General features: G+C 72.3%; 105 protein-coding genes, 3 pseudogenes and 1 riboswitch (2 of these 109 only partly in view). Of the genes and pseudogenes, 36 read left to right on the top strand and 72 right to left on the bottom strand.

What is annotated here, in order from left to right; all coding sequences use genetic code 11:
• The 6 genes from IH48_RS0128875 to eccD all read right to left on the bottom strand — a co-directional run.
• A protein-coding gene (locus tag IH48_RS0128875; protein WP_030911012.1) for a tetratricopeptide repeat protein crosses the window boundary here: on the bottom strand, positions 1-240 show its 5' portion. 213 nt of this gene lie to the left of the window's left edge; the window shows 240 of its 453 coding nt (coding positions 1-240); the start codon lies at positions 238-240; its stop codon lies beyond the left edge, outside the window.
• 22 nt (positions 241-262) lie between these two features.
• Entirely contained in the window at positions 263-1,015 is a 753-nt protein-coding gene (dapB, locus tag IH48_RS0128870) for a 4-hydroxy-tetrahydrodipicolinate reductase (RefSeq protein ID WP_030911010.1), read from the bottom strand.
• Positions 1,016-1,049: 34 nt separating this feature from the next.
• Positions 1,050-2,429, bottom strand: a complete 1,380-nt coding sequence (locus IH48_RS0128865; RefSeq protein ID WP_030911009.1) for a M16 family metallopeptidase — start codon at positions 2,427-2,429, stop codon at positions 1,050-1,052.
• On the bottom strand, positions 2,426-4,654 hold the full coding sequence (locus IH48_RS0128860; RefSeq protein WP_030911006.1) for a polyribonucleotide nucleotidyltransferase: 2,229 nt from the start codon (positions 4,652-4,654) through the stop codon (positions 2,426-2,428). Before IH48_RS0128860 ends, IH48_RS0128865 begins: the two co-directional genes overlap by 4 nt.
• A gap of 384 nt (positions 4,655-5,038) precedes the next feature.
• Entirely contained in the window at positions 5,039-5,326 is a 288-nt protein-coding gene (rpsO, locus tag IH48_RS0128855) for a 30S ribosomal protein S15 (protein ID WP_030911004.1), read from the bottom strand.
• 220 nt (positions 5,327-5,546) lie between these two features.
• Positions 5,547-7,016, bottom strand: a complete 1,470-nt coding sequence (gene eccD / locus IH48_RS0128850) for a type VII secretion integral membrane protein EccD (RefSeq protein ID WP_030911002.1) — start codon at positions 7,014-7,016, stop codon at positions 5,547-5,549.
• A 220-nt stretch (positions 7,017-7,236) separates the two neighbouring features.
• On the opposite strand from eccD, the gene IH48_RS0128845 reads away from it, so the two are divergent.
• From IH48_RS0128845 to IH48_RS0128835, 3 genes are all read left to right on the top strand, one after another.
• Positions 7,237-11,187, top strand: coding sequence for a type VII secretion protein EccC (locus IH48_RS0128845; RefSeq protein ID WP_030911000.1), 3,951 nt, complete (start codon positions 7,237-7,239; stop codon positions 11,185-11,187).
• Positions 11,188-11,208: 21 nt separating this feature from the next.
• Positions 11,209-11,532 (top strand): YrhB domain-containing protein, encoded by a 324-nt coding sequence (locus tag IH48_RS0128840; protein ID WP_030910998.1) that lies wholly within the window; start codon positions 11,209-11,211, stop codon positions 11,530-11,532.
• A gap of 135 nt (positions 11,533-11,667) precedes the next feature.
• Entirely contained in the window at positions 11,668-11,943 is a 276-nt protein-coding gene (locus tag IH48_RS0128835; protein ID WP_030910996.1) for a DUF397 domain-containing protein, read from the top strand.
• Positions 11,944-12,009: 66 nt separating this feature from the next.
• Here the strand turns inward: IH48_RS0128835 and IH48_RS0128830 are convergent, their stop codons facing one another.
• The 4 genes from IH48_RS0128830 to eccB form a co-directional block, all read right to left on the bottom strand.
• Positions 12,010-12,306, bottom strand: a complete 297-nt coding sequence (locus IH48_RS0128830) for a WXG100 family type VII secretion target (RefSeq protein WP_030910994.1) — start codon at positions 12,304-12,306, stop codon at positions 12,010-12,012.
• A 90-nt stretch (positions 12,307-12,396) separates the two neighbouring features.
• Positions 12,397-12,744, bottom strand: a complete 348-nt coding sequence (locus tag IH48_RS0128825) for a WXG100 family type VII secretion target (protein ID WP_030910992.1) — start codon at positions 12,742-12,744, stop codon at positions 12,397-12,399.
• Positions 12,745-12,879: 135 nt separating this feature from the next.
• Positions 12,880-14,145, bottom strand: a complete 1,266-nt coding sequence (gene mycP / locus IH48_RS0128820; protein ID WP_051840794.1) for a type VII secretion-associated serine protease mycosin — start codon at positions 14,143-14,145, stop codon at positions 12,880-12,882.
• 11 nt (positions 14,146-14,156) lie between these two features.
• Positions 14,157-15,704, bottom strand: coding sequence for a type VII secretion protein EccB (gene eccB / locus IH48_RS0128815; RefSeq protein ID WP_030910988.1), 1,548 nt, complete (start codon positions 15,702-15,704; stop codon positions 14,157-14,159).
• A 200-nt stretch (positions 15,705-15,904) separates the two neighbouring features.
• Between eccB and eccE the strand changes: the two genes are divergently transcribed.
• The 8 genes from eccE (at position 15,905) to IH48_RS0128775 (ending at position 27,478) form a co-directional block, all read left to right on the top strand.
• Positions 15,905-17,200, top strand: a complete 1,296-nt coding sequence (eccE, locus tag IH48_RS0128810) for a type VII secretion protein EccE (protein ID WP_030910987.1) — start codon at positions 15,905-15,907, stop codon at positions 17,198-17,200.
• 188 nt (positions 17,201-17,388) lie between these two features.
• Positions 17,389-18,117 (top strand): hypothetical protein, encoded by a 729-nt coding sequence (locus IH48_RS0128805; protein WP_030910986.1) that lies wholly within the window; start codon positions 17,389-17,391, stop codon positions 18,115-18,117.
• Positions 18,118-18,506: 389 nt separating this feature from the next.
• On the top strand, positions 18,507-21,359 hold the full coding sequence (locus tag IH48_RS0128800) for an SCO5717 family growth-regulating ATPase (RefSeq protein ID WP_030910985.1): 2,853 nt from the start codon (positions 18,507-18,509) through the stop codon (positions 21,357-21,359).
• 214 nt (positions 21,360-21,573) lie between these two features.
• Entirely contained in the window at positions 21,574-23,460 is a 1,887-nt protein-coding gene (locus IH48_RS0128795; RefSeq protein ID WP_030910984.1) for an ABC transporter substrate-binding protein, read from the top strand.
• 3 nt (positions 23,461-23,463) lie between these two features.
• Entirely contained in the window at positions 23,464-24,552 is a 1,089-nt protein-coding gene (locus IH48_RS0128790; protein WP_030910983.1) for an ABC transporter permease, read from the top strand.
• The gene (locus IH48_RS0128785; RefSeq protein ID WP_030910975.1) at positions 24,549-25,496 is read left to right on the top strand and encodes an ABC transporter permease; all 948 of its coding nucleotides are present in this window, start codon (positions 24,549-24,551) and stop codon (positions 25,494-25,496) included. Before IH48_RS0128790 ends, IH48_RS0128785 begins: the two co-directional genes overlap by 4 nt.
• Entirely contained in the window at positions 25,493-26,467 is a 975-nt protein-coding gene (locus tag IH48_RS0128780; RefSeq protein ID WP_030910972.1) for an ABC transporter ATP-binding protein, read from the top strand. Before IH48_RS0128785 ends, IH48_RS0128780 begins: the two co-directional genes overlap by 4 nt.
• Before the next feature lie 3 nt (positions 26,468-26,470).
• A complete protein-coding gene (locus tag IH48_RS0128775; protein WP_030910969.1) occupies positions 26,471-27,478 on the top strand; it encodes an ABC transporter ATP-binding protein in 1,008 nt (335 codons plus the stop codon).
• 42 nt (positions 27,479-27,520) lie between these two features.
• Here the strand turns inward: IH48_RS0128775 and IH48_RS0128770 are convergent, their stop codons facing one another.
• Positions 27,521-28,411: a LysR family transcriptional regulator gene (locus tag IH48_RS0128770; protein ID WP_030910966.1), complete on the bottom strand. Its 891-nt coding sequence runs from the start codon at positions 28,409-28,411 to the stop codon at positions 27,521-27,523.
• A 97-nt stretch (positions 28,412-28,508) separates the two neighbouring features.
• On the opposite strand from IH48_RS0128770, the gene IH48_RS33715 reads away from it, so the two are divergent.
• Positions 28,509-29,534, top strand: coding sequence for an amidohydrolase family protein (locus IH48_RS33715; protein ID WP_030910964.1), 1,026 nt, complete (start codon positions 28,509-28,511; stop codon positions 29,532-29,534).
• Positions 29,535-29,557: 23 nt separating this feature from the next.
• Positions 29,558-29,992 carry a VOC family protein gene (locus IH48_RS0128760; RefSeq protein ID WP_030910961.1) on the top strand — a complete coding sequence of 145 codons (435 nt, stop codon included), beginning with the start codon at positions 29,558-29,560 and terminating at the stop codon, positions 29,990-29,992.
• A gap of 36 nt (positions 29,993-30,028) precedes the next feature.
• On the opposite strand, the gene IH48_RS0128755 is transcribed toward IH48_RS0128760, so the two are convergent.
• From IH48_RS0128755 to rimP, 12 genes are all read right to left on the bottom strand, one after another.
• Positions 30,029-30,532 carry a hypothetical protein gene (locus IH48_RS0128755; RefSeq protein WP_158710365.1) on the bottom strand — a complete coding sequence of 168 codons (504 nt, stop codon included), beginning with the start codon at positions 30,530-30,532 and terminating at the stop codon, positions 30,029-30,031.
• Positions 30,510-31,844: a WXG100 family type VII secretion target gene (locus IH48_RS0128750; protein ID WP_030910955.1), complete on the bottom strand. Its 1,335-nt coding sequence runs from the start codon at positions 31,842-31,844 to the stop codon at positions 30,510-30,512. The genes IH48_RS0128755 and IH48_RS0128750 overlap by 23 nt, the downstream gene beginning before the upstream one ends.
• The gene (locus IH48_RS0128745; RefSeq protein ID WP_030910952.1) at positions 31,841-32,134 is read right to left on the bottom strand and encodes a DUF6317 family protein; all 294 of its coding nucleotides are present in this window, start codon (positions 32,132-32,134) and stop codon (positions 31,841-31,843) included. The genes IH48_RS0128750 and IH48_RS0128745 overlap by 4 nt, the downstream gene beginning before the upstream one ends.
• A complete protein-coding gene (locus IH48_RS35980) occupies positions 32,135-32,536 on the bottom strand; it encodes an SAV_915 family protein (protein WP_107059399.1) in 402 nt (133 codons plus the stop codon).
• A 162-nt stretch (positions 32,537-32,698) separates the two neighbouring features.
• The gene (locus tag IH48_RS0128735; RefSeq protein ID WP_030910947.1) at positions 32,699-33,691 is read right to left on the bottom strand and encodes a bifunctional riboflavin kinase/FAD synthetase; all 993 of its coding nucleotides are present in this window, start codon (positions 33,689-33,691) and stop codon (positions 32,699-32,701) included.
• Positions 33,692-33,824: 133 nt separating this feature from the next.
• Positions 33,825-34,724: a tRNA pseudouridine(55) synthase TruB gene (gene truB / locus IH48_RS0128730; RefSeq protein ID WP_030910944.1), complete on the bottom strand. Its 900-nt coding sequence runs from the start codon at positions 34,722-34,724 to the stop codon at positions 33,825-33,827.
• Positions 34,721-35,221, bottom strand: a complete 501-nt coding sequence (rbfA, locus tag IH48_RS0128725; protein ID WP_030910941.1) for a 30S ribosome-binding factor RbfA — start codon at positions 35,219-35,221, stop codon at positions 34,721-34,723. The genes truB and rbfA overlap by 4 nt, the downstream gene beginning before the upstream one ends.
• Positions 35,222-35,310: 89 nt before the next feature.
• The gene (locus IH48_RS0128720) at positions 35,311-35,604 is read right to left on the bottom strand and encodes a DUF503 domain-containing protein (protein WP_030910938.1); all 294 of its coding nucleotides are present in this window, start codon (positions 35,602-35,604) and stop codon (positions 35,311-35,313) included.
• A gap of 172 nt (positions 35,605-35,776) precedes the next feature.
• Positions 35,777-38,815, bottom strand: a complete 3,039-nt coding sequence (infB, locus tag IH48_RS34580; protein ID WP_030910935.1) for a translation initiation factor IF-2 — start codon at positions 38,813-38,815, stop codon at positions 35,777-35,779.
• Positions 38,816-38,962: 147 nt separating this feature from the next.
• The gene (locus IH48_RS35350; protein WP_078850118.1) at positions 38,963-39,259 is read right to left on the bottom strand and encodes a YlxR family protein; all 297 of its coding nucleotides are present in this window, start codon (positions 39,257-39,259) and stop codon (positions 38,963-38,965) included.
• An 84-nt stretch (positions 39,260-39,343) separates the two neighbouring features.
• Positions 39,344-40,381, bottom strand: coding sequence for a transcription termination factor NusA (gene nusA / locus IH48_RS0128710; RefSeq protein WP_051840791.1), 1,038 nt, complete (start codon positions 40,379-40,381; stop codon positions 39,344-39,346).
• A gap of 2 nt (positions 40,382-40,383) precedes the next feature.
• Positions 40,384-40,881, bottom strand: a complete 498-nt coding sequence (gene rimP, locus IH48_RS0128705; protein ID WP_030910928.1) for a ribosome maturation factor RimP — start codon at positions 40,879-40,881, stop codon at positions 40,384-40,386.
• 206 nt (positions 40,882-41,087) lie between these two features.
• Between rimP and IH48_RS0128700 the strand changes: the two genes are divergently transcribed.
• From IH48_RS0128700 to IH48_RS0128690, 3 genes are read left to right on the top strand one after another with little or no spacing between them, the layout of a single operon-like run.
• The gene (locus tag IH48_RS0128700) at positions 41,088-41,645 is read left to right on the top strand and encodes a hypothetical protein (RefSeq protein WP_030910926.1); all 558 of its coding nucleotides are present in this window, start codon (positions 41,088-41,090) and stop codon (positions 41,643-41,645) included.
• Positions 41,642-42,079, top strand: coding sequence for a DUF4439 domain-containing protein (locus IH48_RS0128695; RefSeq protein WP_030910923.1), 438 nt, complete (start codon positions 41,642-41,644; stop codon positions 42,077-42,079). The genes IH48_RS0128700 and IH48_RS0128695 overlap by 4 nt, the downstream gene beginning before the upstream one ends.
• Before the next feature lie 37 nt (positions 42,080-42,116).
• Positions 42,117-43,016 (top strand): aminoglycoside phosphotransferase family protein, encoded by a 900-nt coding sequence (locus IH48_RS0128690; RefSeq protein WP_030910920.1) that lies wholly within the window; start codon positions 42,117-42,119, stop codon positions 43,014-43,016.
• Positions 43,017-43,504: 488 nt separating this feature from the next.
• Here the strand turns inward: IH48_RS0128690 and IH48_RS0128685 are convergent, their stop codons facing one another.
• The 9 genes from IH48_RS0128685 to IH48_RS0128645 form a co-directional block, all read right to left on the bottom strand.
• Positions 43,505-45,211: a proline--tRNA ligase gene (locus tag IH48_RS0128685; RefSeq protein ID WP_030910917.1), complete on the bottom strand. Its 1,707-nt coding sequence runs from the start codon at positions 45,209-45,211 to the stop codon at positions 43,505-43,507.
• Positions 45,212-45,294: 83 nt separating this feature from the next.
• Entirely contained in the window at positions 45,295-45,885 is a 591-nt protein-coding gene (locus IH48_RS0128680) for a GNAT family N-acetyltransferase (RefSeq protein ID WP_030910914.1), read from the bottom strand.
• Between the two features lie 15 nt (positions 45,886-45,900).
• The gene (locus IH48_RS0128675) at positions 45,901-46,746 is read right to left on the bottom strand and encodes a GNAT family N-acetyltransferase (protein ID WP_030910911.1); all 846 of its coding nucleotides are present in this window, start codon (positions 46,744-46,746) and stop codon (positions 45,901-45,903) included.
• A gap of 197 nt (positions 46,747-46,943) precedes the next feature.
• Entirely contained in the window at positions 46,944-48,098 is a 1,155-nt protein-coding gene (gene ispG, locus IH48_RS0128670) for a flavodoxin-dependent (E)-4-hydroxy-3-methylbut-2-enyl-diphosphate synthase (protein ID WP_037843611.1), read from the bottom strand.
• Between the two features lie 193 nt (positions 48,099-48,291).
• Complete coding sequence (locus IH48_RS0128665) at positions 48,292-49,593, bottom strand: M50 family metallopeptidase (RefSeq protein ID WP_030910906.1); 1,302 nt, start codon at positions 49,591-49,593, stop codon at positions 48,292-48,294.
• Complete coding sequence (dxr, locus tag IH48_RS0128660) at positions 49,590-50,843, bottom strand: 1-deoxy-D-xylulose-5-phosphate reductoisomerase (protein ID WP_030910904.1); 1,254 nt, start codon at positions 50,841-50,843, stop codon at positions 49,590-49,592. Before dxr ends, IH48_RS0128665 begins: the two co-directional genes overlap by 4 nt.
• Before the next feature lie 96 nt (positions 50,844-50,939).
• On the bottom strand, positions 50,940-51,431 hold the full coding sequence (locus tag IH48_RS0128655) for a nucleotidyltransferase domain-containing protein (protein WP_030910902.1): 492 nt from the start codon (positions 51,429-51,431) through the stop codon (positions 50,940-50,942).
• Between the two features lie 219 nt (positions 51,432-51,650).
• Positions 51,651-53,099, bottom strand: coding sequence for an aldehyde dehydrogenase family protein (locus IH48_RS0128650; protein ID WP_030910900.1), 1,449 nt, complete (start codon positions 53,097-53,099; stop codon positions 51,651-51,653).
• 230 nt (positions 53,100-53,329) lie between these two features.
• The gene (locus IH48_RS0128645) at positions 53,330-54,010 is read right to left on the bottom strand and encodes a TetR/AcrR family transcriptional regulator (RefSeq protein WP_030910898.1); all 681 of its coding nucleotides are present in this window, start codon (positions 54,008-54,010) and stop codon (positions 53,330-53,332) included.
• Positions 54,011-54,105: 95 nt separating this feature from the next.
• Here IH48_RS0128645 and IH48_RS0128640 point away from each other — a divergent pair, with 95 nt between their 5' ends.
• Positions 54,106-55,368, top strand: a complete 1,263-nt coding sequence (locus IH48_RS0128640; protein WP_234434414.1) for a cytochrome P450 family protein — start codon at positions 54,106-54,108, stop codon at positions 55,366-55,368.
• 45 nt (positions 55,369-55,413) lie between these two features.
• Here IH48_RS0128640 and IH48_RS0128635 read toward each other — a convergent pair whose 3' ends face one another.
• The 3 genes from IH48_RS0128635 to gabT form a co-directional block, all read right to left on the bottom strand.
• Positions 55,414-57,036: a PucR family transcriptional regulator gene (locus IH48_RS0128635; protein ID WP_051840789.1), complete on the bottom strand. Its 1,623-nt coding sequence runs from the start codon at positions 57,034-57,036 to the stop codon at positions 55,414-55,416.
• Positions 57,037-57,120: 84 nt separating this feature from the next.
• Entirely contained in the window at positions 57,121-57,657 is a 537-nt protein-coding gene (locus tag IH48_RS37530; protein WP_324604335.1) for a phosphatase PAP2 family protein, read from the bottom strand.
• A 406-nt stretch (positions 57,658-58,063) separates the two neighbouring features.
• Entirely contained in the window at positions 58,064-59,398 is a 1,335-nt protein-coding gene (gabT, locus tag IH48_RS0128625; RefSeq protein WP_030910889.1) for a 4-aminobutyrate--2-oxoglutarate transaminase, read from the bottom strand.
• 310 nt (positions 59,399-59,708) lie between these two features.
• On the opposite strand from gabT, the gene IH48_RS0128620 reads away from it, so the two are divergent.
• The gene (locus IH48_RS0128620; protein WP_030910886.1) at positions 59,709-61,877 is read left to right on the top strand and encodes a hypothetical protein; all 2,169 of its coding nucleotides are present in this window, start codon (positions 59,709-59,711) and stop codon (positions 61,875-61,877) included.
• 54 nt (positions 61,878-61,931) lie between these two features.
• Here the strand turns inward: IH48_RS0128620 and IH48_RS0128615 are convergent.
• From IH48_RS0128615 to IH48_RS0128580, 8 genes and pseudogenes are all read right to left on the bottom strand, one after another.
• Positions 61,932-62,954 (bottom strand): annotated as a pseudogene (locus IH48_RS0128615) (chitinase); the annotation flags it as partial.
• Between the two features lie 252 nt (positions 62,955-63,206).
• Positions 63,207-63,731, bottom strand: coding sequence for a hypothetical protein (locus IH48_RS0128610; protein WP_051840787.1), 525 nt, complete (start codon positions 63,729-63,731; stop codon positions 63,207-63,209).
• Positions 63,732-63,881: 150 nt separating this feature from the next.
• A complete protein-coding gene (locus IH48_RS0128605) occupies positions 63,882-65,327 on the bottom strand; it encodes an NAD(P)/FAD-dependent oxidoreductase (RefSeq protein WP_051840785.1) in 1,446 nt (481 codons plus the stop codon).
• A 59-nt stretch (positions 65,328-65,386) separates the two neighbouring features.
• Positions 65,387-66,193: an ABC transporter permease gene (locus IH48_RS0128600; RefSeq protein ID WP_030910875.1), complete on the bottom strand. Its 807-nt coding sequence runs from the start codon at positions 66,191-66,193 to the stop codon at positions 65,387-65,389.
• A complete protein-coding gene (locus IH48_RS0128595; protein ID WP_030910872.1) occupies positions 66,193-67,128 on the bottom strand; it encodes an ABC transporter permease in 936 nt (311 codons plus the stop codon). Before IH48_RS0128595 ends, IH48_RS0128600 begins: the two co-directional genes overlap by 1 nt.
• Entirely contained in the window at positions 67,125-68,282 is a 1,158-nt protein-coding gene (locus tag IH48_RS0128590) for an ABC transporter ATP-binding protein (RefSeq protein ID WP_030910869.1), read from the bottom strand. Before IH48_RS0128590 ends, IH48_RS0128595 begins: the two co-directional genes overlap by 4 nt.
• Before the next feature lie 46 nt (positions 68,283-68,328).
• Positions 68,329-69,579, bottom strand: coding sequence for an ABC transporter substrate-binding protein (locus tag IH48_RS0128585; RefSeq protein WP_030910866.1), 1,251 nt, complete (start codon positions 69,577-69,579; stop codon positions 68,329-68,331).
• Between the two features lie 26 nt (positions 69,580-69,605).
• A complete protein-coding gene (locus IH48_RS0128580; RefSeq protein ID WP_030910863.1) occupies positions 69,606-71,123 on the bottom strand; it encodes a gamma-aminobutyraldehyde dehydrogenase in 1,518 nt (505 codons plus the stop codon).
• A 205-nt stretch (positions 71,124-71,328) separates the two neighbouring features.
• Between IH48_RS0128580 and IH48_RS0128575 the strand changes: the two genes are divergently transcribed.
• Positions 71,329-71,877, top strand: a complete 549-nt coding sequence (locus tag IH48_RS0128575) for an NADAR family protein (RefSeq protein ID WP_030910861.1) — start codon at positions 71,329-71,331, stop codon at positions 71,875-71,877.
• Between the two features lie 45 nt (positions 71,878-71,922).
• Here IH48_RS0128575 and IH48_RS0128570 read toward each other — a convergent pair whose 3' ends face one another.
• Entirely contained in the window at positions 71,923-72,693 is a 771-nt protein-coding gene (locus IH48_RS0128570) for a DUF4190 domain-containing protein (protein WP_030910858.1), read from the bottom strand.
• A 96-nt stretch (positions 72,694-72,789) separates the two neighbouring features.
• On the opposite strand from IH48_RS0128570, the gene IH48_RS0128565 reads away from it, so the two are divergent.
• The gene (locus IH48_RS0128565) at positions 72,790-73,869 is read left to right on the top strand and encodes an adenosine deaminase (protein ID WP_420705553.1); all 1,080 of its coding nucleotides are present in this window, start codon (positions 72,790-72,792) and stop codon (positions 73,867-73,869) included.
• Positions 73,866-74,588, top strand: coding sequence for a glycerophosphodiester phosphodiesterase (locus IH48_RS0128560; protein WP_107059398.1), 723 nt, complete (start codon positions 73,866-73,868; stop codon positions 74,586-74,588). Before IH48_RS0128565 ends, IH48_RS0128560 begins: the two co-directional genes overlap by 4 nt.
• Positions 74,589-74,757: 169 nt before the next feature.
• On the opposite strand, the gene IH48_RS0128550 is transcribed toward IH48_RS0128560, so the two are convergent.
• Positions 74,758-76,197 carry a gamma-aminobutyraldehyde dehydrogenase gene (locus IH48_RS0128550; RefSeq protein WP_030910846.1) on the bottom strand — a complete coding sequence of 480 codons (1,440 nt, stop codon included), beginning with the start codon at positions 76,195-76,197 and terminating at the stop codon, positions 74,758-74,760.
• A 181-nt stretch (positions 76,198-76,378) separates the two neighbouring features.
• Between IH48_RS0128550 and IH48_RS0128545 the strand changes: the two genes are divergently transcribed.
• From IH48_RS0128545 to IH48_RS0128520, 6 genes are all read left to right on the top strand, one after another.
• Positions 76,379-76,870 (top strand): Lrp/AsnC family transcriptional regulator, encoded by a 492-nt coding sequence (locus IH48_RS0128545; RefSeq protein ID WP_030910843.1) that lies wholly within the window; start codon positions 76,379-76,381, stop codon positions 76,868-76,870.
• Positions 76,855-78,234, top strand: a complete 1,380-nt coding sequence (locus IH48_RS0128540; protein WP_078850113.1) for an aspartate aminotransferase family protein — start codon at positions 76,855-76,857, stop codon at positions 78,232-78,234. The genes IH48_RS0128545 and IH48_RS0128540 overlap by 16 nt, the downstream gene beginning before the upstream one ends.
• Before the next feature lie 188 nt (positions 78,235-78,422).
• Complete coding sequence (locus IH48_RS0128535; protein WP_030910838.1) at positions 78,423-79,148, top strand: ABC transporter ATP-binding protein; 726 nt, start codon at positions 78,423-78,425, stop codon at positions 79,146-79,148.
• Positions 79,130-80,272, top strand: a complete 1,143-nt coding sequence (locus tag IH48_RS0128530) for a hypothetical protein (protein ID WP_030910835.1) — start codon at positions 79,130-79,132, stop codon at positions 80,270-80,272. The genes IH48_RS0128535 and IH48_RS0128530 overlap by 19 nt, the downstream gene beginning before the upstream one ends.
• A gap of 51 nt (positions 80,273-80,323) precedes the next feature.
• Entirely contained in the window at positions 80,324-81,484 is a 1,161-nt protein-coding gene (locus tag IH48_RS0128525; protein ID WP_234434413.1) for an LOG family protein, read from the top strand.
• Positions 81,484-81,993, top strand: coding sequence for a GNAT family N-acetyltransferase (locus tag IH48_RS0128520; protein WP_030910829.1), 510 nt, complete (start codon positions 81,484-81,486; stop codon positions 81,991-81,993). Before IH48_RS0128525 ends, IH48_RS0128520 begins: the two co-directional genes overlap by 1 nt.
• Here the strand turns inward: IH48_RS0128520 and IH48_RS0128515 are convergent.
• The 9 genes from IH48_RS0128515 to rpsB all read right to left on the bottom strand — a co-directional run bounded on the left by IH48_RS0128515 (position 81,968) and on the right by rpsB (position 92,053).
• A complete protein-coding gene (locus IH48_RS0128515) occupies positions 81,968-83,056 on the bottom strand; it encodes an ABC transporter ATP-binding protein (RefSeq protein WP_051840782.1) in 1,089 nt (362 codons plus the stop codon). The genes IH48_RS0128520 and IH48_RS0128515 overlap by 26 nt on opposite strands.
• Positions 83,056-84,666: an ABC transporter permease gene (locus IH48_RS0128510; protein ID WP_030910825.1), complete on the bottom strand. Its 1,611-nt coding sequence runs from the start codon at positions 84,664-84,666 to the stop codon at positions 83,056-83,058. The genes IH48_RS0128515 and IH48_RS0128510 overlap by 1 nt, the downstream gene beginning before the upstream one ends.
• Before the next feature lie 89 nt (positions 84,667-84,755).
• Positions 84,756-85,865 (bottom strand): thiamine ABC transporter substrate-binding protein, encoded by a 1,110-nt coding sequence (locus tag IH48_RS0128505; protein ID WP_030910822.1) that lies wholly within the window; start codon positions 85,863-85,865, stop codon positions 84,756-84,758.
• Positions 85,866-85,952: 87 nt separating this feature from the next.
• Positions 85,953-86,083, bottom strand: a riboswitch (TPP riboswitch).
• Positions 86,084-86,172: 89 nt separating this feature from the next.
• Positions 86,173-87,285 (bottom strand): 23S rRNA (adenine(2503)-C(2))-methyltransferase RlmN, encoded by a 1,113-nt coding sequence (rlmN, locus tag IH48_RS0128500; protein WP_030910820.1) that lies wholly within the window; start codon positions 87,283-87,285, stop codon positions 86,173-86,175.
• A 190-nt stretch (positions 87,286-87,475) separates the two neighbouring features.
• The gene (locus tag IH48_RS0128495; protein WP_030910817.1) at positions 87,476-88,528 is read right to left on the bottom strand and encodes a phosphatidate cytidylyltransferase; all 1,053 of its coding nucleotides are present in this window, start codon (positions 88,526-88,528) and stop codon (positions 87,476-87,478) included.
• Positions 88,528-89,085: a ribosome recycling factor gene (frr, locus tag IH48_RS0128490; RefSeq protein ID WP_030910814.1), complete on the bottom strand. Its 558-nt coding sequence runs from the start codon at positions 89,083-89,085 to the stop codon at positions 88,528-88,530. The genes IH48_RS0128495 and frr overlap by 1 nt, the downstream gene beginning before the upstream one ends.
• A gap of 85 nt (positions 89,086-89,170) precedes the next feature.
• Complete coding sequence (pyrH, locus tag IH48_RS0128485; protein ID WP_030910811.1) at positions 89,171-89,950, bottom strand: UMP kinase; 780 nt, start codon at positions 89,948-89,950, stop codon at positions 89,171-89,173.
• Positions 89,951-90,139: 189 nt separating this feature from the next.
• Positions 90,140-90,982, bottom strand: coding sequence for a translation elongation factor Ts (tsf, locus tag IH48_RS0128480; protein WP_030910809.1), 843 nt, complete (start codon positions 90,980-90,982; stop codon positions 90,140-90,142).
• Positions 90,983-91,066: 84 nt separating this feature from the next.
• Positions 91,067-92,053 carry a 30S ribosomal protein S2 gene (gene rpsB, locus IH48_RS0128475; protein WP_030910806.1) on the bottom strand — a complete coding sequence of 329 codons (987 nt, stop codon included), beginning with the start codon at positions 92,051-92,053 and terminating at the stop codon, positions 91,067-91,069.
• Positions 92,054-92,209: 156 nt separating this feature from the next.
• Here rpsB and IH48_RS35345 point away from each other — a divergent pair.
• Positions 92,210-92,764 (top strand): annotated as a pseudogene (locus tag IH48_RS35345) (peptidoglycan DD-metalloendopeptidase family protein); the annotation flags it as partial.
• 122 nt (positions 92,765-92,886) lie between these two features.
• Here IH48_RS35345 and IH48_RS0128470 read toward each other — a convergent pair.
• The 18 genes and pseudogenes from IH48_RS0128470 to proS all read right to left on the bottom strand — a co-directional run bounded on the left by IH48_RS0128470 (position 92,887) and on the right by proS (position 107,264).
• The gene (locus IH48_RS0128470; RefSeq protein ID WP_030910803.1) at positions 92,887-93,450 is read right to left on the bottom strand and encodes a TetR/AcrR family transcriptional regulator; all 564 of its coding nucleotides are present in this window, start codon (positions 93,448-93,450) and stop codon (positions 92,887-92,889) included.
• Positions 93,451-93,483: 33 nt separating this feature from the next.
• Positions 93,484-94,323 carry an RNA polymerase sigma factor WhiG gene (gene whiG / locus IH48_RS0128465; protein ID WP_030910799.1) on the bottom strand — a complete coding sequence of 280 codons (840 nt, stop codon included), beginning with the start codon at positions 94,321-94,323 and terminating at the stop codon, positions 93,484-93,486.
• A 167-nt stretch (positions 94,324-94,490) separates the two neighbouring features.
• Positions 94,491-95,657, bottom strand: coding sequence for a DNA-processing protein DprA (dprA, locus tag IH48_RS0128460; RefSeq protein WP_030910796.1), 1,167 nt, complete (start codon positions 95,655-95,657; stop codon positions 94,491-94,493).
• Positions 95,654-97,267, bottom strand: coding sequence for a YifB family Mg chelatase-like AAA ATPase (locus IH48_RS0128455; RefSeq protein ID WP_030910794.1), 1,614 nt, complete (start codon positions 97,265-97,267; stop codon positions 95,654-95,656). Before IH48_RS0128455 ends, dprA begins: the two co-directional genes overlap by 4 nt.
• Complete coding sequence (locus IH48_RS0128450; protein ID WP_030910791.1) at positions 97,268-97,645, bottom strand: YraN family protein; 378 nt, start codon at positions 97,643-97,645, stop codon at positions 97,268-97,270.
• A 115-nt stretch (positions 97,646-97,760) separates the two neighbouring features.
• The gene (locus IH48_RS0128445) at positions 97,761-98,072 is read right to left on the bottom strand and encodes a DUF2469 domain-containing protein (RefSeq protein WP_030910788.1); all 312 of its coding nucleotides are present in this window, start codon (positions 98,070-98,072) and stop codon (positions 97,761-97,763) included.
• A gap of 52 nt (positions 98,073-98,124) precedes the next feature.
• Entirely contained in the window at positions 98,125-98,613 is a 489-nt protein-coding gene (locus IH48_RS0128440) for an NUDIX hydrolase (RefSeq protein ID WP_030910785.1), read from the bottom strand.
• Positions 98,603-99,361 (bottom strand): signal peptidase I, encoded by a 759-nt coding sequence (gene lepB / locus IH48_RS0128435; protein WP_030910782.1) that lies wholly within the window; start codon positions 99,359-99,361, stop codon positions 98,603-98,605. The genes IH48_RS0128440 and lepB (IH48_RS0128435) overlap by 11 nt, the downstream gene beginning before the upstream one ends.
• Positions 99,362-99,415: 54 nt before the next feature.
• Positions 99,416-100,339, bottom strand: coding sequence for a signal peptidase I (gene lepB / locus IH48_RS0128430; protein ID WP_030910779.1), 924 nt, complete (start codon positions 100,337-100,339; stop codon positions 99,416-99,418).
• Positions 100,242-101,358, bottom strand: a pseudogene (gene lepB / locus IH48_RS33695) (signal peptidase I). Before lepB (IH48_RS33695) ends, lepB (IH48_RS0128430) begins: the two are co-directional and overlap by 98 nt.
• The gene (gene lepB / locus IH48_RS0128420) at positions 101,351-102,121 is read right to left on the bottom strand and encodes a signal peptidase I (RefSeq protein WP_030910776.1); all 771 of its coding nucleotides are present in this window, start codon (positions 102,119-102,121) and stop codon (positions 101,351-101,353) included. Before lepB (IH48_RS0128420) ends, lepB (IH48_RS33695) begins: the two are co-directional and overlap by 8 nt.
• Before the next feature lie 40 nt (positions 102,122-102,161).
• A complete protein-coding gene (gene rplS / locus IH48_RS0128415; RefSeq protein WP_030910773.1) occupies positions 102,162-102,512 on the bottom strand; it encodes a 50S ribosomal protein L19 in 351 nt (116 codons plus the stop codon).
• A 135-nt stretch (positions 102,513-102,647) separates the two neighbouring features.
• Positions 102,648-103,469 (bottom strand): tRNA (guanosine(37)-N1)-methyltransferase TrmD, encoded by an 822-nt coding sequence (gene trmD / locus IH48_RS0128410; RefSeq protein ID WP_030910770.1) that lies wholly within the window; start codon positions 103,467-103,469, stop codon positions 102,648-102,650.
• The gene (rimM, locus tag IH48_RS0128405) at positions 103,466-104,062 is read right to left on the bottom strand and encodes a ribosome maturation factor RimM (protein ID WP_030910767.1); all 597 of its coding nucleotides are present in this window, start codon (positions 104,060-104,062) and stop codon (positions 103,466-103,468) included. The genes trmD and rimM overlap by 4 nt, the downstream gene beginning before the upstream one ends.
• Positions 104,063-104,140: 78 nt before the next feature.
• Positions 104,141-104,380 (bottom strand): RNA-binding protein, encoded by a 240-nt coding sequence (locus tag IH48_RS0128400; RefSeq protein WP_030753580.1) that lies wholly within the window; start codon positions 104,378-104,380, stop codon positions 104,141-104,143.
• A 2-nt stretch (positions 104,381-104,382) separates the two neighbouring features.
• Positions 104,383-104,823, bottom strand: coding sequence for a 30S ribosomal protein S16 (gene rpsP / locus IH48_RS0128395; RefSeq protein ID WP_030910763.1), 441 nt, complete (start codon positions 104,821-104,823; stop codon positions 104,383-104,385).
• Between the two features lie 205 nt (positions 104,824-105,028).
• Complete coding sequence (locus IH48_RS0128390) at positions 105,029-105,628, bottom strand: hypothetical protein (RefSeq protein WP_030910759.1); 600 nt, start codon at positions 105,626-105,628, stop codon at positions 105,029-105,031.
• A 223-nt stretch (positions 105,629-105,851) separates the two neighbouring features.
• A complete protein-coding gene (proS, locus tag IH48_RS0128385; protein WP_030910756.1) occupies positions 105,852-107,264 on the bottom strand; it encodes a proline--tRNA ligase in 1,413 nt (470 codons plus the stop codon).
• A gap of 220 nt (positions 107,265-107,484) precedes the next feature.
• Here proS and IH48_RS0128380 point away from each other — a divergent pair, with 220 nt between their 5' ends.
• The 8 genes from IH48_RS0128380 to IH48_RS0128345 form a co-directional block, all read left to right on the top strand.
• Positions 107,485-108,372 (top strand): methyltransferase domain-containing protein, encoded by an 888-nt coding sequence (locus tag IH48_RS0128380; protein WP_030910753.1) that lies wholly within the window; start codon positions 107,485-107,487, stop codon positions 108,370-108,372.
• Between the two features lie 88 nt (positions 108,373-108,460).
• Positions 108,461-109,399 carry a GntR family transcriptional regulator YhfZ gene (gene yhfZ, locus IH48_RS0128375; RefSeq protein WP_030910750.1) on the top strand — a complete coding sequence of 313 codons (939 nt, stop codon included), beginning with the start codon at positions 108,461-108,463 and terminating at the stop codon, positions 109,397-109,399.
• 110 nt (positions 109,400-109,509) lie between these two features.
• A complete protein-coding gene (locus tag IH48_RS0128370; RefSeq protein WP_030910746.1) occupies positions 109,510-109,884 on the top strand; it encodes a PRD domain-containing protein in 375 nt (124 codons plus the stop codon).
• 65 nt (positions 109,885-109,949) lie between these two features.
• Positions 109,950-110,306 (top strand): DUF2620 domain-containing protein, encoded by a 357-nt coding sequence (locus tag IH48_RS0128365; RefSeq protein ID WP_030910743.1) that lies wholly within the window; start codon positions 109,950-109,952, stop codon positions 110,304-110,306.
• Positions 110,307-110,343: 37 nt separating this feature from the next.
• Positions 110,344-111,765, top strand: coding sequence for a YhfT family protein (locus tag IH48_RS0128360; RefSeq protein ID WP_030910740.1), 1,422 nt, complete (start codon positions 110,344-110,346; stop codon positions 111,763-111,765).
• Between the two features lie 50 nt (positions 111,766-111,815).
• Entirely contained in the window at positions 111,816-112,760 is a 945-nt protein-coding gene (locus IH48_RS0128355) for a phosphotriesterase family protein (RefSeq protein ID WP_030910738.1), read from the top strand.
• A gap of 5 nt (positions 112,761-112,765) precedes the next feature.
• Positions 112,766-113,917 (top strand): aminotransferase class V-fold PLP-dependent enzyme, encoded by a 1,152-nt coding sequence (locus tag IH48_RS0128350; RefSeq protein WP_051840780.1) that lies wholly within the window; start codon positions 112,766-112,768, stop codon positions 113,915-113,917.
• Between the two features lie 2 nt (positions 113,918-113,919).
• Positions 113,920-114,971 carry the 5' portion of an alanine racemase gene (locus tag IH48_RS0128345; RefSeq protein WP_030910732.1) on the top strand. Its footprint extends 136 nt past the window's final position, so only the first 1,052 of its 1,188 coding nucleotides appear in the window; its start codon is at positions 113,920-113,922; its stop codon lies beyond the right edge, outside the window.

Here is a 114,971-nt window from a genome sequence, read left to right as displayed (position 1 = left end):
GTCGACGGGCAGGCCGCCCTCCGCGTCCAACTCCGCCGCGAGACGGTTGGCGCGGGTGACGAAGCGGGTGTTCTTCCAGAGGAACCAGGCGCCGATGAGCGGCAGGATCAGCACCGCGATGCCGAAGGCGACCGTGACGGGCGTGCCGGCCTGGATCAGCCAGACGCCGCGGCTCCCGGCCAGGACGAAGTAGAAGACGAGGACGACGGCGCCGACCACGTAGGTGATTTTCGCGCTCATGGGTGTGTCTGGTCCGGTCCCGTCAGCTCAGGTCGAGGAAGTGTTCCAGGCCGTACGTGAGCCCCGGCGCGGACGCGACGCGCCGCACGCCCAGCAGGACGCCCGGCATGAAGCTGCTGTGGTGCAGCGAGTCGTGCCGGATCGTCAGGGTCTCGCCCTCGCCGCCGAGAATGACCTCCTGGTGGGCGAGCAGGCCGCGCAGCCGTACGGAGTGCACCGGTACGCCGTCGACGTCGGCGCCCCGCGCCCCGTCCAGCGCGGTACGGGTGGCGTCCGGCTGGTCGCCGAGGCCCGCGGCGGCGCGCGCCTCGGCGATGAGCTGGGCGGTCCTGGCGGCCGTGCCCGAGGGCGCGTCGGCCTTGCCCGGGTGGTGCAGTTCCACGATCTCGACGGACTCGAACATGCGGGCCGCCATCTGCGAGAACTTCATCGTGAGCACCGCGCCGATGGAGAAGTTCGGCGCGATCAGCACGCCTGTGCCCGGCGAGGCCGCGAGCGAGGTGCCCAGCTCGGCGAGGCGTTCTTCGGTCCAGCCCGTGGTGCCGACGACGGCGTGGATGCCGTGGCGTACGCAGAAGTCGAGGTTGCCCATGACGGACGCGGGCGTGGTCAGTTCGACGGCTACCTGGGCACCGGACTCGACGAGAGCCTCCAGCTTGTCGCCGCGGCCGACGGCCGCGACCAGCTCCATGTCGTCGGCGGCCTCGACCGCCCGTGCCGCCTCGGAGCCGATGCGGCCCCTGGCGCCGAGGACGGCAACGCGCAGCTTGCTCATCGCTTGGTCTTCCTTCTCGGATCGTGGTGGTGGTTCAGGAGACCGCTTCGTCGAGGTGGACCGCGTCCTTGTCGCCGAGCGGGCCGATGACCGCGAGCGAGGGTCGCTGCCCCAGGACGTCGCGTGCCACTTCGCGTACGTCGTCCGGGGTGACGGCGGAGATCCGGGCGAGCAGGTCGTCCGTCGAGAGGTGGTCTCCCCAGCACAGCTCGCTCTTGCCCACGCGGTTCATCAGCGCGCCGGTGTCCTCGAGGCCGAGGACGGTGGCGCCGGAGAGCTGTCCGATCGCGCGGCCGAGCTCTTCCTCGTCGAGGCCTTCGGAGGCGACGCGGTCCAGCTCGTCGCGGCAGATCTTCAGGACGTCGCCGACCTGCGCGGGCCGGCAGCCGGCGTACACGCCGAACAGGCCGCAGTCGGCGAAGCCCGAGGTGTACGAGTAGACGCTGTAGGCGAGCCCGCGCTTCTCGCGCACCTCCTGGAAGAGGCGGGAGCTCATGCCGCCGCCGAGTGCGGCGTTGAGCGCCCCGAGCGCCCAGCGGCGCTCGTCGGTGCGTGCGAGGCCCGGCATGCCGAGGACGACATGCGCCTGCTCGGTGGTGCGGTCGAGGACGTCGACCCTGCCGGCCGTGCGCAGGGCGCGCCGGCCCGCGCGGGGGGCGGCGGGTGCCGCGTCGCTACCGGTGAGGGCGCCGGCCCGCTCGAAGGCCGTGCGCACCTGCCGTACGAGTGCGGCGTGGTCGACGTTGCCCGCGGCGGCGACGATGAGGTGCCGCGGGTCGTAGTGCTTGCGGTAGTAGCGCGCGATGCGGTCGCGGTCGAGGCCCTCGACGGTGTCGACGGTGCCGAGCACGGGGCGCCCGAGGGGCGAGTCGCCGAACATGGTGTGCGAGAACAGGTCGTGCACGACGTCGCCCGGGTCGTCGTCGGTCATCGCGATCTCTTCGAGGATGACCCCGCGTTCCGCCTCGACGTCGTCGGCCTCGATGAGGGAGCCGGTGAGCATGTCGCAGACGATGTCGACGGCGAGCGGCAGGTCGTTGTCGAGCACGCGCGCGTAGTAGCAGGTGTACTCCTTCGCCGTGAAGGCGTTCATCTCGCCGCCGACCGCGTCGATGGCGGAGGAGATGTCGAGGGCGCTGCGCCGCTTGGTGCCCTTGAAGAGGAGGTGTTCGAGGTAGTGGGTGGCACCGCCGAGCGCCGGGGTCTCGTCGCGCGACCCGGCCTGGACCCAGATGCCGAAGGTCGCGGAGCGCACCGACGGCAGGGTCTCGGTGACGACGCGCAGGCCGCCGGGGAGCGTCGTGCGGCGTACCGTGCCGACGCCGTCCACGCCCTTGACGAGGGTTCGGGTACGGGCGACGGCCCGCGCCTCTGATGAGGTGCGGGCCGTCGCCTTGAGGCTCCGTGACGTCACTTGGCGTCTGCGTCCTTCGCGTCGCCGGACTTGGCGTCGCCGTCCTCGCCCTCGATGACGGGGATGAGGGACAGCTTGCCGCGCTGGTCGATCTCGGCGATCTCGACCTGGACCTTCTGGCCGACGCCGAGCACGTCCTCCACGTTCTCCACGCGCTTGCCGCCGGCGAGCTTGCGGATCTGCGAGATGTGCAGCAGGCCGTCCTTGCCGGGCAGCAGGGAGACGAACGCGCCGAACGTGGTCGTCTTGACGACCGTGCCCAGGTAGCGCTCGCCGACCTCCGGCATGGTCGGGTTGGCGATGCCGTTGATCGTGGTGCGGGCGGCCTCGGCGGCGGGCCCGTCGGCGGCACCGATGTAGATGGTGCCGTCGTCCTCGATCGTGATGTCGGCGCCGGTGTCCTCCTGGATCTGGTTGATCATCTTGCCCTTGGGGCCGATGACCTCGCCGATCTTGTCCACCGGGATCTTGACGGTGATGATCCGCGGCGCGTTCGGGGACATCTCGTCGGGGACGTCGATGGCCTCGTTCATCACGTCGAGGATGTGCAGGCGCGCGTCACGGGCCTGCTTCAGGGCGGCGCCGAGCACGGAGGCGGGGATGCCGTCGAGCTTGGTGTCGAGCTGGAGCGCGGTGACGAACGTCTTGGTGCCGGCGACCTTGAAGTCCATGTCGCCGTAGGCGTCCTCCGCACCGAGGATGTCGGTGAGGGTGACGTAGTGGGTCTTGCCCTCGATCTCCTGGGAGATCAGGCCCATGGCGATGCCTGCGACGGGGGCCTTGAGGGGCACGCCGGCGTTCAGCAGCGACATGGTGGAGGCGCAGACGGAGCCCATCGACGTGGAGCCGTTGGAGCCGAGCGCCTCGGAGACCTGGCGGATCGCGTAGGGGAACTCCTCGCGCGTGGGCAGGACCGGCACGAGGGCGCGCTCGGCGAGGGCGCCGTGGCCGATCTCGCGGCGCTTCGGGGACCCGACGCGGCCGGTCTCGCCGGTGGAGTACGGCGGGAAGTTGTAGTTGTGCATGTAGCGCTTGCGCGTCACGGGCGACAGGGTGTCGAGCTGCTGCTCCATGCGGAGCATGTTCAGCGTGGTGACGCCCAGGATCTGCGTCTCGCCGCGCTCGAACAGCGCCGAGCCGTGCACGCGCGGGATGGCCTCGACCTCGGCGGCGAGGGTGCGGATGTCCGTCACGCCGCGGCCGTCGATGCGGACCTTGTCCTTGATGACGCGCTCGCGGACGAGCTTCTTCGTCAGGGTGCGGTAGGCGGCGGAGATCTCCTTCTCGCGGCCCTCGAACTGCGGGAGCAGCTTCTCGGCGGCGAGGCCCTTGACGCGGTCGAGCTCGGCCTCGCGGTCCTGCTTGCCCGCGATGGTGAGCGCCTGGGCGAGCTCGTCCCTGACGGCGGCGCTGAGCGCCTCCAGGACGTCGTCCTGGTGGTCGAGGAAGATCGGGAACTCGCCGGTCGGCTTGGCGGCCTTGGCCGCCAGGTCGGACTGGGCGCGGCACAGGACCTTGATGAAGGGCTTCGCGGCCTCGAGTCCGGCGGCGACGACCTCCTCGGTGGGGGCCTCGGCGCCGTTCTTCACCAGCTGGATGGTCTTGTCGGTGGCCTCGGCCTCGACCATCATGATCGCGACGTCGCCGTCCTCCAGGACGCGGCCGGCCACGACCATGTCGAAGACGGCCTCCTCCAGCTCGGTGTGCGTCGGGAAGGCGACCCACTGGCCCCGGATGAGGGCGACGCGCGTGCCGCCGATCGGTCCGGAGAAGGGCAGGCCCGACAGCTGCGTGGAGCAGGAGGCGGCGTTGATCGCGACCACGTCGTAGAGGTGGTCGGGGTTGAGCGCCATGATCGTCTCGACGATCTGGATCTCGTTGCGCAGGCCCTTCTTGAAGGACGGGCGCAGCGGCCGGTCGATCAGGCGGCAGGTGAGGATGGCGTCCTCGGAGGGGCGGCCCTCCCTGCGGAAGAAGGAGCCGGGGATCTTGCCGGCCGCGTACATGCGCTCCTCGACGTCCACCGTGAGGGGGAAGAAGTCGAGCTGGTCCTTGGGGTTCTTCGAAGCGGTGGTGGCCGACAGCACCATGGTGTCGTCGTCCAGGTACGCCACGGCGGAGCCTGCGGCCTGCTTGGCCAGGCGGCCCGTCTCGAAGCGGATGGTGCGGGTGCCGAAGGCGCCGTTGTCGATGACGGCCTCGGCGTAGTGGGTCTCGTTCTCCACCAGCGTTTTCTCCTCTTCTTCGTCCGTCACCCGTGTGGCGGCGGACGGTGGGGAGGGGCGCTCCCTGGTGCTTGCCGGTCTTCGATCGAAGCATCCGGTGCGCGTGGCGGGCACCACCCCGTGGGCGTGTCCGCGGCGCTTGTGCGTCTTCCGGATACCACTACCGAGGACCGGCGGCGGCGTAGGGCGCTCCTCCTCGTTACGTCTTCTTCTTGCGTCTTCTTGCAGTTGTACTGCTCTTCTGTACTGCTCTTCGTACCGCAATCACGCGGCACTCGTCAGCCAGGGTACTTAAACCCGCGCCGGTCATGGCGCTCCGGCCGGGCCGCGCATACGGCGAAGGGAGCGGTTCCCGAGGGTGGGAACCGCTCCCTTCGCACGGTGCTACTTGGCGCCCGCGGCGCCACGGCGGATGCCGAGGCGGTCGACCAGCGTACGGAAGCGCTGGATGTCCTTCTTGGCGAGGTACTGCAGCAGGCGGCGGCGCTGCCCGACCAGGATCAGCAGGCCACGGCGCGAGTGGTGGTCGTGCTTGTGGGTCTTGAGGTGCTCGGTCAGGTCCGAGATCCGGCGCGAGAGCATGGCGACCTGGACCTCGGGGGAGCCGGTGTCACCCTCCTTGGTGCCGAACTCGTCCATGATCTGCTTCTTGGTGGCGGTGTCGAGCGACACTCGTACTCCTCGTGGGTCTTCGCGGGCCGCCGAGTGCCCCGGGTCGAATTCTCCGGGAAGCTTCCTTGACTCGGGAGGCCGTTCCGTACGTGCCTGGCCCCCATACGGTCCGCGGCTTGGCCGCGCCGTAGCTGTGGGTACACGAACGGATCACCGCCAGAATACCAGCCGGTCGGACCCCGCCCGACCACGCACCCCTCCGCCCGGATCCGGTCAGGCGTCAGCTCGTCAGCGAGCGCGCCCTGGCGAAGACGTCGAGGACCGCGAGGCACAGCGGCACGAGCGACACCAGGACGGCGCCCTCGGCGATGTCGAGGAGGCGTCCCCAGAAGGGCGAGAGGCCCTTGCGCGGGATGATCAGGCCGATGGCCGTGAACAGTGCGGCCCCGGCGGCGACGGACGCGGCCAGCCACACGGTCCGCAGGTCGAGGGGGCCGTGGTCGCCCTCGCGCAGGAGGTCTCCGAGCGGTCCGGCGGGCGGGTTGAACGACAGGCCGAGCACCAGCAGGGCGATCGCGGCGATGCCCGCGACGAGCGCGCAGGTGACCTGCGAGGTGTAGCGGAACAGGCGCGCGCGCAGCAGCATCGCGAGGCCGGACGCCAGCGCCAGCAGCTGCCCGTAGAGGTTGTCGGAGAAGCCGAGCACGGCGGCCGCGCCGACGACGACGGCGGAGCAGCCGCCGACGAGCCCGAGCAGCATCTCGTGGCCGCGGCGCGCCTGGGCGGCGACGCGGTCGGTGTCGACGGGCTCGGCGACGGCCGCCGGGTCAGGCTCCGCGGTGTCCAGGCCGCCCGAGGCGCCGCGGGGCGCCGCGTAGCCGATGGGCAGCCGGGCGAAGCGGGCGGACAGGCCGGGCAGGAACGCGACGAGGCCGACGGCGACGGGTGCGCAGACGGCGGCGGTCTCCGTCGGGGAGGCCTCCGCGAGGATCGCGCCGAACGTGGCGAGGGTGCCGACGGCGGCCAGGAAGGTGGCCGCCACGAAGGGTGCGTCGCCGCTCGGGGTGAGCACGACGAGCGTGACGGAGGCGACCAGCACGATGACGCAGCCGAGCAGGAACTGCAGGCGCCCGGGGCCCTGGCCCGCGTCGGGGCCGATGATGCCGGAGCCGGCGATCATCAGCAGGGGCAGCGCGCCGAGGCCGAGGGCCACGGCGGCGGCGCGGTCCGCGTAGACCCGGGCCCGCACGCCGGAGAGGGCCGTCAGCAGCACACCCGCGGCGCCCGCGATGATGCCGGGCAGGCTGTGCATGTCGTGGCGCACCGGGTCCGCGAACCACAGCACGAACCCCATGAGGACGAGGAGGAGGCCACCTGCGACGAGGCCGGCGCCGCGCATGAGGTCGTCGCTCCACAGGTGGCGGTCGCGCCGCACCGCCGAGGCGACGGCGTCGGACACGTCGTCGAAGACGGCCGGCGGCAGGGACTCGGCGAACGGCCGCAGCGCGAGCACCTCGCCGTCGAGCACGCGCTGCGCGGCGAGCGTGCGCGCCCCATCGAGCACGGTGCCGTCGCGGCGCACGAGGTGGTAGCCGGTCGGCGCGCCCGCGGGCTGGGTCTGGCCCGTCAGGCGCAGGATCTCCGGGTAGATGTCGGCGACCGCGATGTCCTCGGGCAGGGCCACGTCGATCCTGCTGTCCGGTGCCACCACAGTGACGCGACAGAAACCCGTCGCCGCGGACGTACTCACGTGTCTGACCCCCTGGATCCCCTGTTTACGGCGCCGGTTGCCGCGCCGGCCGCACGGGTGTCCCGCCGTCGCCGGGTTCGCGGCCCTGCACAGTGCGCGCGCCACCCTACCGGGCGTCGTTGTCGGTGGCTGCCAGTAGGATCGCGCTGCCGCAGTCGAGCCGCCGCCACGGGGGCGCCGGTACGGAACCATCCGCCCGGATTGAGGAATTGATGCGCCGGTGAGCCAGATCGTCGTCAAAAGACCGCCGCGGTCGCTTCCGCCCGAAGTGCCCACGGAGCAGTTGACCCTTCAGGCTCCTCCAGAACTGCCCAGAGGGCAGCGGGAGGGCATGCTGATGCAGGTGCTCCCCGTGCTCGGGATGGGCACCTCCGTGGTGTTCTTCTTCCGCCCCGGGGCCGCTCCCATGATGCGCATCATGGGCGTGCTGATGCTGATCTCCACGGTCGGCATGGTCATCGCGCAGGTCTTCCGCTTCCGGCGCGGTACGCAGGGGCAAATGGCCGATGTGCGCCGTGACTACCTGAAGTATCTGGCGCAGTCGCGGCGTACGGTCCGCAGGACAGCGCGCGCCCAGCGCGACGCGCAGCTCTACCTGCACCCCGCGCCCGAGCAGCTGTGGGCCGTCGCCGCCGAGGGGTCCAGGATCTGGGAACGGCGCGTGGGCGACGCGGACTTCGGCCAGGCGCGGATCGGCCTCGGGGCGCAGCAGCTGTCGACGCCGCTGGTCGCGCCGGACACGGCGCCCGTCGACGAGCTGGAGCCCCTGACGGCGGGCGCGATGCAGCGCTTCCTCGCGGTGCACGGTTCGCTCGACTCCCTGCCGATGGCGGTGTCGATGCGGGCGTTCTACCACGTGACGGTGTCGGGCGATCCCGAGGTGGCCAGGTCCGCGGCGCGCGCGCTGGTGTCCCAGCTGGTGACGCTGCACTCGCCCGAGGACCTGACGGTCGCGGTGGTGGCCGCGCCGCAGGCGGTGTCCCACTGGGACTGGACGAAGTGGCTGCCGCACACGCAGGCGCCCGGCCAGGTCGACGGCGCGGGCACGCGGCGGCTGTTCGGCGACGACCTCGGCGAGATCGAACAGCTGCTGCGCCAGCGCCTCGAGGGGCGGCCGCGGTTCGGCAGGGACACCCACCCGGTGCTGGACCAGCCGCACATCGTCGTGGTGCTGGACGGCGGGATGGTCCCGCCCGACTCGCTGTTCGCCGCCGCCGAGGGCGTGCAGGGCGTGACGATCGTCGAGCTGGTGCCGGGAGACATGGACGAGCTGCGGGGCGGCCTGTCCGTGGTGGTGCATCCGGGCCGGCTGAGGCTGGAGTCCGGCGGCGGTGTGGCATACGAGGGTGTGCCCGACGGGATCCCGCTGCCCGCGGCGGAGGCGCTGGCGCGCCAGCTCGCGCCGCTGCGCACGGGCGGCGGCGACGAGGACGAGCCGCTGCTGGCCAACCTCGACTTCACGGACCTGCTGAACCTCGGCGACGCGGGCGCGGTGGACGTGGCGCGCACGTGGCGGCCGCGGTCCACGGCGGAGCGGCTGCGCGTGCCCATCGGTGTGGGCGAGGACGGCCAGCCCGTGATGCTCGACCTCAAGGAGGCGGCGCAGGAGGGCATGGGCCCGCACGGTCTGTGCGTGGGGGCGACCGGTTCCGGCAAGTCGGAACTGCTGCGCACCCTGGTGCTCGGTCTCGCGGTGACGCACTCGTCGGAGACGCTGAACTTCGTCCTCGCCGACTTCAAGGGCGGTGCGACGTTCGCGGGCATGTCCCAGATGCCGCACGTGGCGGCGGTCATCACCAACCTCGCGGACGACCTGACGCTGGTGGACCGCATGGGCGACGCGATCCGCGGCGAACTGCAGCGCAGGCAGGAACTGCTGCGGGCGGCGGGCAACTACGCGAACATCCACGACTACGAGAAGGCGCGGGCCGCGGGCGCCCCGCTCGAACCGCTGGCCTCGATGGTGCTCGTCATCGACGAGTTCTCCGAACTGCTCACCGCGAAGCCCGACTTCATCGAGATGTTCATCCAGATCGGCCGCATCGGCAGGTCGCTCGGCGTGCATCTGCTGCTCGCGTCCCAGCGCCTGGAGGAAGGCAAGCTGCGCGGGCTCGACACGTACCTGTCGTACCGCATCGGCCTGCGGACGTTCTCCGCGGCGGAGTCGCGTACGGCGCTGGGCGTACCCGACGCCTACCACCTGCCGGCGGTGCCCGGATCCGGCTACCTCAAGTTCGGCACAGACGTCATGACGCGCTTCAAGGCCGCGTATGTGTCGGCCACGTACCGCACCGCGGGCCCCGAGCTGCCGGTGGGACAGCCGGCCGTCGAGCGGCGGCCCACGCTCTTCACGGCGGTGCCCGTGCCGGTGGTGTACGCACGGCCCGCGGACGGTGAGCCGGCTCCCGCGACGCGCGAGGACGAGGCACTGGCGGACACGGTGCTCGACGTGATCGTGCGGCGCCTCGACGGGCAGGGCGTGCCGGCGCACCAGGTGTGGCTGCCGCCGCTCGACCAGGCGCCGACGCTGGACTACCTGCTGCCCGGCATCGCGCCCACGCCCGACCGCGGTCTGACGGCCGTCGACTACACGCGCCCGGGCGGGCTCGTGGTGCCGCTCGGCCTGATCGACAAGCCCTTCGAGCAGCGCCGCGAGGTGCTGTACCGGGACTTCTCCGGGGCGGCGGGCCACATGCTCGTGGTAGGCGGCCCGCAGTCCGGCAAGTCGACGCTGATGCGCACGATGGTGGCGTCGTTCGCGCTGACGCACACGCCGCAGGAGGTGCAGTTCTACGGGCTGGACTTCGGCGGTGGCGGCCTGTCCGCGCTCGCCGACCTGCCCCATGTGGGCGGGGTCGCGTCGCGGCTGGACCCGGAGCGCGTGCGGCGGGCGGTCGCCGAGGTGCTGGGTGTGCTGAACCGGCGCGAGGAGTTCTTCCGCGCCAACGGCATCGACTCGATCGGCACGTACCGGCGCAGGCGCGCCGCGGGCGAACTGCCGGGCGAGAGCTGGGGCGACGTCTTCCTGATCATCGACGGCTGGGGCGGCTTCAAGAACGAGTACGACATGCTGGAGCCGGTGATCGCGGACATAGCGGCGCGCGGACTCGGCTACGGCGTGCACATCGTGGTGACGGCCGCGCGGTACATGGAGGTGCGCTCGGCGCTCAAGGACCAGATGCTGGGCCGCCTCGAACTGCGCCTCGGTGATGTCATGGACTCGGAGTTCGACCGGAAGGTCGCCGCGAACGTGCCGCCCGGCGTGCCAGGCCGCGGTCAGGTCCCGGAGAAGCTGCACTTCATGGGCGCACTGCCGCGGATGGACGGCGTGAGCAGCGCGTCGGACCTGTCCGAGGGCACGGCGGCGTTCGTCGCGTCCGTGCGCGGCCACTGGTCGGGACCGGCGGCCCCGCCCGTGCGGCTGCTGCCCCGCAAGCTGCCGGCGGAGCAGCTGCCGAAGGGGTTCGAGTTCCCGGAGCGCGGCATCGCGATCGGCATCGACGAGACCAACCTGGAGCCGGTGTTCGTCGACTTCGAGACGGACCCGTTCTTCGTGGTCTTCGGCGAGAGCGAGTCGGGCAAGACGGCGCTGCTGCGGCTGATGGCGAAGCAGATCGCCGAGCGGTACACGCCCGAGCAGGCGCGGATCGTGGTGGGCGACTACCGGCGCTCGCTGCTGGAGGCCGTCCCGTCGACGCACCTGCTGGAGTACGCGCCGATGGCGTCGGCGATGGATGTCCACATGGACGCGATCGCCACGGTGATGGGCAAGCGCACGCCGAAGCCGGACATCACGCCGCAACAGCTTCGCGACCGCAGCTGGTGGTCGGGGCCGCAGCTGTTCGTGATCGTCGACGACTACGAACTGGTGGCGGCGGGCTCGAGCAACCCGATGGCACGCCTGGTGGAGAACCTGCCCTTCGCCCGCGACGTCGGCGTCCGCTTCATCGTGGCGCGCAACGCGGCGGGAGCGTCCCGCTCGTCCTTCGAGCCGTTCCTGCAGCGCGTGAAGGAACTGGGCGCGCAGGGTGTCGTCCTGTCGGGCGACCCTGGAGAGGGCGACATCCTCGGCCACGTACGGGCCCGCAAGATGCCCCCGGGACGAGGCACGTTCGTCACCCGCAGGCGCGGTGCACCGCTGGTGCAGACGGGCTGGTTGCCGGACAGGTAGATCCGAATCGGGAGAACAACCGTGATATCCGAAGAAGCGGCGTTCGCATCGGCGAGGGAGTTCCTCGGCGGGCACCGGGAGACGTACACACCGGTCCTGCTGCCGGAGGAGTCCTTCGAACATGCGGTGGCATGGCTCGTCCGATTCGACTCGAAGGAGCACCTGGAGACGGGCGAACTGCGGTTCGCCCCGTTCACCAGGGTGCTCGTCGTGCCCAAGGACGGAACGCCGGTGCACTTCCCTCCGACGTACCTTCCGGTCGAGGTCTACCTGGACCAGCTCGCGGCCGGCGAGTGGCCGGTAGGGCCGCGGGGCCGTTACAAGCGGGACAGCGGCCGTGACTGATCGGCTTCCAGGAGCGGCCCGACCGCTTCCGCAGGCCCTCCAGCGGAGTTGGCCGACGGCCTGAACCGGCGCCGTCCTCGCAGGTAGGCTCGGCTGCGTACAGCAGACATGACACCGCCGGGAGGAACGACGCCGATGGCCGAGGCAGTGGACAAGCAGCGCGTCAAGGAAGAGCTCTACGCCCTGGACATCTCCGGGGTGGAGTGGCTCGGTGCGCCCGGGACCGAGAACGACGAGGAGCGCGTCGAGATCGCGTACCTGCCGGAGGGGGCCGTGGCGATGCGGTCGTCGAAGGACCATGACACCGTGCTGCGGTACACGAAGGCGGAGTGGGACGCGTTCGTGCTGGGTGCGCGGGACGGTGAGTTCGACCTGGACGCGCAGCAGCCGCCGACCGCCCGGGAGGCGTAGCTCGCGGCAGGCGGAAGGGGGGTGCCCACCGGGTGGGCACCCCCCTTCCGCCTGTGGCCGGGACTGTCAGCCCATGCTCATGCGGAACCGGGCCGCGTTTCCACGGTCCGTGTCCTGGTAGCCGACGACGGCCTGGTCCAGGAGGGCCGCGATGCGCGCCAGGTCCTGGTTCATGCCGTCCATCTGGTTGGTGAGGTCGGTCTGCTTCTCGTGGTAGGCCTCTTTCGCCTGGCCGTCCCAGTGCTCGGCGACGGCCTTCACCCGGGCCATCAGGTCGGTGAGTTCACGCGTCAGGTCACTCGACGTGCGGCGCACGTCGCTCGCGGCCGTGGTGACGGTGTCGTAGTTGACTGCTGTGGTCATGTCTCGCTCCTCGGTGTCGCGTACGCGCGTACGCGGGAAGACGGTGTCCCCGGCCGTGTGGGCGCCGGGCGAGGTGGCTCGGGGCGTTCCTCAGGCCATGCCGAGGATGGCGCTCTGGCCCTGCGTCGTGTCGTCCATCTTCCGGAAGGACGCGATGCGGTCCTGCTCCTCGTTCGTGAAGCCGTGCGCGCTCATGCGCATGATCTGCTCCAGCTCGACGAGGTCGACCCGCATGGACCGCAGCCGTGTGTTGAGGTCGTTCTGCGCGGTGTCGTACGCCTTGCTCGCGGCGCCCTGCCAGCCCGCCTGGATGCGGTCGACCACGCTGTTCAGCGACGTGATGCGGCGCTGGAGCTCCTCGTGGAAGTTCTGGATCCTGTTGGCGAGGTCGGTCTGATCGTCCGCGGTTACGTTCAGGTCTTTGCCGTGCTGCGACATCCTGCCCTCTTTCCCATGGTCTGCCTGCGAAGCCTCTGCGGGCGGGAAGTGCTCGATGCCGCCCCCGTGTTCGGGACCGTGCACACGGTCCCACCGCAACTTTAGCCATTCGGTACAGCTGTTCCAACCGGGAAGTCACCTTCGCGGGGGCGGCCCCTGCCCGTTGCGCGTCTCCGCGCTGCCGCGCGCCGCGGCCTTCCTGCGGCTGTCGCGCAGGATGACGGAGGTTCCGCCGACGACGGCGACGAGTACGACCGCCGTGGCGAACGTGTACGTCGCGTACCGCTGCCCCCGCTGCTGCGGTGTCTCCGCCAGGGAGAAGTGGGCGGGTTGCGGCGCGGGCGCCTTCGCGGGGCCGGGGTCGGGGTGCGGCGACTCGATGGGCCCGTCGTCGCCGCCGACGGCCGCGACGGGGTCGACGACGCCCCAGCCGATGAAGTCGTCGTGGCCGTTGATGCTGCGCTCGGCGGTCTGCTCGATCCGGGCGACGATCTCCCGGGCGGTCCAGTCGGGGTGCTCGCCGCGCAGCAGCGCGGCGACGCCTGCGACGTACGGGGCGGAGAAGCTGGTGCCGTTGTCGAGGCACTGCCCGCCGCCCGGCACCGTCGAGACGATGTCGACGCCCGGCGCCGCGACCCCGACGAACGGTCCCGGCTGGGAGAACGTGGCGCGTTCGTTGTCCCGGTCGGACGCGGCAACGGCGAGGACGCCGTCGAACGCGGCGGGGTAGGTGTCGCGGGACTTGCCGTCGGTGCCGTCGTTGCCCGCCGACGCGACGACCACGACCTGGCGGGCGAGGGCGTATGCGACGGCCTGCGCGAGTTTCGATTCAGGGCCGAGAGGGGCGGACGTGTCCTGCGAGATGTTGATGACGTCGGCGTTCTGGGAGACGGCGTACTTGATGGCCTTGGCCATGGTGTCCGACTTGCCGCTGTTCTTCTCGTCGTTCTGCCGGATCGGGATGATGGTGGCCTCGGGGGCGATGCCGACGAACCCGGTGCCGGCGCGCGGCCGTGCGGCGATGATGCCGGCGACCTTGGTGCCGTGGCCGACCTCGTCCTTGGTGCCGTCGGTCTTGCCGAGGTAGTCCTTGCCCGCCGACGCGTCGACGGCCGGCTTCAGCTGGGGATTGACGTTGTCAACGCCCGTGTCGATGACGGCGACCCGTACGCCCTTGCCCTTGGTCTTCTTCCACAGTTCGTCGAAGAGGATGCGCTGGAGGGGCCACGGCGTGCCCGCTATCTGCTTCTTCATCGGGAACGTGCACTCGCCGCTGCCGTCCAGGGCCAGGGGCGCCTGCGCGGCGGCGCGCGGAGCCGCCGCCGCGGGGGGCAGGGCGGCGAGCCCCGCGAGTGCGGCGGCGGAGGCGAGCACGGCGGCCCGCCGGAACAGGTACGTCATCGCCACTCCCCCTACGAGCCCTGCGGCTGGCGGGCGCTGTTGGTGTCGAGGCGCGGCCCCTTGGACAGGAAGCCGGACCAGGCGATCGGCACGGGCACCGGGTCGACCTTCTCGTACCCGAGCCGGATCTGCGCCTGGCTCGGCTGCGGACGGCCGTCCTGCGTCTTGCGGTCGTCGCCCGCCCCGATGTCCGAGTGCTTCGAGTCGCTGTCGCCGTTCGCCTGTACGGCGTACCTGAGGCCGGTGTCGGTGACGAGGAACAGCGAGCCGCCCGCCTTCGACTGGTGGCCCTGCACCTCGTTGTAGAGCAGGCCGCTGCCGGGCGTGACGTAGGTGGACGTGCCACCGCCGTCCGTGATCCTGGCCGGGTACGACGTGCCCGCCCAGGTCGACAGGGAGGTGCGGCCGCTGCTGCCGGTCTTGCGCAGCACGCTGCACACGGTGTCCCGCGCGCTGCTGTCGCCGACGGCGTTGACCTGCCGGGCGCGCTCCTTGGGCCAGTCGTGCTCCTGCCCGAAGAAGGTGGATTCCGGGGCGATGGACTGGGCGTCGACGGTGGTCGGCGCGCCGTTCATGTCGAGGGAGTTCGTCTGCGGTGCGTTGATCAGGAGCCAGGCGGTGAAGTCGGTGACCGGCTCCACCTTGCCCTGCAGTACGACGTACTTCTGAGGGCCTGAGCCGGTCTGCGCGCTGAGCACCATGCCGACGCGGTCCTGCCGCGGGCTGAGGCCCCCGCCGACTCCGGCGTCCTCGCCGACCGTTCCGGGAATCAGCGGGAAGTCGACGGGGCTGCCGGTGTGCAGCGTTGCCAGCCAGTCGTCGGTGACGGGCTCGGGTTCGCGGCCCTGGCCGATCAGGGCGGTGGCGAGGCCGTCGCCCGGCTTCCCCTTCAGCAGGTACTTCGTGCCGCCCGGGTCGACCAGGTAGCGGGAACCGTCCTGCCCACGCACGTAGAGCGTCTGGCCGCCGGAGAGGCGGTCCTTGCCCTCAGTGCGCTTGAAGTCCCGCTGGGCGAAGACGAACGCGGCCTTCTGCACGCCGCCGCCGCTGCCGCCGCCCGGCTGCTCGCACACCGCCCACCGCTTGGGGCTGCCCGCCTCGGCGGCCGTGGGCAGCCGGTCGGGCGCGTACGGGATGCCGATGAGGGCGCCGCGCGGCGGCTTGCCCGCGTCGAGGACCTTGTCGTCGACCTGGACGACGGAGAACTGGTCGGGGTCGAGCAGCAGCCGCGCCGACGCGAGGTTGAGCACCGGGTGCAGCAGGTTGTGCTTGGACTTGCCTGAGCCCGTGGGCAGCACGACGTACCGGGTCGTGGACTGCTTGCCGACGATGACGTTCGCGCCGGGCTTGGCCCAATCCTTGGGCGCGGTCGGCTTGAACATGCCGAGCGCCCCGAACCCCGCGAGCACCAGGGCCCCGACGACCAGGCTCGGCAGGACCGTCCGCATGGGCCGCGGCGCGCCCTCCTCGGTCCCGGTGAGCGAGGGTTGCAGGAAAGACGCCACTGTGCGCTTCTTCGCGAAGGTGTACGCGTTGAGCTCGTCCCGCCGTGATGCCATGAGTCCCCACTCGTGAAAAGAAGTCACGGTACGGCCCTGTTGCGCAGCGGCCGGCGCGTGTCCCCCGTGCCCTGCCCGAGTGTCGGACCGGCCCCCTACTATGCCTGTTGGCCGGGTGGAGCGCCGGGCCGGGTAGGGTGATCCGGCCGTCAAGCCCCGGCCGCGCAGGCCGATCGGGACGATTCGGGGGGATTCACAGCATGGCTTTTGCGACGCAGTCGCCACCCGCCGCGGCGGGGCCGCCCGCCACGCCCTCCCCCGCGCCCGCGGCGACGCCCGCGGCAGCGGGCAGGGCGGCGCGTCCTGGGCACTTCGGGCCGCTGCGCATGCAGCAGATCGTCCTGTTCGAGCTGGCAGCGGCGGCGCTGCTGGTGGGCTGGGTGATCAGCCCGCTCATGCTGGTGCCCGCCGGCGTGGTCGCGGCCGTTCTGGTGCTGCTGGCCGTGGTGCGCAGGCACCGCCGTTCGCTGCCCGAGTGGCTGGGTACGGCCATGGCGCTGCGCAGGCGGACGCGCAGGGCCGCCGCACTCACGATCCCGCCGGACGTCGAGCCAGGCCTGGCCCCCGCTGTCGAGTGCGACCCGGCGCTGCGCACGTACGTGTACAGCGAGCGCGACCGCCGCCCGGTCGGCATGATCGGCGACGGCACGTTCCTGACCACCGTGGTGCGCATCGAGTCGGAGGGCTCGGCGCTGCGGGCCGACCGCGCGGCTCGCCCGCTGCCCGTCGCTCTGCTGCGCGAGATCCTGGACTTCGACGGGATACGTCTCGAGTCGGCGCAGATCGTCCAGCACACGCAGCCGGCGCCCGCGCCGCACCTGCCGCCGCAGTCGATGGCCGCCCGCAACTACGCGCCGCTCCAGGCGCAGACGGGCGCGCCCGCCCTGCGGATCACATGGGTGGCGCTCAAGCTCGACCCGGAGCTGTGCGCCGAGGCGGTGGCCGCGCGCGGCGGCGGGCTGCTGGGCGCGCAGAAGTGCGCGGTGCGCGCGGCGGACCAGCTCGCGAGCCGTCTGGCCGGCGCGGGTTTCCGTGCCACGGTGCTGACGGACCAGGAGCTGACGGCCGCCATCGCGGTCTCCACGTGCGCGAGCCCGATGGCCATCGCCCAGGCCGGGAGGGCGGCCGCGCAGAGCAGGCGCACCAAGGAGACGTCCCGCACGTGGCGCTGCGACGACCGCAGGCACACGACGTACTGGGTGGCGAGGTGGCCCGAGCTGGGCGCGGGTGGCGCGTCGATGCCGCACCTCGTGGCGCTGCTGACGTCGATCCCGGCGCTGGCGACGACGTTCAGCCTGACCGTGGGCCGTGGCGAGCGCCAGGGCGTCACGGTCACCGGCCATGTACGGATCACCGGCCGCAGCGACGAGGAACTCCTCACCGCCCGCCACGAACTGGAGCGGACGGCGCGCGGTGTGCGCACGTCGCTGGTGCGCCTGGACAGGGAGCAGGTGCCCGGCATGCTCGCCACGCTCCCGCTGGGGGGTACCCGCTGATGTCCGCGCCCGTTCCCACGTCCGGCGGTGCCGGGCAACCGCCGCAGCAGCCCGGTGTCGTGGGCCGGCCCGTCGCCTCGCAGGGGGTGCGTGCGCAGCCGGTGCCTCAGGCGGGCGTGCCGGGCCAGGGCGTGCCGCCCGTGCAGGGTGCTCCTGCGGGGCGGGCGCCCGCCAGGCCGCGGCGCGCCGTGCGGCCCGCGCGGCCGTCGGGCGGCAGGCCGCGGATCGGCTTCGGCCTGATCGGCCCGCGCCGTGAGCGCCATGCGCTCTCGCTCGACCAGCTGGAATCGCTCGCCCTTCCCGTGGGCGACGACGGCGTGATGATCGGCGTCGACGCGAACAGCAGGCCCGCGGTGCTCGGCGTCAACAGGCCCGCGCCGTACGACGTCACGCTGATCGGCGGCCTGTGGACGGCCCAGATCCTCGCGTTGCGTGCGGCGGCCACCGGCGCGCGTGTCGCCGTCGAGACCGGCAGGACGCAGGTGTGGGCGGCGCTGGCCCAGGCCGCGGGCGGCGGCCAGCCGTGCATCACCCTGCACGACGTGGGTCGCGTGCCGCCGCAGGGCGCCTCGGCGGGCAGCCCGGTCGTGATCGTGCGGGACTGCGGGATGCGGCCGCCGCGCGGGCGTGTGGTCTCGGCGCCCTGGCAGTCGGTCGTGACGCTGCTGCCCTATCTGAGCCCTGTGGCGCCGCGTCTGATGCGCAAGTCGGACCTCGTCGGCGTCCAGCGGGTGTCACCGGACGAGGGCGAGCAGATCGGCCGGATCATGGGCCTGCCGCAGGGGGAGGCGGCGGCGCTGACGACACTCGCCGACGGGGTCACCCTCTGGTGCACGGAGCGGGACCGGCAGTTCGTGATGACGCAGGCGACGGACGCGGAGACAGGGCTGCTGGGCGCGGCACGCAGGATGGACTGACGCGGGACGGTGTGCCCGTCACCACGCGGGGGCGCCGCGTGCGACGGCGCGAGTGGCATTTCCCTGTGCCTTTACTGTGCCTGTTTCTCCACGAGGGCACACCGGCATGTCGGCTCATGTGCCGATTTGCGCCCGGGCGAAGTTCACCGGGCGCCGCGTGACACCCACTTGAGCGAGGCGGGGGATGCGGCGGACCAGGGCGCCGGTCCTCGATCTGGCCTGCCACAGGTGCGTCGACGGCGATTAGGGTGGGTACGGGCGCGGCAGGTACCTGCGGGCAGGGCAGCCGCGCCGCCAGGGGGAGAGCCGGGCGAGCCGGACGCGAGGCAGGACATCCGTCGCCCCCACCCACGACGGCACAAGGGTGCTCGACCACACCAGGAGGCAAAGTGAACGGCGATCGGGACGAGTTCCGCGACGGCTGGAGCGTGCCGCCCGCGGACGATCAGTCCGACGCGGAGCCCGAGCTGACGGGTGAGTTCACCATCGACTACACCCCGCCCGCCTGGTACACGCAGAACGCCTCGGGGGACTCTTCCGGCGGCGCGTCCGCCGGGCAGAACGGGCAGAACGGGTCGAGCAGGGCCCCCGGCTCCGCCGGGTACGACAGCCGCTCCACTCCCCCGCCGCCTTCCGGCGCGCCGCTGACCGTACCGGGGCTGCCCGCCGGCAGCGGCTTCCAGCCGGTCGGCCAGGCGCCCCCGCTGCCCGCCGACTGGGCGGCGCCTCCGCCGCCTGCCGAGGCGGCCGGCACCGACGCGACTCCTCCCGCCGGCGCGCCCGCGCAGCCGGCGCCTCCCCCACCCCCCGCTGCGCCGGCACCCCCAACTGCGCCCCTGCCGCCCGCGACGCCCGAGGCGGCCCCCGCGGCTGCGGAGCCTCAGGCATCCGAGCCCCACGTCCTTGACGGCGTGGAGCCCGGCACGCCGGCGCGTTTCGCGCCCGGCACGCTCAAGAGCGAGTTGGCGGCGCGGCTCGCGGCGCGTGCCGCCGGCACCGCGGCCGGCGAAGCCCCGGAAGAACCCGCTCCGGCCGAGGACGAGGCCCCCGCCGACGCCGCGCACGCCTCCGGAGAGCAGCCCGCTCCACCGGCCCCGGCCCCTGCCCCGGCGCACCTGACGGTGGACAAGGCCGAGGCCCCTCAGCCGACGGCGCAGGCGGTCCAGAAGCAGGCGGACGCCGGCGCCGCGTCAGCACCGGCAGAGCCGCCGCCCGCCGCGGAGCCCGGCACGGCCGGGCCACAGGCACCCCTTCCCGACCAGCGACCGGCCGCCGAAGCCGAACCCCCCGAGCCGAACCCCGGCATCGCTCCGCCCGGGGCGCTTCCTCCCACCGTGGAGCCGGGAACAAGCACTGGCACGGCGCCGCCCGCCGCCGCGGCACCGGCCGCGCCCGGCGGCGACCCGTGGGCGGCGGGCGCGCCCGCGCCCGGCCCGGCGCAGAACGGCGGACTCCCGCCGCTGCCGCCCTCCTTCCCGCCGGCCGTGCCGGGTTCGGCGCCGCAGTGGCCCGCGAACCCCGCCGCGCCCCAGGGCGGCGCGCAGCCGCCCGCGCCGCCCGCCGCCCCGCAGCCGCCCGCGCCACAGGCTCCTGGCGCACCCGCCCCGTGGCCGCCGCAGCAGCCCGGCGGTTACGGCTACCCGGGTGCGCAGGGCGCCCCGGTTCCTCCGCAGGCACCTGGCTACGGCTACCCGCAGCCGGGCCAGCCAGGTCAGCCGGGCCGGCCGGACGGGCAGCTCCCGCAGGGCGGCTACGGGTTCCCGCAGCCCGGTGCTCCGCAGCCCGGGCAGGTACCGCCGCAGCCGTCCGGCCCGCAGCAGCCGATCGATCCGCGGACCGGCGCCGGCTGGCCCTCCCCCGCCTCGCCCGACCACCGCGAGCGGTCGGTACCGGGCGCTCCGCTCGGTTACACGGCCGCCGTCGAGTTGTCGTCCGACCGCCTGCTGCGCGGCGGCAGGCAGAAGGCGAAGAGCAACCGCAACCCCGCCGCGTCGAGGTTCAAGTTCGGCGGCAAGGCCGCGGAGGCGGACCGGCTGCGCAAGCTCGAACTGATCAGGACGCCGGTGCTGTCCTGCTACCGGATCGCGGTGATCAGCCTCAAGGGCGGTGTCGGCAAGACGACCACCACCACGGCGCTCGGCTCCACCCTCGCAACGGAACGGCAGGACAAGATCCTTGCGATCGACGCCAACCCGGACGCGGGCACGCTCGGCCGCAGGGTGCGCCGCGAGACGGGCGCGACCATCCGCGACCTGGTGCAGGCGATCCCCTACCTGAGCAGCTACATGGACATCAGGCGGTTCACCTCGCAGGCCCCTTCGGGACTGGAGATCATCGCCAACGACGTGGACCCCGCCGTCTCGACGACGTTCAACGACGAGGACTACCGCAGGGCCATCGAGGTCCTCGGCAAGCAGTACCCGATCATCCTGACGGACTCAGGCACGGGCCTGCTCTACAGCGCGATGCGCGGGGTACTCGACCTCGCCGACCAGCTGATCATCGTCTCCACCCCGTCCGTCGACGGCGCGAGCAGTGCTTCCACGACGCTCGACTGGCTGTCCGCGCACGGGTACGCGGATCTGGTGCAGCGCTCCCTCACGGTCATCTCCGGCGTGCGCGAGACCGGAAAGATGATCAAGGTCGAGGACATCGTGCAGCACTTCGAGACCCGCTGCCGCGGCGTGGTCGTCGTGCCGTTCGACGAGCACCTCGCGGCGGGCGCCGAGGTCGATCTCGACATGATGCGGCCGAAGACCCGCGAGGCGTACTTCAACCTCTCGGCCCTCGTCGCCGACGACTTCGCGCGCGCACAGCAGCAGCAGGGGCTGTGGCTCGCGGAGGGCAGCGGGCCTCCGCCGCACCTGGCGCCGCCGATGCCCGGCCAGGCGATCCCCGCCCAGCCGATGCCGGGTCAGCAGCCCATGCCGGGACAGCAGCCGGCGCCCGGTCAGCCGTACGCGCCGCAGCCCGGCATCCCACCGCAGGGTGCGCCCGGGCAGCCCCCCGCCTACGGTGCGCCGTACGGGCAGCAGTCCTACGGCTATCCGCCGGCACCCCAGCCGCAGCCCGGGTGGGGTCCGCCGCCGGCACCCGGAGTTCCGGCGCAGCCGCCGGCCCCCGGACCCGATCAGCAGGGCCCGCAGGACGAGCGGGCCGGACGGGACGCCAACAACCAGGACGGCACGGTGCCGCCGCCCGGGTGGCCGGCGCAGCCGCCGCCTCAGGCGCCGCCGCAGTAGGCCGGGACGGGCGCGGACTCCTCGGGGCCCGCACGGCGCGATTCCATGTCCGTGCGGGCCCCGCCGCATGCCTGCGGGGCAACACGGTGCGTGCCGGGTCGTTGACCCGTTGTGACCCACGCTGGTAGACCTCCCTTCACCAGTTCCCCGCACGAGAGACCGCCGCCTGCTGCTTCCCTGTCGCCGAGCGAGTGATGACGCGAGGTCACCGGCCATGGCTCGACCCGTATCCCCGTACCGCGCGCCGCGGCGCCGCCCCGCCCGCCTGCTGCCGGCCGGCCTGGCCGCGGCAGCGCTGGTGACCGCCGCGGGCGTCCTCCCTTACGGCGCGTTCCCCGGTGCGGCGCAGGAGGCGCACGCGGCGGGCGGCGCGGCCGGCGGGAGCAGGAAGGTCCTGACGGTCGCGGTGCGCCAGAGCGTGGACTCGCTCAGCCCGTTCCTCGCGCAGTCGCTCGTGGCGACCACCATCCACCGGCTGGCCTACTCGTACCTGACCAACTACGACCCGAAGGACGGGCACGCCGTCCCGGGCTTCGCGACCTCGTGGAAGTCCTCGCCCGACAAGCTGGTGTGGACGTACACCATCCGGAAGAACTCCCGCTGGTCGGACGGCGTCCCCGCCACGGCGCGCGACGCCGCCTGGACGTTCCGCAAGATGATGACCGATCCGGACGCGGCCACCGCCAACGGCAGCTTCACGGCGAACTTCGCGAAGGTCACGGCCCCGAATCCGACGACGCTCGTCATCCGGCTCAAGAAGCCGCAGGCCGACATGACCGCGCTCGACGTGCCGATCGTGCCGAAGCACATCTGGGACAAGGTCGAGGACTTCTCCACGTTCAACAACGACAAGAAGTTCCCGATCGTCGGCAACGGACCGTTCATCATCACGGACTACAAGGTCGACCAGTACGTCAAGCTGAAGCCGAACAAGACGTTCTGGCGTGGGGCACCGAAGTTCGACGAGCTGGACCTGAAGTACTACAAGGACGGCGACGCGGCCGTGGCCGCGCTGCGCAAGGGCGAGGTCTCCTTCGTCCCCCACCTGACGCCCGCGCAGACGACGTCCCTGGAGCACACCCCGGGCATCGAGGTCAACGACGCCCCGGGGGACCGCTTCTACGCCCTCGCGACGAACCCGGGTGCCCGCGCCAGGAACGGCCGGAGGTTCGGCGACGGCAACCCGGCCCTGCTCGACCCGGCCGTGCGCAGGGCGCTGTTCGAGTCCGTCGACAGGAAGCGCCTGGTGCGGACCGTCTTCCAGGGCCACGCCGTGGTCGGGCAGGGCTACCTGCCGCCTCGCTTCCGCTCCTACTACTGGCGTCCTTCGGCGGCGCAGCGCGTCGCCTACGACCCGGCGGCCGCCGCACGCGACCTGGACCGGGCCGGCTACCGCAAGGACCGGCAGGGGCGGCGGCTCGGCAAGGACGGCAAGCCGCTGCGGTTCCGGATCCTGTGCCACGCCACCGACCCGAACGACAAGGCCGTCAGCCAGTACCTCAAGGAGTGGTGGGCGAAGCTGGGCATCGGGCTGAAGGTGGAGTGCCTGGACAACGTCGGCGACCCGTGGCTCGCCGGCGACTACGACCTCGCGTTCGACGGCTGGACGGTCGGCCCCGACCCGGACTACGTACTGTCCATCCACACCTGCGGCGCCCTGCCTGCGACGGCGCACTCGAGCGGCTCGACCGACAACTTCATCTGCGACCCCGCGTACGACCGGCTGTATTCGCGCCAGTCCGCCGAGTACGACCCGGTGAAACGGGCCGCGCTGGTCAAGCGCATGGAGTCGCGGCTGTACGACACGGGTTACATGAACGTGCTCGCCTATCCCAACGCCATGGAGGCGTACCGCACCGACCAGATCGCCTCCATCGAGACGACTCCCTCGGCGGCGGGCAACATCTGGGGGCAGAACGGCTACTGGAGCTGGTGGTCGGCGGTGCCCGCGGCGGCCGCGGCCGGCCCGGAGGGCGGGCGCCCGAACGGGTCCTCCTCGACCGGTGCGCTCATCGGCCTGGGTTCCGCGGCCGCCGTGGCCGCGGCCGGTGCCGTCTGGTTCGTGGTGCGCCGCCGAGCGACCGTCGACGATCGTGAGTAGCCGATGACCACAGCGAGCACACCGGAGTTCCCGTTCGGCAGCCCGGACGGCCCGGCCCCCGATGCCCGCGGCCCTCAGGGCGCGGACGGGGGCGGCACGGCCGGACGCGGCGCCGTCGCGGGCTATGCGGCGTACGTGGCGGGCAAGGCGGCAGGCGCGCTGGTGTCGCTCTGCGCCGTCCTCGTCACCAGCTTCTTCCTCTTCCGCGTCCTGTCGAGGGATCCGGTCAAGGCCATGACGCACGGTGCGCCGATGACCGTCGCCCAGCAGGACGCGCTGCGTCACCAGTTCGGGCTCGACCTGCCGCTTTGGCGCCAGTTCACCGGTTACTGCGGCAAGGCGCTCACCGGCGATCTCGGCACGTCGTACCAGTTCCACGCACCCGTCTCGGAGCTGATCTGGCAGAAGCTCCCGGCCACGCTGCTGCTGACGGGGACGGCCGTGGTGCTCTACTCGGCGCTCGGCCTGTGGCTCGGCACGCGCGCCGCCTGGCGCAGCGGCGGGCGGGGCGACCGGGTGAACACGGGGCTCGCGCTGACGCTGTGGTCGGTGCCGTCCTTCTGGCTCGGCCTGCTGCTGATCATCGTCTTCGGTGTGGGGCTCGGCCCCGTGCCGGGGATGTTCCCGACGGGCGGCATGTCGTCCGGCGACACGAGCGGCTTCGCGTACGTGCTGGACGTGGCGCACCACATGGTGCTGCCGGTGCTCACGCTGGTCGCCGTCGGGTACGCGCAGACACTGCTGGTGATGCGGTCGTCGCTGCTCGACGAGATGGGCGGGGACTACCTGACGACGGCACGGGCGAAGGGCCTGCGGGACGCGGTCGTGCGCCGCAGACACGCGGTGCCCAACGCGCTGCTGCCCACCGTGACGATGGTCTTCATCAACCTGGGCTTCGTCGCCGCGGGTTCGATCCTGACCGAGACGGTGTTCTCCTGGCCCGGTCTCGGGCGCCTCTTCTACCAGGCGCTGAGCGTGCCGGACCTGCCGCTCGTGCAGGGCCTCTTCATGGTGTTCGCCGCGGCGATGATCCTGATGAACCTCCTCGCGGACCTGCTGTACCCGTTCCTCGATCCCCGGGTGGGCCGATGACTCTCGCCGATGCGGAACAGCAGGAGCCGGCGGAGCTGCCGCCGCCGGGGAAGCGGTCCGCCGCCCGGCTCGCCCGGCGCAGGCGGCGCGCGGCCGCGGCACGCTTCTGGCGCGGCTACCGCGCGCACCGCGCCGGGCTCGCCGGGCTGGCCGGCCTGGTGGTGATCGCGCTCGCGGCGGTGGCCGCTCCGCTGCTCGTCGGGGACGACGTGCGCAGCGTGACGGCCGCCACGGGGGCGCCGCTCGCCGCGCCGAGCCCGGCCTTCCCGCTGGGCACCGACCAGTTCGGCAGGTCGCTGCTCGGCCTGCTGGTGTGGGGAGCGCGGGTGTCGCTGACGGTCGGGCTGCTCGCCGCCGCGCTCTCGGTGGCGATCGGCACGCTGGTCGGCGTGGTCGCCGGGCACTTCGGAGGTGTGTTCTCCACGGTCGTCATGCGGGTCACCGACTGGTTCCTCGTGATGCCGGCGCTGGTGCTCGCGATCGTGCTGGCGACCGTGATGTCCCGCTCGCTGTGGACCGTGGTCGTCGCGATCGGCGTGACGAGCTGGCCGACGACGGCCAGGCTGGTGCGCGCGCAGACGATCGCCGTGGAGTCGCGCCCCTACATCGAACGGGCCAGGGCGCTCGGCGGCGGCCATCGGCACGTGATGACACGGCACGTGCTGCCGAACGTGATGCCGCTGGTGCTCGCGCAGACCACCCTCGGCATCTCCACCGCGATCCTGACCGAGGCCACGCTGGCCTTCCTCGGCCTTGGCGACCCGACGGTCGTGTCGTGGGGCGGCATGCTGCAGGACGCGCGCGAGGCCGGCGCCGTCTCGTCCGGCCACTGGTGGTACCTGGGGCCGCCCGGCATCGCGATCGCGCTGGTCGCGCTCGCTTTCACGCTGTGCGGGCGCGCCGTCGAGTCCGTCCTCAACCCGAGGCTGGGGGTGGGCCGGTGACCACGTCCGCGGGGCACCTGCTGCGGGTCGAGGACCTGACGGTCACGTACGGCACGGGCCCGGACGCCGTGCCCGCCGTGCGCGGCCTCGACCTCGCGCTCGACGCGGGCGCCACGCTGGGGCTCGCGGGCGAGTCGGGGTGCGGGAAATCGACGCTGGCGCTCGCGCTGCTGCGGCTGCTGCCGAAAGCGGCGACGCTCACCGGGCGGATCCTGCTGGACGGTGAGGACGTGGCGACGATGCGGTGGGGGCGGCTGCGCGCGGTGCGCTGGGCCGGGGCGTCCATCGTCTTCCAGGGCGCGATGCACGCGCTGAACGCCGTGCACAGGATCGGCGACCAGGTCGCGGAGCCGTTGCTGGTGCACGGTGGGGCGACGGCCACCGCCGCCCGGCGCCGGGCCGCCGGCCTGCTCGAACAGGTCGGGCTGCCGGCGGCCAGGGCCACCGCCTATCCGCACGAGCTGTCGGGCGGCCAGCGCCAGCGGGTGATGATCGCGATGGCGCTCGCCTGCGAGCCGCACCTGATCGTGGCGGACGAGCCGACGACCGCCCTTGACGTGATGATCCAGGCGCAGATCCTGCGGCTGATCGAGGGGCTCGTCGCCGAGCGCGGCATCGGCCTGCTGATGATCAGCCACGACCTCGCTGTGCTCGCGGACACCTGCGACCGGCTCGCGGTCATGTATGCGGGCCGCATCGTGGAGGAGGGCCCGGCGCGTGCCGTCTACGACGCGGCGGCGCACCCGTACGGCAGGGCGCTGTCCGAAGCCTTCCCCCGCATCGGCGATCCGGCGTCCCGGCTCGCGCCGCGCGGCCTGCCAGGGGATCCGCCGGATCCGGCCGCGCTGCCCGCGGGCTGCGCCTTCCACCCGCGCTGCCCGGTCGCCCTCGACCGCTGCACGCACGACGACCAGCCGTTGCGGGCCGCGGGCGAGGGCCGCACGGCCGCCTGCGTACGAGTGGAGGGGTGAGTCATGGCCACGGCACCGGTGATGAAGGAGGCACCGTCGAGGAGTGCGCTGCTTTCGGCGGACGCGCTGTCCGTCACGTTCCCCGGCCGGCGCGGCGGACCGGCCGCGCGGGCCGTCGACGGTGTCGACCTGGACGTCGGGGCGGGCGAGATCGTCGCGCTGGTGGGCGAGTCGGGGTGCGGCAAGACCACGCTGGCGCGTGCGCTGCTCGGCCTGGTGGCACCGTCGGCGGGCCGGGTGGTGTTCGCGGGTGAGCCGCTCGGGTACGGGGCGCGTGCGCTCAAGGCGTACCGCAGGCGGGTGCAGCTGGTGCTGCAGGACCCGAGCGGGTCGCTCAACCCGCGCCACACGGTCTACGAGGCGGTGGCGGAGGGCCTGCGGATCCACGGCCGCACCGAGGACGAGCACGGGGCCGTGGCACAGGCACTCGCGCGGGCCGGGCTGCGGCCGCCCGAGCGGTTCTTCCTGCGCTACCCGCACGAGCTGTCCGGCGGGCAGCGCCAGCGTGTCGTGATCGCGGGCGCGCTGGTGCTGAATCCCGAGCTCCTGGTGGCGGATGAGCCGGTGGCGTCGCTCGACGCGTCCGTGCGCGGCGAGATCCTGGCGCTGCTGCTTTCGTTCCGTGCCGAGCTGGGCCTGTCGGCGCTCGTGGTGACGCACGACCTGGGGCTCGCCTGGAACATCGCCGACCGGGTGGCGGTGATGTACCTCGGCAGGATCGTGGAGTGCGGCCCCGTCGAGGAGGTGCTGGCGTCGCCCCGCCACCCGTACACACGGGCGCTGCTGTCGGTGCTGCCCGAGTCGGACGGGCCGCCGGTCGTGCTGGCGGGCGAGCCGCCCGACCCATCGCGCGTCCCCGGCGGCTGCCGCTTCCACGCGCGCTGCCAGATCCTCGCGTCGGGCGAGGCGGACCGCGCGGGCGTCGCACACGCCTGCCGCACGCGCGACCTGCCCGTCCTGCCCGGCACGGGCCCGCACGCGGCGGCCTGCCACTGGGCGCGCGAACGGTAGCGGCCGGCCGATCGCGGCCGCCGGCCCGGGCGGCGGCACGCGTCAGGCGGGCGGCCCTCCGTCGCTGCCCGCCGGCCCGGCCGTGCGGCGCGCGAGGTCGACGTACGCCCTGATCAGGGCGGTGTCACGGGAACTGCGCCAGGCGAGGCTCACGGGAGAGTGCGGCAGGCCGCGGACGGGGACGTGAACGATGTCGGGGCGGGCGAAGTACTGCGCGGTCGACAGCGGGAGCACGACGGCCCCGCGTCCCGCGGCCACGTGCTCGAGCACCTCCTCGATGCTCCCGGCCATGAGCGTCCGTCGCCACCCGCGGTGGGACAGCTGAGCGAGGGCGGGCTCTCCCCAATCGGACGCGGCGTCAAGGAGCATGTCCTCGTCCGCGAGTTCCGCGGGATCCACCGTGTCCCTGCCCGCGAGCCGGTGGCCGGCCGGCAGTTCGACCACGCGCTCCTCGGAGAACAGCCGCTCGACGGAGAGGCCGTGTGTGTCGGCGGGCAGCCGCAGGTAGCCGACGTCGACCCGGCCGTCCCTGACGAAGTCCGCGCGGCGCGGGTAGTCCATGCGCAGCACGTCGACGGAGACCTCGGGATGCCCGGCACAGAACTCGCGGACCGCGGGGGCGACGGCCACTCCCGGCGTGAAGCCGATGGTGAAGCGCCGCACGCCCGCCGCCGTCTCGCGGGCGCGCCGGCGTGCCTCGTCCGCCGCCGCGAGCAGGCTGCGGGCGTCTTCGAGGAGGGCCTCGCCCGCGGCGGTCAGCCGCGTCCCCCGGGTGTCCCGGTCGAACAGCTCCACCCGCAACTCGTTCTCCAGCGCGCGGATCTGGCGGGAGAGCACGGGCTGCGCGATGTGCAGCGCCTCGGCGGCGCGGCCGAAGTTCCGCTGCTCGGCGACGGCGACGAAGTAGCGCACCTTGCGCAGGTCGAGGTCCACGGCGCCTCCGCTCGCCCGGGAGAGTGATACCCCCAGGGTATGACGGTGGCGGCAGAAGGTCTTGGACGGGCGGCGGCGCCGCGCGGATCGTGGAGGCATGAGGATCATCTGCGTCGAAGAGCACACCATCGACTCGGAGATGGCGGCGGCCACCGCGCCCGCCCTGCTCCGGGAAGCGCCGTACATCAGCGTCCAGCAGAACACGGACGCGCCCTGGCCGCGCGGCAGCGGCCACCTGACCAGCGTCTCCATGCCGGAAGCCGCCGAGCTGGCCGTCGACCTCGGCGAGGGCCGGATCAAGGAGATGGACGCGCAGGGCATCGACACCCAGGTCCTGTCCTACTCGACGCCCGCGCATTTGCTCCCCGCGGACCAAGGGGTGGCCTTCGCGCGGGCCGCCAACGACCGGCTCGCGGAGGCGGTCCGCGCGCACCCGGACCGGCTGAGCGGGTTCGCGGTACTGCCGTGGCAGGACCCGCGAGCCGCGGCGGCCGAACTGGACAGGTCCGTCGGCGAGCTGGGCCTGAAGGGTGCGCTGATCGCGGGCCGGCCTGGAGCCACGTTCCTGGACGACGCGCGGTACGCGCCCGTGCTGAAGAAGCTCAGCGACCTGGGCGTCCCCCTGTACGTGCACCCCTACCACCCGGTGCCGCAGGTGCAGGAGGCCTACTACGCGGGCTTCGCCCCCGAGGTCAGCGCGTGGCTGTCGCTCGGCGCGTGGGGCTGGCACCACGAGGCGGGCGTCCACGTCCTGCGCCTGATCCTGTCCGGCGCGTTCGAGACCCACCCGGGCTTGCAGGTCATCAGCGGGCACTGGGGCGAGATGGTCCCCTTCTACCTGAGCCGCCTCGACGACGCGCTCCCCCCGAGGGCCACCGGCCTGTCCTCGACCATCACCGAGACCTACCGCGACCACGTCTGGGTCACCCCGTCGGGCGTCGGCGGGCTGCCCCACTTCGAGTTCATCCACAAGGTCGTGGGAGCCGACCGGATCATCTGGTCAACGGACTATCCGTACCTCGCGATGGACGGCACGCGCGCATTCGTCGAGAAGCTGCCCGTCGCACAGGAGGACCGGGAGAAGATGGCACACCTGAACGCGGAAAAGCTGCTGCGCCTGTGAGAGCCCGTCCCTACGATGGGCCGATGCCGCCGATCAGGAAGTTCCAGGTCACCTTCGACTGCGCGCAGCCGGAGCGCGTCGCCCGCTTCTGGTGCGAGGTGCTCGGGTATGTCGTACCGCCGCCTCCGGAGGGGTTCGAGACGTGGGACGCGTACGACCGCACACTGCCGCCCGAGCGCCAGGGCTCGGCGTTCGCCTGCGGGGACCCCGCGGGTGAAGGCCCGCGCCTGTTCTTCCAGCGCGTTCCGGAAGGCAAGGTCGTCAAGAACCGGGTCCACCTCGACGTGCGGGTCGGCACCGGGCTCGTCGGCGAGGAGCGCGTGGCCGCGCTGGAGGCCGAATGCGCCAGACTGGAGGCGCTCGGCGCGGCGCGCGTGCGGCTGCAGCTCGCCGACGAGGAGAACGAGTCCTGTCTCACGATGCAGGACGTCGAGGGCAACGAGTTCTGCCTGGACTGAGTGCCGGTGGCGCGCTGCGCCCCGACCCCCGCTGTACTACCGCTCCAGGGCGCGGCGGGCCGTGATCTCGGCGGGCAGCTGCCGCACGAGAGCTCCCGCAAGCAGCAGTCCGAGGAACCACGCCAGGAGCGGCGCCAGGAACGGGAACAGCAGCAGGGCGGGCAGGCGGCCCGCCATGGCCCGCCCCGGCGCCGCGGACTGCGCGGAGGAGGCACGGGCGCGCGCCTCGGCGGGCGTGGGCGGCGTCGCCATCGCCTCCCGTACCTGGCGCCGCGCCCGGGTCCAGCCCCAGGCGCCGCCTGCCGCGGTCAGCACCCAGTAGGCCGCGTCGCACACCGCGCGCCATCCGCCGGACAGTCCTGACACCAGGTCGGAGAAGCCGTACAGCAGCAGGGCGAGCATGCCGCCGAGCACCACCACGACGAAGCCGGTCATCAGCACACGGCGTGCCCAGTAGGCGAACCCCCTGCGTACCCAGGTGGTGCCGACGACCGGCAGCTTCGCCGGCCTGGGCACCTCAGAAGAGACCTGTGAAACCATTCCATGCCTTCTTCGCCGCGCCGCCGACGTCCTTGGCGAGGTTGACGTCCGACTGCCAGGACTTGGAGCCGGCGTCGCCCAGGCCGTGCAGGATGCCGCCGACCACTCCGTGGTCGTGGATGTCCTCGCTCCAGTGCTCGTGCAGCGCTGAGTCGATGTAGTTGGTCGCGCCGATGACGACGGCGCCGCCGACGCCCGCGACGACGGCCACGGGCACGGTGATCTCGGCGCTCGCGGCCAGGGCGACGCCACCCGCGACGGCCGCCGTGCCCGCCGCGAGGCCGCCGAGCGCCGCGCCCTCGTCGACGATCACCGAGTGCTTCCAGGACCAGCCCTTGTCGTGGTCGTCCTTGGCTTCGAGGAGGCCGACGGCGCCGGCCGCCGCGATGTCCACCACCGGCACCTCCTTGAGGAACTCCGGCAGCTTCTCCACACCCTCGCCGAGCCGGAGGGCCTTCGCCGCGTCCACGACCTTCGTGTTGAGCGCATGGTCGCCCGGGAGGACCGAACTGCCGTGCTCGCCGCGGGCGATGTCCGTCTCCAGGCCGTCGAGCTTCGCCATCGCGTCGCGGTAGGCGCCCTTGGCCGGCAGGTCCTTGGGCAGGGCCTTGCCCGCCTTCTGGTACGCCTTGCGCTCCGCCCGCATCTCCTTCTTCGCCTGGTCGGCCTCGCGCTTGGCGTCGTCCAGCTTCGTCGCGGCGTCGTGGCCCTTCGCCCGCGTCCGCTCCGAGTCGTAGGAGTACAGGGCGCGCAGGTAGTCGGCGATGGTGACGCCCTCGCCCCCGGTGCCCTTGTGGCCCTCGCCCTCCCCCGTCGCGTCCCCGTACAGCTTCCGCAGCGCGTCGGCGGCGTCAAGGCGCGCGCGCTGGGCGTCGTGCAGCGCCGTGTCGCGGACCTCGCCGTAGTCGTGGAGCGCCTTGATGGCCTTCGACTCCTTCGGCGTCGGCGGGTTGTTGGTCATCAGCGTGCCCGGCACGCCCTTGGGCCCCACGGGGACCCCGGCGCGCACCGCGACGTCCTCGGCGTTCTGCAGGCCCGTCTCCGCGGTACGCAGCCGGCCCGACAGCTTGGTGAGCACGTGGCCCACCGCGCTGACGAGTTCCGCGAAAGCGCCGGCCGCCATCGAGTCCGCTGTCCACGCCTCGCGGAACGACGACGCGGCCTCGCCCTTCCAGCCCGCGTCGTCCACCAGCTTGTCGGCCTGGTCGCCGAGCGGTTTCACGACGTCGTCAAGGGACTTCTTGGCCTTCACGTATGCGGTGCCCATGGCTTCGAGTCCGCCTATGTCACCGCCCACCCAGCTGTCGGTCACATCAGGTCCTCGAAGACGCCGTGCACGTCGACGTCGTGGCGGTGGTAGGAGTCGTGCGCGTACTGAAGTGCGTCGCCGTGATCGGCGATCCGGTCGCCGAGCTTGTCGTGCAGCCCCGCGATCAGGTCGGCCATGGACTTGATCATCGAGTCGAGGCCCGCGTCGCCCGATGCGGCGACGGAGGGCTTCACCTCGTGATGCAGGCCGTGGTAAGCGACGGCCTCCTTCTTGAACCTGGTCGCCATGGCGCTGAGATCGCCGAGTACGACCTGGTAGTCGGGCTTGCCCATCTAGGCCCGCTCCTCTCCCCCGTAGGCGTTGATGAGATCCTGCGGCCGCCAGCCGCGCCCGGTGCCGTCCACCTCCGGGTCGAGCCGTACGGACGGCAGCCCGGCTTCCCGCATCGCCTCGGCGTAGGGGCCGAGCGACACCGCGATCCACGGCTGGACGTCGCCGAGCGCCGCGACCAGGAGCTCCAGCGTCGTGAAGGCCACCGGCACGGGCGTGCCGCCCGCGTGCGCCATCAGCTCGAAGTCGACGGTCGGCGGCCCGCCCTGCGGGTAGCGCGGGTGCGCGGGCACGAACACGGGCGTGCTGTACGGGGGCACTCCGTCGCGTGCGCCGTCCGTCTCCGCAAGCGCCACGTCCAGGATGCGCGAGGCCGCGCGCTCGGGCAGAGCGGGCTGGGACACGGCGGACTCCCCCTGTGGTCGGTACCTCGCCGACACTGTAGAAGGGACGAGAACCCGCCAGCCAGGCCGAAAAGCGAACAAGCAGACACGAGCAGGACGCCATTGCCGAGACTTGCGACCGTGATGACCCGTCTTTGACCCATCGGTGACCGGACGGAGACCTCAGATGCTGCCGTCCTGACCCCTGCCGGGCGCCGCGCCGTGTTCCGCGTCGTACGCGGCGACCAGGTCGCGGCAGCGCTTGACGTCTCCCGCCATGGCTTCGAGAAGCGCGTCGACCGACTCGAACTTCTCCTGCCCGCGGACGTACGCGAGGAAGTCGACCGCGACGTGCAGCCCGTACAGGTCGAGGCCCACGCGGTCGATCGCGTACGCCTCGACGGTCCGGTCCACGCCCTCGAACTGCGGGTTGGTGCCCACCGAGATGGCGGCGGGCATCCGCTCGCCCGCCGCTGTCAGCCACCCCGCGTACACCCCGTCGGCGGGGATCGCCGAGTGCGGGAGCGTCGCCACATTGGCCGTCGGGTAGCCGAGTTCGCGGCCGCGCTGCGCGCCACGCACGACCACGCCCTCGACGCGGTGCGGCCGGCCGAGTACCTCGCGCGCTCCCGCCACGTCGCCCTCGGCGACCAGGGCCCGCGTGAGCGTGGACGAGAAGGGGCGGCCGCCGCCCGCCTCACCCGTCACGCGCAGGTCGATCACGTCGACCTCGTAGTCGTACGTCGCGCCGAGATCGGCGAGGACCTCGACGTTGCCGGCGGCGCGGTGGCCGAAGCGGAAGTTGGGGCCCTCGACGACCGCGCGCGCGTGCAGCTTGTCGACGAGCACCTTGACGATGAAGTCGGCGGGCGACAGCTTCGAGAACTCGGCGGTGAACGGCAGGATCAGCACCGCGTCCACGCCGAGGTCCGCCATCAGTTCGGCGCGGCGGTGCTGGGGGGCGAGCAGCGGCGGGTGGCTGCCCGGGCGCACGACCTCGCTGGGGTGCGGGTCGAAGGTGACCACGACGGACGGGACACCCAGGTCGCGTGCGCGCTCGACGGCCTTGCCGATGATGATCTGGTGGCCTCGGTGCACGCCGTCGTAGGAGCCGATGGTGACGACGCTGCGCCCCCAGTCCTGGGGGATGTCCTCCAAGCCGCGCCAGCGCTGCACTGTGACCGCTCCTCGCCCGAAAACCGTGTCTGTCCGCAATGTCGAATACCCGAAACGCAACACCAAGACTGCCATGCCGCGCTCTCGCGGGCCCCACGTGCCCCCACGCGCCCGCCGTCCCCGCCGGAGGCGGTCAGCCGAAGACCGCGAGGCTCTTGGCCCTGCCCTTGTGCTCCTCGACCAGCGCCAGGAGCCGCCCGTCGGGCCCGAAGGCCGCGACCGGCGACGTCGGGTACACGGGCATGTCCAGGCGTACGCCGTTGAGCAGCAGCTTCGCCCGCCGCTCGTCGACCTCCCAGCGCGCGAACGCGGCGCCGGCGGCGTGCGCCACGGGCATCACCGTCAGCTCCTCCTGGAGCTGCTCCAGGGTCTTCGCCGCGTCCAGCCCGTAGGGCCCGACGCGGGTCCTGCGCAGCGCCGTCAGGTGCCCGCCGACGCCGAGGCCCGCGCCGAGGTCGCGGGCGAGCGCCCTGATGTACGTGCCGGACGAGCAGACGACGGAGACCACCAGGTCGAGCACGGGGGTGCCATCGCCGGCCACCGCCGCGCGCGCGTCGTACACCTGGAAGGAGGAGACCGTCACCGGGCGCGCGGGGATGTCGAACTCCTCGCCGCCGCGTACCCGCGCGTACGACCGCTTGCCGTCGATCTTGATGGCGCTGACCTTGGAGGGGACCTGCATGATGGCGCCGGTCAGCCGGGTCACGTGGGCGTCGACCGCCTCGCGCGTGACGGCGGAGGCGTCCGTGGACGCGATGGTCTCGCCCTCCGCGTCGTCCGTCACGGTGGACTGGCCGAGCCTGATCGTGCCGAGGTACTCCTTCTCCGTCAGCGCGAGGTGCCCGAGGAGTTTCGTCGCCCGCTCGACGCCGAGCACGAGGACGCCGGTGGCCATCGGGTCCAGCGTGCCGGCGTGGCCGACGCGGCGGGTCCTCGCGATCCCGCGCATCTTGGCGACGACGTCGTGCGAGGTGAAGCCCGACGGCTTGTCGACGATGACAAGGCCGTCGGGCGTCCGGTTCTGCTCGGTCATTCGGCGGTGCCACCGCCCGTGGTGCCGCGCCCGCCGGACAGGTCGTCGTCGCCTTCCCGACCGTCCTCGCCGTCCTCCTCGCCCGGCTTGCGGTACGGGTCGGCCTCGCCGGCGTACTTCTTGCCCGTGGACACCTCGCGCACCTCGGCGTCCTTCGCGCGCGCCTTGTCGAGGAGGTCCTCGATCGTGCGGGCGTTGTCCGGGAGCGCGTCCGGCACGAACGCCAGCGTCGGGGTGAACCTGACGCCGGTCTGCCGGCCCACCTCGGAGCGCAGGATGCCCTTCGCGCTCTCCAGGGCCGCCGCCGACGCCGCGCGCTCCTCGTCGTCGCCGTAGACCGTGTAGAAGACCGTGGCCTCCCGCAGGTCTCCGGTGACGCGGGCGTCCGTGATGGTCACGAACCCGAGCCGCGGATCCTTGATACGCCGGTCCAGGGTCTCCGCGACCACGACCTGGATGCGATCGGCCAGCTTGCGGGCCCGCGCGTTGTCGGTCACCGGTCGTCACTCTTCCTTCTCGTTCTACTGGGGCTTGTGTTTCGGTGGGGCGCAGCCGGTGCCCGTCGCACGACGGGCGGGCAGGCGGCTCAGTCGTCCTCGCCGTGCAGCCGCCGCCTGACGGACAGCAGCTCCACCTCGGGACGGCCGGCCACGAGGCGCTCGCAGCGGTCGAGCAGGTCCGTCAGGTGTGTCCAGTCCCCCGACACCGCCGCGAGGCCGATCTCGGCCCTGCGGTGGAGGTTCTGGACGCCGGTCTCCGCGACGCTCACCGCGTACTTGCGGTGCAGCTCCGCGACGATCGGACGGACGACGGAGCGCTTCTCCTTCAGCGACCGTACGTCGCCGAGCAGCAGGTCGAAGGTCAGTGTCCCCACATACATGCGTGTCCGGATGTCCCGCCGGTACGGGTTCGCAGGTGCCTGCCGCGCGACGGCAGGATCATGTGCACCGTACACGCGGCGGCCGGGGCCGCTCGACGGATATTCGTCCGCCGGGCGGCCCCGGACCTCACTGCCTCGTCACTGCCTCGATGCGGCTTCGAGCAGCCTCGCGTCAGCCGCGGGGCTTCTCGCGCATCTCGTAGGTGGCGATGACGTCGTCGATCTTGATGTCGTTGAAGTTCCCGAGGTTGATACCGCCCTCGAAGCCTTCGCGGATCTCGGTGACGTCGTCCTTGAAGCGGCGCAGTCCCTCGATGTTGAGGTTCTCCGCGATGACCTTGCCGTCGCGGACGACCCTGGCCTTCGTGTTGCGCCTGACCTCGCCGGACCTGATGAGCACACCGGCGATGTTGCCCAGCTTGGACGAGCGGAAGATCTCGCGGATCTCCGCCGTGCCGAGCTCGGCCTCCTCGTACTCCGGCTTGAGCATGCCCTTGAGGGCCGACTCGATCTCCTCGATCGCCTGGTAGATGACCGAGTAGTACCGGACGTCCACGCCTTCGCGCTCGGCCAGTTGCGCGGCACGCCCGGCGGCGCGCACGTTGAAGCCGATCACGATGGCGTCGGAGCCCATCGCCAGGGAGATGTCGGACTCCGTGACCGCACCGACACCGCGGTGCAGCACCCGGATGTCGACCTCTTCGCCGACGTCGAGCTGGAGCAGCGAGGACTCCAGGGCCTCGACCGAACCGGACGCGTCGCCCTTGATGATGAGGTTGAGTTCCTGCACGAGACCGGCCTTGAGCGCCTCGTCCAGGTTCTCCAGGGAGAACCGGATGCCCCTGCGGGCGAAGTTCGCGTTCCGCTCGCGGGCCGCGCGCTTCTCGGCGATCTGGCGCGCCGTGCGGTCCTCGTCGACGACGAGGAAGTTGTCGCCCGCACCCGGCACGTTGGTCAGACCGAGCACGAGGACCGGCGTCGACGGGGGCGCCTCCTCCACGTTGTTGCCGTTGTCGTCGAGCATCGCCCGGACACGGCCGTACGCGTCACCGGCGACCATCGTGTCGCCGACGCGCAGCGTGCCGCGCTGGACGAGCACGGTGGCGACGGCGCCGCGGCCGCGGTCGAGGTGAGCCTCGATCGCGAGGCCCTGCGCGTCCTGCTCCGGGTTGGCACGCAGGTCGAGCGAGGCGTCCGCGGTCAGGACCACGGCCTCCAGCAGGCTTTCGATGTTCGTGCCCTGCTTGGCGGAGATGTCGACGAACATGGTGTCGCCGCCGTACTCCTCGGCCACCAGACCGAACTCGGTGAGCTGGCCGCGCACCTTCGTCGGGTCGGCGCCCTCGACGTCGATCTTGTTGACCGCGACCACGATCGGCACCTCGGCCGCCTTGGCGTGGTTCAGCGCCTCGATCGTCTGGGGCATCACGCCGTCGTTGGCGGCGACCACGAGGATCGCGATGTCCGTCGACTTCGCACCGCGGGCACGCATGGCGGTGAACGCCTCGTGGCCCGGGGTGTCGATGAAGGTGATCTTGCGCTCTTCGGCGTTGACTTCCGTCGTGACCTGGTAGGCACCGATGTGCTGCGTGATGCCGCCGGCCTCGCCCGCGATGACGTTGGTCTTGCGGATCGTGTCCAGCAGGCGGGTCTTGCCGTGGTCGACGTGACCCATGACGGTGACCACCGGCGGACGGGACACCAGCGCCTCGTCGCCGCCCTCGTCCTCGCCGAACTCGATGTCGAAGGACTCGAGCAGCTCGCGGTCCTCCTCCTCCGGGCTGACGATCTCCAGGACGTAGTTCATCTCGTCCGCGAGGAGCTGCAGCGTCTCGTCGGAGACGGACTGCGTGGCCGTGACCATCTCGCCGAGGTTCATCATCACCGCGACGAGCGACGCCGGGTTGGCGTTGATCTTCTCGGCGAAGTCGGTGAGGGACGCACCGCGCGACAGGCGGACGGACTGCCCGTTGCCGCGAGGCAGCATCACACCGCCGACCGACGGGGCCTGCATGGCCTCGTACTCCTGGCGCCTCTGACGCTTCGACTTGCGGCCGCGGCGCGCGGGACCGCCGGGACGGCCGAACGCGCCCTGCGTGCCACCACGGCCACCGGGGCCGCCGGGACGCCCGCCGAAGCCGGGACGGCCGCCGAAGCCACCCGGACGGCCGGGAGCGCCGCCGCCGGGACGGCCGGCGAAGCCGCCGCCACCGGGACGACCCGCGAAGCCGGGACGACCGCCGCCGCCGGGACGACCGCCGCCGCCGGGACCGCGGCCGCCACCGGGGCCACCACCGGGACGCGGGCCCGCGGCGGGACGCTGCGGCATCATGCCCGGGTTCGGGCGGTTGCCACCGGGGCCACCGCCGGGACGCGGGCCGCCACCCTGGGGCCTCGGCATGCCGCCGGGCGTGGGCCTGCCGCCCTGGCCACCGGGGGCCTGGGGACGAGGACCGCCCTGGCCCTGCGGGCGAGGACCGCCGGGACCGCCCTGGCCGCCGGGGCGCGGGGCACCGCCGGGACGGGGCGCCTGCGGGCGCGCCATGCCGGTGGAGCCGCCGGACGTGAACGGGTTGTTGCCGGGACGCGGACCCGCGGGTCGGGCGCCGGGACGCGGGCCCTGGCCGGGGCGCGCACCGCCGGGACGGCCGCCCTGGCGCTGGTCGCCGCCCTGGCGCTGGTCACCCTGGCCGCCGGGGCGGGCCGAGGGACGCGGCCCCGGGGTCGCGCCGGGCCGCGCGGACCCGGTCTGCGGCGCCGCCGGGGGCGCGGTGAACTCCGGCGAGGCGGGCGCGGCGGGCGCCGGCTTCGGACCCGGACGCGGGCCGGGCGCGGGGCGCGGGCCCGGCGCGGCCGGGGTGCCGGTGCGTGGCGCCTCCGCGGCGGCCGGCTTGGGGGCCGGTGCACCGGGCTTGGGGGCAGCCGGACGCTCCCCCGGCGCCTTGGCGGCACGGGAGGTACCGCCGGCCGGTGACGGCGCGGCGGGACGTGCGGGCGAGGCCTTGCGGGGGGCGGGCTTGGCGGCGGACTTGCCACCGTTGCCATTGCCCGCGGGGCCCTGCAACGCGTCGGTCAGCTTGCGTACTACGGGCGCCTCGATCGTCGACGACGCCGAACGGACGAATTCACCGAGTTCTTGGAGCTTGGCCATGACGACCTTGCTCTCCACGCCGAACTCCTTGGCGAGTTCGTATACCCGGACCTTAGCCACTTCGCTCCTTTTAGGTCCGGGTTACCGCCGGACCGTCGCTACTTCATGGGCGTACTCATCGCGTACTCATCGAGTGCTCATCGCAATCTCGACCTACTTCCGACTCGCGAGGTACCTGAACCGCACGGGGTTCCGTGCCGTACTCCTTCATTCCTGCGGCGCCTTCCCTGCCGCGATCGCGTCGACGGCCGCGCGCAGACGCGCGGTGTCGAGCGGTCCCTGGGTCCGGAGGGCCCGTGGCAGGGCCCGGCGGCGAACCGCCAGATCCAGACAGCCCACGGCGGGGTGCACGTACGCACCCCGGCCGGGCAGCGTACCGCTTCGATCAGGGACACAGTGTCCCGCGACCACCACGGTGCGCAGCAGATCTTTCTTGGCCGCTCGCTCCCGGCACCCTACGCAGGTTCGCTCAGGGCAGGCTCGGGCGCTCGTCCGGCCAGACATCAACAAGTCTACCTCTCCACACCGATCTCATCCCTGCGGGGCAAGATTCCGGACGGCCGCACGCCAGGGGTCGGCCGAAAGCCGTCAGTCCCGGTCGGCGGGCATCCCGTCGTGCGGCGCTCCGGCCTCGCCGGCGTCGTCCTGGTGCTCCGTGTCGGGGCGGATGTCGATGCGCCAGCCGGTGAGCCGGGCCGCCAGACGGGCGTTCTGCCCCTCCTTGCCGATCGCCAGCGAGAGCTGGTAGTCGGGCACGGTCACCCGCGCGCTGCGCGCGGCGAGGTCGACGATCTCCACCTTGGTCACCCGCGCGGGTGACAGGGCGTTCGCCACCATCTCGGCCGGGTCGTCCGACCAGTCCACGATGTCGATCTTCTCGCCGTGCAGCTCGGCCATCACGTTGCGCACCCGCGCCCCCATGGGGCCGATGCACGCCCCCTTCGCGTTCAGGCCCGACCGCATCGACCGCACCGCGATCTTGGAACGGTGGCCCGCCTCGCGGGCGATCGCGGTGATGTCGACCGACCCGTCGGCGATCTCCGGCACCTCGAGCGCGAACAGCTTCTTCACCAGGTTGGGGTGCGTCCTGGAGAGCGTCACGGAGGGGCCGCGCACGCCCTTGGCGACACGCACCACGTACGTGCGCAGGCGCAGGCCGTGGGTGTACTCCTCGTCCGGGACCTGCTCCTGGACGGGGAGAATGGCCTCCAGCTTGTCGTCCAGCTTGACCAGGACGTTCTTCGGGTCCTTGCCCTGCTGTACCTGGCCGGCGACGACGTCGCCCTCGCGGCGCGCGTACTCGCCGAAGGTCACGTCGTTCTCCGCGTCCTTCAGCCGCTGCTGGATGACCTGGCGCGCGGTGGTGGCGGCGATCCTGCCGAAGTCGGACGGGGTGTCGTCGAACTCCTTGGGCTCCTGCCCCTCCTCCAGGTCGGCCGGGTCCTCCATGGCCCACACCGTGACGTGGCCGGACTCCCTGCTGAGCTCGGCGCGCGCGTGCCTGCGGCTTCCCTCGGTGCGGTGGTACGCGATGAGGAGGGCCGACTCGATCGCCTCGACCAGCAGCTCGAAGGGGATCTCCTTCTCATGTGCCAAGCCCCTCAGGAGCTTCACATCGATGTCCACGGCTACGCCTCCTCTTTGCTCTTGTCCTTGCGGTTGAACTCGACCTCGACGCGCGCCTTCGCGATCTCGGGGAAGCCGAGGCGGCGCGCGGTGGCCTTGCGGCCCTTCACGCCCGGCACCTCGACGTCGAGTCCTTCGTCGTCCACCGAGAGGATCCTGGCCACGACCTCGCCGCCCTCGCGGAGCCGGATCCTCGCGAGCCTGCCGACGGCGCGCGCGTAGTGGCGGCGCTCGGTCAGCGGGCGCTCGGCGCCTGGCGAGGTCACTTCGAGCTGGTACTGCTCGTCGCCCATGGCGTCCGTCTCGTCGAGCCGCGCGGAAACGGTGCGGGTCAGCTCGGCGACGGTGTCCAGGTCCACGCCCTCATCGGAGTCGACCACGACCCGCAGCACGCGGTACCTGCCCGCTCTGGCGAGCTCGACCTCCTCCAGGTCGAGGCCCTGCGCGCCGGCGAGCGGTTCCAGCAGCCCGCGCAGCCTGTCGCTCTGGGTGGTGCTCATCCGGGTGACTCCTCGGCCGCGTGTGCTGTTGTCGTGACGTCGTCCGGCCGGAACGGTGCCGACCTGCCAGTCCCAAAGGGTATCCGGTCCGCAGGGGTGTTGCCGCCCACCGGCCGGGTACCGCGGGTACGCTCGCCAGCGAAGATCACCGCACAGCTCTGCCCGGCGGCCTCCGCGGCAGTGCAGCGACTGCCGAGGAGGCGCATGTGGGGCGAGACGGGACGACACGCAGACGCGCCCTGACCGGCGCCGGGGCGACGGCCGCGGCCGCCCTGCTGGCGGGCTGCACCTCCTCGGGGCAGGGCGAGCCGCCGGCGGACGGCCGCCGCGAACGGGTGTCCGCGGCGGCGGTGCGCGCACTGCGCACGCGCACCGCGGCCACCAGCACGACCCTCCTCGACCGGTACGACGCGGTCATCGCCCGCCACCCCGAGCAGAAGGCGCGGCTGGCGCCGCTGCGGTCCGCGGTGGCCGAGCACGTGAAGGCGCTCGCCCCCGCGGGCGGCGCGCCCCGGGCGTCCGCGTCCTCGTCGGCCTCCGTGTCGGCGTCGGCGCCCGCCGCCGAGGCCGGCTCGCGCGGCGGCGCGGTCCCGGCGGACGCGGCCGAGGCGGTGCGATCGCTCGTCACCGCGGAGCGGCACGCGGGGAAGGCGCAGACCGCCGCCCTCCTGGACGCGCCCCCCGAGCTGGCGCGGCTGCTCGCTTCGGTGGCCGCCGCCGACGCGGTCCATGCCTACCTGCTGTCCGGGGGAGCCTCGTCATGACCGACGCCACCAAGGACAAGGGCCTGCTCGACGCCACCCAGGCGGCGCTCGCGGCCGAGCACGCGGCGGTGTACGGGTACGGCGTGGTCGGCGGTCGCGTCGGCAGTGCCGGGCGCGCCGAGGCGAACGCGGCGTACACCGCGCACCTGGCGCGGCGGGACGCGCTGCGACGCGCCGTCCGCGCCCTCGGCGGTACGCCGAAGGCGGCGGCCGCCGCGTACGACCTGCCGTTCCCCGTGACGGACCGGGACTCGGCCGTGCGGCTCGCCGCGCGGCTCGAGGAGAAGGTCGCGGACGTCTACTCGGACCTGGTGCGTGCGGCCACGGGCGACGCGCGGAGCGACGCGGCGGCGGCGCTGAGCGACGCGGCGGTGCGTGCGGCCCGCTGGCGGGGGTCCGGCGTAGCCTTTCCTGGGCTCGCCGAGCGGGCCTGACCGCGCGGACCGCAAGGCGGAAGGACCCCAAGGACGTATGGCTTTCGAACCGCCTCGGCGGCTGGCGCGTGCGCTCGGCGAGAGGAACGCCGCCCCCGGGGCGGGCCCATGGCTCGCCAGGCTGCCCGAGATCGTGGCGGACGTGGTGGCGCGTCGGGGACTCGACGTCGAGCGGGTGGTGGCGCCGGGCGGCCGGGACAGCCTGGTGCTGCTGGTGCGCAGGGCAGGCGCGGCCGCGCCTGCCGCGCTCAAGGTCGCGCCGCCGTTCGCGGAGCCGGCCGCCGAGCGGGCGGCGCTCACTCACTGGAAGGGCTGGGGCGCGGTCGAGACGTACGACACGGGCGCCGACGACGACGGCGCGCTGCTGCTCGAACGGCTGCGCCCGGAGGTCTCGCTGCGCTCGCTGCCGGACGCGAAGGCGCTGCTCGAGGCCGCGGGCACGATCCGCAGGCTGTGGGTGGAGCCCCCCGCGGGGCATGCCTTCGAGACCGTCGAGGAGCGCACGGGCCGCGAGGCGCGGGTGATGCGCGCCGGGGACGGCCCAGAGGCACTGGTGGACGCGGCGCTGCGGGCGCGCGAGGCGATGCTCGCCACGGCGGACGAGTCGCTGCTGCTGCACGGCGCCTTCCGGCAGGGCAAGGTCCTGGCGGGCGAGCGGGCCCCGTGGCTCGCGGTGGGCCCCGAGCCGGTGGTGGGCGAGCGCGCGTACGACCTGGCGCGGCTGGCACGCGACCGCGTCGAGGACCTGATCGCCTCGGACACGGGCGCGTCCTCCGCCAGGCGCCGCATGCGGCGCCTGGCGGACTCGCTCGATGTGGACCGGGACAGGCTGCGGTCGTGGACGCTGTTCCGCGCGGTGGAGTCCGGCACCCGCGCGGCACGCGCGGGCCGGGGCTCCACGGCGGAAGTGCTCCTGGAGTACGCGAGCTGGCTGTAGTCCGCGGCACGGGGCCGTCGTCCCGGGCCACGCACGGCACACGCCCGGCACCGGGGAGCCCGTGGGAGCAGGGCGCTGAACGCGCACGACGGCCCGACCACCACCCCCGCCGGACCCGCGAGCGGGAACGACCCGGCCTTACGGCCGCCCTGCGCATGTACCCGCGGGGCGACTGGGCCCTGCGGGCCGGAAACGGGCTGGGGCACAACGCGGTCGCCGCTGGACGCCCAAACGGGACCGGCGGCTCGGTTGCCCACCGCGTGGGCGATCTCCGCGTGGGACCATCGGGCGCCGGGCGCCCTCGAAGGCCGGGACGGGCTGGGGCACGACGCGGCCGCGGCCGGTTGCCGAGAAGACCGGGACCGGCGGCCCGGTCGCGCGGCTCACGGGCGGCTCCGGGCCCCCGCCGTCACGAGCTGCCGCACCTGCCGGCGGCGATGCGGCCGGGGCTCCGGGCCTGCGCCGGTGCCGCCTGCCGCCGGCCGGCGCTACGCCGTGAGCGTGGACAGCGCCGTCACGGCGTCCGTGAGGGCGAGTTCCTCGCGCTTGCCGGTGCGGCGGTCCTTCAGCTCCACCACGTCCTCGGCCGCGCGGCGGCCCGCCACCAGGATCGTCGGCACGCCGATCAGCTCCGCGTCCGTGAACTTCACGCCGGGCGAGACGCCCTGGCGCTCGTCGACGAGTACGCGCAGGCCCGCAGCCGCGAGCTGCTCGGCCGCCCGCAGGGCCAGCTCGGTCTGGGCCGTCTTGCCCGCCGCGACCACGTGGACGTCCGCGGGGGCGATCTCGCGCGGCCAGCACAGGCCCTGCCCGTCCGCCGTCTGCTCGGCGAGCGCGGCGACGACGCGGGAGATGCCGAGGCCGTAGGAGCCCATGGTGACCCGCGCCGGCTTGCCGTCACGGCCGAGGACGTCGAGCTGGAAGACATCCGCGTACTTGCGGCCCAGCTGGAAGATGTGACCGACCTCGATCGCGCGGTCGAGCCTGAGGCCCGCTCCGCACGCCGGGCACGGGTCGCTCTCCTCGACCACGACGACGTCCAGGTAGTCGTCCACCTGGAAATCCCGCCCCGCGACGACGTCGCGCGCGTGCGTGTCCGGCTTGTTGGCACCCGTCACCCACGCCGTGCCGGGCGCGACGCGCGGGTCCGCGATGTAGCGGATGTCGAGACCCTGCGGGCCGACGTAGCCGCGTACCAGGTCGGGCCTGCCCTCGAAGTCCTGCGCCGTGACGAGTTCGACCTCCGCGGGCGCCAGATGCTCCCCCAGCTTGCCGAGGTCCACCTCGCGGTCGCCGGGCACGCCCACCGCGACGATCTCGCCGTCCACCTTGACCAGCAGGTTCTTCAGCGTCGCCGAGGCCGGGACGCCGAGGTGCGCGGCGAGCGCCTCGATCGTCGGCGTGTCCGGGGTGTCGAGCTCCTCGACGGGCCCCGGGGCGGCGGCCGCGTGGACCGCAGCCTTGAACGCGACCGCCTCCGTGTTCGCCGCGTACTCGCAGGCCGGGCAGTCCGCGAAGGTGTCCTCGCCCGCCGCGGCGGGCGCGAGGAACTCCTCCGACGCCGACCCGCCCATCGCGCCCGACACCGCCGAGACGATCCGGTAGTCGACGCCGAGACGGGCGAAGATCGCCCGGTACGCCTCGCGGTGCAGTGCGTACGACTCGGCGAGGCCGTCGTCCGCCGTGTCGAACGAGTACGAGTCCTTCATCAGGAACTCGCGGCCGCGCAGGACGCCGGAGCGTGGGCGTGCCTCGTCGCGGTACTTGGTCTGGATCTGGTAGAGGATCACCGGCAGGTCCTTGTAGGACGTGCACTGGTCCTTGACGACCTGGGTGAAGATCTCCTCGTGGGTCGGCGCGAGCAGGTAGTCCGCGCCCTTGCGGTCCTTCAGGCGGAAGAGCAGGTCGCCGTACTCCTCGTACCGCCCGCTCACCTCGTAGGCGTCCTTGGGCAGCAGCGCGGGCAGCAGGACCTCCTGCGCACCGAAGGCGTCCATCTCCTCGCGCACCACGCGCGCGACGTTGTCCAGCACCTTCTTGCCGAGCGGCAGCCACGTCCAGATGCCGGCCGACGTGCGCCGCACGTACCCGGCGCGCACGAGGAGCTTGTGGCTGAGTGTCTCCGCGTCCGCCGGCTCCTCGCGCAGTGTCTTGGCCATGAGACGGGACATGCGCTGGATCCGGGTCCGGGACATGGGGTGCACTCCTGCGTTGCGTCGGTTGCCTGCGGCTTGGCCGGGCGTGTGGCAGGAGGGTAACCGGGGGCCGCCGCCCGGCGTTAATCCGTTGCGGGCGCCGGGGAGTGCTTGCGCGGCAGCGGCAGCGGCGCGCCCATCACGGCGTACGGCCGCGGAGCGCTGGGGAAGTGCACCTGGCGGGCGAGGTCGCGGTAGCCGAGGGAGCGGTACAGGCGGCGGGCGGGGCTCTCGACGTCGATGGCGGAGAGGATGGAACGCGGCTGGGGGACGCCGTCGGTGATCGCGGTGATCAGCTCCCTGCCGATGCCCTGCGCCTGGAACGAGGGGTGGACGTGCAGCTCGGTGATGACGAACACGTCGTCGAGCCAGCTGTTGGCGTCCTGCCTGCGCAGATAGGGCTCCACGACGGTGGACCACCAGTGGGCGCGGTCGTTGGGCAGCCCGTACACGAAGCCGACGAGCCGGCCCTCGGGCGTGGTCGCGCCGAGGGAGCGGCAGCCGGGGTACATGAGGTGGCGCAGCACGATGTGGTGCCGTACGCCGATCTCCTCCTCGCTGAGCCCGAAGGCGAGCGCCTGCACGGCGAGCGCGTCGTCCACGCGCGCGACGAGGTCGATGGGGCCCACCTGTACGTGCGGTGTCCTCGGGGCGTTCCCTGGGGTGATCGGCATGGCCGAACCCTACTTTCAGAACAGGACGCTCATGAAGGCGCCCACCTCACTGAATCCCACCCTCCGGTAGGACGCCCTGGCGGCGGTGTTGAAGTCGTTGACGTAGAGGCTGACGACGGGTGAGACATCGGCCAGCGCGTAGCGCACGACGGCCGCCATTCCCGTCTCGGACAGGCCCCTGCCCCGGTACGCGGGGTCGACCCAGACGCCCTGGATCTGGCACGCGCGCGGGGTGGCGGCGCCGATCTCGGCCTTGAAGACCACCCGGCCGTCCTCGATTCGGGCGAAGGCGCGCCCCGAGCCGACGAGTTCGGCGACGCGGGCCTGGTAGAGGAGGCCGCCGTCGCCGGCCAGCGGTGAGACGCCGACCTCCTCGGTGAACATGGCGACGCAGGCGGGCATGATCGTTTCTATCTCGTTCTTGCCGAGCCTGCGGACGTACGGGTCGGATTCGATCTCGGCGGACGGGCGGTCGGTGACCATCAGCGGCTGGTGCGCGCGGACTTCCCTGGCCGGGCCCCAGGACGGCTCGAGCAGCCGCCACAGGAGCGCGGTCGGCTCGGCGGGTCCGACGATGGAGGAGCAGCGGCGGCCGGCCCTGCGTGCGCGGTCGGCGAAGGCGCGCACGGCCTCGGGTGTGGCGCGGATGGGCACGAGGTTGGCGCCCGAGTAGCACAGGGAGCGCAGCCGGCCGTCCGTGTACCAGCCCCACATCTCGCCGCCGAGGCGCCACGGGTCGAGCCCGGCGACCTGCACGCGGGATGCCACGAACGCGTTCTCGACGGGATCGCTCTCCAGGATCGCGAGGGCGTCGCCGAGTTCGCTGGGGTCGAGGACCCGGGTGGTGGTCTGCGTCAACACGTGGGGCCTCACCGTACGGTCTGCTTGTCTGCGCACTGTACCCGCCGGTTCCCGTCCGCGCCTCCCGCGGCCGCCGCCGGCCTCGGGCGCCTGTCAGGGGCCGCACGCGGCGACGAGTCCCGTGCCGCCCACCCTCGCGGGTGGCGCACGGGACTCGTCCTGGCGGTTGTGCCCGGCCGTCCGGGCCTGGGCCCGGGTCAGCCGACGGAGACCTCGGGCTCGCCCGAGGCGATACCGTCCTTCTCCATCTGCTCGGCCATCTTCATGGCCTCGTCGATGAGAGTCTCGACGATCTTGGACTCGGGCACCGTCTTGATGACCTCGCCCTTGACGAAGATCTGGCCCTTGCCGTTGCCGGAGGCGACGCCGAGGTCCGCCTCACGGGCCTCGCCGGGGCCGTTGACGACGCAGCCCATGACGGCGACGCGCAGCGGCACCTCCATGCCGTCGAGGCCGGCTGTCACCTCGTCGGCAAGCTTGTACACGTCGACCTGGGCACGGCCGCAGGACGGGCAGGAGACGATCTCCAGGCGGCGCTGGCGCAGGCCGAGCGACTCCAGGATCTGCTGGCCGACCTTGACCTCCTCGACCGGCGGTGCGGAGAGGGAGACGCGGATGGTGTCGCCGATGCCCTCGCTGAGCAGCGCGCCGAAGGCGACGGCCGACTTGATGGTGCCCTGGAAGGCGGGGCCGGCCTCCGTCACGCCGAGGTGCAGGGGGTAGTCGCACTTCTGGGCCAGCAGCCGGTAGGCGTTGACCATGACGACGGGGTCGTTGTGCTTGACCGAGATCTTGATGTCGCGGAAGTCGTGCTCCTCGAAGAGTGACGCCTCCCACAGCGCGGACTCGACGAGCGCCTCGGGCGTGGCCTTGCCGTACTTCTCCAGCAGGCGCCTGTCGAGGGAGCCCGCGTTGACGCCGATGCGGATCGGCGTGCCCGCGTCCTTCGCGGCCTTGGAGATCTCCCTGACCTTGTCGTCGAACTGCTTGATGTTGCCGGGGTTGACCCGGACCGCGGCGCAGCCGGCGTCGATCGCGGCGAACACGTACTTGGGCTGGAAGTGGATGTCGGCGATGACCGGGATCTGCGACTTCCTCGCGATCGCGGGGAGCGCGTCCGCGTCGTCCTGCGTCGGGCACGCGACGCGTACGATCTGGCAGCCGGAGGCCGTCAGCTCCGCGATCTGCTGGAGCGTGGCACCGACGTCCGACGTGCGGGTCGTCGTCATCGACTGGACGGAGACCGGCGCGTCGCCACCGACGGGAACCGAACCGACGTGGATCTGACGGCTGACCCTGCGGTCGGCGAGCTTGGCAGGAACGGACGGCATTCCGAGCGAAATCGCAGTCATCTGCTGTTGCAACCCCAAGTGTGGATCCTGGTCCCGAGATCGGCGGGCTCCGGGCACCGAGATTACGCCACCGTCCGCCGGGAGGTCACACCCACCGGGCCCCGTCCACTCAAAAGTAAGCAGCCGGACACCAGAGGTGTCCGGCTGCCGTCACCGGGGAAGTGGCGGCCCTTTTTTCCGGCCGCCGCGTCCGTCAGGTGATCTTGACTGGGTTCACGACGTCCGCGATCAGGACCAGTGCGGTGAAGCAGACGAAGACGCCTGCCACCACGTAGGCCACGGGCATGAGCTTCGCGACGTCGAACGGGCCCGGGTCCGGCCGGGAGAACACGCGTGCGAGATTGCGCCGCAGGGCCTCCCAGAGGGCGCCCGCGATGTGCCCGCCGTCCAGCGGGAGCAGCGGCACCATGTTGAACAGGAACAGCGAGAGGTTGAACCCGGCGAGCAGGAACAGCAACATCGCGATCTGGCTCTCGGCGGGCACGTGCAGCGTCATCACCTCGCCGCCGATCCTCGCGGCGCCGACCACGCCGACCGGCGAGTCCGCGGCGCGCTGCTTGCCCTCGAAGGCCGCGCCCCACAGGCCGGGGATCTTGGACGGCAGGTCCACGAGCCGGCTGACGCTGTCGCTGATCATCCCGCCCATGCGGTCGACGGACTCGCCGAAGGACAGCGGGACGATCTTCGTCTGGGCCGCGAACCCCAGGTAGCCGGCGGGCACGAACTTGCCGGGCACCACGTCGCCGTTCGAGTCCTTCTCGGCCACGGTGTTCTTCAGCAGGCTCGCGTGGAGCACCTGCTCGTGGCCGTCGCGCCGCACGGTGATCGTGGCGGGGCCGATGGTCTTGCGGATCCGGTCGGACAGGGTGTCCCAGTCGTCCACCTTGCGGCCGTCGAAGGCGACGATCTTGTCGCCCTTGTGCAGCCCCGCCTTGGCGGCCGGCGACTGCGGGTCGCCCGGCTTGCACGTCTGGCGCTTGGCGCTCTGCGAGATCACGCACTGCTGCACGCCGCCGACCTCGGTGGTCTGCGTCTGGAAGCCGTACGTCATCGCGACGCCGAAGAAGATCACGACGGCCAGGACAAGGTTCATGAACGGGCCGGCGAACATCACGATCACGCGCTTCCACGGCTTGCGCGTGTAGAAGAGGCGCTCCTCGTCGCCCTCCTGCATCTCCTCGAAGGCCGCCGAGCGTGCGTCCTCGATCATGCTGCGCCACGGCGACGTGGAGCGCGACGACATCCGGCCGTCGGGGCCCGGCGGGAACATCCCGATCATGCGGATGTAGCCGCCCATCGGGATGGCCTTGAAGCCGTACTCGGTGTCGCCCTTCTTCCGCGAGAAGATCGTCGGCCCGAAGCCGACCATGTACTGCGGTACCCGGATGCCGAACATCTTCGCGGTCGACAGGTGGCCGAACTCGTGGAAGGCGATGGAGAACAGCAGCCCGGCGGCGAAGATGACTATGCCGATGACCGTCAACAGAATCGTCATGCGCGAGCCTCCGCCGTGGCCTTCCGTGCGAGTTCCCCGGCCCGGGCGCGCGCCCAGGCCTCTGCTTCGAGGACGTCCGCGACGGTGAGCCGGGTTCCCCGGTCCGGCTCGCCGTGTTCCGCGACGACCTCGGTGACGGTGTCCATGATGCCGTTGAACGGCAGCCGGCCGCTCAGGAACGCCTCCACACACTCCTCGTTCGCCGCGTTGAAGACCGCGGGCGCGGTGGAGCCCAGGGCGCCGACGTGCCGGGCGAGCCCCACGGACGGGAAGGCCTCCGTGTCGAGCGGGTAGAACTCCCACGTCGACGCTTTGGTCCAGTCGAACGCGGGCGCCGCGTCCGGCACGCGCCGCGGCCAGCCGAGCCCGACCGCGATGGGGCCGCGCATGTCGGGCGGGGTGCACTGGGCGAGCGTCGAGCCGTCCGTGAACTCCACCATCGAGTGGACGTACGACTGCGGGTGGACGACGACCTCGATGCGCTCGAACGGGATGTCGTACAGCAGGTGGGCCTCGATCACTTCGAGGCCCTTGTTGACGAGCGTCGCCGAGTTCACGGTGATCACCGGGCCCATCGCCCAGGTGGGGTGGGCGAGCGCGTCCTTCGGCGTCACCTCGGCGAGTTCGGCGCGCGTGCGGCCGCGGAACGGGCCGCCCGACGCGGTCACGACGAGCTTGCGCACATCCGCCCTGGTGCCGCAGGCAACCGCCTGGAAGAGCGCCGCGTGCTCCGAGTCGACGGGGATGATCTGCCCCGGCGCGGCGAGCTCCTTGACCAGCGGGCCGCCGACGATGAGCGACTCCTTGTTGGCGAGCGCGAGCGTGCGCCCCGCCTTGAGCGCGGCGAGCGTGGGGGCGAGGCCGATGGAACCGGTGATGCCGTTGAGCACCGTGTGGCACGCGGAGGCGGCCAGGTCGCCGGCCGCGTCGGGGCCGGCGAGGATCTCGGGGAGCGTCTCACCGGGTCCGTACTCGGCCCCCAGCGCCTCCTTGAGCGCGGGCACGGCCTCCTCGCGCGCCACGGCGACGGCCGCGACCCGCAGCCGCCTGGCCTGCTCGGCGAGCAGGGCCACCCGGCCGCCCGCGGCGGACAGCGCGGTGACACGGAACCGGTCGGGGTTGCGCAGGACCAGGTCGATGGCCTGGGTGCCGATGGAGCCCGTGGAGCCGAGGACGACGACGTCCCGGCGGCCTTCGGCCGGATCGAAGGCGATGTGCGGGTCCGCGAGGGGGGCTGGGCTGTCGCTCATGGCACCCATTCTTGCCCCATCCGCTGTGCGCCGGGACAGCGGATGGGGCCGCGCCACCCGATCCGGGTGATCCGCGGGCGGCGCGCGGCACCGTGATCAGTACGGTGTCACGACGCCGAAGCGCTCCCTGAGCAGGCGCATGTCGTGCCGGTCGCGGTCGGCGGGCTCGTACCCCCGGTGGAAGTACACCTGCTGCGCGGCGGAGACACACGGCACGGCCGTGCCGGCGACCGTGCCCGACGTGAAGCAGTCCGCCGGGTAGCAGAACGGCGAGGCCGGGTCGAAGGACGACTGCAGCGCCGAGCCGTCGGCGGCGAACTCCAGCGGGTGCAGGTCGATCTCCCTGCCGGCGGGCCCGGAGAGGACGAAACGCACGGGGCGCGCGTCGAGCGTCTGGACGTATCCCGCGCCGGCGAGCGCGGCCAGCAGGCGCGGCTCGTCCCGGGAGCGGTGGCACAGGTCGACGTCCCGGTGCGGCCTCGTCTGCTCGCCGGCCAGGGCATCGACGCCCCAGCCGCCGCCGAGCCAGACGCGGGCCTCAGCGGCGCGCGCGAGCGCGAGGACGGCCAGAACGTCCTCGGCGGACATCATCGGGGCGCACCCCTCTCCCGCCGCGGCGCCGAGCACGCCCCGTTGCGCCGGGGACTGCCTTGCGGCAGCGGTCGCCGTACGCCATGCCGGGCGCCCGTGGGCGCCCGACGGCGAACGGCCTCGGATCCGTGGATCTCCATGACAGTCACACGGGCATTGTCCCGCGCATGCGGCACGGCGGGTGCGGCCGCGCGCTCCGCGGCTTGGCCCGACGTCCTAGAGCGCGAGGCCCGTCAGCACCATGACGCGCTCGTACGTGTAGTCGTCCATGGCGTACCGCACGCCCTCGCGCCCGACGCCCGACATCTTGGCGCCGCCGTAGGGCATCTGGTCCGCGCGGTAGGACGGGACGTCGCCGATGATCACGCCGCCGACCTCCAGCGCGCGGTGCGCACGGAACGCGGCCTGCACGTCGTGCGTGAAGACGCCGGCCTGGAGCCCGTACCTGGACGCGTTGACCGCGGCGAAGGCGGCCTCCTCGCCGTCCACCCTGTGCAGGGTGAGGACGGGTCCGAACACCTCGTCGCGGGCGAGCCTCGTGCCGTCCGGCACGTCGGCCAGGACGGTGGGCGCGTACGAGGCACCGTCCCGCTTGCCGCCCACGAGCAGCCGCGCGCCCTCCCGGACGGCCTCGTCCGTCCACTCCTCCACGCGTATGGCGGCGGCCTCGCTGATCAGCGGACCCACGTCGGTGGCCTCGTCCGCCGGGTCGCCGGTCACCTGAGCGCCGACCGCGGCGACGACCTTCTCGGCCAGTCGGTCGTAGACCGCCGCGTCCGCGATGACGCGCTGCACCGACACGCAGGACTGGCCGCCCTGGTAGTTGGAGAACGTCGCGATGCGCGAGGCCGCCCGGTCGAGGTCCTCGTCGGACGCGTAGTCGCCGAGCACGACGGCAGCGCCGTTGCCGCCCAGTTCCAGCGTGCAGTGCTTGCGCGGCACCGAGTCCATGATCGAGTAGCCGACGGTGTCGGACCCCGTGAAGGAGATCACGGGCAGCCGCTCGTCCTGGACGAGGGCCGGCATGCGGTCGTTCGGCACGGTGAGGACCGACCAGGACCCGGCCGGCAGGTCGGTCTCGGCCAGCAGTTCGCCGATGAGGAGCGCCGAGAGCGGGGTGGCGGGGGCAGGCTTGAGGATGATCGGCACGCCGGCCGCGATGGCGGGGGCCACCTTGTGCGCGCAGAGGTTCAGCGGGAAGTTGAACGGCGCTATGCCGAGGACGGCGCCCTTGGGGAAGCGGCGCGTCAGCGCGAGGCGGCCCGTGCCGCCCGCGTCCGTGTCGAGGCGCTGCGCCTCACCGCCGTTGAAGCGGCGGGCCTCCTCCGAGGCGAAGCGGAAGACGGACACGGCGCGGCCGACCTCGCCGCGCGCCCACTTCATGGGCTTGCCGTTCTCGTCCGAGATCAGCCGGGCGGCCTCGTCGGTCCGCTCGGCGATGCGCCGCGCGACATGGTCGAGCGCGGCGGCGCGCACGTGCGCGGGGGTCGCGGCGAACGCGTCGACGGCGGCGTGGGCCGCGGCGACGGCCTCCTCCGTCTGCGCGTCGGTCGGCACGGAGACGGTGCCGACGAGCCGGCCGTCCCAGGGTGAGGTGACGTCGAACGCGGACTCGCCGGTGGCCCGGCGGCCCGCGAGCCAGAAGGCGTGGGTGGAGGTCGTCATGGGGTCCCGGCCCTTCCGAGTGCTGGTGGGAACTGGCGGGCGACGGCTGCCGCGCCCGCCCGTGCCCACACGGTAGGCGGCACGTCCGCCATGGCGTGTTGGCCGCCGCGTACTGGTGGAGGCGCGGCTTGCTACGGAATGGCACGGCTGCGCAGGGGCACACCCGTGAGCGGCCGCGTCCGCGGATCGGCGCGGGCGGGGGACGCATGCCCGCCTGGCACGACCCGCCGTCAGTCGCGCGATGCCCGGGGCGGGGTACGGCGCGGTCCTGGGCTCCTCGGGGCGACGTGGAGTGCCGCCAGCGCGTCCGTCAGGCGCGGCCCGTCGTACGGGGCGCCGGGCAGCCCGCCGCCTTCCCGGCCCGCCGACGCACGAAGGCCGTCGACGAACAGTGCGAGGAACCGGCGCCACGAGCCGGGGAGCGCGGCCTCGGCGGCGGGGACCGCCCGGCCGAGCGCGGCCAGGCCGAACAGCACGTCCTCGACGGACACGTCCTCGCGCACCAGGCCGCGCTCGCGGCACCGGGCGAGCAGGATGCCGATCGTCTCGGCGTTGTGCGCGTGCAGCCGCTGGAGCGCGGGTACGCCGGCGAGGCGGGTCGTCATCAGGTCCGTGACACCGCGGTCGACCGCGAGCCCAGCGAACACGTGTTCCAGGTAGCCGGTCAGGCCCGCCATCGGGTCCTCGGCCGCGCGCGCCGACTCGCCCAGCTCGGCCGTGGCCGTGAGGCCGTCCCTGAAGACCTCCTCGATGAGCGACGACCGGTCGGGGAAGCGCCGGTAGAGCGTGGCGTTCCCGACGCCGGCCCTGCGCGCGATGACGTCGAGCGGCGCCTCGACCCCGAGCTCCGCGTAGACCTCGCGGGCCGCGGCCAGCACCCGTTCCCTGCTGCGCTGCGCGTCCTGTCTCACCGCCGCACAGTACCTCAAACGGGGGGTGCTCCCCGTTTCTGCTAGCGTGGGACATCAAAACGGGGAGCACTCCCCGTTAATTCTCCGGAGGCGCCGTGTCCACCGAATCCCCCTCCTCGCACCCCTCCTCCCCCGCCGTCCGCCCCGCGCTCGTCGACATGATCGACGACCCCGCCGGCTTCGTCGCCGACCCGCACGCCCGGTACGCGCGGCTGCGCGCCGGCGGCGCCGTCCGCCGCGTCCGGCTCCCGGACGGCGCCGTCTCCTGGCTCGTGCTCGGCCACGACGCCGTGCGCGCCGCGCTCGCCGACCCGCGGCTGCGCAACGACATCAGGGTGTCCGCCACCCGCGACGACGACGGCGGCTTCGCCGTCGGCCGCAACATGCTCCAGGTGGACCCGCCCGACCACACCAGGCTGCGGCGGCTCGTGGCGCGCGAGTTCACCGCCCGCAGGGTGGAGGCGCTGCGCCCGCGCGTCGAGCGCATCACGCACGAACTGCTCGACGCGATGGCCCCGCGCGGGCGGGCCGACCTCGTCGAAGCACTGTCGTACCCGCTGCCGATCACCGTGATCTGCGAGCTGCTCGGAGTGCCGCAGGCGGACCGCCCTCGGTTCGCACGGTGGTCCGCGGAGGTCGTCGCGGCAACGGACCCGGCCGCCGCGGGCACCGCGCAGGGGGAGATGGCGGCCTACCTGGCCGCGCTGATCGAGGCCAAGCGCGGCGATCCGGCCGCCGACGACCTGCTGGCGGCGCTCGCCCGGGCGCCCGGACGGGACGATGAGAACGGGAGTCGGAAGGACGAAGAGGAAGCCCTGTCCGGCGAGGAACTCGTGGGCATGGCCTTCCTGCTGCTGGTGGCCGGGCACGAGACCACGGCCAACCTCATCTCCTCGGCCGTCCTCCTCCTGCTGCGCCACCCGGACCAGCTCGCCGCGCTGCGCGCGGACCTCTCACTGCTCGAAACGGCCGTCGAGGAGAGCCTGCGCCAGGAGCCGCCCACGCTGGCCGCGAACTTCCGCTACGCGTCACAGGACGTCGATCTCGGCGGCGTGACGATCAGGGCGGGCGACACCGTGATCGTGTCCCTCGCCGCCGCCAATCGCGACCCGGCGAGATTCAGCGATCCCGACCGCTTCGACATCCGCCGCGACCCGGCACAGGTACGCGGCCACCTGTCGTTCGGGCACGGCATCCACCACTGCCTCGGCGCCCCGCTCGCGCGGCTCGAGGCGCCGATCGCCCTGCGCGCCCTGCTGGAGCGCTGCCCGCGCCTGGCGCTGGACGAGGAGGCGGGCATCGCGGCCTGGCGCCCGAGCCTGCTGCACGGGCCGGCGACGCTGCCCGTCCGCTGGTAGCCGCGACGCCGCCTCGCCGCGACGCGACTCGCTGTGCCGTCCCGCTCAGGCGGTTCCGCACTCCGGGCTCAGCGTCGGGGCCCGCCGGCCCACCGTGGCCTTGAGCGCGAGCCACAGCTCCATCCGGACGTCCGGGTCGTCCAGCGACCGGCCGAGGATCTCCTCGACCCGGCGCATCCGGTAGCGCAGCGTGTGCCGGTGCACGCCCAGGTCGGCGGCGGCCGCGTCCCACTGGCCGTGGTGCGACAGCCAGGCGCGCAGTGACTCGACGAGATCCCCGCGGCCCTTCGCGTCGTGCTCGTGCAGCGCGCGCAGCATGCCGTCCGCGAAGGCGAGCACCGCCTCGTCGGCAAGGAGCGGCAGCAGCGAGCCGTGCGCCAGCTCCTCGTGCTCGACCAGCGCGCGGCCGCGCCGCCGCGCGACCGACAGCGCCTGCTCGGCCTGCCGGTAGGCGGTGCCCGTCGCGATCGGGCCGGCGGGCGCCGAAAGGCCGGTGACCAGGCCGGCCTCATCGGCCTGGCGGTCCGCGTATCCGGCACACACCGCCACCGCGGCCCCGCCGTCGACGGCGATCACGACGAGGCGGCCGTCCCCGTCGGGCAGGACGAGGACCGGCTCGCCGGCCTGCGCGGCGGCCGCCTCCAGGGTCTCCGCGAGCAGTTCGAGCGGCGCGTCCGCGGCCGGGTCGCCGGCGGGCGACCCGGCCGGCTGCTCCGCCTCGGCGACGAGCAGCCGGAACGGGGCGTCGAGCAACGCCCCGTACAGGTCGCCCGCGACGGTACGCGCGTGGTCGGGCTGCCCGGCGAGCAGCATCCGCAGGACGGCGGCGCCGAGACGCTGCTCGGCGGCGCGCAGGGAGCGCGAGCGCTCGGTGGTGAGGGTCAGCAGGGCGATCGCCGAGTGGACGGCGTACCGCGCGGCGGTGCCGGGCGCGCCTGCCGTGCCCACGGCGAGCACTCCGCCCGATCTGCGCCCCGTGCCGAGCGTCTGCAGCTCGACACGGTCGCCGGTGCTCTCCGCGTCCGCGGCCGGGTCGCCGACCACGGAGCTGGTGTGCGGCCGCCGCTGCGCGAGGCGGGCGGCCGCGTCCCCGAGCCGGGCCGCGCGCCGGGCGGCCCACGGGGGCTGCGCGGCGACGACTCCGCCGGAGGGCTCGTACAGCGCGGCCCAGCCGTCGACATGGGCGGCGAGCCGCGCGAGCAGGGCGGCGGGCCCCTCGGCGAGGGACGCGCGCGTCAGGTCGCGCTGCGCCTCGAACCCGTCCGTGACGGCCCGGTACTGGTCGGCGGCGACAGCCTCGGACACGGCCTTGCCGATGGCAATGAACGGCGTGCGCCGCGGCACCTCGATCAACGGCAGCCCCTCGGCGCGCGCCGCGTCCACGAGCGCCTCGGGTACCTCGTCGTAGTTCACGCCGACGCCGAACCCGACCCCGGCGATCCCGGCGGCGGCGAGCCGCCGCACGTACCGGCCCATGGCGCCGGGGTCGGCCGCGGCGAGATTGGTGGCGGTGACCAGCAGCAGCTCGCCGCCCTCCATGTACGGCACAGGATCGACGAGCTCGCTGGCGTGCACCCACCGCACCGGCATGTCCAGCCGGTCCTCCCCGGCGCGCACGGTGAGCTTGAGCGCCGGATGCTGAACGAGCGAGGCGAGCGTGGGCGGCATGCTCGAATGCTACGTCGCGTACGAAGGGGGCGATGCTTTTGGGCCGAGATGTACGAACGCCTGCGGCAGGCATGAGCCTCGCGGTCAGTCCGCGGTGCCCGACCGCTCGCCCACTCGCGGATCCAGCCGGCGCAGGACGGCCGCCAGCGCCAGCAGGAGCACTCCGCACAGGGCGCCGCTGGCGACGACGTCCAGCGGCCAGTGGTAGCCGCGCAGCACGAGCCCGACGGCGGTCGCCGTGGTGAGCACGGCCGCGGCAGGAGACGTGACGCGCAGCGTCACGTACGGCCCCAGGACGAGGGCCGCGGCGCCGTACGCGACCATCGCCGTGGCCGTGTGACCTGACGGGTAATAACCGGTGGCGTCCGTCAGCGGGCCCGGCCGGTCCGTCCAGATCTTCAGCGGGACGACGAGGAGAGGCACCACGATCATGGTCGCCGCGCCCGCCCACACGCTTGCGCGAGCGCCGCGCCGGAGCGCGTAGGCGAGGGCGAGCGCGAGTACCGGCAGCGCGACGGGCATGGATCCGAGGTCGGAGAGTGCTTCGTCGAGCGCTCTCGGCCCGTGTCCGACCAGCAGGCGGTCGAGGCTCCTGTCGGCGTCCAGCAGCGGCCCCGCCACGATGACCTGCCAGGTGGCCAGCGCGAAGCCGATGACGAAGAGGGCCGCGGCGCCGAGTCGCAGCCGGCGGCTGGAGAGGACGGCCGTGGGAAGCGGCCGGTGAACGCACGAAAGCGGCCGTCCCGGAACAGGGGGGGTGGTTCCAGGACGGCCGTCGGGGCCGGCTCGCCGCTCGCTCCGGGGGGTTTGGAGCGGGCGGCCACCCGACCGGTGAGGAGATCCGGGGCCCGCGGCCCCGGTGGCGTGCGCGGAGGCACGCCCGGAACGGAGCCGGTGACGCTCCGAGCCGGAGTCGCCCGCGGTCTCCCGCGAGCGGGGTGTTTCTCTCATCTGCGAAAACAGTACGCCGCTCGCGTCACGGGCGACAGCCGCAACCCCATCCCGCCATCGGCCTCCCACACCTTCTTCACAGCGCCGCGAGCGCCTGCTCGATGATGTCGAGCCCCTCGCCGAGCAGGTCCTCGCCGATGACGAGCGGGGGCAGGAAGCGCAGGACGTTGCCGTAGGTGCCGCACGTCAGCACCAGCAGACCCTCCCGGTGGCACGCCTTCGCGAGGGCGCTCGCCGCCTCCGGCGCCGGCTCCTTGGTGGCCTGGTCCTTCACGAGTTCGATCGCGATCATGGCGCCCCGGCCTCGTACATCTCCGATCACGTCGTACTTCTCACGCATCGCCGAGAGCCGGCCCTTCATGATCTCCCCGATGCGCCTGGCCTTCGCGGGCAGGTCGAGTTCCCTCATCGTCTCGATCGCGCCCAGGGCGGCGGCGCAGGCGACCGGGTTGCCGCCGTACGTGCCACCGAGGCCGCTCGGGTGTGCCGAGTCCATGATCTCCGCGCGACCCGTGACCGCGGCCAGCGGCAGACCGCCCGCGATGCCCTTCGCGGTGGTGATCAGGTCGGGCACGATGCCCTCGTCCTCGCACGCGAACCACTGACCGGTGCGGCAGAAGCCTGACTGGATCTCGTCCGCGACGAACACGATGCCGTTCTCGCGGGCGAAGCGTGCGAGCGCGGGCAGGAAACCCTTCGCGGGCTCGATGAAACCGCCCTCGCCGAGTACGGGCTCGATGATGATCGCCGCCACGTTCTGCGCGCCGACCTGCTTGGAGATCTGGTCGATGGCCTGCGCGGACGCCTCGGGCCCGCAGTTCTCCGCGCCGGTCGGCCAGCGGTACGGGTACGCCATGGGCACCCGGTAGACCTCGGGCGCGAACGGGCCGAAGCCGTTCTTGTACGGCATGTTCTTCGCGGTCAGGGCCATCGTGAGGTTCGTACGGCCGTGGTAGGCGTGGTCGAAGACGACCACGGCCTGCCGGCCCGTGTGGGAGCGGGCGATCTTGACGGCGTTCTCGACCGCCTCGGCCCCGGAGTTGAACAGCGCCGACTTCTTGGCGTGATCGCCGGGAGTGAGCGCCGCCAGTTCCTCGCAGACCGCCACGTACTCCTCGTACGGCGTGACCATGAAGCAGGTGTGGGTGAAGTCGGCGAGCTGCGCGGAGGCACGGCGCACGACCGCCTCGGCGCTCGATCCGACGGTCGTGACGGCGATGCCGGATCCGAAGTCGATCAGCCGGTTGCCGTCCACGTCCTCGAGCACCCCGCCGCCCGCGCGTTCGGCGAATACCGGCATGGTCGACCCCACGCCGGCCGCGACCGAGGCGGTCCGCCGGGCCTGCAGCTCCAGCGACTTCGGTCCGGGGATGGCGGTGACGACGCGGCGCTCCTGGGGAATTTCTGTCATGTGGGGCTCCTGTGGGTCTGTCCCGACGCCGCGTGGCGCTGGTCCGGGGGTCGTGAGCTGAGCAGAACCGGTGTCTTTCCCGGCAGGCTAGGCGCGGCCCGTCCGCGTGGGCATGCTCCGTTCGGTAGTGCTGGGCGCGTGTCGTTGTCCGCAGTGGCCATGGCGTGGGGCACGGACCGCGGCGCCTTCCGGCGCGTCCGCGGCGGGGGGATGGACACCCCGGATGCGCGGAACGCTGAACTACCCGTGCGCGGGCACTAGATTGACGCTTGCACAGAACGGTCCTGGCTGGTCAGAGGGCAGGGTGAGTATGGATTCCGACGGCACGCACGACCCACGCGGCACTCGTGCCACACCGCTACCGCGGCCCGCGGCCCCGCCACCCATGCCTGCGGCCCCGCCGCGCGGACCGGCCGAGTCCTCGCCCGGCGCGGCGTACGGGCCTTCCCACCAGACACCCGGTGTGCCGCCGGCCCCGGGCCACGCGCCGGCCACCGGGCCCGCCTTGCGCGACTGGCTGCACACCCCGCGACGGGCGGACGGGCCGGGTACGTGGGCGTACGGGCACCGGCCGCGGCCGGCTGTGGCGCCCGATGTGACGCCGATGCGGCAGCTGGCGGTGGGAGCGATCATCTCTCTGCTGGTAGGGGTCCTGGCGTGGTCGCTGCTCGCCAACGGTTACCTCGGCACGTTCTGGCTGTGGCCCATGTATGCGGTGACCCCGGACGCCTGGTGGGTGGGGACCGAGCAGGGGGCCGCGGCCCAGGACGTCTATTACCTGCTCGTGATCGCGATCCTCGTCGTCGTCTTCGGGCGGCTCGGCCGCTGGCCCGAGCTGCTGCGCCGGATCTTCGGCCGCCGGACCCCGCCCCCCAGTGAGAACGTCTCCGCCGACGCTCCCCCGGCCCCGGAGAACGACCTCGCCGAGTGGCCCGAGCTGCGCGCCGCGGGCCAGGGTGATCTTGCGGGACGGCTCGCCGGCGAGGTACGCGCGGGCAGGATGAACGACGTCGACTACACCAGGATCGGACGCGCGTGGCGCTCCGTGCGTGTCGACCCCTCGCGGCTCGCCGCGTTCGCGGAGACCGTACGCAGGGACGGTGCGGCCGCCTGTCTCCACCCGTCGGGCAGCAGGGACCTGCCCGTGCGGGCCGCCCGGCACGATCTGCTCGTCCACCAGGTGCGGATCGGCACCGTCCAGGACGGTGAGCGCAACCCCTACGCCAGGCGTGGCACCGGCCTCGCTCTCGATCCGCAGCTGCTCGGAACCTCCCTGCTGGCCGTCGGCCCGCCCGGCGCCGGCAAGACGCGGGCCCTGATCAGGCCGGTGGTGGAGTCCCTTGCCCTCCAGGCCCTCGCCGGGCAGGCCGCCGTCGTCGCGGTATGCGCGGCCGGGACGCAGCTGGGCCCCGACGAGGCGTATGACGTCGTCGTCAGGCTCGGCGATCCGGGGTCCGTCCACGACCTCGACCTGTACGGCGGGACAACCGACCCGGACGAGGCAGCGGCCCTGCTCGCCGAGGGGCTGGTCGGCGATCTCCCGGACACCGACAGCAGGCGTGCCGCGACCGCGCTAGCACAGCTGCTCGGGCCGTTCTCCACGGCGTACCGGCGTCTGCCGACGGTGCCGGAGTTGCGGGAACTCCTCGACGGCACACCCGAGGCGCTCGACGGGCTGCGCACCTGCCTCGACTCCGGGGACCACCGCGCGATGCGCCGCGAACTCGACGCCCGCGAGCGCCACTCGGCCGCGCCCGGCGACCCCGGCAGGGCGCTCGCAGACCGGGTCGCGCTGCTCGACCGGCCCGCGTTCTCGGGCTTCTTCGACACCACGGGCAGGACCAGGCCGTTCTCGCTGCGCACCCTGGAGCATCCGCTGCGTGTGCGCATCGAGCTGCCGGAGCGCGGCCACGGCGAGGCGTCCAGGATGCTGGCCCGGCTCATCCTCGCGCAGTTCACCGCGAACGCGGCGGTGCGCGTGGACCGGTCGCTGTTCGCGTGCCTCGTACTGGACGACGCCACGCGCACCCTCACCGCGGAGACGTTGCGCGGCGTCCAGCGGCTGCGGTCGGTGAACGCGGGCGCCGTGCTCACGCTGCGGACCCTGGACGACGTGCCGGAGGCCCTCCAGCCGGCGCTGCTGGGAGCCGTCGGATGCCGGATGGCGTTCGCCGGGATCACGACCTGGGACGGCAAGCGGTTCGCCGAGGCATGGGGCACCGAGTGGGTGGAGACCAAAGTGGTCACGCAGCGCACGGTCTTCGCCGACCAGCCGTTGACCCGCGCGATCCACTCGTTCCGGAAGCTGGTGACCGGCAAGGCCGTCACCACGGACGCGGTGACTGTGCGCCAGGTGGAGCGCGAGCGCTGGTCGGCCTCGGACCTCGCACACACCGTTCCCGTGGGGCACGCGGTGCTCTCCCTGCGGACGGTCGCGGGTGACCACGTCCCGCCGCTGCTGGTGGACCTGCGGGGATGAGGCGTGCGTCCGGCCGGCATACCCCGCAGGGCCGCCGGCCGGACGCGCCCCCCGTCAGCCGAAGTACGCGTCGAACGTCTTCGCGAACTGGCCCCCCGCGAAGGCGTCCCAGTTGATCGACCAGGCCATCAGGCCCCGCAGCGCGGGCCATGTGCCGTGGGGCGTGTACGTGCCGCAGTCGGTGTTCTTGGTCAGGCAGTCGAGCGTCTGGGTCACGGCGGCGGGGGCGATGTAGCCGCCTCCCGCGTTGACCGATGCGGGGAGGCCTATGGCCACCTGGTCGGGGCGCAGGGGCGGGAACTCGCGGGTGGTGTCGCCGGCCACGGAGAAGCCGGTGAGGAGCATGTCCGTCATCGCGATGGGGAAGTCGGCGCCGCCCATGGTGTGGTACTGGCCGTCGAGGCCCATGATCGGGCCCGAGTTGTAGTCCTGGACGGTGAGCAGGGTGAGGTCGTCGCGCAGGGCGTAGATGACCGGGAGGTAGGCGCCGGCGCGCGGGTCTTCGCCGCCGGAGGCGCCCGGGCCGTAGAACTGGTGGCCGAGTTGGACGAAGAACGTCTCCGGGGCCATGGTCAGTGTGAAGCCCGCGCCGTACTTGGCCTTGAGCGTCTTGAGCGCGGCGATCAGGTTGACGATGGACGGCGTGGTCGGGGCGCGGAAGTCGGTGTCGCCCTTGTCGAGGGAGAGGGAGTCGTTCTCGAAGTCGATGTCGACGCCGTCGAGTCCGTAGGTGTCGATGATGTGCGAGACGGACGCGACGAAGGTGTCGCGCGCGGCTGCCGTGGTCAGCTGGACCTTGCCGTTCGCGCCGCCGATGGAGACGAGCACCTTCTTGCCCTCGGCCTGTTTGGCCTTGACGGCCGCCTTGAACGCGTCGGCGGACTCGACGTTGGGGCACTCGCTCGCCGGGCAGAGGCTGAAGTCGATCTGCCCGGAGGTGGGTGACGTGGGTTCGGCGAAGGCGAGGTCGATGACGTCCCAGGAGTCGGGCACGTCGGCCAGCGGTATGTAGCCGGATCCGTTGGCGAAGCTCGCGTGCATGTAGCCGACCAGGGCGTGGCCGGGCAGCGCGGTGGAGGTGGTCGCACGGGGGGCCGGGGGCTGGGTCGCCGCTCTGGCGTTCCCTGACGCCGCGGCCAGGCCGCCCGCCGTCAGGATGGCCGCGGCGAAGGCGGCCACGAGGCCGGTGAGGGGAGAGCGCCGCTCGGTGGGGTCCACAGGTGCCTCCGTGGGGGGAGATGGTGGGGGGAGATGAGGGAGCGTCGGACACGCGCACGCGTGGGGCGTGGCATGGCCTCGCCATGAAGATGGTCCAGACCAATTCCACTGTCAAGACTTTCCGCGCCCCGGGTCCGCCCCGCGCTCGCCGTTCACCCTGCCTCCCCCCTCCCCCAAGGCGGCCGCCGCCTCGTGCAGCGCCAGTTCCAGGATCGCGGGGTCCGTCAGCGCGCCGGAGCCGTCCGGCGGTACGAGCCACCGCAGGCCGTAGGCGCGCCCGCCGGGGTGCGGCACGACGATCCAGGTGCCGCGCCCCGCGCCGCGCACGCCCGTGCCCAGCCAGCGCGCGGCGGTCCCCGGGGGCACGAAGAACCCCATGCGCTCCTCGCCGCTGTCGGCGAGCACCGGGCCGGGGCGTTCCACCAGCCGGATCAGGACGTCGAGCGCGGGCCCGCCGAGTGAGGCGGGCAGGGTCAGCACGTCCCACCGCTGCCCGGCGGGCAGCAGGACCGTGCCGCTCGGGTCGCGCTCCCACTGCCGCCGGCATGCTGCGGGATCGGGGGCGACGGCGACGAGCCACCCCACCGCGTCCCGCGTGCTCCCGCCTCCGGTGCCTCCAGGTGTCGTGCCGGCCATCTGCCACGTCTCCCCTCGCGTCGACGGGCACCGCACGGACGTCGCACGGTGCCGGACTTTGCGTCCACAAGGGGAGAGCGGGCCGGGAGGCGGCTATGACGCGGGTTGCGGCGCCTCACGAGCCGGAGAGTACGTGATCTGCGTCACATGTCAGCTGTCGAAGCCGAGACCGAGCCTGTCCATCGTCCGCAGCCAGAGGTTGCGCCTGCCGCCGTCCGCGTCCGCCCGGGCGAGCGACCACTTCGTCAGGCCGATCCCGGCCCAGGCCATCGGCTCGGGCGGGAACGGCAGCGGCTTGCGCCGCACCAGCTCAAGCCGCGTGCGGTGCGTGGCCCGGCCGGACAGCAGGTCGAGCATCACGTCAGCGCCGAAGCGCGTCGCTCCGACGCCGAGTCCGGTGAACCCCGCCGCATACGCGACGCGCCCCTCGTGCGCCGTGCCGAAGAACGGGGCGAACCGCGTGCAGGTGTCGATGGCGCCGCCCCACGCGTGGCTGAAGCGCACGCCCTCCAGCTGCGGGAAGCAGCGGAAGAAGTGGGTCGCGAGCCTCAGGAACGTCTCGGGACGCTGGTCGCGCCCCGCGTCGAGCCTGCCGCCGAAGGGGTAGACGGCGTCGTAGCCGCCCCACAGGATGCGATTGTCCGCGGTGAGGCGGAAGTAGTGGAACTGGTTGGCGCTGTCGCCGAGGCCCTGCCGGTTGCGCCAGCCGATCGACGCGAGTTCCGCGGGGGTGAGCGGCCGCGTCGTCAGGGCGTAGTCGTAGACCGGCACGGTGTAGGGGCGCACGCGCCGCAGCAGCGACGGGAACACGTTGGTGCCCAGCGCGACCTGCCCCGCCAGGACGCGGCCGTACGGGGTGCGGACCGCCATGCCGGATCCTGAGCGGGCCAGCGCCGTGCCGGGAGTGTTCTCGTAGACGCGTACGCCGAGGCCACGGCACGCGCGCTTGAGTCCCCAGGCGAGCGCGGCGGGATTGACGAGGGCCACGCCGCGCCGGTCGAGCAGCCCGCCGAGGAACGTCGGCGAGTCGACCTCGGCGCGCAGGGCGTCGCGGTCGAGCAGGTCGAGGCCCGTGATGCCGGCCCGGTCCGCCTGGGCCTTGAGCCGGCGGAGTTCGGCGAGTTGGTGGGGCTCGGTGGCGATGTCGATCTCGCCGGTGCGTTCGAAGCCGCAGTCGATGCCGTACCGGGCGACGGCGTCCTCGATGGCGTCGAGGTTTCTCGCGCCGAGCTCCTCCAGGGTGAGCAGTTCACCGGGCCAGCGCGCGAGCCCGTTGGGCAGGCCATGGGTGAGCGAGGCCGCGCAGAACCCGCCGTTGCGCCCGGAGGCCGCCCACGCGACCTCGTGCCCCTCGATCAGGACGACATCGCGCGCGGGGTCGCGCTCCTTGGCGAGCAGCGCCGCCCACAGGCCGCTGTAGCCGCCGCCGACGACGAGCAGGTCGCAGCGGTCCTCGCCGGTCAGGGCGGGCAGCGCGGCGGGCCTCGCCGGGTCGTCGAGCCAGTACGGTACGGGCTTGACGTCCCCGAGCGACGCGGCGGCGGCGCGGGTGGCCGCGCGTGCGGCCGTGGCGGTTCCCATGGCTCCTGGGGCCATGTCTCCCAACTCCTTGTCCTCGGGCCGCGTCCTGCGACCCCTCGGTGACCCGTCTGGGCTCAGGACGCCGTGGCCGACTTGCCGCGCCTGCTGCTGACGGCCTGCCCCACGACGACGATCAGCACGGCGATGAGGAACATCGCCGTGCCGACCACGTTGATCTGGACCGGTGTGCCGCGCTGCGCCGATCCCCAGACGAACATGGGGAAGGTCACCGTGGAGCCGGCGTTGAAGTTGGTGATGATGAAGTCGTCGAACGAGAGCGCGAACGACAGCAGCGCCCCGGCGACGATGCCGGGCGCCGCGATCGGCAGCGTGACGCGGACGAAGGTCTGCACGGGCCCCGCGTACAGGTCGCGCGCGGCCTCTTCGAGGCGCGGGTCCATGGACAGCACGCGCGCCTTGACGGCGACCACCACGAAGCTCAGGCAGAACATGATGTGGGCGATGAGGATGGTCCAGAAGCCCAGCTGGGCGCCGAGGTTGAGGAAGAGCGTCAGCAGCGAGGCTGCCATCACGACCTCGGGCATGGCCATCGGCAGGAAGATCAGCGAGTTGACCGGCCCGCGCCCGTGGAAGCGGTACCTGACCAGCGCGAATGCGATCATGGTGCCGAGGATCGTGGCGGCGACCGTCGCGTAGACGGCGATCTGCAGGGACAGCCCGAGAGAGCCGCACAGCCCCGCGGCGCCGCAGGGCGACTTCCACGCGTCGAGCGAGAAGTGGTTCCAGGAGTAGTTGAACCGTCCGGTCGGCTTGTTGAACGAGAACACCATCACGACGATGTTCGGAAGGATCATGTACGCGAGCGTGACGAGACCCGCGATCACCACCAGGTGGCGCCGGATCCAGCGCGGTGCGGCCATCAGAGCAGTTCCTCCGTCCCTGCACGGCGGATGTAGAAGGTGACCACGAACAGCACGACGGCCATGAGGATGAACGACAGCGCGGCCGCGGTCGGATAGTCGAGCACGGTGAGGAACTGCGACTGGATGACACTGCCGATCATCTTCGTGTCGGCGGACCCGAGCAACTGGGCGTTGACGTAGTCGCCGCTCGACGGGATGAAGGTGAGCAGCGTCCCGGAGACGACGCCGGGCAGCGACATCGGGAAGGTCACCTTGCGGAAGGTGGTCCACGGCGTCGCGTAGAGGTCGCCCGCGGCCTCGTGGAGCCGGTGGTCGATGCGTTCGAGCGAGGTGTAGAGCGGCAGGATCATGAACGGCAGGAAGTTGTACGTGAGTCCCGTGACGACCGCGAGGGGCGTGGCGAGCACGCGGTGGCCGCTGGTCCAGCCGAGGGCGGCCGTGACGTCGAGTACATGCGCTGAGCCGAGGAAGCCGACCACGGGCCCGCCGTCGGCGAGGATCGTCTTCCAGGCCAGCGTGCGGATGAGGAAGCTGGTGAAGAACGGCGCGATGACGAGCACGAGCAGCAGGTTGCGGTGGCGGCCCGCCCTGAACGCGATGAGGTAGGCGAGCGGGTAGCCGACGACGAGGCAGAGCAGCGTGGCGACGGCGGCGTACAGCAGCGAGCGCAGGAACTGCGGGTAGTACTGCTGAAGCGCGTCCCAGTACGTCTGGAAGTGCCAGGTGACCTGGAAGCCGTTCTCCAGCGACCCCGTCTGCACGGACGTGGACGCCTGGTAGACGAGCGGCACGAGGAAGAAGACGATCAGCCACAGGACGCCGGGCAGCAGCAGCCAGTACGGCACGAGCCGCCTGCGGCGGAATGCGCGGCGGCGCGGCGGTTCGCCGCCCGCGGCCGGCGGCGCGGCCGGGGGCGCGGTGGTGGCCGTCATGACGCGGCCTCCTCGCCCGCGGCGATGTCCTGGTCGGCGCCGAGCCCGAACGTGTGCTGCGGGTTCCAGTGCAGGACGACGTCGGCGCCGGGCGCGAGGCGGCCGTCGCGCTCGATGTTCTGCGCGTACACCTCAAGGCAGGGGCAGACCGGGCTGTCGACGACGTACTGCGTGGAGACGCCGATGAAGCTGGTGCCGGCGATGCGTCCCGGGATCCTGTTGCGGCCCTCGGGGATCGTGCCGGCGTCGTCGGCGTGGGATATGGCCATCTTCTCGGGGCGTACGCCGACGAGCACCTTGCTGCCGCTGCCCGCGGGCGCGGAGCAGCGCGCGGCGGGGAGCGTGAGCTTGCAGCCGCCGCTGCCCGAGACGGTGATCGCGTCGCCGTCCCGGCCGACGACCTCCGTCTCTATGAGGTTGGACGTGCCGAGGAAGTTGGCCACGAACGTGGTGCCCGGGTTCTCGTACAGGTCGCCGGGGGTGCCGAGTTGCTCGACGCGGCCCGCGCTCATCACGGCGATGGAGTCGGCCATGGTCATGGCCTCCTCCTGGTCGTGGGTGACGTGGATGAAGGTGACGCCGACCTCCGTCTGGATGCGCTTGAGTTCAAGCTGCATCTGGCGGCGCAGCTTGAGGTCGAGCGCGCCGAGCGGCTCGTCGAGCAGCAGCACCTGCGGCCGGTTGATCAGGGCGCGGGCGACGGCGACGCGCTGCTGCTGGCCGCCGGAGAGCTGCTGCGGCTTGCGGCGGGCGTAGTCGCCGAGTTGGACGAGGTCGAGCATCTCGCCGACCTGCTTCTTGACGGACTTGATGCCGCGGCGCCGCAGTCCGAAGGCGACGTTCTCGTAGATGTCCAGGTGCGGGAAGAGCGCATAGCTCTGGAAAACGGTGTTGACGGGGCGCTTGTACGACGGCAGGCCGGTCACGTCCCTGTCGCCGAGCAGCACGGTGCCGGTGGTGGGTTCCTCCAGGCCGGCGATCATGCGCAGGGTGGTGGTCTTGCCGCAGCCGGAGGCGCCGAGCAGCGCGAAGAAGGAACCCTGCTCCACGGTGAGGTCGAGCGGCTTGACTGCCTCGAACGAGCCGTACTTCTTGCTGATGCCGGTGAGGCGGACGTCGCCGCCGCCCTGACCGGTGGACGCGGTCTCTGTCATCGGTAACGGTCCCGGTTGCTAGGAGGTTGGGCGGGCGTGACGACGCCTAGGCGCCGATGAGGCGGGAGAACTTCTGCTCCAGCGCCGTGTCTTCCTTGTTGCTCAGGGAGCGGAAGTTGTGCGAGGCGGCCTGCATCTTCGCGTCGGGAATGATCAGGACGTTGTTCGCCGCGTCCTTGTCGAGCTTCGCGAGCTGCGGTTTCACGTTGTCGCAGGGGCACACGTAGTTGGTGTAGGCGGCGAGCTTCGCGGCGGCGGGCGGCTCGTAGTAGTAATCCATCAGGCGCTCGGCGTTGGAGCGGTGCCTCGCCTTGGCCGGGACCATCATGTTGTCGCTGGAGATCATGTAGCCGGTCTTGGGGATGGCGTACCTGACCGCCGGGTTCTCGGCCTGGAGCTGGACGATGTCGCCGGCCCAGGCGAGGCAGGCGGCGATGTCGCCCTTGTCGAGGTCGGAGGTGTAGTCGTTGCCCGCGAAGCGCCGGATCTGGTGCGAGTCCACGCCCTTCTGGAGGCGGGCCAGGGCCGCGTCGTAGTCGTCGGTGCTGAACGTCTCGGGGGCCTTGCCCATGTCGAGCAGCGTCATGCCCATGGTGTCGCGCATCTCGGTGAGGAAGGCGACGCGGCCCTTGAGCTTCGGGTCGTCCAGCAGCTGCGAGACGGAGTCGACCTTGCGGCCGCCGGTGGCCTTGACGTTGTACGCGATGACGGTGGGTATGCCGGCCCAGGGGTAGGAGTGGGCACGGCCGGGGTCCCAGTCGGGGGCGCGGAAGGCGTCGATGAGGTTGGCGTAGGCGTGCGGCATGAGGGACGCGTCGAGGGTCTGTGCCCAGCCGAGGCCGATGATGCGGCCCACGAGCCAGTCGGTGAGCACGATGATGTCGCGGCCGATGTCCTGCCCGGCGGCGAGCTGCGGCTGGATCTTGCCGAAGAACTCGTTGTTGTCGTTGATATCGGTCTTGTACGTGACCTTGATACCGGTGCGCCGGGTGAACGCCTCCAGCGTGGGGTAGTGCTTCCCGTCGTCCGTGACGTCGATGTACTCGGTCCAGTTGGAGAAGACGATCTCCTTCTCGTGGGCCGAGTAGTCGGGGTCGCCTCCTCCTGCCTTCGCGTCCTTCTTCGCGGCGGGGATGCCGCATCCGGTGAGCGCGGCGAAGCCGCCGAACGTGAGCGCGCCGACACCGCCCGCGCGCAGCAGCGAACGGCGGGTCAGGGCGCCCCTGCCGGTGGTGAGGTGGCGGTGAATGGCCGCCAGTTGGACGGACGACAGGCTCTCTGGTGCGTCGTGTGCCATGGGCTTCGCCCTCTCGGGTGTGTGTGTCACGTCCGGTCCCCGAAGATCGTGCGGTGCCAGTCCTTCCGCGACACCCCGGTGTTGTCGTACATGACGTGCTTGACCTGCGTGTACTCCTCGAACGAGTACGCCGACATGTCCTTGCCCCAACCGCTGTGCTGGTAGCCGCCGTGCGGCATCTCGCTGATGATCGGGATGTGGTCGTTGATCCACACGCAGCCGGCCCTGATCTCGCGGGTGGCGCGGCCGGTGCGGTAGACGTCGCGGCTCCAGGCGGAGGCCGCGAGTCCGTAGGGGGTGTCGTTGGCGAGCGCGATGCCCTCGTCGTCGGTGTCGAAGGGGACGGCGACGAGCACGGGCCCGAAGATCTCGGACTGGACGGCCTCGCTGTCCTGCGCCGCGTCCGCGATGAGGGTGGGGCGGTAGTAGGCGCCGGGGGCGAGTGCGCCGCCTGGCGACTCGCCCCCGGTGACGATCCGTGCGCAGCCGCGGGCGCGGTCCACGAATCCCGCGACGCGGTCGCGCTGGGCGTGGCTGACGAGGGGTCCGAGGTCCGTGTCGTCCGCGAAGGGGTCTCCGACGCGCACGGTCTCCATCAGCGCGGCGACGTCGGCCACGAACGCGTCGTACAGCGGACGCTGCACGTACGCGCGGGTGGCTGCCGTGCAGTCCTGGCCGGTGTTGATGAGCGCGCCGGCGACGGCGCCGTGCACGGCGGCCTCCAGGTCGGCGTCGTCGAAGACCACGAAAGGCGCCTTGCCGCCGAGTTCGAGGTGGAGGCGGGTGACGTTGGCGGTAGCGATCGCGGCGACGCGCCTGCCGACGGCGGTGGAGCCGGTGAACGACGTCATCGCCACGTCCGGGTGGCCGACGAGGTGCTCGCCGGCGTCGGGCCCCGCGCCGCTGACGATGTTGATCACGCCGTCGGGGATACCTGCCTCCTGCGCGGCCCGGGCGAACATCAGGGAGGTGAGCGGCGTGATCTCGGCCGGCTTCAGCACGATGGTGTTGCCCGCCGCGACGGCCGGGAGGATCTTCCACGCGGCCATCTGGAGGGGATAGTTCCAGGGGGCGATGGAGCCCACGACGCCGATGGGCTCCCTGCGTACGTACGAGGTGTGGTCCGCGCTGTACTCGCCGGCGGAGACGCCCTGGAGGTGACGGGCCGCGCCCGCGAAGAACGCGGCGTTGTCGACCGTGCCCGGCACGTCGAAGCCGGCGGACAGCTTGAGGGGCTTGCCGCACTGGAGCGACTCGGCGCGCGCGAAGTCGCCGGCGCGCGCCGCGAGCACGGCGGCGAAGCGGTGCAGTGCGTCGGAGCGCTCGCCCGGGGTGGCCGATGACCAGCCGGGGAACGCGGCGCGGGCGGCGGCGACGGCCGCGTCCACGTCGGCGGTGGAGGCGAGTTCGTAGGTGAGCACGGTCTCGCCGGTGGCCGGATCCACCACGTTCTGGGTGCGTCCCGAGGTGCCGTGCACGAGGCGTCCGCCGATGAACTGCGCTCCGTCCGTGAAGCGTTGCTTCGCCTGGAAGCGGTCACCCATGACGTTCTCCGTTGTCCGAGCGTCGATTGAGTGATGATCCTGGCAGAGCATTGCCCATGCAACAAGGGATTCCGTTGTTTCCTTTTGGTCACGCAACGGAATCGGTCGATGACGGAAGCCGTCGACGTCCGGCGCGGCACGTGTGGCTCACGGCCCTGGCAGACTCGCCCCCGTGGACGAGGGCACCAGCGGCGACCGGGCGGATATGGCGTGTTTACGCGACCTCGCCGAGCGCGCACAGCGGGGCGAGCGGATCAGGTTCCTGTACTTCTGGGGGCACGCGCCCCGCCGGGACGGCAGGCTTTCGGCGAGTTGCCTCAGCCAGTGGTGGCCTTCGCCCTTCACGGTCGACGGCGTCGAGTACGCGACGGCCGAGCACTGGATGATGGCGGGCAAGGCGCGCCTGTTCGCGGACGCGGAGGCCGAGCGTGCGGTGCTCGCCGCGGGCCATCCGTCTCAGGCCAAGAAGGCCGGGCGGCTGGTGCGCGGCTTCGACGAAGACGTCTGGCAGCGCGAACGGTTCGCCCTGGTGGTGGCCGGCAGCATGCACAAGTTCGGCGGCGACGCCGCCCTGCGCGGCTTCCTGCTCGCCACGGGCGGGCGCGTACTGGTGGAGGCCAGTCCGCTGGATCGCGTGTGGGGCATCGGTCTGGCCGCGGACGACGAGCGCGCCGGGGACCCGGCGCGGTGGCGGGGCGGGAACCTGCTCGGCTTCGCCCTGATGGAGGCCCGCGGGCGGCTTGCCCGGGCATGACAAAGCGGGGGCGCCCGGACGGCAACGGCCGCCCGGGCGGGCGGGTCAGCGGGCCGGGTGGTCCACGACGAGCGACGTGGCGAAGGGGTCGCCGTCCTTGAGCGGCGTGTCGTCGTGCGAATCGTTGATGCCGATGACGATGGCGACCACGATGAACGCGATCACCAGCAGGCCGATGACCGCGCCGATCCAGCCGAGGATGAGGCCCGCGGTCGCCGCGCCGCGGTTGGTGGCCTGCCCGCTGTCCGCCTTTCTGCGGCCCTTGATGCCGAAGATGATCGCGAGGATGCCCGCGATCAGGCCGACGACCCCGTACATGCAGAAGCCGACCACCGAGATGATGCCGAGCACCATCGCCGCCGTGCCCATGCCGTTCGACGGCATCGGCTGTACGCCCCAGTGGCTGCCCGGGTAGGGGGCCGGGCCGCCGGAGTACGGGCCAGGGCCACCCGGGTAGGAGCCGGCGCCACCGGGGTACTGCGGGTAGCCGTAGGACGAAGGCTGCCCGCTGCCGTACGCGGACCCCGGGGCGGAGCCTGTCCCCTGCGGCGCGGAGCCCGGGGCCTGGTTCGGGTAGCCGTACGGGCCCGGTGCCGGGGGCGGCGGTGGCACGGCGGGCCCGTCGAACGCGCCCGGACCGCTGTCGGAGGCAGGCGCCGCCATGGTCGGCTGCTCGTGCACCGAGCCGCCGGAAGGAGGACCGGCCGGCCCCCCGGGTCCTGCGGCGGGCTTGTCGAGCGAGGGCCGCCGCTCCGGCGGCGCCCATGGATCCTGCGGCTGCTCCCCGCCCGCCTGCTGCCCGTGGTGGTCTGGCATCGCGCTCCCCCATCGTGTGAGCAGTCATGCTACAAGCGCCGTCACGCCCGCGATCTGCGAGGCCCTCGGCGCCGCTGCGCATACGATGATCCGTCGATGCCGGGCCTGGGCCGCGCCCGCTCCGGCCCGACCGGTTCACTGGAGGACCCCATGACCGACCTGCACCCGTTCATCGCCGGGCTGCCCAAGGCCGAGCTGCACGTGCACCACGTCGGCTCCGCCTCCCCCCGCATCGTCGCCGAACTCGCCGGCCGGCATGCCGACTCGAAGGTGCCGACCGATCAGGAGGCGCTCGCCGACTACTTCACGTTCACCGACTTCGCGCACTTCATCGAGGTCTACCTGTCGGTGGTCGACCTGATCCGCACGCCCGAGGACATCCGGCTGCTGACGTTCGAGATCGCCCGGGACATGGCGCGGCAGAACATCCGCTACGCCGAGCTGACGGTCACCCCGTTCAGCTCGACCAGCCGCGGCATCCCCGAAGTGGCGTTCATCGAGGCCATAGAGGATGCCCGCAAGGCCGCGGAGTCCGAACTCGGCGTGGTCCTGCGGTGGATCTTCGACATCCCGGGCGAGGCGGGCCTGCCGTCCGCCGAGGAGACGGCGCGGCTCGCGGTGGACCTGCGCCCCGAGGGCCTGGTCGGCTTCGGGCTCGGCGGGCCGGAGATCGGCGTGCCGCGCCCGCAGTTCAAGCCGTACTTCGACCGGGCGATCGCCGCGGGCCTGCACTCCGTGCCGCACGCCGGGGAGACGACGGGGCCGGATACCGTGTGGGACGCGCTGCGGGAGCTGCGCGCGGAGCGCATCGGGCACGGCACCAGCTCCGTCCAGGACCCCGCGCTGCTCAAGCACCTGGCGGAGCACCGCATTGCGCTGGAGGTGTGTCCCACCTCCAACATCGCGACCCGGGCGGTCGCCCTCCTCGACGAGCACCCCCTGGCGCGGATGGTGGAGGCCGGCGTGCTGGTCACGATCGGCAGCGACGACCCGCCGATGTTCGGCACCGACCTCAACCAGGAGTACGGGGTCGCCGCCAGGCTGCTGGGCCTGGACGAGCGGGGTGTGGCCGCTCTCGCGAAGAACGGCGTGGAGGCGTCCTTCCTCGACCAGGCGGGCAAGAAGACGCTCGCCGGCGAGATCGACGCCTACGCCGACGCGTGGCTCGCCCGGTGAGCCGCCGGGGCTTCGTCGCCGTGGCGCACCGCGGCGACCCGTACCGGCTGCGGGAGAACACCGTCGCCTCGATCCGCTCCGCCGCCGCGCGTGGGGCGGACGCGGTCGAGACCGACGTCAGGCTCACCCGTGACGGCGTGCCCGTGCTGCTGCACGACGCCTCGCTCGAACGCCTCTGGGGCGACCCGCGGCCGCTCGCCGACGTCACGGCGAGCGAGCTCACCGAGGTGACGTCGGGCGGCGTGCCGTCCCTGCGTGAGGCGCTGCTCGCGACGGAGTGCCGGCTGCAGCTCGACCTGCCGGGCGCGACGCCCGAGGCGGTGCGCGCCATGGCGGGGGTCGTGCGTGAGTGCGGCGCGAGCGAGCGGGTGTACTGGACGGGCGCGCCGTCCACGATGCTCGGGGTGCGCGCGGTCGAGCCGGAGGCCGAGATCGCCATGACGTGGAGCACGGTGGCGCCGCCGCTGCCCTCGCTGCTCGCGGCGGTACGGCCGCGGTGGGTCAACTACCGCTTCGGCCTGGCCACGGAGGAGGTGATCGCCCGCGGCCACCGCGACGGGCTGCTGGTGTCCGCGTGGACCGTCGACACGGGGTGGCGGATGCGGCGCCTGATCCGCGCGGGCATCGACGCGCTGACGACCAACAGGATCGAGGTGCTCGCCCGGTTGGTGTCGGGCTCGCGTGGCATGGCCGCGGGCAGCGGGGATGAGCGGACGTGACGGACAAGGGGCACAACGCGCCGACCCCGCCGATCACCGCACGGACCGGGGCCGAGATCGCCTCGTTCGCGGAGGGTCTCGACGTCCCGGAGCCCGGCACCGTCTCCTGCTCGCGCCGGCGTACCGCCCAGGGGGCCGCCGCCCGCCCCGGGCGGCGGCCACGCGCGGCTCAGTCCTCCAGCGCCGTCATCACGTGCTTGACGCGCGTGTAGTCGTCGAAGCCGTACGCCGACAGGTCCTTGCCGTAGCCGGACTTCTTGAAGCCGCCGTGCGGCATCTCCGCGACCAGCGGGATGTGCGTGTTGATCCAGACGCAGCCGAAGTCGAGGGACTTCGACAGGCGCATGGCACGCGCGTGGTCCCTCGTCCACACGGACGAGGCGAGCGCGTACTCGACGTCGTTCGCGTAGCCGAGTGCCTGCGCCTCGTCCGTGAAGGACTGCACGGTGATGACCGGGCCGAACACCTCGTTCTGGATGATCTCGTCGTCCTGCTTGAGGCCCGAGACGACGGTCGGCGCGTAGAAGTAGCCCTTGTCGCCGACGCGGTGGCCGCCGGTGACGACCTTCGCGTGTGCGGGCAGCCGGTCGATGAAGCCGGAGACACGCTCCAGCTGGTTCGCGTTGTTGAGCGGCCCGTACAGCACGTCCTCGTCGTCCGCCTCGCCCGTCTTGGTGGAGTCGGCGGCCTTGGCCAGTTCCGCGACGAACTCGTCGTGGATCGACTCGTGGACGAGGACGCGCGTGGCGGCCGTGCAGTCCTGTCCCGCGTTGAAGTAGCCGGCCTCCGAGATGCCCGCGACGGCCTTGGGGATGTCGACGTCGTCGAAGACGATGACGGGCGCCTTGCCGCCGAGTTCGAGGTGGACGCGCTTGACGTCCTTGGCCGCGGAACCGGCGACCTCCATGCCGGCGCGGACGGAGCCGGTGATGGACGCCATCGCGGGCGTCGGGTGCTCGACCATGGCGCGGCCGGTGTCGCGGTCGCCGCAGATGACGTTGAAGACGCCCTTGGGCGCCACGGACCCGATGATCTCGGCCATCAGGACGGTGGAGGCGGGCGTCGTGTCGGACGGCTTCAGCACGACGGTGTTGCCCGCGGCGAGCGCCGGGGCGAACTTCCACACGCCCATCATCATCGGATAGTTCCACGGGGCGACCTGCGCGCAGACGCCTACCGGCTCGCGCCGTACGAACGAGGTGAGGCCGTCCATGTACTCTCCGGCCGAGCGGCCCTCCAGCATCCGCGCCGCGCCCGCGAAGAAGCGGATCTGGTCCACCATCGGCGGGATCTCCTCGGTGCGCGTGAGGCCGAGGGGTTTGCCGGTGTTCTCCGACTCGGTCGCGATGAGTTCCTCGGCGCGCTCCTCGAAGGCGTCCGCGATCTTGAGGATGACCTTCTGGCGCTCGGCGGGCGTGGTGTCGCGCCAGGCGGGGAACGCGGCGGCGGCGGCCTCCATCGCCGCGTCGACGTCAGCGGGGCCCGACAGCGGCGCCGTGGCGTAGACCTCCCCCGTGGCCGGGTTCACCACGTCGGTGGTGCGCCCGTCGGCTGCGTCCCGGAACTCGCCGTTGATGTAGTTGCGCAGACGGCGCGGCTCGGTGGTCACTGCCACCCCTCCTGTCGGTCGGTTGTCCGATGTGTGAGACGCCCAGCCTAGTCAGGTACCCGACGCTTTCGACAGGCCCGACGCCCCGTAACTTCGGATTCGGTTTATTTCAGCTCTCAAGACAACGAATTTCATCGATACGGGGTTGCGTGACAGACGAGTACCAAGGCACAGTGAGGGCGTGGCCAGTCGCAGCGCAGAGTTCAGGAACGGGAACGGCTCGACCCACGGGATCGACGCCGTCTCCCTCGCCATCATCGAACAGCTCCAGGAGGACGGGCGGCGCCCTTACTCGGCGATCGGCAAAGCGGTCGGCCTGTCCGAGGCGGCCGTGCGCCAGCGCGTGCAGAAGCTGCTCGACCAGGGCGTGATGCAGATCGTCGCCGTCACGGACCCGCTCACCGTGGGCTTCAGGCGGCAGGCGATGGTCGGGATCAACGTCGAGGGCGACGTGGACGGCGTCGCCGAGGCGCTGACCGCCATGGACGAGTGCGAGTACGTGGTCGTGATCGCGGGCTCGTTCGACCTGATGGTGGAGATCGTCTGCGAGGACGACGACCACCTGCTCGAAGTGATCACCAAACGGATCCGCACGCTCCCCGGCGTGCGCTCGACCGAGAGCTTCGTCTACCTCAAGCTCAGGAAGCAGACCTACATGTGGGGAACCCGATAGCCGTGAGCAAGGACCTCTCCAAGACCGCGTACGACCACCTGTGGATGCACTTCACCCGCATGTCGTCGTACGAGAACGCACCCGTGCCCACCATCGTGCGTGGCGAGGGCACCCACATCTACGACGCCGACGGCAAGCGCTACCTGGACGGCCTGTCTGGCCTGTTCGTGGTCAACGCCGGCCACGGCAGGCACGAGCTGGCCGAGACCGCCTACAAGCAGGCGCAGGAGCTGGCCTTCTTCCCCGTGTGGTCGTACGCTCACCCCAAGGCGGTCGAGCTCGCCGAACGGCTCGCCCACTACGCACCGGGCGACCTGAACAAGGTCTTCTTCACCACGGGCGGCGGCGAGGCCGTCGAGACGGCCTGGAAGCTCGCCAAGCAGTACTTCAAACTGACCGGCAAGCCGACGAAGTACAAGGTCATCTCGCGCGCGGTCGCCTATCACGGCACGCCGCAGGGCGCGCTGTCCATCACGGGCCTGCCCGACCTGAAGGCGCCGTTCGAGCCGCTGGTCCCCGGCGCGTACAAGGTGGCCAACACCAACATCTACCGCGCGCCGATCCATGGCGACGACCCCGAGGCGTTCGGGCGCTGGGCCGCCGACCAGATCGAGCAGCAGATCCTTTTCGAGGGCCCCGACACGGTCGCCGCCGTGTTCCTGGAGCCGGTGCAGAACGCGGGCGGCTGCTTCCCGCCGCCGCCGGGGTACTTCCAGCGGGTGCGGGAGATCTGCGACAAGTACGACGTGCTGCTCGTCTCCGACGAGGTGATCTGCGCCTTCGGCCGGCTCGGCACGATGTTCGCGTGCGACAGGTTCGGCTACGTGCCGGACATGATCACCTGCGCCAAGGGCATGACGTCCGGCTACTCGCCGATCGGTGCCTGCATCGTCTCCGACCGCCTCGCTGAGCCGTTCTACCAGGGCGACAACACCTTCCTGCACGGCTACACGTTCGGCGGCCACCCGGTCTCCGCCGCGGTCGGCCTCGCCAACCTCGACATCTTCGAGCGCGAGGGCCTCAACCAGCACGTGCTGGACAACGAGTCCGCGTTCTTCAACACGCTCAGCAGACTCCACGACCTGCCGATCGTGGGCGACGTCCGCGGCAACGGCTTCTTCTACGGCATCGAGCTCGTGAAGGACAAGGCCACCAAGGAGACGTTCACCGACGAGGAGACCGAGCGGGTGCTGTACGGGTTCCTCTCGCACGCGCTCTACGACAACGGCCTGTACTGCCGTGCCGACGACCGCGGCGATCCGGTCGTGCAGCTGGCGCCGCCGCTGATCTCCGACCAGTCGACCTTCGACGAGATCGAGTCGGTCCTGCGCACGGTCCTCACGGAGGCGTGGACGAAGCTCTGAGCAGGACGCCGGCCTCCGGCGCCGCGCGCCCGCCGCCCGGGTGCCCCCGATCGAGTGAGACAGGGGCACCCGCGCCGCGTACTGCCCGCCCGCCTCGCGGTCGCTGCCTACCGTGCCAGTGACCATCTGATCCGAAGTCCGCGGCCCGGCCAAGGGCGGACCGTGCGAGCAGAACCGAGGTGTACGCCATGGTGGCTCCGCCGGACGACGACGTGCTGTGGGCGCGTTCCGTGCACTGCTCACTGGAAGGCTCCCCCGCGCTGTCCGGGATCTCGCTCGGGGTGCGCGAGGGCCACGTCCTCGCCGTGCGCGGGCCGCGGGCCTGCGGCAAGACGACCCTGCTGCGGTGCCTGTCGGGCCAGTTGGTGCCGCAGGAGGGCGAGGTGTGGTTCGACGGCCACCCCGTGCACACCCTGCGCAGGGCGCAGCGCGAGAGGCTGCGCGCCGAGAGGTTCGCGTGGATCGGCCCCGAACCCTCCCTCGTCCCCGAGCTGAACGGCTGGGAGAACGCGGCGCTCCCCCTGCTCCTGCGCGGCACCTCGCAGCGCGCCGCCAAGGCCGCCGCGATGGAGTGGCTCGAACGCCTCGACGTCGCCGACTGCGCCGGCAGGAAGCCCGCGGCGCTGCCACGGCACCGGCGCCAGCGCATCGCGGTGGCGCGCGCGCTGACGGCCCGTCCCGCCGTGCTGTTCGCCGACGAGCCCACCGCGTCGCTGCACGCCTCCGACCGCGCGCAGGTGCTGCGCACGCTGACGACCGCGGCGCGCTCGCACGGCGTCACCGTCGTACTCGCCACGCTGGACGAGGACGCGGCGGCGCTCGCCGACCACTGCCTGCCCCTGGTCGACGGCCGCCGCGCCGACGCCGCCACCCCGGAGGCGGAAGGGCAAGAAGCGTGCTCGCTCTCCGTCTAGCCCGCGGCTCACGCCCACTCGTCCAGCTGCGCCGCCTGCTGGTGGCGGCCGCTTCCGCGGGCGTCGGCTTCCTGCTGCTGTGCACGCTGATGTGGGCGGTCGACCACCCCGAGGGCGCCCTGCTACGCCTGCTGTGGTGCGCCGTGCCGGCCGCCGCGGCCGTGCAGCTCGCGGTGGCCGTCGCGCGGACGGACCCGGGCACGCGGCCGCGCCCCGGGCTCTCGGCGATCGGCCTCGGCCCGGTCAGGCTCACCGTGTACGCGGCCATGACGACGGCCGTCTCCTGCGTGCTCGGCTCACTCGTCGCGCTGCTCGCCTTCTGGCACCTGCGCGGCGACGGTTCCGGCCTGCCGCTCGACGGGGCGTCACGTCGGCTTCTCGCGGGCAACGGCACGGTGCCTGCCGGTGCGGTGGTACTGCTGCTCGCGGCCGTGCCCGTGCTGGCGTCGGCCGCCGCGGCCTGCGCGCTGAGGCCCTCCGTGCGGGAGCGCAAGGCCGCAGAGCCCGGCGCGACGTCCGCGCCCGCCGGACTCCCGTGGGGTGTGGCCCTCACCGCGGCGGGCCTCGCCGTGGAGACGTACGCGAGCGGCGGCGGCGACCGCACGCCGCTGCCGCTGCCCGGCCGCTTCGAGGGCAGCCCGGCCGGGGTGCTCGGCGGGTGGGCGCTGACGGCGGTGGGCCTCGCGCTCGCCGGGCCCGGCATCAGCCACCTGTGCGGCTGGCTGCTGCAGAGCGCGCGGCCCGGCGCGGTACGGCTGCTCGCCGGACGTGCGCTGATGGCGCAGGCCCGTTCCGTCGGCCGCCCGCTCGGCGTGCTGTGCGCGGTGGTGTCCGGCACGTTCGCGGCGGCCGCCCTGTACGGCCCGGGCGACCGGCGCCCGTACGGCGTCCTCACCGGGCTCGGCGCCGTCCTCGTCATCGGCTGCGCGCTGGCGAGCGTGCTCACGGCCGCGGCAGAGGCCGTGAAGACGCGCGAGGAGACGAACCTCTCGCTGGGCGAGGCGGGCACGCCCACGACGGTTGTCCGCACGGCCGCGGGTGTCCGCGTGCTCGCGCTCGCCGCCGTCTTCGCGCCCCTGACCTGGATCATCGCGGAGCTCGCCGCCGCGCCGCTCGGCCGCTGACGGGAGCGGCGCTCCCGCCGCCGGTGCTGTGAGGGGCATTAGCATGGCGCCGTGCCGATACCGCAGCAGAGACACGAGCCGGGCGGGGACAGCGCGGGCGAAGTCCCGCAGGACCGCGAGATCGAGACGCTGGAGGAGTTCGACCTCAGGGCGGCGGGGGGCGGCCTCGGCGGATACCGCGTCCAGTCCGTCGACCTGACGGGCCGCACAGGACGGCTGCTCGAAACGGACACCGCGGGCTCGGTCTTCCTCGGGTGCCCGATGGAGCCCGAGGCGCTCGCGAAGGTGCGCGCGGACGGCGCCATGGTCTTCCCGCCCGTGCCCAACCTGCCGTTCGACCCGTACCGCGGCCTGCTGTACACCCCCGAGCAGCTCTTCGACGGCCTCGCGTCCGACGGTTACGAGGCGACGCCCGACGCACGCGCGTACGGCTGGTTCCAGCGCACCAAGGACGACGGCGACGTCTTCGCGTCGATGCTGCGGGCCGTCCACGACGACGCGGTCTCCGACGCGCTCGACGAGCTCCTCGCGGGCGCGGCGGTCGTGGGCGTGATGGGCGGGCACGCGATGGCGCGCGGCACCGACGCGTACGCGGGCGCCGCCCGGCTCGGGCGTTCCCTCGCGCGAAGCGGGCTCACCGTCGCCACGGGCGGCGGCCCGGGCGCGATGGAGGCGGCCAACCTCGGCGCGTACCTCTCGTCGTTCGACGACGACGTGCTGGCCGGCTCCCTGGAACTGCTGGGCAAGACGCCCTCGTTCCGGCCGTCGGTCACCGACTGGGCGCGCGCCGCCTTCGAGGTGCGGGAGCGTGCGCCGGGCGGCGCGCGGTCGGTGGGGATCCCGACCTGGTTCTACGGGCACGAGCCGCCGAACCCGTTCGCGAGCCACATCGCCAAGTACTTCGCCAACGCGCTGCGCGAGGACGGGCTGCTGGCACGCTGCACGGCGGGCGTCGTGTTCCTGCCGGGCGCCGCGGGCACCGTGCAGGAGATCTTCGACAACGCGACGCCCAACTACTACGCCTCGCGCGGCGAGCCGACCCCGATGGTGCTGGTCGACCGCGAGCACTGGACCAGGGAGCTGCCGGCCTGGCCGCTGCTGCGTGCGCTGGCCGAGGAGCGTTCCATGGCGGACCGGATCGCACTCGTCGATACGGTCGAGGAGGCCCCGGCGGCACTGGCGGCGCTCGCGGGACGGACGGCCCGGGCCTGATGACCGCGACGGGGGGCGTCTCGGGGGATGTCACCACGCGGCGGCTCGTGCTGCACCCTCTGAGCACCGAGGAGGCCGAGCGTGTCGTGTCCTGCGCGCCGGGCCCCGGCGACCGCTGGGCGCCCGGCTACCCGGACGCGTTCGATGTGAAGGGCGTCAGCTCCTACCTCGCGACGTGCTCGATCAGCGGCGACCCGGCGCCGTTCGGGACGTACGAGATCAGGCGCCGCTCGGACGGGTGCGCGATAGGCGGCCTCGGCTTCAACGGCCGGCCGGACGCGCGGGACACCGTGACGGTCGGCTACAGCCTGATCGCCTCGCAGCACGGCAACGGCTACGCGCGCGAGGCGCTGCGCGGGCTGCTCGCCCGGGTGCGTGCGCTCGGCGTGCGCGGGGTGTGCGGCGACGCCGACCACGCCAACGTCGCCTCCCAGCGGGTGATGGCGTCGGCGGGGATGCGCCTCGTGGCGCAGGACGAGCGGGTCAAGTACTACGCGATCCGGTTCTGAGGCCCGCCTTCGCATCCGCGTCCGCGCCTGTGCCGGGCTCCGCCAGTACGACCACGTCGTCCGCGCTGAACGTGACGCCGACGGTGTCGCCCTCGCGCGGCGCCAGGGCCGGTGCGCACTCCGCGTCGAGCGGCGGGCCGCCGTCCTCGGGCCGCAGCCGCACGACGACGCGGCTGCCGCGGAACGTGCGGGTCACGACCTCGCAGCGCAGCCCGTCGTCAGGCGCGGCCATGCGCACCCCGGCGGGCCTGACCAGTACCGTCCGCCCGCCCTGCAGTGAGCCGGGCGCCACCGGCAGCTTCCCCCAGGGCGTGTCGGCGCTCTCGTCGCCGACGGCGGCGGGGACGAGATTGTCGAAGCCGAGGAAGCGCGCGACGAACGGGGAGGCGGGGCGCTGCCACACGCCGAGCGGCGTGCCGGTCTGCGCCACCCGGCCGTCCCCCATGACGACCACCCGGTCGGCGAGCGCGAACGCCTCGCCCTGGTCGTGCGTGACGGCGAGCACCGTCGTGCCGAGCCGGCCGAACAGGCCGCGCAGTTCGACGACGAGGCGCTCGCGCAGGCCGCGGTCGAGCTGGCCGAGCGGCTCGTCCAGCATCAGCAGCCGCGGCCTCGGCGCCAGCGCCCTGGCCAGCGCGACGCGCTGCTGCTCGCCGCCCGACAGCGCGGACACGGCACGCCCGCCCGCGCCGGGCAGGCCCACCAGTTCGAGCAACTCCTCGACGCGGCTGTGCTGTTCGGTGCGTGTGGCGCCGTGCATGCGCAGCCCGAAGGCGACGTTGCCCGCCACGTCACGCTGCGGGAACAGCTGATGGTCCTGGAACATCAGCCCGACGCCCCTGCGGTGCACGGGCACGGCCGCCTGGTCGGCCCCGTCGAGCAGCACCCGCCCGCTGCCGGGGGCCTGGAGCCCCGCGATCACGCGCAGCAACGTGGACTTGCCGCTGCCGCTCGGCCCCAGCACGCTGACGATCTCGTGCTCGGCGACGTCGAGCCGTACCGCGTCGAGCGCGGCGCGCGCGCCGAACCGCACGGTGACGTCCTCCAGTGTCAGCAGCGCCATCAGAACTCTCCCGAGCGGTCGGTGCGGATGCGTTCGAGCAGCAGCAGCGAGAGCGCGCACACGATCATCAGGACCGTGGAGAGCGCCATCGCCTCGCCGTACGTGAGGTCGCCGGGGCGCGAGAGCAGGCGGGCGACCGCCACGGGCAGGGTCGGGTTGCCGGGCCTCGCGATGAAGACCGTCGCGCCGAACTCGCCGAGCGAGACGGCGAACGCGAACCCGGCGGCGACGAGCAGCGCACGTCGCACCAGCGCCAGGTCGACCTCGCGGAAGACCCGCAGCGGCGAGGCGCCGAGCACGGCGGCCGCCTCGCGCAGCCTGCCGTCCACGGCGCGCAGCACCGGGAGCATCGTCCGCACGACGAAGGGCACTCCGACGAGCGCCTGCGCGAGCGGCACGAGGACCCACGAGGAGCGCAGGTCGAGCGGCGGCTTGTCGAGCGTGATGAGGAAGCCGAAGCCGACGGTGACGGCCGACACGCCGAGCGGCAGCATCAGCAGGGCGTCGAACCCGCGCGCGAACCGCCCGGCGCGCCGGGTCAGCGCCGCCGCCGCGAGCCCCCCGATCACCAGCGCGATCACCGCAGCGACGACGGCGTAGCGCACGGAGTTCCAGACGGCTTCCAGAGGCGCCACGAGAAAGGTACCGCTCGCGTCGACCGAGGTCAGCGCCCTGTAGTAGGCGAAGCCTTGCCCGCCGGGTGTGTCGAGCGAACGCTCGACGAGCACCGCGAGCGGCAGGAACAGCAGCAGTGCGACGCTCGCCAGGACCCCGCAGAGCAGCGCCCACTGCCCGGCGCCGCGCGGCCGGCGCGCGGTCGTGGACGGGTCGACGAGGCGCAGCGCGCCCTCCCTGCGCCGCACCGTCCAGGCGTGCACGCCGAGCACGGCGCCCACGGCGACGAGTTGCACGAGCGTCAGGATCGCGGCGGTCGGCAGCTGGAGCAGTTCGGCGGTCTGCCGGTAGATCTCCACTTCGAGCGTGGAGAAGCCGGGCCCGCCGAGGATCTGGATGACGCCGAAGGACGTGAAGGTGAACAGGAACACCATCAGCGCCGCGGCCGCCACGGCGGGCGCGAGCGCGGGCAGGGTCACCCTGCGCCAGGCGGCGAACCGGCTCGCCCCGAGCACGCGCGCGGCCTCCTCCTGGCGCGGGTCGAGCTGCGCCCACAGGCCGCCGACGGTCCGCACCACGACCGCGTAGTTGAAGAAGACGTGCGCGAGCAGGATCGCCCAGACCGTGGTGTCGAGGCGTACGCCCCACAGCTGGTCGAGCAGGCCTCCCCTGCCGAGCAGCGCGAGGAACGCCGTTCCCGCCACGACTGTCGGGAGCACGAACGGCACGGTGACGGCGGCGCGCAGCACCTGCTTGCCGGGGAAGGAGAACCGCGCGAATACGTACGCGCCCGGCAGCGCGATCAGCAGGGTGAGCCCCGTCGAGGCGAGCGCCTGCCACAGTGTGAACCACAGGACCCGCAGGATGTCCGGCCTGCCGAGCACCTGGGTGAGTGCCCCGAGCTGCCAGCCGTCCGCGGTCCTGAGGCCGCGCCCGACGATCGAGACGACCGGATAGGCGAAGAAGACCGCGAAGAAGGCGAGGGGCAGTGCCATCAGGGCCAGCCGTACGGCCGCGGTGCGCACGGCCCGGCCGCGCCCCGCGGTCCGGAAACCCGGCGGGGCGCCGGGTCCCGCGGCGTCCCTCACTTCACCAGGAGCGAGGACCACGTCTGGATCCACTGGTCGCGGTGCGCGGCGATCCTGGGCGGCGCCATGGACTCACCGTCCGTGATCTTCGCGCCGAACTTCGTGAAGACCGCGGGCTCCTTGGCCCCCTTGACGACCGGGTCGACGAACATCTGCAGCGGCATGTCCTCCTGGAACCGCTTGCTGATCATGAAGTCGATCAGGGCCTTGCCGCCCGCGGTGTTCTTCGCGCCGTCCAGCAGTCCGGCGAACTCGATCTGGCGGAAGCAGGTGCCCGTGGCGACGCCGGTGGGCGCCTGCGCCGGGCTCTTGGGCCGGGGCTTGGCGTACAGCACCTCGGACGGCGGGCTGGAGGCGTACGAGACGACGAGCGGGCGCGTCGCCTTGGCCTTCTTGCCGCCGGCGGACCCGGAGAAGTCCTGGTCGTAGGCCTGTTCCCAGCTGTCCACCACCTGCACGCCGTTGGCCTTGAGCTTCTTCCAGTAGCCCTGCCAGCCGGAGTCGCCGTAGCGGGCGATCGTGCCGAGGAGGAAGCCGAGGCCGGGCGACGAGGTGGCGACGTTCTCCGTCACCAGCATGTTCTTGTACTGCGGTTTGACGAGGTCGGCGAAGGTCTTCGGCGGCGCGAGCCTGTGGCGGGCGAAGTACGCGCGGTCGTAGTTGACGCAGAGGTAGCCGCTGTCGATGGGGGTGACCCGGTGCTTGGCCTTGTCGAGCCGGGTGGCGGGATCGACACGGTCGATGCCCTTGGGGGTGTACGGGGTGAACAGGCCGTTGTCGAGCGCCCTGCTGAGCAGCGTGTTGTCGACGCCGAAGAAGACGTCGCCCTGCGGGGCGCCCTTCGTGAGGATGGCCTTGTTGACGGCCTCGCCCGCGTCACCGCTCTTGAGGACCTTGACCGTGTAGCCCGTCTCCTTGGTGAACTCCTTCAGGACGGTCGGCGAGGCGGCGAACGAGTCGTGGCTCACCAGCGTGACCGTCCTGGACTTCGCGGCGCCCGCGTCGCCTCCGCCGCCCTGCCCGCCCTGCCCTCCGCAGGCGGCGAGGGCGGTGGCACCGACCGCGGCGGCGAGCGCGGCAGCCGCGAGCTTTCTTGTGGTGGGCACTTGTTTTCCTCCTGGGACGTCCAGTCCAGGAAGAGACGCGGCCCTGCCCCGGTCCGCGTGGGCGGACCGGGGCAGGGCGCAACAGCATGAGGTGAAGACCGGACTTCCTACCCAGAATGACCTGGGCGAGGTTCAGAGGGTCTGCGGCCTGGACCCGGGTCCCATGCCCCGGGCCGCTGCCGCACTCTCAGCGCTGTGGCGCTCCCCTGTCGGGTGTATGCGGTATGGGTTGTATGCGTTGTGTCAGCCACCAGGGTACACACGGCCGCACGGCGCGGGAACGCGCGTGCGAGGGGGGGCGGGGCGGTCAGCGTTCGGACGCCGCCAGCTGGCCGCACGCGCCGTCGATCTCCTGCCCGCGCGTGTCCCGCACAGTCACCGGCACGCCGTGGGCGGCGATCGCGTCCACGAACGCCCGCTCGTCCTCGGGGCGCGACGCCGTCCACTTGGAGCCCGGCGTCGGGTTCAACGGGATGAGATTGACGTGCACCCGCCGGTTCTTGAGCAGGCGGCCGAGCCGGTCGCCGCGCCACGCCTGGTCGTTGATGTCCCGGATGAGCGCGTACTCGATCGAGACGCGGCGACCCGACCTCTCCGAGTACTCCCAGGCCGCGTCCAGCACTTCGCGCACCTTCCAGCGCGTGTTGACGGGGACGAGAGTGTCGCGCAGCTCGTCGTCCGGCGCGTGCAGGGACACCGCGAGGCGGCACTTGAACCCCTCGTCGGCGAAGCGCAGCATCGCGGGCACGAGGCCCACCGTCGACACCGTGATCCCGCGCTGCGAGAGGCCGAGGCCGTCGGGCTCCGGGTCGGTGAGCCTGCGGATGGCGCCGACCACCCGGTTGTAGTTGGCGAGCGGCTCGCCCATGCCCATGAAGACGATGTTGGACAGACGTGCCGGGCCCCCCGGGACCTCGCCGTCACGCAGGGCGCGCATGCCGTCGACGATCTGGTGCACGATCTCGGCCGTCGAGAGGTTGCGGTCGAGGCCGTTCTGGCCCGTGGCGCAGAACGGGCAGTTCATGCCGCAGCCGGCCTGCGAGGAGATGCACATGGTGACCCGGTCGGGGTAGCGCATCAGCACGGACTCGACGAGGGTGCCGTCGTGCAGGCGCCAGAGCGTCTTCCGCGTCGTGTCGTCGTCGCACGAGATGTGCCGCACGACGGACATGAGGTCGGGCAGGAGCGCGTCCGCGAGTCGCTGCCTCGACCCGGCGGGGATGTCGGTCCACTGCTCGGGCGCGTGCGCGTACCGCGCGAAGTAGTGCTGGGAGAGCTGCTTGGCCCGGAACGGCTTCTCCCCCGCCGCCGCCACGGCCTCGCGGCGCTCGGCGGGCGTGAGGTCGGCGAGGTGCCGCGGCGGGCGCTTCGCGCCGCGGGGGGCGGCGAAGGTGAGTTCCCCCGGCTTCGGCGCGGGCATGAGCGACAACTCCTCGGTACGTACGGCGGGGATCCCGCGACTCGGCCGCGCGGCCCCGGGCATGTCACGGGGCGGGGACAGGCTCGGGGGCGGGACACAAATGGGCCCACCGCAGTGGGCGGCGGACCCATTCAGCGTACCCGCTCGGCCGGACGGGCGACGGGTCAGTGCGAGCCGACAGTTTGAGCCGTCAGTGCGAGCCGACGAACAGCACCAGCAGCAGCCAGACCACGGGCGCCGTCGGCAGGAGCGAGTCGAGCCGGTCCATGATGCCGCCGTGGCCCGGCAGCAGGGTGCCCATGTCCTTGATCCCGAGGTCCCGCTTGATCATCGACTCGCCGAGGTCGCCGAGCGTCGCGCTCACGGCCGCGCCCAGGCCCAGCAGCAGTCCCTGCCACCACACCCCGTCGTCGACCAGGAACTGCATGCACAACGCCCCTGCCACCATCGCGAACGTGACGGCGCCGACGAGGCCCTCGCGGGTCTTGCCCGGGCTGATGCGCGGCGCGAGCTTGTGGCGGCCGAACCGCCAGCCGACCGCGTACGCGCCCGTGTCGCTGATCACGGTGAGGATGACGAACGTCAGCACCCGCCAGGGACCGTCGTGCGGGGTGAGCATCAGCGCGACGAAGGTGGCGAGGAAGGGCACGTAGAACACGGCGAAGACGCCCGCCGTGACATCCCGCAGGTAGCCGTCGGGCGGCTGGGTCATCCGCCACACCAGCACGGCGAGCGCGGTCAGCGCCATCGCGAGCCAGGCGCCCTCCGTTCCCCAGACGTAGCCGGCGACGACCATCATGGCGCCGCCGACGGCGAGTGGGACGACCGGCGCCTTGATGCCCTTCTTCTCGTCCAGCCTGCTGGTCAGCTCCCACAGGCCGACGACCACGGCGGCCGCGATCACCCCGACGAACACGGCCTTGACGATGAACAGTGACGCCACGACCACGGCACCGAGGCCGACCCCGACCCCTATCGCCGCGCGCAGATCGCGTCCCGCACGCTTCTTCTGCGGGGGCGGGCCGGGTGCGGGATGCGGTGCCGGGTTCTGCGCCATGGGCTCCTGCGGCGTCTCGTCACGGAACAGCGGTCCGCCCGGTGCGGGTCCGTCGGGCACGATGGGCATGGGCCGAGTCTGCTGCGCCTCGGGCTCATCGCGGGCGGGACCCGCCGGGGAAGCCCCCTGGTCGGAGGCGGCCCAGTAGCCGGCTGCCGGCGGGGCACCGCGGGAAGAGTCGTTCATCAGACCTCGAGCAGCTCGGATTCCTTGTGCTTGAGCAGCTCGTCGACCTGCGCGACATACTTCGCGGTCGTGTCGTCGAGCTCCTTCTCGGCCCGCCTGCCCTCGTCCTCGCCGACCTCGCCGTCCTTGACCAGCTTGTCGATGGTCTCCTTGGCCTTGCGGCGCACGGCGCGGATCGAGATCTTCGAGTCCTCGGCCTTGGTCTTCGCGACCTTGATGAACTCCTTGCGGCGCTCCTCGGTGAGCTCGGGGAACACCACCCGGATGATATTGCCGTCGTTGCTCGGGTTGACACCGAGATCGGAGTCGCGGATCGCCTGCTCGATGTTGCGCAGGGCGCTCTTGTCGAACGGGGTCACCACGGCCATCCGCGCCTCGGGCACCGAGAACGAGGCGAGCTGGTTGATGGGCGTCATGGCACCGTAGTAGTCGGCCACGATCTTGTTGAACATCGCCGGGTGCGCGCGCCCGGTGCGGATCGCGGCGAAGTCGTCTTTGGCGACCAGGACGGCCTTCTCCATCTTCTCCTCGGCTTCGAGGAGGGTCTCTTCGATCACCACTTGCTCCTGCGTGTTGTGAGGGCGGTCTGCACGGTGTGGTACCGGCAGGGCTTTGTCCGTACGGGGCCGCGGGGACAAGACCTCAGTCCCTGCCGCCGTGGTCGCTCACGAGAGTGCCGATCTTCTCACCCTTGACCGCTCGCGCGATATTGCCCTCGGCCAGCAGCTCGAAGACCAGGATCGGCAGCTTGTTGTCCTGGCACAACGTGATCGCGGTCAGGTCGGCGACGCGCAGGTCGCGCGAGATGACCTCGCCGAACCCGAGCGCGTCGAACTTCACGGCGCCCGGGTTGGTCTTGGGGTCGGAGTCGTAGACGCCGTCCACGCCGTTCTTGCCCATCAGCAGGGCTTCCGCGTGGATCTCCAGCGCGCGCTGCGCCGCGGTGGTGTCGGTGGAGAAGTACGGCATACCCATGCCCGCGCCGAAGATGACGACGCGTCCCTTCTCCAGGTGGCGCACGGCGCGCAGCGGGATGTACGGCTCAGCCACCTGTCCCATGGTGATCGCGGTCTGGACGCGGGTCTCGACGCCCTCCTTCTCCAGGAAGTCCTGGAGCGCCAGGCAGTTCATGACCGTGCCGAGCATGCCCATGTAGTCGGAGCGCGCCCGGTCCATGCCCCGCTGCTGCAGCTCGGCGCCACGGAAGAAGTTGCCGCCGCCGATGACGACCGCGATCTGCGCACCGTCCCTGACCACGGCCGCGATCTCGCGCGCGATGGCGTGCACGATGTCGGGGTCGACGCCGAGCGCTCCCCCTCCGGCGAACGCCTCACCGGAGAGCTTCAGCATGAAGCGCCGCGGGCGTGGGCCCTCGGCGTTCCGGTCGTCGGTGGAAGGAACGGCGTCCGCGTCTTTGCTCATGGGGTTCTCCTCGTACACATACGACGAAGGCCATTGCCGGTGGGTCGGGTGTCGTCCCTGGCGGCAATGGCCTCCTCGTCGGATCTGCGGTCGTCCGGCAGGTACGCGGCCGACGACTGCATCAGACCCTAGCGGGGTCCGCCGTCCTCCGTGTACGACTGCGCCGGCGCGCTGGCGCCGGCGCAGCGGTCAGGCGCCGACGCGGATGCGCGCGAAGCGCTTCAGCGTGACACCGGCCTCGTCCAGGACCTTCTTGACGGACTTCTTGTTGTCCTTCGCGAACGGCTGGTCGAGGAGGGTGACCTCCTTGAAGAAGCCGTTGACCCGGCCTTCGATGATCTTCGGCAGGGCGGCCTCGGGCTTGCCCTCCTCGCGCGAGGTGGCCTCGGCGACGCGGCGCTCGTTCTCCACGACCTCGGCCGGGACGTCCTCACGGCCGAGGTACTTGGGCGCGAACGCGGCGATGTGCTGCGCGACGTCCTTCGCGACCTCGGCGTTCTCCTTGTCCAGCTCGACCAGGACGCCGACCTGCGGCGGGAGGTCGGGCATGGTGCGGTGCATGTAGGCGGCGACGAAGCCACCGTCCGCGGGGAACTGCGCGAAGCGGTCCAGGACGATCTTCTCGCCGAGGTTGGCGTTGGCCTCGTCGACGTACGCCTGGACGGTCTTGCCGGCCTCGATCTCGGAGGCGAGCAGCGCCTGCAGGTCGGCGGGCGTGCTCTTGGCGACGTGCTCGGCGAGCGCGGCGGCGACGGCCTGGAACTTCTCGCCCTTGGCGACGAAGTCCGTCTCGCACTTCAGCTCGAGCAGGACACCGGAGGTGCGGTCGTCCGCGATGAGGGAGACCACGGCGCCGTTCTCGGCACTGCGGCTCTCGCGCTTGGCGACGCCCTTCTGGCCCTTGACGCGGAGCAGCTCGACGGCCTTGTCGACATTGCCGTCGGCCTCGTCCAGGGCCTTCTTGCAGTCCATCATGCCGGCGCCGGTGAGCTCGCGGAGCTTCTTGACGTCGGCGGCGGTGTAGTTCGCCATCTGTGTTTCTCTCTTAAGAGGTCGAAGATCTACGGGTGGACGGCGGGGGCCGGTGGGCCCCCGCCGTCGCTGCGAACCGTGAGGTCAGGCCTGCTCGGCGGTGTCCGCGGCAGGGGCCTCGGCGGCCGGGGTCTCCGCGGCGGGGGCCTCGGCGGCCGGGGTCTCCGCTGCCGGGGCCTCCTCGGCCTGCTCGGCGTCGGCGACCTTGGCCGTCTCGGCGGAGGTCTGCACCTCGGCGGCGGCCTCGGCCGGCTTCTCCGCGGCGGCCGGCTTCTCGGCGCCCTCGGATTCGCCCTTCTTCTCCAGCAGGTCGCGCTCCCACTCGGCGAGCGGCTCGCCCGCGGCCTTCTCACCCGGCTTCTGGTCGCCGGTCGCCACGCCGGAGCGGGCGATGAGGCCCTCGGCAGCAGCATCGGCGATCACGCGGGTGAGCAGGGTGACGGAGCGGATCGCGTCGTCGTTGCCCGGGATCTTGTAGTCGACCTCGTCGGGGTCGCAGTTGGTGTCCAGGATCGCGACCACCGGGATGTGGAGCTTGCGCGCCTCACCGACGGCGATGTGCTCCTTCTTGGTGTCGACGATCCAGACGGCGCTCGGCACCTTCTGCATCTCGCGGATACCGCCGAGGGTCTTCTCCAGCTTGGCCTTCTCGCGGGAGAGGACCAGGAGCTCCTTCTTGGTGAGGCCGGAGGCGGCCACGTCCTCGAAGTCGATCTGCTCCAGCTCCTTGAGGCGCTGGAGGCGCTTGTAGACGGTGGAGAAGTTGGTCAGCATGCCGCCGAGCCAGCGCTGGTTGACGTAGGGCATGCCCACGCGCGTCGCCTGCTCGGCGATCGCCTCCTGCGCCTGCTTCTTGGTGCCGACGAACATGATGGAGCCGCCGTGCGCGACGGTCTCCTTGACGAACTCGTAGGCGCGGTCGATGTACGACAGCGACTGGAGCAGGTCGATGATGTAGATGCCGTTGCGCTCGGTGAAGATGAAGCGCTTCATCTTCGGGTTCCAGCGGCGGGTCTGGTGACCGAAGTGGACGCCGCTCTCCAGCAGCTCCCGCATCGTGACGACGGCCATGGCCGTACTCCTAGGTACTCGGTTGTCGCGACCGCCGGACGGCGGTCGCGCCTGACGCCCTGCGCGCCGTGCCACGAGGGACCGAGAGGCGCTGACGTCGGCAGTCGAACGACGACGTCGGGGCGTGCGAAGTCGACCCGGTGACCCGGGCCGCACATGAATTGTACGGGACCTTCGCACCCCCGGGTGACGGCGTTGTCCACAACCGGCGCCTTGTCCACAGATGCCGCTCATGATCCCCGCGGACGTGCCCCGCCGCGGGAGGGTTGGCACATGGTCACTTTGCGTTGTGCGCTGGTCGCCGCGGTGCTTTTGTGGTGCGCCGGGCCCATGGCGGGCGGGTCCGCCGCGTCCGCTCCCCGGCCCGGGCCGCCGGGCGTCGCCGCGGCGGCTCCCGCGGTGGGCCGGGCCTGGCCCGTGGGAGACCGGCCGGCGGTCGTGCGGGGCTGGTTGCCGCCGGCTTCCGCGTACGGGCGGGGCCACCGGGGCGTCGACCTGGCCACGGCGCGCGGGGCGCCGGTACGCGCCGCCGCAGGGGGGCGCGTGTCCTTCGCGGGGAAGGTGGCGGGCCGCGGGGTGGTGTCGATCGCGCTGTCCGGCACGGGGACGCCACCGCTGCGTACGACGTACGAGCCGGTGGTGCCCCTGGTGGCCAGGGGCGACGCGGTGCGCGCCGGCCAGGTGGTGGCGCGGGTCTCCGCCGGCCCCTACCACTGCGCGGCGGCCTGCCTGCACTGGGGACTGCTGCGCGCGGGCGCCTACCTGGACCCGCTGTCGCTGCTGCCGCCCGGGCTGCTGCGCCGCGGCCCCTCGCGGCTGCTGCCGCTGTGGGGTCAGGCCGGGCCTGCGATGCCCCTGAGCGCCGTCGCGACCGCCGCGTCCGCGATCTCGCCGGGTTCCTCGGCCGCGCCGAGCTCGATGCGGCGCACGGCCGCGTCCACGATGCCCTGGAGGAGCATCGCGGCGAGGCGCGGGCTGCGGTGGCCGAGGTCGCCGAGTGCCGCCACGACCATGGCCACGAGCCCACCGTGGGCGGCGCGGATCTTCTCGCGGGCGCCGTCGTCCAGCTCGCCTGCCGAGATGGCGACGACGGCGCGGTGACGCCGGTCGCCGACGAGGGCGAGCTGCGTGCGCACGTACGCCTCGATCCTGGCCTGCGGGGTGTCCGCGGCGGCCATGGCGGCGGACACCTCGGCCGCCCAGACGGGGAAGTCGACGGCGCACAGCTCCTCGACGACGGCGGCACGTGAGCGGAAGTACTCGTAGACGGAGGACCGCGCGAGGCCCGTGCGCTCGGCGAGAGCGGGGAAGGTCAGCGCCTCGGTGCCGCCTTCCGACAGGAGGGAGCGTGCGGCGTCGAGCAGGGCGCCGCGCTGCATGGTCCGGTGCTCGGCCACGGAGGCCGCTCGAATCCTTGGCACGCGCCCACTCTACAAATCCGCCAATTTGGCCCGCAGCTGGAGGACCGACTTCGTGTGGATCTGGCTGACCCTGCTCTCGGTCACGCCGAGTACGTTCCCGATCTCGGCGAGGGTCAGGCCCTCGTAGTAGTAGAGCGTGACCACCGTTTTCTCGCGGTCGGGCAGGGTGTTGATGGCCCGGGCGAGCAGTCTTCGCTGCTCGCGGTCCTCGGCCACCTCTACGGGGTCGTCGGCGGCCGTGTCCTCCAGCGTGTCCATGAGGCTGAGCCGGTCGCCGCCGTCGCCGCCGACATGCAGCAACTCCTCAAGGGCAACGACGTTGGCCAGCGACAACTGACTGAACACTGCGTGCAGTTCGTCGACGCCGACGCCCATCTCCGCAGCGACCTCGGCCTCCGAGGGCGTGCGCCGCAACTGGGCCTCGAGCGTCGCGTAGGCCCGCTCGGCCGCGCGCGCCTTCTGCCGCACGGAGCGGGGGATCCAGTCCAGGGCGCGCAGTTCGTCGATCATCGCGCCGCGGATGCGGGTGATGGCGTACGTCTCGAACTTGATGGCCCGCTCGATGTCGAACTTCTCGATGGCGTCGATGAGCCCGAAGACCCCGGAGGACACGAAGTCGGCCTGCTCGACGTTGGGTGGCAGTCCTACGCTGACGCGGCCCGCGACGTACTTCACCAGCGGCGAGTAGTGCAGGATCAGCTGCTCGCGCAGGTGTCCGTCGCCCGTCGCCTTGTAGGACCGCCACAGCTCGTCGAGCGACGAGGGTGCGGGCGGCCGGTCGGCGCTCCGGGCGGCGGGGGGCGCCGACCGGGCCGCGGTGCGGTCGGACCCGGAGATGTGCTGGGGCATGCGGTGCCTTGAGCCGTTCTGCTGTGACGTGGGGATCTGGCTGAGCGTAGCGTGACCGCGCCGTCGCGATGCGCGTGCGGAGCGGGGGACGGTACTGCCTTGACCGGTACGGCGGTCAGCGGCGTATGTGCGTCATTCGCCTCACCCTGTCACCCGAATGCCCCAGGTCAAGCACCACCTCGTACGCCGTCGCCGCTGCCCTGCCGTGGGGCGGCGGGACGCCATGTGTCGCTGTGTCGTTCGACAAACCCGAGCGAGTGAAGCTCGAAGAGCCTGGCGAGTGTCTCGTCGGTCGTGGCGCCTGCCTCCCGCGCCACCTCGGCCACCCGGTCGGTACCGCCTGCGGGGAGTGCTTCGAGTACGCGTGCGCAGTCGGCTCGCAGCAGGTCTCTGGGCAGGACGGGCCCGCGTTTGCCCGGGGCCAGCTCTCCCATCGCCCCGACCAGTTCGATCACCTCTTCCGCGTCGGTGACCAGGGCTCCTTCCGCCCTGAGCAGTTCGTGGACGCCGGCGGACAGGCCGCTCGTCACCGGCCCCGGCACCCCCATCGCGAGGCGGCCGAGACGCTGGGCGCAGCGGACGGTGGAGAGTGATCCGCTGCGGTACGCGGCCTCCACCACCACAGTGCCCCGGGTGAGCGCGGCGATGACGCGGTTGCGCTGCACGAAGCGGCTGCGCGTCGGATGGTCGCCCGGCGGCAATTCCCCGAGGACGAGACCTTGTTCGGCGATGCGTGCGATCAACTCGGCATGACCGCGCGGGTACACCGTGTCGACCCCGCAGGCGAGCACCGCCGCCGTGGCCCCGCCCGCGCCGAGGGCGCCGCGGTGCGCCGCGCCGTCCACCCCGTAGGCCGCCCCGGAGACCACGACCCAGCCGCGCTCCGCGAGCCCGCCGGCGAGCGTCGCGGCCATGTGCGCCCCGTACGGGGTACAGGCGCGCGCCCCGACCACGGCGACCGACCGCAGCGCCCAGAGTCTGAGGTCGGGCGCGCCGCGCACCCACAGCCCGATGGGCGCCGCCGCTCCCAGGTCGTCAAGCTGGGTCGGCCACTCCGCGTCCCCGGGGCAGAGGAACCGGCCGCCCGACCGCGCCGCCGCGGCCAGGTCGCGCTCGGGATCGGCCACCGCAGCGCGCGCACGGTAGCTGTCGAGCCGGCCGGTGCCGACGCCGGCGAGCACCGCTTCCGCCACCGCACGGTCGCGGGTGAGCAGGTCGAGCAACGCGGCGGCGCCCAGTCGACGCAGCCAGACACCCGCGATCTCGTCGCCGGGCTCGAACACGCGCGTGAGTGCGGCCCTGGCCCGCCGCTCCCCGGACGCCGCGGCCGTCACTGCCTGCCCGCCATCGCCGTGGCACCGCGCGCGACGCCCGTACGCAGTTCGAGGGCGAGCGCCACGTCGCCTTCGGCCGGACGGTCGCGGCCCGCCAGGTCGGCGATCGTCCAGGCGACCCTCAGGACGCGGTCGAGTCCGCGCGCCGTGAGCAGGCCGCGCTCCAGGTCGCCCTCTGCCGCGGCGAGCGCGCCCGGTGCCACGGGCCACCGGGTGCGCAGCTCGTGCCCGGGCACCTGGCTGTTGAGCTGCCACGCCATGCCCTCGTACCGCGCTGCCGCGCGGTCCCTCGCCTGCCGCACCCGGGCCGCGACCTCCGCCGTCGACTCGCCGCGGCGGCCCACGCCCACCAGGTCGGCACGCTGCACGGGCCGCACCTCCACCCGCAGGTCCACCCGGTCGAGCAGCGGGCCCGACAGCCGCGCCTGGTAGCGGCGGACGGCGGAGGGCGGGCATTCGCAGGCAGAGCCGCCGACGCCGTGCCTTCCGCACGGGCAGGGATTGGCCGCCAGCACCATCAGGAACCGGGCGGGCAGCCGCACCACACCCGCGCTGCGCGCCACGACCACGTGTCCCGACTCCAGCGGCTGGCGCAGCGCGTCAAGCGCGCGCCCGGAGAACTCCGGCGCCTCGTCAAGAAAAAGCACGCCGCGATGGGCGAGGGAGACGGCTCCCGGCCGCGGCAGGCCGTTGCCCCCGCCGATGAGCGCCTGCATCGTCGCGGAGTGGTGCGGGGCGCAGTAAGGCGCGGCGCGCACCAGCGGTTCCCCGGGCGGCAGGACGCCCGCGACCGAGTGCACGGCCGTGACTTCGAGGGACTCCTGTCCGGTCAGCGGCGGCAGGATGCCGGACAGCCGTTCGGCCAGCATGGTCTTGCCCGCGCCCGGCGGCCCGGAGAGCAGCAGGTGGTGCCCGCCCGCCGCGGCCACCTCGAGGGCGCCGCGCGCCGTGTCCTGGCCTGCCACGTCGGCGAGGTCGGGCCCTCCCGCGGTGCCGGTCGCGATGCCCGTGCCCACGCCGGCCCCGGGCATCGTGAGTCCGGCGAGCATCGGGTCGGGGCGCCCGCGCAGGTCCTCGCGCGGCTCATCGGGAACCGGCTCGTCGGCGAGCACCGCGATCAGCTGGGCGAGGCTGCGCACGCCCAGCACGGACACGCCCGGCACGAGGGACGCCTCGCCCGCGGTCTGCTCGGGGACGACCACCTGCCGGTAGCCCGCCTCGGCCGCCGCGATGACCGCGGGCAGCACACCGCGCACGGGCCTGACCCGGCCGTCGAGCCCCAGCTCGCCGATGAGCACCAGGTCGGCGATCGACCTGGGATCGACACGCTCCGCCGCACCGAGCACCGCCACCGCGACAGCCAGATCGAAACCGCTGCCGCTCTTGGGCACGAAGGCCGGGCTGAGCCCGACCGTGAGCTTCTTCTGCGGCCACTCCGCGCCCGCGTTGACCACCGCCGCCCTTACCCGGTCCTTGCTCTCCACCAGGCTCTTGTCAGGCAGCCCGACCAGCGTGAAGGCGGCAACTCCCGGTTCGAGATCGGCCTGGACCTCCACCACCACGCCCTCGACGCCCACCAGCGCCACCGAACATGTGCGCGCGAACCCCATTCAGGCCACCCCCCGCACGTGCTCGACGACCGGTGCGCCCCTGGCGGGCAGCACGACACTGACGAGATCGATGCGCACGCCGCCCGTGGGCGGGCTCTCGCGCCGCTCGGTCCCGCACCGCTCGACCCAGCAGCCGGCGAGCCGTCTCAGCCGATCCGCCTTGGCAGGCGTGATCGCCTCCATCGGGTGCTGGAACCCGCCGGCTCTGCGGGTCTTCACCTCGCAGACCACCAGCACGTCCGCGTCCACCGCCACGATGTCGATCTCGCCGGTCCTGCCGCACCGCCAGTTCCGCGCGAGCACGGTCATGCCCGCCGCGGCAAGCCGTCGCGCCGCGAGATCCTCTCCGTACCGCCCCAGTGCCCCCGTCGCGTTCATCTCGGTACCACCTCCATCACCGAATGTGACGGATGGCACGGGCCGATGGGGCGCCGGTCGGAGATCTGTGGACAATTCCGGGATTGTGGACAACCCGGCCACTCGGCCGGGTGACTCAGCCGCTGGGGAGCTCCAGGTCGTCGTTCTTGTTGAGCTCCTCGATGTTCACGTCCTTGAACGTCAGGACGCGCACCTGCTTGACGAACCTGGCAGGCCTGTACATGTCCCAGACCCACGCGTCCGCCATCGTGACCTCGAAGAAGACCTCGCCCTGGACGGAGTGCACCTGCATCTCGTAGTCGTTGGTGAGGTAGAAACGACGCTCGGTCTCGATCACGTATTTGAACAGCCCGACGACGTCTCGGTACTCCCGGTAGAGCTTCAGCTCCATCTCGGTCTCGTACTTCTCGAGGTCCTCGGCGCTCATGGCATCCCCTTCAGCCGTTCGTCCCCCCATTGTGCTCCGGCAGGGAGGACCGCTAGGCGATTTCCGTGTCGAGCGTCACCGGAGTACCCGGGGGACCCTCGTCGAGCAGCCTGCGCAGCAGCCCGGCGAGCCTGGTCGGATACACCGTCTCACGCGTCGCCTCCAGCTCCGCGCAGGTCCACCAGCGCAGCCCTCCGACGCTGCGTAGCTCCAGTTCCGTCAGGCCGGACGGCGCGGCCGCCGTCTGCTCCGTACGGCCGAGGAAGTACCACTCGTCCTGGTCCCAGCGCCGCCCGTCGAAGGGGAACGAGCAGATCCGGCGCCACAGCACGGGCCCGATGTCGACGCGTGTGATCCCCGTCTCCTCCGCGAGTTCGCGGCGCGCGGCCTCCTCGCGGCTCTCGCCGCCCTCGAGACCGCCGCCCGGCGTGAACCACCAGGTGTCCGAGGGGTCATCCGGTTCGTGCCCGTGCATCAGCAGGATGCGGTCCTCGGGATCGAGCAGGACCACCCGGGCCACCCGGCGAAGGTCACCGGGCACCGGCGGTCTCCCCGGAGCGCGCCGTGGCCTGCCGCGGCCGCTCGCGACGGGCCAGCAACGGGCCGAGCGCGGCGCCCACGAAGATCAGTACCGCACCGGCGACCACGGCCACGAGCATCACCCGCAGCGGGCCCGGGCTCGACACGCCGCCCGGAAGGGCCGCGAACACGTGGGGGCGGGCGATCATGCTCGCGGGCGGCCAGGCGATCGCGTCGACCCTCGCCCGTACCTCGGAGCGCGGCACCGCGCCCTTCTGCTTGTCCTGGAGGTGGACGCGGGAGTCGAGCGACGTGGTGCGCTCGTCACCCAGCATGAAGAGCTCTCCCGAGGGGACCTTGGCGGAGTAGTTCTCGGTCGAGGCGCGCCCGCCGGGGGTCTTGTCGATGTAGGGCTCGGCCAGCGGCTTCCCGTCGACACTCATCCTGCCCTGCTTGTCGCAGCAGGCGACGGTGTCCCCGCCGACGGCCACGACCCGCTTGACCATCGGCAGATCACCCCACTCGGGGTCCTTGAAGACCACGACGTCGCCGCGGTGCGCGTCGGCGCCGGATATGCGCTGGGCGAGCACCTTGTCGCCGGCGTGGACCGTCGGGGTCATGGACCCGGTCGGCACCGTGTAGGGCTGGTACTCGATGGCGCCCCACGCGAACCCGCCGAGGAAGAGCACACAGCCGACGGCCACGAGCAGCCCCGACAGCCTGCTGCCGAGGCGGCCACGGCCGTCCTTCGTCCGTCCTGCGCGGCTCATCCGGGCACGCCTCCGATCGGGGGTGATCCCCGGCCCTCGGGGATCGGGAGCACCCTACCCGGCGGTACGGGAGCGGGTGCGGCGCCTCCTACGCCACAGCACGAGCGGTACGGCACCCGCAAGACCGGCGGCGGCAGGCGCGCCCGAGGTGGCCGCCGCGGCGAGTCCTTGCTGGTCGAAGGTGCTGGGGACGCCGAGGAAGTCCCAGCGGTTCACCGGCCAGGCCACCGAGAACGCGCGCCCGACGACCTCATTTGTGGAGACGGTGCCGTTTCCGGGGAGGTTCTGGTGGTAGCGGGAGTCGCTGGAGTCCTGGCGGTGGTCGCCCATGACCCAGATACGGCCCTTCGGGATCTTGATCGGGCCGAACGGCATGTCGTCGCAGGGGGTGTTGCCGGGGTAGATGTAGTTCTTCTCGTTCAGCGCGTGGCCGTTGACCATGACCTTGCCGCCCTTCTTGCACGACACGGTGTCGCCACCCACGGCAATGACGCGCTTGATCAGGTCTTTCTCCTGGGCCGACGGCATGAGTCCGATGAAGCTCAGGCCCTTCTGCAGCACGTTCTGCTGCGGGGTCGGCTCCCCTGCGAGCCAGCCGCCCGGGTCGTGGAAGACGACGACCTCGCCGCGCTGGGGCTCCGCGCCGAACCACGGCGTGAGCTTGTCCACCAGCACCCGGTCGCCGACCTGCAGGGTGTCCTGCATCGACTGCGAAGGGATCGAGAACGCCTGGACGAGGAAGGTCTTGATCACCAGGGCGAGCGCGAGGGCGATGATGACCAGCAGCGGCAGCTCCTTCCAGAAGGAGCGCTGCTGCTTCGGCTGCCGGTTCTTCGCCCTGCGGCCACCGTGGCTGTGCTTCTCACCGTCGTCCATCACTTCACCAGGCACTTCGTCGGTCACGGCTTCGGACGACGCGGCGATCTGCTCGCGGCCCTCCTCGGGACCCTCGTGCCCGGACCGTGCGCCGAACGCCACATCCCCCACATCCACTCCTTCACCTCGTGCGAATCCGTCGGATCCGAATTCACCGTGTATGGGCCCACTGGGCGCGAGTCCACTGCTTGCGGGCGCCTGCTCCGTGGTCGGAACAGCGCCACCACTCCCATAACGAGCGGAAGTTCCGCAGGACCCGGGGGTGCGGGCAGTCCGTTTCGGTTCCGGTAAGCCACAGTAGGGGACTCACCTGTGGCGAGAGCGTGAGTGCCGCCGGGGTCCGGAACCCCGCGGAAGGTCGCCGGTTCGTCGAGTTTCCGCCAGTGCCCCACGGGCCAGGCGATCACGACGGCACGGCCGACGACGTCGGAGAGCGGCACTGTTCCGCGGAATTCCTCGTGGAGATGGAATCGGGAGTCGGCGGAAACGGCCCGGTGGTCACCGAGGAAAAAGAGCCGCCCCTTGGGCACTTTCACCTCGAACGACATCGTCGAGGGCGCGTTGCCCGGGTAAAGATACGGTTCGTCGAGCGGCTTTCCGTTGACGGTGACTTTGCCGTTCTTGTTGCAACATTTGACGGTGTCACCGCCGACCCCGACGACCCTCTTGATCAGATCCCGGTCGTCGGCGGACGGCAGCAGGCCGATGAAGGTCAGCGCCTCCTTGATCTGCTTGACGACAGGCGGCGAGGTGTCGGGCGCCTGCTTCTCGCCCGCCAGCCAGTCGTTCGGGTCCTTGAAGACGACGACGTCGCCGCGGGACGGCTCGGCGCCGAACCAGGGGGTGAGCTTGTCGACGAGCACCCGGTCGCCGATGCGGATCGTGTTCTCCATCGAACCCGACGGGATCACGAACGCCTGGAGGAGGAACGTCTTCAGGACGAGCGCGATCACCAGCGCGACCAGGATGAGCAGGGGTATCTCCGTGACCGCGGACCTGCGCCTGCGCCGTTTCACCCTGCGCGCGAGCCTGCGCCGGTCGGCGCGGCCCCGGAGCGCGTACGCGCCGTCCCCCGGCGCTCCGGCGCCGCCGTGGCCGGCCGGTCTGCCGCGTCTACCCATGCGGCCCGCCGGCTGCCGGCACGCCGGCGAACGCGCTCCCCGCGCCGCGTACCGCGGACCAGTCGCGGATCGGCCAGCCGATCCACTGCGCCTTGCCGATGACCTTGTCCACGGGCACCATCCCGCCCCCGGGGTCGCCGAGGTGGCCGCGTGAGTCGCGCGAGTCGGCGCGGTGGTCGCCGAGGACGAACAGGGTGCCGTCGGGGACCACGATGTCGAAGGGGACGTTCGAGGGCTTGTTTCCCGGATGCACGTACCGCTCCGTCACAGGCCGCCCGTTCACCTCGATCCTGCCCTTCTTGCCGCAGCAGACCACGTGATCGCCTCCCACGCCCACGACGCGTTTGACATAGTCCGTGTCCGGCGGCGCGGCGAGGCCGAGTGCCGCGGCCACTCCGTGCAGCAGCCCGAGGACCGGGTTCGTGCTCGGGGGCTCCTGCACGAACGACCCGGTGCCGTCGAACACCACGACGTCGCCCCGGCGCGGTTCGTCACCGAAGCGGTATGCCAACTTGTCGACGAGGAGACGGTCGCCGATCTTGAGCGTCGGTTCCATCGAACCGCTCGGGATGAGGAACGGCTGCATCACGAAGTGGCTGAGCAGCAGGACGACCACGACGCAGGCGGCCCCCGTCCAGAGCACGCCGCGCCAGGTGAGGACCCGCCCGGCCGCGGAACGCACGGAGCGCGGCCCCTCTTCCCCGTCCCCCGTGCGGGGGGAGGCAGAGGGGCCGCGCTCGGTGTCGTACGCGTTGCTGTCCATCGGGCCCTGAGTTTATCGGGCCCTGCTGTGGACCCCGACGTCAGTTGTCCCGCTTCTCCTTGATCTTCGCGGCCTTGCCGCGCAGCTCACGGAGGTAGTAGAGCTTGGCACGGCGGACGTCGCCGCGGCTGACCAGCTCGATCTTCTCGAAGATCGGGCTGTGCACGGGGAAGGTGCGCTCGACGCCGACCGAGAAGGACACCTTGCGTACGGTGAAGGTCTCGCGGACACCCGAGCCCTGGCGGCGGATGACGACGCCCTTGAACTGCTGGATGCGAGAGCGGTTGCCCTCGATGACGCGGACGTGGACGTTGACCGTGTCACCCGGCCGGAAGGCGGGGAGGTCGGTCCGCAGCGAAGCGGAGTCGACGCTGTCGAGCAGGCTGGACATGGAGTTCTGCTTCCTCGCCGATGCCACAGGTCATCAGCGGAATGTCGTGGTACGGATCGTGTGGGTGCGCCGATCGCGTCGGGCGGGCGTCGTTCCCCCTGTGGCAGGGGCGCGCGCCGGACGTACGGCAGCGGCCTATTGTTCCACGGCCGGTGGCCTGCGCCAAAATCGCCCACCGGGCTCGGGAGCCCAGCCGAGGATGGAGAGCGTCTCCCGGTCCTTCTTGTCGAAGGCGGCGGCGTCGCGGCGCTCGATCAGATCGGGCCGGTTGCGGGCGGTCCTGTGCAGTGCCTCGTCCCTGCGCCACCGGGCGACCTTGCCGTGGTGGCCGCTCAGGAGCACGTCGGGCACGCCTCTGCCGCGCCATTCGGGCGGCTTGGTGAAGACGGGGCCCTCCAGCAGGTCGGCCATGGCGCCGGGGGCGAAGGAGTCGTCGCGGTGCGACTGGGCGTTGCCGAGGACGCCGGGCAGCAGCCTGGCGACCGCCTCCGTGATCACGAGGACCGCCGCCTCGCCCCCGGCCAGGACGTAGTCGCCGATGGACACCTCGTGGACCGGCATCCGTGTCGCGTACTCGGCGGCGACCCGTCCGTCGATGCCCTCGTAGCGGGCGGGCGTGAAGATCAGCCACGGACGTTCCGACAGCTCGACGGCGAGCTCCTGGGTGAACGGCCGGCCGCTCGGCGTCGGCACGACGAGCACGGGGTCGTGGGCGCCCTCCTCGTAGCCGCGCGCCAGGACGTCGTCGAGCGCCTCGCCCCACGGTCCCGTCTTCATCACCATGCCGGGGCCGCCGCCGTACGGGGTGTCGTCGACGGTGTTGTGACGGTCGTACGCCCACCGGCGCAGGTCGTGCACCTCGACGGAGAGCAGGCCGCTCGCGCGGGCCTTGCCGACGAGCGAGACGTGCAGCGGTTCGAGGTACTCGGGGAAGATCGTGACGACGTCGAGCCTCATCGGGCGCCGTCCTCGCGCCCCGGTTCCGATGCCGCGGTGCGCTCGCCGTGTGCGTCGTCGCCGGCCGAGGCCGTCTCGGCCCGAGCGGGGTCGAGCAGTCCGGCGGGCGGGTCGACGACGGCCCGCTGCTCCGCCAGGTTGACCTCGGTGACGATGTCGCCGACGAACGGGATCATGATCTCGCTGCCGTCGGGCCGCTCGACGATGAACAGGTCCTGCGAGGGCAGGTGGGAGATCTCCGTGATGCGGCCGATCTCCGTGCCGTCGGCGAGGACGACGTCCAGGTCCATCAGTTGATGGTCGTAGTACTCGTCCGGGTCGTCGGGCATTTCTTCGGGATCGACCTCGGCGATGAGCAGGACGTTGCGCAGCGCTTCGGCGCCACCGCGGTCCGCGACGCCCTCGAAGCGCAGCAGCAGCCTGCCGCTGTGCACCCGCCCCGTCGCGATGGTCAGCGGTCCCGAGGCGGCGGGATCCGTGGCCAGGACGGCGCCGGGGCCGAGCCTGAGCTCCGGCTCGTCCGTCCGCACCTCGACGGTGACCTCGCCGCGCACACCGTGTGCGCGGCCGATCCGGGCAACTACCAACTGCACTGCGTGTGCCTCTCCTGATGAAACGGCACGGACCGGGGAGGACTGTGCCTCCCCGGTCCGTGCCGGTGTTCCACTGCGTCAGCGCACCTGGTCCACGTCGACGAGGTCGACGCGGATGCCCCGGCCGCCGATGGCGCCCACGACCGTGCGCAGCGCACGCGCGGTGCGGCCGTTGCGGCCGATCACCTTGCCGAGGTCGTCGGGGTGCACCCGCACCTCGAGCACGCGCCCGCGGCGCAGGTTGCGTGACGCGACGCGCACGTCGTCCGGATTGTCGACGATGCCCTTCACGAGGTGCTCGAGAGCCTCCTCGAGCATGCTCAGGCCTCGGTCGGCTCGGCGGCGGCCGAGGATTCGGCGTCGTCGGCCTTCTTCTCGGCCTTCTTCGACTTCTGGGTGATCGCCTCGCCCTTGGGCTCGTCACCGGCAGCCTTCGAGGCGGCCTCGAACAGCCCGCTGCGGTCGGCCTTCGGCTCCGGCTGCTTCAGCGGCTCGGGGGCGGGGAGGCCCTTGTGCGCCTGCCAGTCACCGGTCAGCTTGAGGATCGCCATGACAGGCTCGGTGGGCTGGGCGCCCACGGAGAGCCAGTACCGCGCGCGCTCCGAGTTCACCTGGATGCGCGAGGGGTTCTCGATCGGGTGGTACAGGCCGATCTCCTCGATGGCCCGGCCGTCACGGCGGGTACGGGAGTCGGCGACGATGATGCGGTAGTGAGGCGAACGGATCTTGCCCAGACGCTTCAGCTTGATCTTGACTGCCACGGGAGTGGTGTCTCCTGGTCTTGACGTGATGGGCCACAGCGGTGTGCCACGTGGGGTTGTGGTACCCGATCTGCCCGATGGACGCGTCAGCCGGAGGAGAGAGGGGTCCTGTGCGACTGTCGAGTACAGCCAGCCATTGTGCCACACGTACGGAGCAGGCCGCGCCGCCGGTCCCGCCGCCGGGGCCCGCGGTCGCGGCCCACTGTCAGCTCGCGGCCGCCACGATCTCCTGCTCCGGGATCCGGAACGGCTTGCCGCAGCCGCCGCAGACGATCGGCGCCTGGGCGAGGACCGACGGCACCACGCGTACGTTGCGCCCGCAGTCGCAGACGGCCTTGACGCGCACGCCGCCACCGGACGAGCCGTGCCGCGCGGCGGGGCCCCGGAAACTTCGCTTGGTGTCGGCGGCGGTCGCGACGGTGTGCGCCTTCAGGGCGCGCTGCAACCGCTCCATGGTGGGCCGGTAGCGCCGCTTCGCCTCGGGGCTGAGCTCGACCAGCGAGAAGCCGCTGCTCGCGTGCGGCTCGTCCGGATGGTCGAGGCCCATCTCCTCCGCGATCGCGAGGAAACGGCGGTTGTGGTAGCGGCCGGCACGCGAGGTGTCACGCACCCCTCGCGCGGCGGCGATACCGTGGACCGCTTCGTGAAGCAGCCGTTCGAAGGAGAGTTCGGCGCCGCAGGCGGACGAGGACTCTCCGATCAGGGACTCTGGCGCGGCGAGATCCGGCAGCTCGGGGTGGTACCGCTGAATGTCGGCCCACGCCTGCGCCAGCTCTGCGGCGAGAACAGTTGGTGTCGTGCTCACGTCGTGTACAACGATCAGAATCGCCGCCGGGTTCCATTACGGGGCATCCCAATTAATTTGCCCGTACCCGTCAGTTGCGATTGATGCGCCCCGACGAGGGCAGGTGCGTCGAACTGTGGATAACTCTCACAGCTCACACCAAGGTGGTACGTAGCGCCCTGTACGCAAGTGCGCGTAGCCGATCTACGTACCACCCCGGACGCACGCCGCTGACCTCGGAAGCTCAGTAGGCGCGTGCGACGAGTGCGATCGTGCCGGGCGCGTCCTCGGACTCGGGCACCGATCCGTCCTCGGCGACCAGGCACCGTACGGTCACGCCCTGCTCGGCCAGCTTCGCCTCGCCGGCGTCCCCGAGAGCCGCCCAGGGGATGCGGCCCCAGCCCGTCGCGGCCGCCTCGACGGCCTCGTCCACCGACGTCACGTCCGCCGTGCGCGACTCGCGGCGCTCCCTGGACTCGCGCAGCAGCAGCGCCTGGTCCTCCTCCAGGATCCCGGGCACGACCTCGGGCACCGCGTCGAGGGCCACCGGCTCCTTGCCGCCCGCGATCCTGCGGGCCAGCACCGCCGTGCCCGCGGCCACGTCACGGGGGCCGATCTCGACGCGCAGCGGAACGCCCTTGAGCTCCCAGTCGACCGCACGGCGCCCGAACGGGGTGTCCGTACGGTCGTCGACCTGGACGCGCACGCCGGCCTCCTTGAGTCGGGCGGCCAGCTTCCGCGCGGCGTCGAGAGCGGCCTCGTCCTCCTTGATGACGACCACGACGACCTGCGTGGCGGCGAGCCGGGGCGGCACCCGCAGGCCGTTGTCGTCGCCGTGCATCATCACGAGCGCGCCGATCATGCGGGTCGTCGAGCCCCAGGACGTCTGCCAGACGTACTCCTGGGTGCTGTCCTTGGACAGGTACTGGGTGTGGAAGGCCTTGGCGAAGTTCTGGCCGAGCTCGTGGCTCGTGGCCACCTGGAGGGCCTTCCCGTCGCCCATCATGGCTTCGAGGGTGAGCGTGTTGAGGGCTCCGGCGAAACGCTCACGCGCCGTCTTGCGGCCGGGAACGGTGTCCATGGCGAGCACGTTCTCCATGAACTCGCCGTAGACGTTCCGGTGGATGTGCGCGGCGAAGTCCCTGGCGTCCTCGTACGTGGCGTGCGCCGTGTGGCCCTCCTGCCAGAGGAACTCGGTGGTCCGCAGGAAGACGCGGGGCCGCAGCTCCCAGCGCACGACGTTGGCCCACTGGTTGATCAGCAGCGGCAGGTCGCGGTAGCTCTGCACCCACTTCGAGAAGTACTCGTTGATGATCGTCTCCGAGGTGGGGCGGACGACGACCGGTTCCTCGAGCTCCTTGCCGCCACCGTGGGTGACGACGGCGAGTTCGGGGGCGAAGCCCTCGACGTGCTCCGCCTCCCTCGTCAGATAGGACTGCGGGATGAAGAGGGGGAAGTAGGCGTTGGAGACGCCCGCGTCCTTGATGCGCGCGTCCATCTCGGACTGCATCCGCTCCCAGAGGCCGTACCCGTATGGCCTAATCACCATCGTGCCGCGCACGGGGCCGTTGTCGGCCAGCTCGGCCTTGTTGATCAGATCCTGGTACCAGCGGGGAAAATCGTCCGCCCGCGGCGTGAGTACGGGTGCCTTTGCCATGGCGGGCATCGTACGGCGGGGGCGTGACGAAGCGGGAATCGGGCCGACGCCGGCCCGCGGTCCCGGGAGAACGCCGCGGACACGAACAGTTTACGTGTCCCCCACTGGACGCGGCGGACGATGCGCAGTTCCCTGGCATACGGGGGATGTGGGTGCGCAGGCACACAGAGCGTTGCCCGGCAGGGCACTACCGACCTCTCGGCGGATTGGGGCGCTATCCATGACACGCACGCTCGTCGACGACCACAGGCCGCACCGGGACGAGACCGGGAGGAGGGCCCCCGCCGCCTCCGCGGTGAACGACGTGAGTCCGCGCGCCAGGGACTGGGCCGAGATCCAGGAACGGATGCTGGTGCCCCTCTACGAAGCGGTCTACGAGCGGCTGGAGGTCCGTGAGGGCACGAGGCTGCTCGCCCTCGGCTGCGGCTCGGGGCTCTCGCTGCTCATGGCGGCGACACTGGGCGCCCAGGTGACCGGGGTCGACTCGGACCGGGAGCTGCTGGCACTGGCGGACGAGCGACTGCACACGGAACCGGCCCCCGCGGGGCGTGGCGCGGCGGCAGGGCCGGGAAGGCTCCTGCCCGCAGAGCGCATGGGCGACGCGTCGGGTCCTGGCCGCGAGCCCTACGACGTCGTCACCGCCTTCCGGCCGGTCGGACCGGTGGCGGGGGACACGAGGAGCCCCGGGCCCGCGCTGCGCGGAGCGGTACCGCTGGCCCGGCGCGGTGCGCCCGTCGTGCTGGCGGGCTGGGGCCCGCCCGAGCGCTGTGCCAGCGCCGGGGTGCTCGGCGTGGCGGGGCGGCTGACCGACCGGCTGCGCAAGGGGACCTGGCGGCCCGCGCACCGGGACGACCTGGAGGACGTGGCGGCACGCGCCGGCCTGCGTCCCGACGGCTCGGGCAGGGTGGCCTGCCCGTTCGGCTACGCGGACATGGCGAGCGCCGTGCGCGGGATGCTCTCGACCGGGGTGTTCGACGGCGCGGTGCGGGCCACGGACAGGCGCCAGGTGGAGAAGGAGATAGGGGAGGCGCTCCACCCGCACCTGCGCAAGGACGGCACGGTCTGGATGCCGAACGTCTTCCGTTACCTGATCGCCCGGGTGCCCTGAGCCCTGGCAGGTCCGCGGCCTTCGCACCTTCGAGCGTTCCCCCGAAAGAGTTCTTGTCAGTATCCGGGATTCTGGTTACTGTTGCCGTGTGACCGGACTTGACGAGCGTTTCCTGACGCGCAACGGCCTCGCTGCGCGCCGGCTCGCGGTTCTCCTGCTGAACCACGAGCCGGACACGAGGCTGCCGCGCGTGCGCGATTTCGCCGAGGAACTGGGCGTGGGAAACGGGACCGTGCAGGCCGCGTTGCAGCTGCTGGAACACGCCGAGGCCATCGAGACCACGGCCCGGGGCCACCTGGGCACGTTCCTCGTGCGCTCGGACAGGTCGATACTGTGGCGCCTGTCCGGTCTCGGCACCCTGCTCGCCGCGATGCCGCTGCCCTACTCGCGCCGCTACGAGGGGCTCGCGACCGGGCTGCGCAGCGCCTTCGAGGAGGCCGGCGCACCGTTCGCGATCACCTTCATGCGAGGCGCGGGGGCGCGGACCACCGCGCTGCTCGACGGCAAGGTCGACCTGGTGGTGCTGTCCCGGTTCGCAGCGGACCGGCTGGTCGAGGAGCACCCGGTGGAGCTGGTCGCCGACCTGGGGCCCGCCACGTACGTCGGGGCGCACGGCCTGCTGCTGCGTCACGGTCTCGATGCCGATATGTCAGGACTCAGAGTGGCCGTCGACCACGCGTCGGAGGACCAGCGCCTGCTGGCCGAGCGGGTGTTCGGCGACCGTGCCGACATCACCTGGGTCGAGGCTTCTTACATGCAGCTGGGCGAGTTGTTCCAGCACGGCGGGGCCGACGCCACGGTGTGGAATCTGGACGAGGCGCTGGACAGGCTCGGCCCGGGGGTGGATGTACTGCCGCTCGGCGACGAGGTCACGCGCGACCTCGCGCTGCGCAACTCCAGCGCCGCGCTCATAGGAAGGACCGACGAGGCGAAGGCGATGTCCGCGGTGCGGGAGGCCCTCGACCTCGCGCTGATCACCAACTGCCAGACCGAAGTGCTCAACGGCGAACGGGCACCCTGGTACTGACGGGCGGGTGCCGCACCCGCGCGGGCTGCTCGGTCCCACGGGCGGCCGGGCGGACCGTAAGGTCAGAATACAAAATACTGGTTACTGATTATTGTTGGAGGAGGAACCCCATGGACGACCAGCTCGCCCTCCGCATCAAGCTGTTCCGCGAGAGCGGACAGGTGCGTCCCGAGGTGGCCGCTTTCGTCTCGGACGAACTCGCGGCCCTGTCCGAGCAGGGGCACACCGTCACCGAGGACACGGCGGGCATGCTCACAAGCCATCTGATGATGGCGCTCACCCGCCTGCTGGACGGCGAGCCGATCTCCGCCTTCACCACCGACGACCAGGTCGCCGCCGAGCTCGCCGGGCACCCCGAGGCCGTGGCCAGAGCCCGGGAGGTCGCCGGCCGCGCCGAGCGCGAGCTCGGCGCGGCCCTGCCCGACTCCGAGGTCAACTTCCTCGCGCTGCATCTGGCGGTGCTCGCCCAGCACTCCCCCGCCTGATCCTCCCGGGGGAGCCCGACCGTCCCGTTCCCGACCACCCGCGCGACCAGAGAAGGAATCCAGCCATGACGAAGATCCTCACAGGCGGCGTCGGCAAGACCGAGGTCGCGAAGACCATCTCGGACCTCGGCATCGACACCCTGACCGTCACGGTCTCCAGCGACATGGATGCCGCGATGAAGCTGCGCGGCCGGCAGGCCGACTACTACCTCGGCACGTGCCACACCGGCGCGGGCGCCTCGCTCGGCGTCCTCGTCGGCCTGGTCGGGGCAGTGAAGTGCCACACGTTCGGCCGCTCCGTGCCGACCGAGGAGGAGGTCTCCGCGCTGCTCGCCGAAGGCAAGATCGTCTTCGGCTTCGCCATCGACCAGATCGACGTCATCGCCCCGGTCATGGCCCGCGCCATCGCGGCGCGGGGCTGACCGCCCAGGACACGACCGGGCACAAAGGAGTGACCCCGTGAGCACAGTGCTCGCAGCGAGCGCCCATCTGGACTTCTCGCTGACCCAGAAACTGATCGTCATCGTGCTGGCCGCGCTGACCGCGCTCGTCTCGCACATGGCGCTGGCCGTCTTCAACGACGGCACCCGCCCGTTCATGCTGGAGTTCATCCAGGGCCGCGCCACGCGCGCGGCGACCGCGGCGGTGGCCTTCGGGCTCTCGGCGGGGTTCATCTTCGGACTGGGCGCTCCGATGGCCCTGTCGTCCGGTGTGCTCAACCCGTGGCTGCTCTTCCTGCCCACCGACATCCTGGGCATCCTCGCGATCCGCAAATGGCTCGCGGTGGTGCTCGGCGGCGCCTGGGGCGCGCTGGTGGTCTTCGGGCTGAACGGCGCCAACGACGTGGCCCACAAGCTGCCCGTGGACTTCCTGACCGCGATGCAGCAGATGTCCACGCCGATCCTGTTCCTCTTCACGCTCTTCCCCGTGCTCGCGGTCGCCAAGCAGTTCGGCAAGGCGCGCGGCGCCATCACGGGCGTCGTGGAACTGGCCCTGGTCATCATGACGATGAAGCTGTGGCCGAACATCTTCGCCGGGTCGCTCGCCATGGCGGCGGGCGTGCTGATGCTGATCGGCTTCGCCGTACGCAAGGACCTGCTGCAGCGCAGGGCCGACCGCGCCACTGAGGCGGAGGCAGCAGCGGCCGCCGGCCCCGCGGCGGACGGATCGGGGGGCGGCGGCACCGCACTCGCGCAGACGGGCTCCGGCGGCACGGACGTGCCCGAAGAGGTACTCGAGGACCCGATGGCGTCCCTGTTCAGCGCGAGCGCGGCCAGGCTGCGCAAGCATCTGCCGCTGTTCATGCTGCTGGGCGCCGGCGTCTGCCTTATCGCGCGGATGCACATATTCGGCGGCGGCGAGGCCACCAGCTTCCTCATCGCCAAGGGACACATCAGCGAGGCGGCCCAGGTCGACTTCTACCGGGTCTTCGGGTTCATCCCGCTGATCGCGACGACGGCGCTGGCATCGGGCACCTACGGGATCGCCGGCCTGACGCTCGTCTACCCCATCGGCTACCTGATGCCGAACCCCGTCCTGGCGGCCGTGGCCGGCGCCGTGGTGATGGCCCTGGAGATCCTCGGCCTCTCCTCCATCGGCAAGGTCCTCGGCAAGCTCCCGAGTGTCCGCGACTCCTCCGAGCACCTGCGCAGCGCCATTACGGACACGCTGCAACTGGCCATCCTCTTCGGCTCACTGCTTGCCGCGAACGTGATGGGCGGTGGGCTCGGCATCCTCATCGTCGGAGGGCTCTACCTCGTCAACGAGGCGATGGGCCGCCCCGTGGTGCGGATGGCGGCGGCGCCCGCGGCGGTCATCGTCGGCGGCATCCTCCTCAACGTCCTGTACTGGCTTGATCTGTTCACTCCGGTGAAGGGCTGACCCGTCCCCGCAATCGAGAGGGCCCCACGGCCCGGAAAGGCACCCGCGCCATGCAGCACCATCTGCGCACCGTCGCCGGGCCGCTGGACGTCTCGGGGATCCGGGGGCCACTGCTCGCCCATGAGCACCTGGTCCTCGACCTCGACCACACGGGCGACCGGTCGGCTGTGCTCGACCCGGTCGCGCACGCACCCGCCGTCGCCGAGGAGCTGTCGGCGCTGCGCGCCGACTTCGGCCTCAGCGCCGTCGTCGAGCTGACGTGCCGGGGCATGGGCCGAGATCCGCGCACGCTGGCGCGGATCTCGGCGGACTCCGGCGTTGCGGTCGTCTCGGCGACCGGCTGGTACTACGAGCCGTTCCATCCGGCGGAGGTCGGCGCCTCGGGCACCGCCGGGCTCACCGACACCCTCGTCCAGGAGATCGAGCACGGCATCGGCACCACCGGTGTCCTGCCCGGTGTCATCGGCGAGGTCGGCAGCCACGGCGACGTGCCGAGCCCCGAGGAGAAACGGGTGCTCACCGCGTCCGCACGGGCGGCCGCAGCCACCGGCCTGTCGCTGGCGACCCACGCCCAGCTCGGCCGGGGCGGCCCGGCCCAATTGGACATCCTCACCGCGGCCGGGCTGCCGCCGCACCGGGTCTCGATCGGCCACCAGGACCTGCTGGACGACCCGGCCACGCACCGGGCGCTCGCCGCGCAGGGCGCGTACGTCGCGTTCGACACCGTCGGAAAATCGGGCTACCAGAGCGACGACACCCGGCTGCGGCTGCTGCTCGACCTGCTGGACGCGGGCCACGCTGACCGGGCGCTGCTCAGCTGCGACATCTCGCGCCACGGCTACCTGGCGTCCGAGGGCGGGCAGGGCTACGGGCACCTGTTCGGCTCGTTCCTGCCCAAGGCGCGCGCCGCAGGCCTGGACGACGACCTCGTGGACCTCATCACGCGCCGCAACCCCCTGCGCTTCCTCACCGGCGCAGACGTCGAGGAGATCTGACTGACATGCCGCACGGCACACCCCCCACACCACCCGCACCGGACACCCCCGAGACCCACGTGCGGCTGCCGGAGACCCACCCGCTGCCGACGGTGGCGCTTCAAGACGCGCTCCGCACGCAGTTCCGGCTGCTGGAGCGGACAGCGGCCCACTTCGAGGGGCCGCAGCTGTTCGAGGCGGACGCCGGCGTCGTGCCGGGACTCGGCCGGCCGCGGACGACCGCGCGTGTCGAGGCCGTCCTGGCCGAGTTCCTCGGCGCCGAGGACGCGGCGCTCGTGCAGGGGGCGGGCACCGGCGCCATCCGGGCCGCACTGCAGGCCGCCGTCGGCCCGGGCGAGCCGCTGCTCATCCACCGGGCACCGGTCTACCGCACCACCGCCGTCACGCTGCGCGGGCTCGGCATCCGCACGGTCGAGGTGGACTTCAACGACGCGGCGGCGCTCGAAGCCGCCCTGGCGACCGGCGAGTTCCGCTGGGCCTACGTGCAGCACAGCCGCCAGCGCCTGACGGACGCGTACGATCCGGCGGCGGTGCTGGCCGCCTGTTCGGCCGCCGGGGTGCGGACGATCGTGGACGACAATTACGCCGTGCTGCGCGTGCCCGCGTCGGGAGTCGAGCTGGGAGCGGAGGCGTCCTGCTTCTCGCTGTTCAAGCTGCACGGCCCCGAAGGAGTCGGCGCCGTCGTGGGTTCGGGCGAGCTGATCGGCCGGATCCGTGCCGACAACTACTCGGGGGGCGGGCAGGTACAGGGCCATCAGGCGCTCGACGCCCTGCGCGCGCTCACGCACGTGCCCGTCATGTGGGCCGTGCAGTCGGAGGTCGGCGCCGAGGTCGCCGACCGGCTGGCCGCGGGCGAGGTCCCCGGCGTCGCTGACGTCCGCCTGGCCAACGTCCAGGACCGCTGCCTGATCGTCCTCCTCGACCGTCCCGTCGCACGTGAACTGCCCGCCGTCGCGGCCCGGCACGGGGCCGCCCCCTACCCCGTGGGCTCGAACTCGCGCTACGAGATCGCGCCGCTCGTCTACCGCATGTCCAGCTCGTCCCTCGACGACGCTCCCGAACTCGCCGACTGGGCCGTACGGATCAACCCGATGAGGGCCGGCGCGGACCTCGTGATCGAGATCGTTCGCCGCTGTCTGCACGACCTGAAGGGCTGACCGTGTTCCTCGACACCGTCCTCACCCGCAACCCCGGCCTCGTCGAGACCGCCGCCGCGCTGCACGGCTCGGGCGCCATCCCGCCCGACACCTACGTGCTGGACGCCGACGCCGTCGAGGCCAACGCATCGCTGCTCGCGGCCGAGGCGGACCGGCTCGGCCTGACACTCTGGTTCGTCGTCAAGCAACTCGGCCGCAACCCCGAGCTGATCCGCGCCGTCTCGCGCCACATCCCCGCCTTCGCCGCCATCGACCCGGCGGAGGCGCGGCTCCTGCATGCCACCGGCGCCCGGGCAGGCAACCTCGGCCACCTGGTGCAGATCCCGCACCGCGACCTGCCCGAGATGCTCGGCTGGCAGCCGGAGGCCGTGACGGTCTTCGACCTCGCCAACGCGCGCGCCGTGTCGGACGCCGCCGCGGGCCTCGGCCGGGTGCAGGACGTCCTCGTGCGCCTCGAAGGCGCGCCCGGCACGGTCTATCCGGGCCAGGAGGGCGGCGTCCCCCTTGAACAGCTCGACGCGTTCGGCGCCGAGGCCGAACGGCTGCCCGGGATCCGGATCGCGGGCGTCACCGCGTTCCCGTGCGTGCTGTGCGATCCGGCGACCGGCGTGCCGGCCCCGACGCCCACGTTCGAGCTGGCCGTCAAGGCGAAGGCGCTGCTCTACTCGCGCAGCCACCGCGACCTGAAACTGAGCGCCCCGAGCGCCACGTCGATGGCCACACTGCCGCTGCTCGCGGAGCTCGGGGCGACGCACGGCGAGCCGGGGCACTCCCTCACGGGCACCACCCCGCTGCACGCCGTCGACGCGCACCAGCCGGAACAGCCCGCGTACGTGTACGTGACCGAGGTCGCCCACACCCTGGCGGACGGGCGCCCCGCCGTCTACGGCGGCGGGTTCTACGCGCGCGCCGGCATCCGCGACGCGCTGCTGACGCGCAGCGGCGTCCGGCTTCCGGTCCAGCCGGCCCCCGCGGAGAACATCGACTACTACCGGTTGCTCGGCGCGCCCGAGCGGGCCGGCACGGCGCGCGCGGGCGACACGGCCGTGCTCGC

Origin of the sequence: Streptomyces sp. NRRL F-5126 (assembly GCF_000721265.1) — a bacterium.
Lineage (GTDB): Bacteria > Actinomycetota > Actinomycetes > Streptomycetales > Streptomycetaceae > Streptomyces.
Note: the sequence above shows the minus strand (reverse complement) of the source record. Positions and strands in the feature narration are given on the sequence as shown.

Bases quoted from the DNA above. Each gene is read 5' to 3' on its own strand.
- dapB (WP_030911010.1), bottom strand. From the start codon at position 1,015: ATGAGCAAGCTGCGCGTTGCCGTCCTCGGCGCCAGGGGCCGCATCGGC.
- IH48_RS0128835 (WP_030910996.1), top strand. From the start codon at position 11,668: ATGGCCGAGGCAGTGGACAAGCAGCGCGTCAAGGAAGAGCTCTACGCC.
- IH48_RS0128830 (WP_030910994.1), bottom strand. From the start codon at position 12,306: ATGACCACAGCAGTCAACTACGACACCGTCACCACGGCCGCGAGCGAC.
- IH48_RS0128825 (WP_030910992.1), bottom strand. From the start codon at position 12,744: ATGTCGCAGCACGGCAAAGACCTGAACGTAACCGCGGACGATCAGACC.
- mycP (WP_051840794.1), bottom strand. From the start codon at position 14,145: ATGACGTACCTGTTCCGGCGGGCCGCCGTGCTCGCCTCCGCCGCCGCA.
- eccB (WP_030910988.1), bottom strand. From the start codon at position 15,704: ATGGCATCACGGCGGGACGAGCTCAACGCGTACACCTTCGCGAAGAAG.
- eccE (WP_030910987.1), top strand. From the start codon at position 15,905: ATGGCTTTTGCGACGCAGTCGCCACCCGCCGCGGCGGGGCCGCCCGCC.
- IH48_RS0128795 (WP_030910984.1), top strand. From the start codon at position 21,574: ATGGCTCGACCCGTATCCCCGTACCGCGCGCCGCGGCGCCGCCCCGCC.
- IH48_RS0128790 (WP_030910983.1), top strand. From the start codon at position 23,464: ATGACCACAGCGAGCACACCGGAGTTCCCGTTCGGCAGCCCGGACGGC.
- IH48_RS0128785 (WP_030910975.1), top strand. From the start codon at position 24,549: ATGACTCTCGCCGATGCGGAACAGCAGGAGCCGGCGGAGCTGCCGCCG.
- IH48_RS0128775 (WP_030910969.1), top strand. From the start codon at position 26,471: ATGGCCACGGCACCGGTGATGAAGGAGGCACCGTCGAGGAGTGCGCTG.
- IH48_RS33715 (WP_030910964.1), top strand. From the start codon at position 28,509: ATGAGGATCATCTGCGTCGAAGAGCACACCATCGACTCGGAGATGGCG.
- IH48_RS0128760 (WP_030910961.1), top strand. From the start codon at position 29,558: ATGCCGCCGATCAGGAAGTTCCAGGTCACCTTCGACTGCGCGCAGCCG.
- IH48_RS0128755 (WP_158710365.1), bottom strand. From the start codon at position 30,532: ATGGTTTCACAGGTCTCTTCTGAGGTGCCCAGGCCGGCGAAGCTGCCG.
- IH48_RS0128745 (WP_030910952.1), bottom strand. From the start codon at position 32,134: ATGGGCAAGCCCGACTACCAGGTCGTACTCGGCGATCTCAGCGCCATG.
- truB (WP_030910944.1), bottom strand. From the start codon at position 34,724: ATGACCGAGCAGAACCGGACGCCCGACGGCCTTGTCATCGTCGACAAG.
- IH48_RS0128720 (WP_030910938.1), bottom strand. From the start codon at position 35,604: ATGTATGTGGGGACACTGACCTTCGACCTGCTGCTCGGCGACGTACGG.
- IH48_RS35350 (WP_078850118.1), bottom strand. From the start codon at position 39,259: ATGTCTGGCCGGACGAGCGCCCGAGCCTGCCCTGAGCGAACCTGCGTA.
- rimP (WP_030910928.1), bottom strand. From the start codon at position 40,881: ATGAGCACCACCCAGAGCGACAGGCTGCGCGGGCTGCTGGAACCGCTC.
- IH48_RS0128695 (WP_030910923.1), top strand. From the start codon at position 41,642: ATGACCGACGCCACCAAGGACAAGGGCCTGCTCGACGCCACCCAGGCG.
- IH48_RS0128690 (WP_030910920.1), top strand. From the start codon at position 42,117: ATGGCTTTCGAACCGCCTCGGCGGCTGGCGCGTGCGCTCGGCGAGAGG.
- IH48_RS0128685 (WP_030910917.1), bottom strand. From the start codon at position 45,211: ATGTCCCGGACCCGGATCCAGCGCATGTCCCGTCTCATGGCCAAGACA.
- IH48_RS0128680 (WP_030910914.1), bottom strand. From the start codon at position 45,885: ATGCCGATCACCCCAGGGAACGCCCCGAGGACACCGCACGTACAGGTG.
- ispG (WP_037843611.1), bottom strand. From the start codon at position 48,098: ATGACTGCGATTTCGCTCGGAATGCCGTCCGTTCCTGCCAAGCTCGCC.
- IH48_RS0128665 (WP_030910906.1), bottom strand. From the start codon at position 49,593: ATGACGATTCTGTTGACGGTCATCGGCATAGTCATCTTCGCCGCCGGG.
- dxr (WP_030910904.1), bottom strand. From the start codon at position 50,843: ATGAGCGACAGCCCAGCCCCCCTCGCGGACCCGCACATCGCCTTCGAT.
- IH48_RS0128655 (WP_030910902.1), bottom strand. From the start codon at position 51,431: ATGTCCGCCGAGGACGTTCTGGCCGTCCTCGCGCTCGCGCGCGCCGCT.
- IH48_RS0128650 (WP_030910900.1), bottom strand. From the start codon at position 53,099: ATGACGACCTCCACCCACGCCTTCTGGCTCGCGGGCCGCCGGGCCACC.
- IH48_RS0128635 (WP_051840789.1), bottom strand. From the start codon at position 57,036: ATGCCGCCCACGCTCGCCTCGCTCGTTCAGCATCCGGCGCTCAAGCTC.
- gabT (WP_030910889.1), bottom strand. From the start codon at position 59,398: ATGACAGAAATTCCCCAGGAGCGCCGCGTCGTCACCGCCATCCCCGGA.
- IH48_RS0128620 (WP_030910886.1), top strand. From the start codon at position 59,709: ATGGATTCCGACGGCACGCACGACCCACGCGGCACTCGTGCCACACCG.
- IH48_RS0128610 (WP_051840787.1), bottom strand. From the start codon at position 63,731: ATGGCCGGCACGACACCTGGAGGCACCGGAGGCGGGAGCACGCGGGAC.
- IH48_RS0128605 (WP_051840785.1), bottom strand. From the start codon at position 65,327: ATGGCCCCAGGAGCCATGGGAACCGCCACGGCCGCACGCGCGGCCACC.
- IH48_RS0128600 (WP_030910875.1), bottom strand. From the start codon at position 66,193: ATGGCCGCACCGCGCTGGATCCGGCGCCACCTGGTGGTGATCGCGGGT.
- IH48_RS0128595 (WP_030910872.1), bottom strand. From the start codon at position 67,128: ATGACGGCCACCACCGCGCCCCCGGCCGCGCCGCCGGCCGCGGGCGGC.
- IH48_RS0128590 (WP_030910869.1), bottom strand. From the start codon at position 68,282: ATGACAGAGACCGCGTCCACCGGTCAGGGCGGCGGCGACGTCCGCCTC.
- IH48_RS0128585 (WP_030910866.1), bottom strand. From the start codon at position 69,579: ATGGCACACGACGCACCAGAGAGCCTGTCGTCCGTCCAACTGGCGGCC.
- IH48_RS0128580 (WP_030910863.1), bottom strand. From the start codon at position 71,123: ATGGGTGACCGCTTCCAGGCGAAGCAACGCTTCACGGACGGAGCGCAG.
- IH48_RS0128575 (WP_030910861.1), top strand. From the start codon at position 71,329: ATGGCGTGTTTACGCGACCTCGCCGAGCGCGCACAGCGGGGCGAGCGG.
- IH48_RS0128570 (WP_030910858.1), bottom strand. From the start codon at position 72,693: ATGCCAGACCACCACGGGCAGCAGGCGGGCGGGGAGCAGCCGCAGGAT.
- IH48_RS0128565 (WP_420705553.1), top strand. From the start codon at position 72,790: ATGCCGGGCCTGGGCCGCGCCCGCTCCGGCCCGACCGGTTCACTGGAG.
- IH48_RS0128535 (WP_030910838.1), top strand. From the start codon at position 78,423: ATGGTGGCTCCGCCGGACGACGACGTGCTGTGGGCGCGTTCCGTGCAC.
- IH48_RS0128520 (WP_030910829.1), top strand. From the start codon at position 81,484: ATGACCGCGACGGGGGGCGTCTCGGGGGATGTCACCACGCGGCGGCTC.
- IH48_RS0128515 (WP_051840782.1), bottom strand. From the start codon at position 83,056: ATGGCGCTGCTGACACTGGAGGACGTCACCGTGCGGTTCGGCGCGCGC.
- IH48_RS0128510 (WP_030910825.1), bottom strand. From the start codon at position 84,666: ATGGCACTGCCCCTCGCCTTCTTCGCGGTCTTCTTCGCCTATCCGGTC.
- rlmN (WP_030910820.1), bottom strand. From the start codon at position 87,285: ATGCCCGCGCCGAAGCCGGGGGAACTCACCTTCGCCGCCCCCCGCGGC.
- IH48_RS0128495 (WP_030910817.1), bottom strand. From the start codon at position 88,528: ATGAACGACTCTTCCCGCGGTGCCCCGCCGGCAGCCGGCTACTGGGCC.
- pyrH (WP_030910811.1), bottom strand. From the start codon at position 89,950: ATGAGCAAAGACGCGGACGCCGTTCCTTCCACCGACGACCGGAACGCC.
- tsf (WP_030910809.1), bottom strand. From the start codon at position 90,982: ATGGCGAACTACACCGCCGCCGACGTCAAGAAGCTCCGCGAGCTCACC.
- rpsB (WP_030910806.1), bottom strand. From the start codon at position 92,053: ATGGCCGTCGTCACGATGCGGGAGCTGCTGGAGAGCGGCGTCCACTTC.
- whiG (WP_030910799.1), bottom strand. From the start codon at position 94,323: ATGCCCCAGCACATCTCCGGGTCCGACCGCACCGCGGCCCGGTCGGCG.
- IH48_RS0128455 (WP_030910794.1), bottom strand. From the start codon at position 97,267: ATGGGGTTCGCGCGCACATGTTCGGTGGCGCTGGTGGGCGTCGAGGGC.
- IH48_RS0128450 (WP_030910791.1), bottom strand. From the start codon at position 97,645: ATGAACGCGACGGGGGCACTGGGGCGGTACGGAGAGGATCTCGCGGCG.
- IH48_RS0128445 (WP_030910788.1), bottom strand. From the start codon at position 98,072: ATGAGCGCCGAGGACCTCGAGAAGTACGAGACCGAGATGGAGCTGAAG.
- lepB (WP_030910782.1), bottom strand. From the start codon at position 99,361: ATGAGCCGCGCAGGACGGACGAAGGACGGCCGTGGCCGCCTCGGCAGC.
- lepB (WP_030910776.1), bottom strand. From the start codon at position 102,121: ATGGACAGCAACGCGTACGACACCGAGCGCGGCCCCTCTGCCTCCCCC.
- rplS (WP_030910773.1), bottom strand. From the start codon at position 102,512: ATGTCCAGCCTGCTCGACAGCGTCGACTCCGCTTCGCTGCGGACCGAC.
- trmD (WP_030910770.1), bottom strand. From the start codon at position 103,469: ATGAGGCTCGACGTCGTCACGATCTTCCCCGAGTACCTCGAACCGCTG.
- IH48_RS0128400 (WP_030753580.1), bottom strand. From the start codon at position 104,380: ATGCTCGAGGAGGCTCTCGAGCACCTCGTGAAGGGCATCGTCGACAAT.
- proS (WP_030910756.1), bottom strand. From the start codon at position 107,264: ATGGCAAAGGCACCCGTACTCACGCCGCGGGCGGACGATTTTCCCCGC.
- IH48_RS0128380 (WP_030910753.1), top strand. From the start codon at position 107,485: ATGACACGCACGCTCGTCGACGACCACAGGCCGCACCGGGACGAGACC.
- IH48_RS0128370 (WP_030910746.1), top strand. From the start codon at position 109,510: ATGGACGACCAGCTCGCCCTCCGCATCAAGCTGTTCCGCGAGAGCGGA.
- IH48_RS0128365 (WP_030910743.1), top strand. From the start codon at position 109,950: ATGACGAAGATCCTCACAGGCGGCGTCGGCAAGACCGAGGTCGCGAAG.
- IH48_RS0128355 (WP_030910738.1), top strand. From the start codon at position 111,816: ATGCAGCACCATCTGCGCACCGTCGCCGGGCCGCTGGACGTCTCGGGG.
- IH48_RS0128350 (WP_051840780.1), top strand. From the start codon at position 112,766: ATGCCGCACGGCACACCCCCCACACCACCCGCACCGGACACCCCCGAG.